At 67.5% G+C, this 115,343-nt stretch carries 102 protein-coding genes and 1 tRNA gene (2 of these 103 only partly in view); 37 read left to right on the top strand and 66 right to left on the bottom strand.

Annotation, left to right across the window (positions count from 1 at the left end; all coding sequences use genetic code 11):
- Nucleotides 1-1,532, top strand: the 3' portion of a protein-coding gene (locus QQ25_RS20265; RefSeq protein ID WP_039380663.1) for an acyl-CoA dehydrogenase family protein. The gene continues 391 nt to the left of window position 1, outside the view; only the last 1,532 of its 1,923 coding nucleotides appear in the window; its start codon lies beyond the left edge, outside the window; its stop codon occupies nucleotides 1,530-1,532.
- 6 nt (nucleotides 1,533-1,538) lie between these two features.
- On the opposite strand, the gene QQ25_RS20270 is transcribed toward QQ25_RS20265, so the two are convergent.
- A complete protein-coding gene (locus QQ25_RS20270) occupies nucleotides 1,539-2,030 on the bottom strand; it encodes an LppP/LprE family lipoprotein (RefSeq protein ID WP_039380664.1) in 492 nt (163 codons plus the stop codon).
- A gap of 120 nt (nucleotides 2,031-2,150) precedes the next feature.
- Between QQ25_RS20270 and QQ25_RS20275 the strand changes: the two genes are divergently transcribed.
- Nucleotides 2,151-2,465, top strand: a complete 315-nt coding sequence (locus QQ25_RS20275) for a hypothetical protein (protein WP_039381122.1) — start codon at nucleotides 2,151-2,153, stop codon at nucleotides 2,463-2,465.
- 22 nt (nucleotides 2,466-2,487) lie between these two features.
- On the opposite strand, the gene QQ25_RS20280 is transcribed toward QQ25_RS20275, so the two are convergent.
- Nucleotides 2,488-2,560, bottom strand: a tRNA-Asn gene (locus QQ25_RS20280).
- 159 nt (nucleotides 2,561-2,719) lie between these two features.
- Between QQ25_RS20280 and QQ25_RS20285 the strand changes: the two genes are divergently transcribed.
- Nucleotides 2,720-2,983: a hypothetical protein gene (locus QQ25_RS20285; RefSeq protein WP_039321988.1), complete on the top strand. Its 264-nt coding sequence runs from the start codon at nucleotides 2,720-2,722 to the stop codon at nucleotides 2,981-2,983.
- 3 nt (nucleotides 2,984-2,986) lie between these two features.
- Here QQ25_RS20285 and QQ25_RS20290 read toward each other — a convergent pair whose 3' ends face one another.
- The 3 genes from QQ25_RS20290 to QQ25_RS20300 form a co-directional block, all read right to left on the bottom strand.
- A complete protein-coding gene (locus tag QQ25_RS20290) occupies nucleotides 2,987-3,295 on the bottom strand; it encodes a DUF7155 family protein (RefSeq protein ID WP_101906111.1) in 309 nt (102 codons plus the stop codon).
- A gap of 73 nt (nucleotides 3,296-3,368) precedes the next feature.
- Complete coding sequence (dnaG, locus tag QQ25_RS20295) at nucleotides 3,369-5,273, bottom strand: DNA primase (protein WP_101906073.1); 1,905 nt, start codon at nucleotides 5,271-5,273, stop codon at nucleotides 3,369-3,371.
- Nucleotides 5,274-5,375: 102 nt separating this feature from the next.
- The gene (locus QQ25_RS20300) at nucleotides 5,376-6,650 is read right to left on the bottom strand and encodes a deoxyguanosinetriphosphate triphosphohydrolase (protein ID WP_039323070.1); all 1,275 of its coding nucleotides are present in this window, start codon (nucleotides 6,648-6,650) and stop codon (nucleotides 5,376-5,378) included.
- A 59-nt stretch (nucleotides 6,651-6,709) separates the two neighbouring features.
- On the opposite strand from QQ25_RS20300, the gene QQ25_RS20305 reads away from it, so the two are divergent.
- Nucleotides 6,710-8,749, top strand: a complete 2,040-nt coding sequence (locus tag QQ25_RS20305; protein ID WP_039380665.1) for a TPM domain-containing protein — start codon at nucleotides 6,710-6,712, stop codon at nucleotides 8,747-8,749.
- Nucleotides 8,750-8,847: 98 nt separating this feature from the next.
- Here the strand turns inward: QQ25_RS20305 and QQ25_RS20310 are convergent, their stop codons facing one another.
- The 3 genes from QQ25_RS20310 to QQ25_RS20320 are packed head-to-tail and all read right to left on the bottom strand — an operon-like array spanning nucleotide 8,848 to nucleotide 11,344.
- On the bottom strand, nucleotides 8,848-9,705 hold the full coding sequence (locus QQ25_RS20310; protein ID WP_234706148.1) for an alpha/beta fold hydrolase: 858 nt from the start codon (nucleotides 9,703-9,705) through the stop codon (nucleotides 8,848-8,850).
- Between the two features lie 46 nt (nucleotides 9,706-9,751).
- On the bottom strand, nucleotides 9,752-10,471 hold the full coding sequence (locus tag QQ25_RS20315) for a hypothetical protein (protein WP_039321998.1): 720 nt from the start codon (nucleotides 10,469-10,471) through the stop codon (nucleotides 9,752-9,754).
- Nucleotides 10,472-10,480: 9 nt separating this feature from the next.
- Nucleotides 10,481-11,344, bottom strand: a complete 864-nt coding sequence (locus QQ25_RS20320) for an alpha/beta fold hydrolase (protein ID WP_039322000.1) — start codon at nucleotides 11,342-11,344, stop codon at nucleotides 10,481-10,483.
- Nucleotides 11,345-11,502: 158 nt separating this feature from the next.
- Here QQ25_RS20320 and QQ25_RS20325 point away from each other — a divergent pair, with 158 nt between their 5' ends.
- Complete coding sequence (locus QQ25_RS20325) at nucleotides 11,503-12,324, top strand: alpha/beta fold hydrolase (RefSeq protein WP_039380666.1); 822 nt, start codon at nucleotides 11,503-11,505, stop codon at nucleotides 12,322-12,324.
- On the opposite strand, the gene QQ25_RS20330 is transcribed toward QQ25_RS20325, so the two are convergent.
- Nucleotides 12,311-12,766 (bottom strand): winged helix-turn-helix transcriptional regulator, encoded by a 456-nt coding sequence (locus QQ25_RS20330; RefSeq protein WP_039322006.1) that lies wholly within the window; start codon nucleotides 12,764-12,766, stop codon nucleotides 12,311-12,313. The two genes, QQ25_RS20325 and QQ25_RS20330, sit on opposite strands and share 14 nt — an antisense overlap.
- A 54-nt stretch (nucleotides 12,767-12,820) precedes the next feature.
- Here QQ25_RS20330 and QQ25_RS20335 point away from each other — a divergent pair, with 54 nt between their 5' ends.
- The 4 genes from QQ25_RS20335 (at nucleotide 12,821) to QQ25_RS20350 (ending at nucleotide 17,781) form a co-directional block, all read left to right on the top strand.
- A complete protein-coding gene (locus QQ25_RS20335; RefSeq protein WP_234711956.1) occupies nucleotides 12,821-15,520 on the top strand; it encodes an ATP-binding protein in 2,700 nt (899 codons plus the stop codon).
- 66 nt (nucleotides 15,521-15,586) lie between these two features.
- Nucleotides 15,587-16,270, top strand: a complete 684-nt coding sequence (locus QQ25_RS20340) for an SDR family oxidoreductase (protein ID WP_039322009.1) — start codon at nucleotides 15,587-15,589, stop codon at nucleotides 16,268-16,270.
- Nucleotides 16,271-17,287 carry an alcohol dehydrogenase catalytic domain-containing protein gene (locus QQ25_RS20345; protein ID WP_039322012.1) on the top strand — a complete coding sequence of 339 codons (1,017 nt, stop codon included), beginning with the start codon at nucleotides 16,271-16,273 and terminating at the stop codon, nucleotides 17,285-17,287.
- Nucleotides 17,284-17,781, top strand: a complete 498-nt coding sequence (locus QQ25_RS20350; protein ID WP_039322015.1) for a DUF302 domain-containing protein — start codon at nucleotides 17,284-17,286, stop codon at nucleotides 17,779-17,781. Before QQ25_RS20345 ends, QQ25_RS20350 begins: the two co-directional genes overlap by 4 nt.
- Here QQ25_RS20350 and QQ25_RS20355 read toward each other — a convergent pair.
- Nucleotides 17,778-18,329: a TIGR03086 family metal-binding protein gene (locus QQ25_RS20355; RefSeq protein WP_039381125.1), complete on the bottom strand. Its 552-nt coding sequence runs from the start codon at nucleotides 18,327-18,329 to the stop codon at nucleotides 17,778-17,780. The genes QQ25_RS20350 and QQ25_RS20355 overlap by 4 nt on opposite strands.
- A gap of 212 nt (nucleotides 18,330-18,541) precedes the next feature.
- Here QQ25_RS20355 and QQ25_RS20360 point away from each other — a divergent pair, with 212 nt between their 5' ends.
- On the top strand, nucleotides 18,542-19,600 hold the full coding sequence (locus tag QQ25_RS20360) for an alcohol dehydrogenase (protein WP_052235935.1): 1,059 nt from the start codon (nucleotides 18,542-18,544) through the stop codon (nucleotides 19,598-19,600).
- Here QQ25_RS20360 and QQ25_RS20365 read toward each other — a convergent pair.
- Together QQ25_RS20365 and QQ25_RS20370 are read right to left on the bottom strand one after the other, a co-directional pair.
- Nucleotides 19,572-20,975, bottom strand: a complete 1,404-nt coding sequence (locus tag QQ25_RS20365) for an FAD-dependent oxidoreductase (RefSeq protein ID WP_039322016.1) — start codon at nucleotides 20,973-20,975, stop codon at nucleotides 19,572-19,574. The two genes, QQ25_RS20360 and QQ25_RS20365, sit on opposite strands and share 29 nt — an antisense overlap.
- Before the next feature lie 174 nt (nucleotides 20,976-21,149).
- Nucleotides 21,150-22,550 carry a glycine--tRNA ligase gene (locus QQ25_RS20370; protein ID WP_039322019.1) on the bottom strand — a complete coding sequence of 467 codons (1,401 nt, stop codon included), beginning with the start codon at nucleotides 22,548-22,550 and terminating at the stop codon, nucleotides 21,150-21,152.
- A gap of 97 nt (nucleotides 22,551-22,647) precedes the next feature.
- Here QQ25_RS20370 and QQ25_RS20375 point away from each other — a divergent pair, with 97 nt between their 5' ends.
- Both QQ25_RS20375 and QQ25_RS20380 read left to right on the top strand, forming a co-directional pair.
- On the top strand, nucleotides 22,648-23,016 hold the full coding sequence (locus QQ25_RS20375) for an ArsR/SmtB family transcription factor (protein WP_039322021.1): 369 nt from the start codon (nucleotides 22,648-22,650) through the stop codon (nucleotides 23,014-23,016).
- A complete protein-coding gene (locus tag QQ25_RS20380; RefSeq protein WP_039322024.1) occupies nucleotides 23,013-23,411 on the top strand; it encodes a Fur family transcriptional regulator in 399 nt (132 codons plus the stop codon). Before QQ25_RS20375 ends, QQ25_RS20380 begins: the two co-directional genes overlap by 4 nt.
- Here QQ25_RS20380 and QQ25_RS20385 read toward each other — a convergent pair.
- From QQ25_RS20385 to recO, 4 genes are read right to left on the bottom strand one after another with little or no spacing between them, the layout of a single operon-like run.
- Nucleotides 23,404-23,811, bottom strand: coding sequence for an NUDIX hydrolase (locus QQ25_RS20385; RefSeq protein ID WP_039380668.1), 408 nt, complete (start codon nucleotides 23,809-23,811; stop codon nucleotides 23,404-23,406). The two genes, QQ25_RS20380 and QQ25_RS20385, sit on opposite strands and share 8 nt — an antisense overlap.
- Nucleotides 23,808-24,254 carry a hypothetical protein gene (locus QQ25_RS20390; protein WP_039380670.1) on the bottom strand — a complete coding sequence of 149 codons (447 nt, stop codon included), beginning with the start codon at nucleotides 24,252-24,254 and terminating at the stop codon, nucleotides 23,808-23,810. The genes QQ25_RS20385 and QQ25_RS20390 overlap by 4 nt, the downstream gene beginning before the upstream one ends.
- Before the next feature lies 1 nt (nucleotide 24,255).
- Nucleotides 24,256-25,149 carry a decaprenyl diphosphate synthase gene (locus QQ25_RS20395; RefSeq protein ID WP_029109630.1) on the bottom strand — a complete coding sequence of 298 codons (894 nt, stop codon included), beginning with the start codon at nucleotides 25,147-25,149 and terminating at the stop codon, nucleotides 24,256-24,258.
- Nucleotides 25,085-25,939, bottom strand: coding sequence for a DNA repair protein RecO (gene recO / locus QQ25_RS20400; RefSeq protein ID WP_039322031.1), 855 nt, complete (start codon nucleotides 25,937-25,939; stop codon nucleotides 25,085-25,087). The genes QQ25_RS20395 and recO overlap by 65 nt, the downstream gene beginning before the upstream one ends.
- A gap of 63 nt (nucleotides 25,940-26,002) precedes the next feature.
- Here recO and QQ25_RS20405 point away from each other — a divergent pair, with 63 nt between their 5' ends.
- Both QQ25_RS20405 and QQ25_RS20410 read left to right on the top strand, forming a co-directional pair.
- A complete protein-coding gene (locus tag QQ25_RS20405) occupies nucleotides 26,003-27,499 on the top strand; it encodes an amidase (protein WP_039380671.1) in 1,497 nt (498 codons plus the stop codon).
- 97 nt (nucleotides 27,500-27,596) lie between these two features.
- Complete coding sequence (locus tag QQ25_RS20410) at nucleotides 27,597-27,959, top strand: hypothetical protein (RefSeq protein WP_039380673.1); 363 nt, start codon at nucleotides 27,597-27,599, stop codon at nucleotides 27,957-27,959.
- Between the two features lie 19 nt (nucleotides 27,960-27,978).
- Here the strand turns inward: QQ25_RS20410 and era are convergent, their stop codons facing one another.
- From era to hrcA, 9 genes are all read right to left on the bottom strand, one after another.
- Nucleotides 27,979-28,887 carry a GTPase Era gene (gene era / locus QQ25_RS20415; protein ID WP_039381126.1) on the bottom strand — a complete coding sequence of 303 codons (909 nt, stop codon included), beginning with the start codon at nucleotides 28,885-28,887 and terminating at the stop codon, nucleotides 27,979-27,981.
- A gap of 70 nt (nucleotides 28,888-28,957) precedes the next feature.
- Entirely contained in the window at nucleotides 28,958-29,275 is a 318-nt protein-coding gene (locus QQ25_RS20420) for a cytidine deaminase-like protein (RefSeq protein WP_039380675.1), read from the bottom strand.
- Nucleotides 29,268-30,569 (bottom strand): hemolysin family protein, encoded by a 1,302-nt coding sequence (locus QQ25_RS20425; protein WP_039380677.1) that lies wholly within the window; start codon nucleotides 30,567-30,569, stop codon nucleotides 29,268-29,270. Before QQ25_RS20425 ends, QQ25_RS20420 begins: the two co-directional genes overlap by 8 nt.
- Nucleotides 30,566-31,102 (bottom strand): rRNA maturation RNase YbeY, encoded by a 537-nt coding sequence (gene ybeY, locus QQ25_RS20430; protein WP_039323083.1) that lies wholly within the window; start codon nucleotides 31,100-31,102, stop codon nucleotides 30,566-30,568. The genes QQ25_RS20425 and ybeY overlap by 4 nt, the downstream gene beginning before the upstream one ends.
- Nucleotides 31,103-31,163: 61 nt before the next feature.
- Nucleotides 31,164-33,287 carry a PhoH family protein gene (locus QQ25_RS20435; RefSeq protein WP_039380679.1) on the bottom strand — a complete coding sequence of 708 codons (2,124 nt, stop codon included), beginning with the start codon at nucleotides 33,285-33,287 and terminating at the stop codon, nucleotides 31,164-31,166.
- Between the two features lie 173 nt (nucleotides 33,288-33,460).
- A complete protein-coding gene (locus tag QQ25_RS20440; protein ID WP_131546196.1) occupies nucleotides 33,461-34,234 on the bottom strand; it encodes a hypothetical protein in 774 nt (257 codons plus the stop codon).
- A 38-nt stretch (nucleotides 34,235-34,272) separates the two neighbouring features.
- The gene (locus QQ25_RS20445) at nucleotides 34,273-35,022 is read right to left on the bottom strand and encodes a 16S rRNA (uracil(1498)-N(3))-methyltransferase (RefSeq protein ID WP_039322052.1); all 750 of its coding nucleotides are present in this window, start codon (nucleotides 35,020-35,022) and stop codon (nucleotides 34,273-34,275) included.
- A gap of 16 nt (nucleotides 35,023-35,038) precedes the next feature.
- Nucleotides 35,039-36,181 (bottom strand): molecular chaperone DnaJ, encoded by a 1,143-nt coding sequence (gene dnaJ, locus QQ25_RS20450; RefSeq protein ID WP_039322054.1) that lies wholly within the window; start codon nucleotides 36,179-36,181, stop codon nucleotides 35,039-35,041.
- A 44-nt stretch (nucleotides 36,182-36,225) separates the two neighbouring features.
- The gene (gene hrcA, locus QQ25_RS20455) at nucleotides 36,226-37,257 is read right to left on the bottom strand and encodes a heat-inducible transcriptional repressor HrcA (RefSeq protein ID WP_039380680.1); all 1,032 of its coding nucleotides are present in this window, start codon (nucleotides 37,255-37,257) and stop codon (nucleotides 36,226-36,228) included.
- A gap of 204 nt (nucleotides 37,258-37,461) precedes the next feature.
- On the opposite strand from hrcA, the gene QQ25_RS20460 reads away from it, so the two are divergent.
- A complete protein-coding gene (locus tag QQ25_RS20460) occupies nucleotides 37,462-37,776 on the top strand; it encodes a type II toxin-antitoxin system VapB family antitoxin (RefSeq protein ID WP_039322059.1) in 315 nt (104 codons plus the stop codon).
- Nucleotides 37,777-37,786: 10 nt separating this feature from the next.
- Here QQ25_RS20460 and QQ25_RS20465 read toward each other — a convergent pair whose 3' ends face one another.
- Genes QQ25_RS20465 through QQ25_RS20505 form a run of 9 tightly spaced genes read right to left on the bottom strand, consistent with a single transcriptional unit; the run spans nucleotide 37,787 to nucleotide 58,717 of the window.
- Nucleotides 37,787-38,011 (bottom strand): MbtH family protein, encoded by a 225-nt coding sequence (locus QQ25_RS20465; RefSeq protein WP_039322062.1) that lies wholly within the window; start codon nucleotides 38,009-38,011, stop codon nucleotides 37,787-37,789.
- Nucleotides 37,989-39,335, bottom strand: a complete 1,347-nt coding sequence (gene mbtG, locus QQ25_RS20470) for an NADPH-dependent L-lysine N(6)-monooxygenase MbtG (RefSeq protein ID WP_039380682.1) — start codon at nucleotides 39,333-39,335, stop codon at nucleotides 37,989-37,991. The genes QQ25_RS20465 and mbtG overlap by 23 nt, the downstream gene beginning before the upstream one ends.
- A complete protein-coding gene (locus QQ25_RS20475; RefSeq protein ID WP_039380684.1) occupies nucleotides 39,332-43,738 on the bottom strand; it encodes a non-ribosomal peptide synthetase in 4,407 nt (1,468 codons plus the stop codon). Before QQ25_RS20475 ends, mbtG begins: the two co-directional genes overlap by 4 nt.
- Entirely contained in the window at nucleotides 43,735-49,197 is a 5,463-nt protein-coding gene (locus QQ25_RS20480) for a non-ribosomal peptide synthetase (RefSeq protein ID WP_052235936.1), read from the bottom strand. Before QQ25_RS20480 ends, QQ25_RS20475 begins: the two co-directional genes overlap by 4 nt.
- Before the next feature lies 1 nt (nucleotide 49,198).
- Nucleotides 49,199-52,258 (bottom strand): mycobactin polyketide synthase MbtD, encoded by a 3,060-nt coding sequence (gene mbtD, locus QQ25_RS20485; RefSeq protein WP_082017613.1) that lies wholly within the window; start codon nucleotides 52,256-52,258, stop codon nucleotides 49,199-49,201.
- A complete protein-coding gene (locus QQ25_RS20490) occupies nucleotides 52,255-53,601 on the bottom strand; it encodes a beta-ketoacyl [acyl carrier protein] synthase domain-containing protein (RefSeq protein ID WP_052235937.1) in 1,347 nt (448 codons plus the stop codon). The genes mbtD and QQ25_RS20490 overlap by 4 nt, the downstream gene beginning before the upstream one ends.
- A complete protein-coding gene (locus QQ25_RS20495) occupies nucleotides 53,591-54,337 on the bottom strand; it encodes a thioesterase II family protein (RefSeq protein WP_039322072.1) in 747 nt (248 codons plus the stop codon). The genes QQ25_RS20490 and QQ25_RS20495 overlap by 11 nt, the downstream gene beginning before the upstream one ends.
- Nucleotides 54,334-55,104 (bottom strand): AMP-binding protein, encoded by a 771-nt coding sequence (locus QQ25_RS20500; protein WP_039380687.1) that lies wholly within the window; start codon nucleotides 55,102-55,104, stop codon nucleotides 54,334-54,336. Before QQ25_RS20500 ends, QQ25_RS20495 begins: the two co-directional genes overlap by 4 nt.
- A 52-nt stretch (nucleotides 55,105-55,156) precedes the next feature.
- Nucleotides 55,157-58,717, bottom strand: a complete 3,561-nt coding sequence (locus QQ25_RS20505) for a non-ribosomal peptide synthetase (RefSeq protein ID WP_039380689.1) — start codon at nucleotides 58,715-58,717, stop codon at nucleotides 55,157-55,159.
- 94 nt (nucleotides 58,718-58,811) lie between these two features.
- On the opposite strand from QQ25_RS20505, the gene QQ25_RS20510 reads away from it, so the two are divergent.
- A complete protein-coding gene (locus tag QQ25_RS20510; RefSeq protein ID WP_039380690.1) occupies nucleotides 58,812-60,461 on the top strand; it encodes a (2,3-dihydroxybenzoyl)adenylate synthase in 1,650 nt (549 codons plus the stop codon).
- On the opposite strand, the gene QQ25_RS20515 is transcribed toward QQ25_RS20510, so the two are convergent.
- The 3 genes from QQ25_RS20515 to hemW form a co-directional block, all read right to left on the bottom strand.
- Nucleotides 60,451-65,604: a type I polyketide synthase gene (locus QQ25_RS20515; protein ID WP_039380692.1), complete on the bottom strand. Its 5,154-nt coding sequence runs from the start codon at nucleotides 65,602-65,604 to the stop codon at nucleotides 60,451-60,453. The genes QQ25_RS20510 and QQ25_RS20515 overlap by 11 nt on opposite strands.
- A 228-nt stretch (nucleotides 65,605-65,832) precedes the next feature.
- Nucleotides 65,833-67,224, bottom strand: coding sequence for a salicylate synthase (locus QQ25_RS20520; RefSeq protein WP_039380694.1), 1,392 nt, complete (start codon nucleotides 67,222-67,224; stop codon nucleotides 65,833-65,835).
- Between the two features lie 160 nt (nucleotides 67,225-67,384).
- The gene (gene hemW / locus QQ25_RS20525) at nucleotides 67,385-68,557 is read right to left on the bottom strand and encodes a radical SAM family heme chaperone HemW (protein WP_039380696.1); all 1,173 of its coding nucleotides are present in this window, start codon (nucleotides 68,555-68,557) and stop codon (nucleotides 67,385-67,387) included.
- Between the two features lie 93 nt (nucleotides 68,558-68,650).
- Between hemW and QQ25_RS31645 the strand changes: the two genes are divergently transcribed.
- The 9 genes from QQ25_RS31645 to QQ25_RS20565 all read left to right on the top strand — a co-directional run bounded on the left by QQ25_RS31645 (nucleotide 68,651) and on the right by QQ25_RS20565 (nucleotide 76,627).
- On the top strand, nucleotides 68,651-68,767 hold the full coding sequence (locus QQ25_RS31645; RefSeq protein WP_407661813.1) for an Ms4527A family Cys-rich leader peptide: 117 nt from the start codon (nucleotides 68,651-68,653) through the stop codon (nucleotides 68,765-68,767).
- Between the two features lie 113 nt (nucleotides 68,768-68,880).
- Entirely contained in the window at nucleotides 68,881-70,569 is a 1,689-nt protein-coding gene (locus tag QQ25_RS20530; RefSeq protein WP_039380698.1) for a nitrite/sulfite reductase, read from the top strand.
- Between the two features lie 40 nt (nucleotides 70,570-70,609).
- Nucleotides 70,610-71,311, top strand: a complete 702-nt coding sequence (locus QQ25_RS20535) for a phosphoadenylyl-sulfate reductase (RefSeq protein WP_039380700.1) — start codon at nucleotides 70,610-70,612, stop codon at nucleotides 71,309-71,311.
- Nucleotides 71,312-71,318: 7 nt separating this feature from the next.
- Entirely contained in the window at nucleotides 71,319-72,032 is a 714-nt protein-coding gene (locus QQ25_RS20540; protein ID WP_039322097.1) for a sirohydrochlorin chelatase, read from the top strand.
- Nucleotides 72,033-72,176: 144 nt separating this feature from the next.
- The gene (locus QQ25_RS20545) at nucleotides 72,177-73,556 is read left to right on the top strand and encodes an MBL fold metallo-hydrolase (protein ID WP_039380702.1); all 1,380 of its coding nucleotides are present in this window, start codon (nucleotides 72,177-72,179) and stop codon (nucleotides 73,554-73,556) included.
- Between the two features lie 81 nt (nucleotides 73,557-73,637).
- Entirely contained in the window at nucleotides 73,638-74,849 is a 1,212-nt protein-coding gene (locus QQ25_RS20550; RefSeq protein WP_039380703.1) for an NAD(P)/FAD-dependent oxidoreductase, read from the top strand.
- Complete coding sequence (locus QQ25_RS20555) at nucleotides 74,849-75,445, top strand: rhodanese-like domain-containing protein (RefSeq protein ID WP_039380704.1); 597 nt, start codon at nucleotides 74,849-74,851, stop codon at nucleotides 75,443-75,445. Before QQ25_RS20550 ends, QQ25_RS20555 begins: the two co-directional genes overlap by 1 nt.
- Nucleotides 75,442-76,302, top strand: a complete 861-nt coding sequence (locus tag QQ25_RS20560) for a sulfite exporter TauE/SafE family protein (RefSeq protein ID WP_039380706.1) — start codon at nucleotides 75,442-75,444, stop codon at nucleotides 76,300-76,302. The genes QQ25_RS20555 and QQ25_RS20560 overlap by 4 nt, the downstream gene beginning before the upstream one ends.
- A gap of 64 nt (nucleotides 76,303-76,366) precedes the next feature.
- A complete protein-coding gene (locus QQ25_RS20565) occupies nucleotides 76,367-76,627 on the top strand; it encodes a metal-sensitive transcriptional regulator (RefSeq protein ID WP_039322112.1) in 261 nt (86 codons plus the stop codon).
- Between the two features lie 19 nt (nucleotides 76,628-76,646).
- Here the strand turns inward: QQ25_RS20565 and QQ25_RS20570 are convergent, their stop codons facing one another.
- The 6 genes from QQ25_RS20570 to QQ25_RS20590 all read right to left on the bottom strand — a co-directional run bounded on the left by QQ25_RS20570 (nucleotide 76,647) and on the right by QQ25_RS20590 (nucleotide 81,084).
- On the bottom strand, nucleotides 76,647-77,732 hold the full coding sequence (locus QQ25_RS20570) for a sulfate/molybdate ABC transporter ATP-binding protein (protein WP_039380707.1): 1,086 nt from the start codon (nucleotides 77,730-77,732) through the stop codon (nucleotides 76,647-76,649).
- Between the two features lie 22 nt (nucleotides 77,733-77,754).
- Nucleotides 77,755-78,576: a sulfate ABC transporter permease subunit CysW gene (cysW, locus tag QQ25_RS20575; protein ID WP_039322117.1), complete on the bottom strand. Its 822-nt coding sequence runs from the start codon at nucleotides 78,574-78,576 to the stop codon at nucleotides 77,755-77,757.
- On the bottom strand, nucleotides 78,573-79,451 hold the full coding sequence (gene cysT / locus QQ25_RS20580) for a sulfate ABC transporter permease subunit CysT (protein ID WP_039380709.1): 879 nt from the start codon (nucleotides 79,449-79,451) through the stop codon (nucleotides 78,573-78,575). The genes cysW and cysT overlap by 4 nt, the downstream gene beginning before the upstream one ends.
- Nucleotides 79,448-80,512 carry a sulfate ABC transporter substrate-binding protein gene (locus QQ25_RS20585; RefSeq protein ID WP_082017641.1) on the bottom strand — a complete coding sequence of 355 codons (1,065 nt, stop codon included), beginning with the start codon at nucleotides 80,510-80,512 and terminating at the stop codon, nucleotides 79,448-79,450. The genes cysT and QQ25_RS20585 overlap by 4 nt, the downstream gene beginning before the upstream one ends.
- A gap of 136 nt (nucleotides 80,513-80,648) precedes the next feature.
- The gene (locus tag QQ25_RS31650) at nucleotides 80,649-80,978 is read right to left on the bottom strand and encodes an Ms4533A family Cys-rich leader peptide (protein ID WP_409370996.1); all 330 of its coding nucleotides are present in this window, start codon (nucleotides 80,976-80,978) and stop codon (nucleotides 80,649-80,651) included.
- On the bottom strand, nucleotides 80,881-81,084 hold the full coding sequence (locus QQ25_RS20590) for a hypothetical protein (protein WP_039380710.1): 204 nt from the start codon (nucleotides 81,082-81,084) through the stop codon (nucleotides 80,881-80,883). Before QQ25_RS20590 ends, QQ25_RS31650 begins: the two co-directional genes overlap by 98 nt.
- A gap of 115 nt (nucleotides 81,085-81,199) precedes the next feature.
- Between QQ25_RS20590 and QQ25_RS20595 the strand changes: the two genes are divergently transcribed.
- On the top strand, nucleotides 81,200-83,230 hold the full coding sequence (locus tag QQ25_RS20595; protein ID WP_039322122.1) for a glycoside hydrolase family 15 protein: 2,031 nt from the start codon (nucleotides 81,200-81,202) through the stop codon (nucleotides 83,228-83,230).
- Nucleotides 83,231-83,306: 76 nt separating this feature from the next.
- Nucleotides 83,307-83,582 carry an ANTAR domain-containing protein gene (locus tag QQ25_RS20600; RefSeq protein WP_039323093.1) on the top strand — a complete coding sequence of 92 codons (276 nt, stop codon included), beginning with the start codon at nucleotides 83,307-83,309 and terminating at the stop codon, nucleotides 83,580-83,582.
- 22 nt (nucleotides 83,583-83,604) lie between these two features.
- On the opposite strand, the gene QQ25_RS20605 is transcribed toward QQ25_RS20600, so the two are convergent.
- Nucleotides 83,605-83,940, bottom strand: a complete 336-nt coding sequence (locus tag QQ25_RS20605; protein WP_201774251.1) for a carboxymuconolactone decarboxylase family protein — start codon at nucleotides 83,938-83,940, stop codon at nucleotides 83,605-83,607.
- Nucleotides 83,941-84,109: 169 nt separating this feature from the next.
- On the opposite strand from QQ25_RS20605, the gene QQ25_RS20610 reads away from it, so the two are divergent.
- Entirely contained in the window at nucleotides 84,110-84,610 is a 501-nt protein-coding gene (locus QQ25_RS20610; protein ID WP_082017615.1) for a cupin domain-containing protein, read from the top strand.
- A gap of 12 nt (nucleotides 84,611-84,622) precedes the next feature.
- Here the strand turns inward: QQ25_RS20610 and QQ25_RS20615 are convergent, their stop codons facing one another.
- Nucleotides 84,623-85,168, bottom strand: coding sequence for a class I SAM-dependent methyltransferase (locus QQ25_RS20615; RefSeq protein ID WP_039381134.1), 546 nt, complete (start codon nucleotides 85,166-85,168; stop codon nucleotides 84,623-84,625).
- 54 nt (nucleotides 85,169-85,222) lie between these two features.
- Between QQ25_RS20615 and QQ25_RS20620 the strand changes: the two genes are divergently transcribed.
- On the top strand, nucleotides 85,223-86,137 hold the full coding sequence (locus QQ25_RS20620) for a zinc-binding dehydrogenase (protein ID WP_039322136.1): 915 nt from the start codon (nucleotides 85,223-85,225) through the stop codon (nucleotides 86,135-86,137).
- Nucleotides 86,138-86,220: 83 nt separating this feature from the next.
- Here QQ25_RS20620 and lepA read toward each other — a convergent pair whose 3' ends face one another.
- Nucleotides 86,221-88,095, bottom strand: coding sequence for a translation elongation factor 4 (gene lepA / locus QQ25_RS20625; RefSeq protein WP_039380714.1), 1,875 nt, complete (start codon nucleotides 88,093-88,095; stop codon nucleotides 86,221-86,223).
- A gap of 79 nt (nucleotides 88,096-88,174) precedes the next feature.
- Between lepA and QQ25_RS20630 the strand changes: the two genes are divergently transcribed.
- Nucleotides 88,175-88,810: a type II toxin-antitoxin system PemK/MazF family toxin gene (locus tag QQ25_RS20630; RefSeq protein ID WP_101906112.1), complete on the top strand. Its 636-nt coding sequence runs from the start codon at nucleotides 88,175-88,177 to the stop codon at nucleotides 88,808-88,810.
- Between the two features lie 66 nt (nucleotides 88,811-88,876).
- Entirely contained in the window at nucleotides 88,877-89,125 is a 249-nt protein-coding gene (locus tag QQ25_RS20635) for a DUF6480 family protein (protein ID WP_039322141.1), read from the top strand.
- Between the two features lie 22 nt (nucleotides 89,126-89,147).
- Here the strand turns inward: QQ25_RS20635 and QQ25_RS20640 are convergent, their stop codons facing one another.
- Entirely contained in the window at nucleotides 89,148-89,756 is a 609-nt protein-coding gene (locus QQ25_RS20640; protein ID WP_039380717.1) for a GNAT family N-acetyltransferase, read from the bottom strand.
- 88 nt (nucleotides 89,757-89,844) lie between these two features.
- Complete coding sequence (locus QQ25_RS20645) at nucleotides 89,845-90,276, bottom strand: CBS domain-containing protein (RefSeq protein WP_039323099.1); 432 nt, start codon at nucleotides 90,274-90,276, stop codon at nucleotides 89,845-89,847.
- 104 nt (nucleotides 90,277-90,380) lie between these two features.
- Between QQ25_RS20645 and QQ25_RS20650 the strand changes: the two genes are divergently transcribed.
- Nucleotides 90,381-91,241 carry a ribonuclease Z gene (locus tag QQ25_RS20650; protein ID WP_039380719.1) on the top strand — a complete coding sequence of 287 codons (861 nt, stop codon included), beginning with the start codon at nucleotides 90,381-90,383 and terminating at the stop codon, nucleotides 91,239-91,241.
- A gap of 69 nt (nucleotides 91,242-91,310) precedes the next feature.
- On the opposite strand, the gene QQ25_RS20655 is transcribed toward QQ25_RS20650, so the two are convergent.
- Nucleotides 91,311-92,018 carry a hypothetical protein gene (locus QQ25_RS20655; protein ID WP_201774252.1) on the bottom strand — a complete coding sequence of 236 codons (708 nt, stop codon included), beginning with the start codon at nucleotides 92,016-92,018 and terminating at the stop codon, nucleotides 91,311-91,313.
- Between the two features lie 87 nt (nucleotides 92,019-92,105).
- Between QQ25_RS20655 and QQ25_RS20660 the strand changes: the two genes are divergently transcribed.
- Nucleotides 92,106-92,600 (top strand): MarR family winged helix-turn-helix transcriptional regulator, encoded by a 495-nt coding sequence (locus QQ25_RS20660; RefSeq protein WP_052235938.1) that lies wholly within the window; start codon nucleotides 92,106-92,108, stop codon nucleotides 92,598-92,600.
- On the opposite strand, the gene QQ25_RS20665 is transcribed toward QQ25_RS20660, so the two are convergent.
- The 3 genes from QQ25_RS20665 to QQ25_RS20675 are packed head-to-tail and all read right to left on the bottom strand — an operon-like array spanning nucleotide 92,584 to nucleotide 95,968.
- Entirely contained in the window at nucleotides 92,584-93,423 is an 840-nt protein-coding gene (locus QQ25_RS20665; RefSeq protein ID WP_039322156.1) for a transglutaminase family protein, read from the bottom strand. The two genes, QQ25_RS20660 and QQ25_RS20665, sit on opposite strands and share 17 nt — an antisense overlap.
- On the bottom strand, nucleotides 93,424-94,398 hold the full coding sequence (locus tag QQ25_RS20670; RefSeq protein ID WP_039322159.1) for an alpha-E domain-containing protein: 975 nt from the start codon (nucleotides 94,396-94,398) through the stop codon (nucleotides 93,424-93,426).
- 16 nt (nucleotides 94,399-94,414) lie between these two features.
- Nucleotides 94,415-95,968 carry a circularly permuted type 2 ATP-grasp protein gene (locus QQ25_RS20675; RefSeq protein ID WP_039381136.1) on the bottom strand — a complete coding sequence of 518 codons (1,554 nt, stop codon included), beginning with the start codon at nucleotides 95,966-95,968 and terminating at the stop codon, nucleotides 94,415-94,417.
- A 345-nt stretch (nucleotides 95,969-96,313) separates the two neighbouring features.
- On the opposite strand from QQ25_RS20675, the gene rpsT reads away from it, so the two are divergent.
- Entirely contained in the window at nucleotides 96,314-96,574 is a 261-nt protein-coding gene (gene rpsT, locus QQ25_RS20680) for a 30S ribosomal protein S20 (protein ID WP_039322162.1), read from the top strand.
- Between the two features lie 21 nt (nucleotides 96,575-96,595).
- Here the strand turns inward: rpsT and holA are convergent, their stop codons facing one another.
- From holA to QQ25_RS20700, 4 genes are all read right to left on the bottom strand, one after another.
- Entirely contained in the window at nucleotides 96,596-97,558 is a 963-nt protein-coding gene (gene holA / locus QQ25_RS20685) for a DNA polymerase III subunit delta (RefSeq protein WP_039380723.1), read from the bottom strand.
- 13 nt (nucleotides 97,559-97,571) lie between these two features.
- The gene (locus tag QQ25_RS20690; RefSeq protein WP_082017616.1) at nucleotides 97,572-99,182 is read right to left on the bottom strand and encodes a ComEC/Rec2 family competence protein; all 1,611 of its coding nucleotides are present in this window, start codon (nucleotides 99,180-99,182) and stop codon (nucleotides 97,572-97,574) included.
- Nucleotides 99,163-100,026: a ComEA family DNA-binding protein gene (locus tag QQ25_RS20695; RefSeq protein ID WP_039380725.1), complete on the bottom strand. Its 864-nt coding sequence runs from the start codon at nucleotides 100,024-100,026 to the stop codon at nucleotides 99,163-99,165. Before QQ25_RS20695 ends, QQ25_RS20690 begins: the two co-directional genes overlap by 20 nt.
- A 91-nt stretch (nucleotides 100,027-100,117) precedes the next feature.
- The gene (locus QQ25_RS20700; RefSeq protein WP_039381139.1) at nucleotides 100,118-100,909 is read right to left on the bottom strand and encodes an SPFH domain-containing protein; all 792 of its coding nucleotides are present in this window, start codon (nucleotides 100,907-100,909) and stop codon (nucleotides 100,118-100,120) included.
- Between the two features lie 164 nt (nucleotides 100,910-101,073).
- On the opposite strand from QQ25_RS20700, the gene QQ25_RS20705 reads away from it, so the two are divergent.
- Nucleotides 101,074-102,126: an NAD(P)H-dependent amine dehydrogenase family protein gene (locus tag QQ25_RS20705; RefSeq protein WP_039322168.1), complete on the top strand. Its 1,053-nt coding sequence runs from the start codon at nucleotides 101,074-101,076 to the stop codon at nucleotides 102,124-102,126.
- Between the two features lie 103 nt (nucleotides 102,127-102,229).
- On the opposite strand, the gene QQ25_RS20710 is transcribed toward QQ25_RS20705, so the two are convergent.
- The 8 genes from QQ25_RS20710 to QQ25_RS20745 form a co-directional block, all read right to left on the bottom strand.
- A complete protein-coding gene (locus QQ25_RS20710; RefSeq protein ID WP_039322171.1) occupies nucleotides 102,230-103,075 on the bottom strand; it encodes a DegV family protein in 846 nt (281 codons plus the stop codon).
- Between the two features lie 2 nt (nucleotides 103,076-103,077).
- Nucleotides 103,078-103,842 carry a diglucosylglycerate octanoyltransferase gene (gene octT, locus QQ25_RS20715; protein ID WP_039380726.1) on the bottom strand — a complete coding sequence of 255 codons (765 nt, stop codon included), beginning with the start codon at nucleotides 103,840-103,842 and terminating at the stop codon, nucleotides 103,078-103,080.
- Entirely contained in the window at nucleotides 103,832-104,524 is a 693-nt protein-coding gene (gene gpgP / locus QQ25_RS20720) for a glucosyl-3-phosphoglycerate phosphatase (protein ID WP_039380728.1), read from the bottom strand. Before gpgP ends, octT begins: the two co-directional genes overlap by 11 nt.
- Before the next feature lie 7 nt (nucleotides 104,525-104,531).
- Nucleotides 104,532-104,918 carry a ribosome silencing factor gene (gene rsfS / locus QQ25_RS20725; RefSeq protein WP_039322176.1) on the bottom strand — a complete coding sequence of 129 codons (387 nt, stop codon included), beginning with the start codon at nucleotides 104,916-104,918 and terminating at the stop codon, nucleotides 104,532-104,534.
- On the bottom strand, nucleotides 104,915-105,544 hold the full coding sequence (nadD, locus tag QQ25_RS20730) for a nicotinate-nucleotide adenylyltransferase (RefSeq protein WP_264020227.1): 630 nt from the start codon (nucleotides 105,542-105,544) through the stop codon (nucleotides 104,915-104,917). The genes rsfS and nadD overlap by 4 nt, the downstream gene beginning before the upstream one ends.
- Before the next feature lie 89 nt (nucleotides 105,545-105,633).
- A complete protein-coding gene (locus tag QQ25_RS20735; protein ID WP_039380732.1) occupies nucleotides 105,634-107,088 on the bottom strand; it encodes a vWA domain-containing protein in 1,455 nt (484 codons plus the stop codon).
- Nucleotides 107,089-107,116: 28 nt separating this feature from the next.
- Entirely contained in the window at nucleotides 107,117-108,004 is an 888-nt protein-coding gene (locus QQ25_RS20740) for an AAA family ATPase (protein WP_039322183.1), read from the bottom strand.
- 30 nt (nucleotides 108,005-108,034) lie between these two features.
- On the bottom strand, nucleotides 108,035-109,294 hold the full coding sequence (locus QQ25_RS20745; protein WP_039380733.1) for a glutamate-5-semialdehyde dehydrogenase: 1,260 nt from the start codon (nucleotides 109,292-109,294) through the stop codon (nucleotides 108,035-108,037).
- Between the two features lie 72 nt (nucleotides 109,295-109,366).
- Between QQ25_RS20745 and QQ25_RS20750 the strand changes: the two genes are divergently transcribed.
- Nucleotides 109,367-110,239: a PfkB family carbohydrate kinase gene (locus tag QQ25_RS20750; protein WP_039380736.1), complete on the top strand. Its 873-nt coding sequence runs from the start codon at nucleotides 109,367-109,369 to the stop codon at nucleotides 110,237-110,239.
- A 31-nt stretch (nucleotides 110,240-110,270) separates the two neighbouring features.
- On the top strand, nucleotides 110,271-111,095 hold the full coding sequence (locus tag QQ25_RS20755; RefSeq protein WP_039380738.1) for an enoyl-CoA hydratase/isomerase family protein: 825 nt from the start codon (nucleotides 110,271-110,273) through the stop codon (nucleotides 111,093-111,095).
- Here QQ25_RS20755 and QQ25_RS20760 read toward each other — a convergent pair.
- Nucleotides 111,092-113,803 (bottom strand): S15 peptidase family protein, encoded by a 2,712-nt coding sequence (locus QQ25_RS20760; RefSeq protein ID WP_039380741.1) that lies wholly within the window; start codon nucleotides 113,801-113,803, stop codon nucleotides 111,092-111,094. The genes QQ25_RS20755 and QQ25_RS20760 overlap by 4 nt on opposite strands.
- A 137-nt stretch (nucleotides 113,804-113,940) precedes the next feature.
- A protein-coding gene (locus QQ25_RS20765; protein ID WP_039380743.1) for an NAD(+) synthase crosses the window boundary here: on the bottom strand, nucleotides 113,941-115,343 show its 3' portion. The gene runs 640 nt beyond the window's last position; the window shows 1,403 of its 2,043 coding nt (coding positions 641-2,043); its start codon lies off the right edge, out of view; its stop codon occupies nucleotides 113,941-113,943.

Genomic DNA, 115,343 nt, shown 5'->3' on the forward strand with positions numbered 1-115,343 from the left:
TTGCGATGACCGAGACCGGCCACGGCAGCGACGTGCAGTCCCTGGAGACCACCGCGACCTACGATGCCGAAACCCAGGAATTCGTCATCCACTCACCCACCCCCACCGCGCGCAAGGACTACATCGGCGGCGCCGCCGAGACTGCCAGGGTCGCAGCGGTTTTCGCCCAGCTGATCACCCCGGACGGAGAAGGGCACGGGGTGCACTGTCTGGTGGTGCCGATCCGCGACGACATGGGTAACGACATGCCCGGCGTGACGACGTCGGACTGCCACTACAAGGGCGGCCTGCCCGGCGTCGACAACGGGCGCATCGTGTTCGACCACGTGCGCGTTCCGCGGGAGAACCTGCTCAACCGCTACGCCGACGTCGCCCCCGATGGCACCTACAGCTCACCGATCGAGAACCCGGGCCGGCGGTTCTTCACCATGCTGGGAACGCTGATCAGGGGCAGGGTCACCGTGGCGGGCAGCGCCGCGGCCGCCGCCCGGGTGGCTCTGGACATCGCCACCCGATATGCGTTGGAGCGCAGGCAGTTCGAAGCACCCAAGAGCGAAGAGGAAGTCCTCATCATGGACTACCTCGTCCATCAACGGCGGCTGCTGCCGCTGATCGCGAAGTCCTATGCCCTGCAGTTCGCCCAGAACGAACTGGTGGCCAAATGCCATGAGCTACAGACGTCCGACGATCCGGATGCCGAGGAGCAGCGCGAGCTGGAGGCCCGCGCGGCCGGCCTGAAAGCCGCCAACACCTGGCATGCCAGCCGTGCCATCCAGGAAGCTCGTGAGGCTTGTGGCGGCGCAGGCTATCTCGCCGAGAACCGGCTGATCGCGCTGCGCGCCGACACCGACGTGTTCACCACGTTCGAGGGCGACAACCATGTGCTCACCCAACTGGTGGCCAAAGAGCTGCTCACCGCCTACGCCGACGACATCAAGGGCATGAGCCCGGTCGAATGGGTGCGGTTCGCGGCCAACTTCGCCGGTGAACGGGTGCTGAAACGCACTGCCGCCGAGACCATCATCCAGACCGTGCTGGACGCCCGCCAGGACAACGAGGAGGAAGGCAGCCTGTTCAACCGCGGCACGCAGGTCAAGATGTTCGAGGACCGCGAGCAGTACATGCTGGCCTCGGTGGCGCGGCGGTTGCAGGGCAAGGCCAAGGAGATGTCGGCCTTCGACGCGTTCAACGCCGTCCAGGACCATGTGCTGCACGCCGCGCAGGCACACATCGACCGAGTCATCTTGGAAGCGTTCGTCGCCGGCATCGACGCCTGCGAGGACGAGACGGCCCGCGAACTCCTCGGCGACGTCTGCGATCTGTACGCGCTGTCGGTGATCGAGGGCGATAAGGCCTGGTTCATCGAGCACCGGTTCTTGTCGACCGAACGCGCCAAGGCCGTCACACGCGGGATCAACGAACGCTGCCGCGCACTGCGCCCGCACGTCGAAACCCTCGTCGACGGGTTCGGCATTCCCGAGCAACTGCGCTACGCGGCCATGCTCGACCCCGCCGAGTTGGTCAACGGCTGAGGCGCCTCAGGGCTTCGGAAGCGGGTCGACGGCAACGAGTTTGCCGTCGTCCCCGATCCGGAACCGCACCGTGGCGATACCGGTCGGCGACTTGGGCGAGTCCTGACCCTGCTGCCACTGGTAGTTCACCACCACGGTGTCATCGGCGTTGGTGACGACGTTGATGTAGGGCCGCGGCTCGGGGGTGGCCGGGCCGATCGGGGTCTGCCGGTCGAAGAACAGGAGCTGCCCGACGCTGTTGGGCTCGGGGTTGCTCTGCCCCACCTGCACCCAGTACAACCGGCAGTTGGTGGTGTGGCCGGTGTTGACCTGAGTCCATTTCCGGCCCTCTTCGGGTGCGGGCAGTTTGGCGATCTGATCGGCGATCGTCTCGGCGCTGGGACCGTCCGACGGAGCGCAGGTATCCGGCTTCGGCGGGGGTGCCGAGGGCGGACTCCAGCCGCAGCCGACTGCGACGAGACCGACGAATGCGACGATGGCGATCAGCCGTGGGTGCACTCCTCGAGGGTAGCGAACTGTTGCGGTTCGGCGACTGGGCTGACGGCGGCGCGTCGATAGGTGACACTGTGTGCGGTCCGACGACGGATCCGCTCGCTCACCGACCCCAAGGAGACACTGATGGCCTGGTTCCTCGCCATGGAAGGCCCCGCCAACAAGGCCGTGCTGTACCAACTGCAGGAATCAGTCAACGTCCAACAGCTCGCCGAAGAGATGTCCAGCGCGGCCACCCTCGATCGCGCCGTTCCCGTCCCGGCCGTGCTGGCCAACAACAGGCAGCAGGTGACGGTGTACGTGCGGCCGGCGGCCTGGGGCGTGTGGACGTTCTATCAATTGTCCGAGGAGGAGCGGAAGGCTCTCGCGTCGGCGTCCAATCCACTGATGGAGGCACTCACCCAGGCGGCCCGTCAGGCTCAGGCCCGGCCCCAGTCATAGGTCTGGGTCTTTGGAACATTTGCTCCCCCGATTGGACTCGAACCAATAACCGCCCGATTAACAGTCGGGAGCTCTGCCAATTGAGCTACAGGGGACTACCTTCCGCGGAAAGCTCCGCGGCCGAGCGTTGACTCTAGCGTACGCACCGCCGTTGTCGCCAACTCGCTCCCGGACGGGCGCGTCGGGGCGGCGGTGAGGCAGGATGGAACGCACACACCTGCTGTCTCGGAGCCACGCCGCTTGGGAGGAAAACTGTGATCCGCTATGCCGCCGTGATCGCCGTCGGCTACGTGCTGGGCGCCAAGGCCGGGCGACGCCGCTACGAGCAGATCGCCAGTACCTACCGCGCGGTGACCGCCAATCCGGCGACCAAGGCGGTGATCGACGCCGGCCGGCGCAAGATCGCCAAGCAGGTGTCGCCGGATCCACAGTTCCTCACCTTGACCCCCATAGACGCAGAAACGTCGGTGCTCGCCACGAAGGAGAGCACCGACGGTTCGGCAAAACGTACCTGGTAGGGGCTAGCCGATCCCCCGATTGATCGAGGTTCCGGGCAGCAGCGGCCCGGTGACGAATCCGCCATTGCCGCCGGCGCCGACCCACGGCGTGCCCACGTTGGCGGGCATACCGTTGGAGTAGGACAGGCACTTGCCGTCCTCCTTGTTGCCGAACCACGCCAGGCAGGCCGGTTGGGCCGTGACCTCGATACCGGACGTGGGCGCCGGCGCGGACGTCGCGAGGAATGCCGGGGCGGCCACCGCAGCCCCCGTGGCCAGGGCAAATGCGCCCACAGCGACGTAACGCCGCGTCTGCGTGCTGAACAGTGTCACCAGATTGGTCACCGGGTTGGCCTCTTTCCCGTGTAGGTGCCCGACTCCGGTCACCCTATCGCGATGTGCGCAATCACGCAGTCAGGTCGTCGCCGCTGGCCTGCTCGAGCAGGCTGCGCCGGTAGGACTCCATGGCCACCAGGTCGCCGAACAGGGCGTGATATTCGTCTCCCTGCTCCACCGGCGACATGCGTTGCAGCTTGGACTTCACCTCGGCGATCTGGCGGCCCACCCAAACTTCCTGCAGGCGGGCCAGCACGCTGCTGATGTAGCGCGGCAGGTGCTCGTCGTCCTCGACGTTGATGGCCTCCACGCCCAGTTCGTTGACCAGACTGGCCGCGGCCGGGGACGTGGTCTGCTCGCGGACCGCCTCGATCCACTGCGCACCGGATATGCCCGACGCCATGCCACCCGCACCCTCGATCGCCGACCGCACCGCGGCATACCCGGGATGGGTGAAACTCTCGACGGTCAGCGAGTCGAAGACCGGCCCGGCGATCGCCGGATATTGCAGGCCGGCCTTGAGCGCTTCGCGCTGGGGCCACAGCGTCGGATCGGTCGGATTGGGGCGCTGCACTGGGGCCGCCGCGGGGCCCGCCTGTCGCGCCGCAGGCTGACGACGGGTGTCCTTGCGGCCACCACTGGCTTCCTCCCGCACCCGGCCGATCACCTGTGCCACGTTGTCCCAGCCGACCCAGCCGGCCAGCTGCCTGGCGTATTCGTCGCGCAGGGTCTGGTCCTTGATCCGGGCCGCGATCGGCACACAGCGCCGCAGCGCGGCCACGCGACCCTCGGCGCTGTCGAGATCGTGTTCGGCCAACGCACTGCGAATCACGAACTCGAACAACGGAGTTCGTCGGGCCACCAGGTCACGCACGGCAGCGTCGCCGGACCGCAGCCGAAGATCGCACGGATCCATTCCGTCGGGAGCCACCGCCACGAACGACTGACCGGACAGGTTCTGCTCGCCCTCGAACGCTTTGACCGCCGCCGCCTGGCCGGCGGCGTCGCCGTCGAACACGTAGATCAACTCACCGCGGAAGAAGTTGTCGTCCATCATCAGCCGGCGCAGCATCGAAAGGTGCTGCTCGCCGAACGCGGTGCCGCACGAGGCCACCGCCGTGGTGACGCCGGCCATGTGCATGGCCATCACGTCGGTGTAGCCCTCGACGACGACGGCCTGATGCCCCTTGGCGATGTCTCGTTTGGCGCGGTCCAGGCCGAACAGCACCTGCGACTTCTTGTAGAGCACCGTCTCGGGGGTGTTGACGTACTTGGCCTGGTTCTGGTCGTCGTCGAACAACCGGCGCGCACCGAAGCCGATGGTCTCGCCCGAGGACACCCGGATCGGCCACAGCAGGCGGCGATGGAACCGGTCCATCGGCCCACGCTTGCCCTCCCGGCTCAGCCCGGCCGCCTCCAGTTCCTTGAACTCGAAACCCAAGCGTCGCAAGTGCTTTGTCAGCGTGTCCCACCCCGACGGCGCGAAACCGCACCCGAACTGGGCGGCCGCGGCGGCGTCGAAGTTGCGCTCGGTCAGGTACTTGCGCGCCTCCGCCGCCTCGTCGGAGGCCAGCGCCTCGGCGTAGAACTCCTGGGCGGCGGCGTTGGCGGCAAGCAACCGGCTGCGGCTGCCCCGGTCACGTTGCACATTGGTGGTCGACGAGCCGGTGTAGGTGACGGTGTAGCCGACCCGGTCGGCCAGCAGCTCGACGGCCTCGACGAAGGTGACGTGCTCGATCTTCTGGATGAAGGCGTAGACGTCACCGCCCTCGCCACAACCGAAGCAATGGAAGTGACCGTGATTGGGCCGCACATGGAATGACGGCGACTTCTCGTCGTGAAACGGGCACAGGCCCTTCATCGAGTCGGCCCCGGCCCGTCTCAGCTGGACATAGTCACCGACGACATCCTCGATGCGCACCTTTTCACGAATGGCCGCGATATCGCGATCTGAAATCCGGCCGGCCACCGACACAGTCTAAAGGCCTGGGAACCCCCCTTGACCACACCACCGAACGTTGGCTTGTGTGCGAGTTTTCGCCCGGAACTCGCACACAAGCCAACGTTCGGCGCGTGCTCAACCCAGCGGCCGCGGCGAGCGGGCCTCGTGCACCCGTTCCAACCGACTCTCGGTGTAGGACGCGATCTGATCGACCACCACTCGCAGCTTGGCTCCGTCGTCGGCCGCGAGGTCGAACTCGGGCGCGAACTGCGGGTCAAGGCTGCCCGGGGCCTGCGCCCACAGCGCCAGGGCGACTTCATGGATGAGCGTGCGCTGATCGGCCTGGATCTGCAGGTGCCGGTGATCGGACATGATGAACTGCAGCGCCAGCATCTTGAGCAACACCACCTCGGCGCGCACCAGTGGTGGCACCTGAAGGTCGGCAGCGAAACGCCGTAGCGGCGCTTCCCCCGCCACCGCCCGGGTCTGGGTGATGGCCGCATTGGCAAACCGCCCGACGAGCTCGCTGGTCATCGTCTTCAACGCGACCGAGGCCGCCAGGGTGCCGTCGTATTTTTTGGCCGAGGCCACCACCGGGATGTGGGACAACCGCTCGGCGGCGGCCAGCAGATCGTCATAGCTGACGCTCGGAAAGTTCCTGGAGCCGAGCTCGGCGAGCGAGGCGGCGGCATCGGGATCGCCGAGCACCCGCAGGTCGATCCGTCCGGAGATGACGCCGTCCTCGACGTCGTGCACCGAATAGGCGACATCGTCGGCCCAGTCCATCACCTGGGCTTCCAGGCACGGCCGCTCGTCGGGGGCGCCGGCCCGCATCCAGGCGGCGGCCTCCGCGTCGTCGTCGTAGAAGCCGTACTTGCGGCGGGTACCGAAGCTCGGCCACGGATACTTCGCCACGGCGTCCAGAGCGGCCCGCGTCAAGTTGAGCCCAGCCGAACGCCCGTCGGCGTCAAGGACTTTGGGCTCCAGCCTGGTGAGGATCCGGAAGTTCTGCGCATTGCCCTCGAATCCACCGAAGGCTTTGGCGATCTCGTCGAGCGCACGCTCACCGTTGTGTCCGTAGGGCGGGTGCCCGATGTCGTGAGCCAGCCCGGCCAGATCCACCAGGTCGGCATCGCAACCCAAACCGATCGCCATACCCCGCCCGATCTGAGCCACCTCGAGCGAGTGGGTGAGCCGGGTGCGCGGAGTGTCACCATGCCGCGGACCGACCACCTGGGTCTTGTCGGCCAGCCGCCGCAGCGCCGCGCTGTGCAACACGCGGGCCCGATCGCGAGCGAAATCGGTGCGGTGTTCGGTGTCGGTCCCGGGCAGCGCAGCACCCTTGGGCGCCTCGACCACCAGACGTTGCCGGTCGAAGTCGTCATACCAGGACTGCGTATCCGCGTTCACCGACGCACAGTCTGCCAGGAACCGGCCCACCCACCCCGCAGCGCACTAGATTGACGGTCATGCGTATCGCCCGTGTGCTGTCCATGCTGCTCGCGATCCTGACCACCGCACTCCTGGTCGCCCCCGGCGCAGCGGCCGAACCGCCGATGCGGCTGGCCACACAACTCACCGACAACGCCGGGGCACTGTCGTCGCCGCAGCGGGCCAGTGTGCAACGCGCCCTCGACCAGCTCTACGACACCAAACGCATTCAGCTCTGGGTGGTCTTCGTCGAGGACTTCTCCGGGGAGAACCAGTCGGGCTGGGCACGGAACACCATCCGGCTCAGCGATCTGGGCGATGACGACGCGCTGCTCGCCGTGGCCACCAAGGACCGTGCGTACTCGTTCCAGGTGCCGAACACGGTCCGGGGCGGCAATGAGCGCGCCAACGACATCCGGGTCAACAGCATCGAGCCGGCACTGCACCGTGACGACTGGGCCGGCGCCGCGATCGCCGCCGCCAACGGTCTGAAAGCCGAACCGGCCGCCAATCCGTCTGCCGCACCCGGGATCTCGTGGCCGGCACTGCTGATCGCCGTCGGCGTGGTGCTCGTGCTGCTCGGGTTGCTGTGGTGGTGGTCGCGCCGGCGCCGGGCCAAGCGACGTCGCGCCGAGTTCGAGGCCGCCAAGCGGGTCGACCCGACCGACGCCAACGCCCTGGCCGCTGTGCCGCTGGAGGCGCTCGACGAGCTGTCCCGCTCGATCGTGGTCGATGTCGACAACGCGGTGCGCACCAGTGAGGCCGAGCTCGAACTGGCCGTCGAGGAGTTCGGGGCCAAGCGCACCGAACCCTTCAGCGCCGCCCTCGCGAACGCGAAAACCGCCCTGGCCCAAGCGTTCAACGTGCGCCAAACCCTCGATGACGATGCGCCCGAGACACCGCTGCAACAACGTCAGCTGTTGACTCAGGTGGTGGTGTCGGCAGCCAGGGCCGACCGGGAGCTGGACGCCCAGAGCCAGGCATTCGAGCAGCTGCGCGATCTGGTGATCAACGCACCGGCGCGCCTCGACACCATGACCCAGCAGATGGTCGACCTGACCGCCCGCATCGACCCGTCCCGACAAACCTTGGACAACCTGCACACGCAGTTCGACGCGACCGCCCTGACCTCGGTGGCGACCAACGTCGATACCGCCAAGGAGCGGCTGGCATTCGCCGATCGCAACATCACCACGGCCCGCGACCTGGTATCCCGGCCGGCGACGGATCAGACCGCGTTGGTGGACGCCGTACGCTCGGCCGAGTCCGCGCTCGACCAGGCCCGCACCCTGCTCGACGCCGTGGACAGCGCCGCCTCCGACATCAACCGGGCCCTGGCCGGCCTGCCCGCGGCCATCACCGACATTCAGGCCGGAATCGACCAGGCGAATTCACTGCTGGCGCAACCGGGTACGCCGCAGGCGGACAGACTCGGCGCGGCCCGCGATGCGGCCAAGAAAGCTGCCGACAGTGCGACGGCCAACGGTAAGGCTGACCCACTGGGCACGTTCACGCGGTTGACCAAGGCCGACGCCGAACTCGATCAGCTGCTCGCCGGCGTTCACGAACAGCAGGAGGCCGCAGAACGGCTGGCCCGGGCGCTGGAGCAAGCCCTGTTCACCGCGCAGTCGCGGGTCAAGGCGGTGTCGGACTTCATCGAAACTCGACGCGGCAGCATCGGTCCGGAGGCCCGCACCCGGCTGGCCGAGGCACAACGGCAGCTTCAGGCCGCCGAATCCAAGCGGTCCGACAATCCGAATGAGGCGGTGGCGCACGCCAACGGAGCGTCGACCCTTGCGGCGCAGGCACAGGGCTTGGCCAACGACGACGTTCGCGCCGCGCAGCGGTCCTACACCTCGCAGTACGGAGGGGGCGGTGGGTCCGACATGGGTGCGGTGCTCGGCGGCATCCTCATCGGCAACATCCTGCGCGGCGGGGGCGGCGGTTTTGGTGGCGGCTTCGGCGGCGGGTACGGCAGCAGCTGGGGCGGTGGACGCGGCATGGGCCGCCCGACGTCGTACGGCGGATCGTCCCATTCGTCGGGCCGCAGCTACAGCGGTGGTGGCGGCCGGTTCTAGTCCCGCGAGCAGACGTGCCGGTACCTCGGAATGCGCGGAATCGGGTACCCGCGCGTCTGCTCGGCGTCAAGCGTCTTGACTGATGGCTTTCGTGACGCTCAGCCCAGGAACCGGTTGACGTCATGGGCGAAATCGGTGATGTGCTGGAACAGAAATCCATGTCCGGCATCACTGTAGAGCGACACCTTGGCATCGGGCAGCCGCTGCGACATCGCGTAGGTGGCATAGGAATTGATCATCACATCGTGCGCACCGTTGGCCACCAGCACCGGCAGCTTCAGCTCGGCCAGCCGGTCATAGTATCCGCCAAATGCGGCGATGGCGCCGAGCTGCGCGCGGTAGGTGCCCGGCTGGACCTCAGCATGCGAGTGCCCGAGCCGAGTGTCCAAACGCCGCAACGACGCCATACCCGCCGACCGGCCTTCGTCGGTCTCCGGGAAGAAGAGGTACAAGTAGTCCTCGTCATCGTTGACCTCGTGACCGAGGATTTCGCCGACCCGAGGCCCGGGCGCCGGCTGCTCGGGCACCCCGGCCGGGGTGCTGCCCGCAACGATCAAGCGGCGCACCAGCTCGGGGGCCCGCAATGCGATGCCCTGCGCGACAATTCCACCCAGCGACCAGCCGAGTACGTCGACCTGGGGCAGGCCCAGCGCACGGATGAACGCGATCCCGCCGTCGGCGAGGCCTTCGATGGTGGTGGGCGCGGGTCCACTGGATGCGCTGGTCCCCCGGTTGTCGAACACGATGACCTCGCGTTCCGCGGCGAGCTCATCGAGTAACTGCGGATCCCAGTGGTCGATCGTGCCGCGCAGCCTCATGCACAGCACGAGCGGAACCGTTCCGGGCTTACCGAAGCGGCGGTAGTGGAAGCGTTCCCCCTCAGGCCCATCGACGAAACGGTCGTCGGCCTGGTCGGACAGGTATGGCATGGTGGTTCCCTTCTGATTGGATCTCATTCGACGCTCACATCGGGCGGTCTGCTGCGGTATCCGTCGTCAGCTCTCAGCCCAGGGTGATGTCGGTGAGTTCGATGGACACCACGAGTTGTTCTGGGACCGGGTGGTTGTCGGCGTCGCGGACGTAGATCATCCGGGTGCGTGGGATCACCAGTCCGTCGATCTCATCGAAATCCGAGATGTAGTGCGCGCCTGGGGATCCCCCGGCAATGTCGACCTGGTAGTCGCGCCGCCGGATCAGCCCGTCGGCATCGACGTAGAGAATCTGGTGCGGGCTGTGAGTGGCGATCGTGTCGGGATAGTCCACGTGCAGAGTGCGCCAGCGCTGCCCGTCCTCGGTCCAGGGGTCGCCCTCCTCGGTACGCACTCCAGGGAAGGTGAGGTTGAACGGTTCTGCGGTGTAGGTCCACATGGCGTATCCGGTGAAGTACGCCAACTGCATTGTGGTCCAGGGTGTTTCCAGAGTGTGGCCGGCGAACGAAGCACGGGCATCGTCGAGCACCTCGACGACGTCACCTTCGGTCGTCTCGATGCCCACCCGCTGCGGAGTGTAGGCGGTCTTCAGATCAGTTGCGGTGAAAGGCCACAACGAGGTGCGCTGGTCTTTGATCCAGACAGTGATCTCACCTTCGTCGACGATGCCGGGGACCGCCTTGATATCCCAGATGGCGCCGCCGAACCGTTTGTGCGCGGTGACCGAGGTCAGTTCGCGCCAGCGGTCTACTCCGCCGTAGGTGTTCAGGACGGTGGTGAGCAGGTCGGTCATGGGTTCTCCTTAGCGGCCGAGAAATTGGCGGATGTGCTGACCGAACTCGACCGGGTACTGGCCGAGAAATCCGTGGCCGGCGTCGGGGTAGATGCGCAGTTGGGCGCCCCGGATCTTCTCGGCCAGCAGGTGGCTGTTCTTGGTGGACATCATGGTGTCGTTGTCACCATTGGCGACCAGCGTCGGTTGAGTGATCGCCGAAAGTCGTTCCAGTTTTGATGATTCCGGGATGCCCCAGGTCATCAAGGCCTGATACTGGGCGTCGCGACAGACCAGCGTCGTCTCGGCGTCACGGTCGGCGGTGCGCGCATGGGTGCGGGCCAGGTACTCCCAGCCGCGTTGGACGCTCTGGTCGGAGCCGGAGAAGAACAGTGCGATGAATCCCTCGGAGGTGATCTCGCCGGCGCAGGCGTATGTGTAGACGTCCTCGGACCAACGGTGCAGATCGGGGGCACCCTGCGGCGCAGTGCCGGCAAGCACCAGCCGGCGCGGCAACCGTGGACGCACCAGGGCGATCTCCTGGGCGATGTGGCCACCGAGCGAGAAGCCCAGCAGGTCCACCGTGGCGATGCCCAGGGCATCGATGAACTGCAGGGCGTCGCGCGCCATATCCGTGACGTTGTCAGGGGTGGTCCCGGTGGAGCCACCGACACCGCGCAGGTCGACGGTGATCACCTCACGGTCGGCCGCCAGAACATCGAGCAGTGCCGGGTCCCAGTAGTCGAGGTTGCCGCGGAAATGCTGGAGCAGTACCAATGGGGGCACCGTGGCTGATGGGTTACCGACGCGCCGGTAGGCGAACCGTTCGCCCGCCACGTCGACGGTGAGGTTGGGGGCGTACGTTGCCTCCACCTCGGTGATGGTGTCCGTCATGTCCTGTCTCCCTATCGCTTTGCTGGAATCAAGCGTGGCGTTCCATGGCCTGCCTGGGTATCCGTCAATTGACTACGCGCCCGCGTCGACGCGGTGGCTCATGGCGATGGTCGTTTGACGGATGGCCCGGCGGAAGCCGACGGGACACACTGTCTCCCATGCCGTATATCGAAGGCTCCGACGGGGCGCAGCTGTACTACAAAGACTGGGGCAGCGGGCCGGCGGTGGTCTTCAGTCACGGCTGGCCACTGAGTGCAGACGCCTGGGATGTCGAGCTGAAACTGCTCGCCGACAATGGTTTCCGTGCCATCGCGCACGACCGGCGGGGGCACGGTCGTTCCGAACAGACCTGGTCGGGCAACGATATGGACACCTATGCGGCGGATCTTGCGACGGTGGTGCACGCACTGGGGCTCTCCGACATCGTCGTGATCGGGCATTCCACCGGCGGCGGCGAAGTGGTCAGGTACGCGGCGCGTCACGGCACAGGCCGGGTGCGCAAGGTGATCACCGTCGGCGCGGTGCCGCCGGTGATGCTGGCCTCACCGCAGAACCCCGAAGGCACACCGCTCTCGGTGTTCGACGATATCCGGGCACAGGTGCTGGCCGACCGATCCCGGTATTGGCGGGAACTCGCGATGGCGTTCTACGGTTTCAACCGGGACGGTACCACCGCGTCACAGGGATTGATCGACCATTTCTGGCTGCAGGGCATGCAGGCGGGGCTGGCCTCGGCATACGACTGCGTGCAGGCGTTCTCGGAGACCGACCTGACCGGGGACCTTCGTGCCCTTGAGGTGCCGATCCTAATCGCGCACGGCGATGACGACCAGATCGTCCCCATCCATGACGCCGCATCGAAGGCGATCGAACTGGTGCGCTACGGCACATTGCGGGTGTATCCCGGTGCCTCCCACGGTATTCACGGTGACTATCAGCAGCAACTGGGTCGCGATCTGCTGGACTTCATCCGGAGCTGAGTCTGTCGATCAGGGTCACCTCCCCGGTGGGCACAGCGACGCCGTCCCGACGCCGGAACACAACCAGCGCGTGTTCCCCAGTGGCCTCCTCGATGAACCGGTAACCACTGCGTTTGGTGGTGACCCGATGCCTGTTACCCCACTGCCCCATCGCGGCGAGCACGGTTATCAGATCGTGTCCGGCGTCGGTGAGCACGTAACGGCTGCGGGTACGTTCGCCGGGCTCCCGGTAATCCTCGACGTCCAATATGCCGGCGTCCACCAGCTCGGCCAGTCGTGCGCTGAGCACATCGGAGGCCACGCCGAGCTGCTCCCGGAACTCGGAGAACCGGGACCGGCCCAGCAACGCCTCCCGGATGATCAGGATGGCCCACCGCTGCCCCAGCACCGCCATGGTGCGGGCGATCGGGCAGGCGTCGTCGGACCACGGGTCGGTGCGCATCCTCACAGCCTACCTGGGTTGGCAATACCAATTCAGCCTGCTAGCTTGGCGAAGGTGATAATCGGTCGATCAGCCGAGCTGGCCAGCGTCACCGAAACGCTCGCCGCCATCTCCACAGGCGGCGCAGCGCTCGTCGTCGACGGGGAAGCCGGTATCGGCAAGTCCACCCTGCTATCAGCCGCCGCGGACTGGGCCGTGGCCAACGGCTACAGCCGACTCGGCTGCTCGGGCCTGCAGAGCCAAACCGAGGTGGGCTTCGCCGGCATCCATGAACTCATCCACCCGGTGCTCGCCCACACCGCAGCACTGCCACCCCGCCAGCGCACGGCCCTGCTGACCGCCTTCGGACTGGCCGACGGCCCGACCCCGGACCGGCTGCTGGTCAGTCTCGCGGTGCTCGGACTGCTGGAGGAGGCCGCCAGCCGTCGCCGACTCGCCCTGATCATCGATGACGTCCAGTGGCTGGACCAGTCTTCACTGGAAGTCCTGGCGTTCGTGGCACGCCGGCTCAGTAACGCACCAGTGATGATGTTGTGCGCCGAACGCACCGGTCTCGACGGCGCCGCGCCGTATCTGGACGGCCTGCCACGAATGTCCTTGGGCCCGCTGGCTCCTGAACATGCCCGAGAACTGTTGAACACCACCACACAGCACGCGGATGCCCTCCTCCGGCAGCGGGTGCTCGAGCAGGCAGACGGCAACCCGCTGGCGGTGATCGAGCTTTCCAGTGCCCTCGGCGAGCGCGGCAACAGTGCCGTCTTCTCCGGCGAGCCGCTACCCACCACCCGGCGAGTCGAGCGAGCATTCCTGTCGCAGCTCAGCGGGCTGACCGACAACAGTCGACTACTGCTGCTCCTGATCTCTGCCAGTGATGGGCAGGTGCCCGACATCGACGCCGCAGCCGATCTTCTCGGCCTGGCACTCACCGACGAGTTGGCCCCGCTGGAACGGGCCGCCCTGATCACGGCGAGCGCCGGCCGGATCCACGTACGTCATCCGTTGATTCGGTCCACGGTCTACGGCGCCGCGCCACTGTCCATGAGGACCGTCGTGCATGGTGCGCTGGCTGATGCGACGGTCGACCCGGTCCGCGCCGCATGGCACCGTGCCGAGGCCACCTTCGGCACCGACGAGCGGGTGGCCACCGAGCTGGAAGGCGCCGCCCGCCAGGCCCTGGCCCGCGGCGCCGGCGCCGAATCCGCAGCCGCCCTGCGCCGGGCGGCCGTGCTGTCCCCCGATACCGCGGCCCGGGCGCGGCGTCTCACCCAGGCCGCCGAGATCGCCCGTAGCTTCGGGCTGACCGCCGAGGCCATCAGCATTCTCGGCGAGGCCGAGAACCTGGGCGACGAACATTGTAGTGCAGCACAATTGGCCATTATCCGGTTCGTGCTCAACGCCACTGCCGCGATAGCCGGTCAGTCAGCCGCCGAACTCCTCGCTCTGGCCGGGAAGTTCAACGACGACTCCGCTGCGCGACGCCAACTGCTGTGGGCCGCCGCGATCGAGTGCCGCATGCACGGCCTCGCCGAGGAACCGCACCGCGATATCGTTGCGGCGCTTCGACATCTCGATGACGGCGGTGACGATCCGATGGTGTGCACGGCACTGGCCCTGGTCGACGACACCGGCTCAGGTCATGGCCTGCGCGCACGCCTGCCTCAGATGATCGATGAGGTTGCCGACGACCCCCTGCTGTTGATGGCGCTGGGATTCGCGGCCGAGGCCGCCTCTGACCGCACACATGCGCTGCAGTGCTGGACCCGCGTGCAGACGAGGTCCAGGACCTCGGGATCGGCCGCCGATGAATGCGAGGGCCAACGCGGCACGGCGCAATTGTTGTTGCAGCAGGGCAAGATCCAGGCCGCGGGTATCGCCGCCGAGAACGCACTGCGGCTGGCCCAGGACATCAATCTGCCGATGACCGCCGCCTCGGCCGCAGCCACTCTCGCCCGAGTGCAGGTCTGGCAGGGCCGCTTCGAACAGGCCCACGCGACTCTCGGCGCGGCCCGCGGGCTGCTGGCACCGGACCCGGCGATCCTGTGGCACGACGACGCACAGTGGGCGGCCGGCCTGTTGGCGCTGTACACCGCCGACGCCGCCGAGGCACTCGAGCACCTGATGAAGATGACCCTGCACCGGACGTCGCGACGATGGGCCATCGCCGACCTCGCCGAGGCGGCGGCAGGTTGCGGCAGCGGCGCGCGGGTACGTCCGTTACTCGCCGACATCGCCGGGCAGGCCACGCAGCTGGCATCCGGCCTGGAGTCGATGCTGATACATCGCGCGCAGGCACTCCTGGCATCCACCGACACCGAAGCGCAGGAGCAATTCCTGGCAGCCCTGACCGCCGGTGCGGATGCCGATGCCGAATTAGAGTTGGCCCGAACGCATCTGGTGTACGGGCAATGGCTGCGCAGGCAGCGCCGGATCACCGAGGCACGTACTCATCTGTCATCGGCCCTGGCCGCATTCGACGCCGCCGGCGCGGCGCCGTTCGCCGAACGGGCCGCCGCCGAACTGCGCGCCGCGGGCGTCAACACCGCTGTCGGGACACCCCGCCAGGGACCGGTTTCCACCCTGACCTCCCAGGAACTTCAGATCGCCCAACTGGCCGCTGCCGGCCTGACCAACCGGGAGATCGCCGACCGCATGTACGTTTCACACCGCACCGTCGCGGCCCACCTCTACAAGATGTTCCCCAAGCTCGGGATCACCAACCGCAGTCAACTCCACACCGTGCTGAACGGACGGTAGTCAATTGACGGATACCTGTGGCGCACACCAACGGCGTGTGCTGAGTCCAACTCGAAGGAGATCGACATGACAGCAGCAGGGACCCCGGTGTCGGGCGCGACCGCCCTGGTGACCGGCGGGCAGCAAGGCCTGGGCAAGGCCATCGTCGCTGCACTGCTGGAAGCCGGTGCAGCCAAGGTCTATTCGACCAGCCGCCGCGGCGGAACCAGCGACGACCCACGGGTGGTCGTGGCGTCAGCCGACGTCACCGACACCGGGTCGGTGACGAAGCTGGCTCAGATCGCTGCCGACGCCACCATCGTGGTCAACAACGCCGGCACGCTCGGCGGCCAATCCCTGGTGCGCGACGATCTCGACGACATCCGCGCGGTTCTGGAAACCAACTTCTTCGGCGCGATCCGGGTGACCCAGGCCTTTGCACCGCTGCTCGCCGGCAAGGGCGGCACCATCGTCAACATCGCCTCGGTGCTGTCCTGGCTGCCGGGTTACGGCTCCTACGGTGTCTCCAAAGCCGCACTCTGGTCGGCGACCAACTCGCTGCGCCAGGAACTGAAGGAGCAGGGCACCAATGTCATCGGCGCCTACCTCGGCTACACCGACACCGACATGATCGCCGATCTCGATGTCCCCAAGAACTCCCCGGCCGACGTGGCCCGCCAGATCGTCGACGGAATCATCTCCGGCGCACCGGAAGTCCTGGCCGATGACCTCACCCGCCAGGTACACGCACCCCTGTTCCCGGTGGCCTGAATGTCCACCTACCGCGCCTATCAGGTAACCGGCCAACGGCAGTTCGCACTCGTCGACCGCGAGGTCGTCCCACCCGCACCGGGTCACGTCCGGATCCGGGTGCACAGCTGCGGTGTCTGCCACAGTGATGTGCTGGCCGTCGAAGGCCAGCGCACCGACCCGCAGCAACCGGTGGTGCCCGGTCACGAGATCGTCGGCGTCATCGATGCCGTCGGCGACGGCGTACACACCTGGGCGCCCGGCGACCGGGTGGGTCTGGGATTCCTCGGCGGGCAATGCAATGAGTGCGTGTTCTGCCGCCGCGGGGATTTCGTCAACTGCACCGATCAGCCGACACCGGGCACCAGCGAGGACGGCGGGTATGCCGAGGTCGTGTATGCCCGTTCCACCGGGTTGGTCCGGGTACCCGATGCTTTCGACGCGTCGGTGGCCGCACCCCTGCTGTGTGCGGGAATCACCACGTTCAACGCCCTGCGCAATGCACCGGCCGCTCCGGGCGCGCTGGTCGGGATCCAGGGCCTCGGCGGGTTGGGGCATCTCGGTGTGCAGTACGCCCGCGCACTGGGATTCCGGGTCGCCGCGATCGCCCGTGGACCCGAAAAGGCCGAACTGGCACGGAAACTCGGGGCGGATATCTACATCGACAGTGCCGCTGAGGATCCCGGCGCCACGCTGACCGCACTCGGCGGGGCCGCCGCGATCGTGGCCACCGCGGCCAGCGGTTCCTCGATGAGCCCACTGGTGGCCGGGCTGGCTCCGCGCGGGCAACTCGTCGTCGTCGGCGCCGCACCGGATCCCATCGAGGTCAGCACATCGGAGCTGATCTTCGGCGGCCGCAGCATCGTGGGCAGCCTCACCGGGTCCGCCGCAGAGAACGAGGACAACCTGGCGTTCAGCGTAGCCAACGGTATTGCACCGATGATCGAGCCGGTCCCGTTCGAGGACGCGCCGAAAGCGTACGAGCGCATGATGTCCGGCAAGGCCCGGTTCCGGGTGGTCCTGGAGATCGCGCGGTGAGCACCGTCGTCGAGCACCCGAATCGGAGGCTGCTGATCAGCCTGCCCGGGGGCTACGACGATGCCCGCATCCGGTACGAGACACTGGTTCCCGCAGTCGATTTCGCGGCCTTCGCCACGGCTTCCAAGTGGGAGGACGTGGTGGCCGAGATAAAAAGGCAAGCGCCACACGGCTTTCTGCGGTACTTCAGCAGCGACGTCGCGCCGGCCATGCGCGGATCGGCTTCGGTCTGGCCGTGCAGCGAGTATCTGGTGGGCAATCACACGATTGCCGAGCGGATGTACCGGCACGACCCGGGTGTCATGCTGCACGCGCCGCTGCGCACGCTGATCTACGACGCGGGGCAGGGCACGGTACTGGCCGTCGACCAGCCCAGCCTGTTGTTCGCCAGCTACGGCAGACCCGAGATCACGGCCGTCGGTGTGGAACTCGACGGTCTGCTGGCAGTGCTGGTGGAATTGCTCGGCGCAGAGGTGCCCGCGGCGTTGCGCTAGGAGGCCCCGCGCTGTGGATGCCGCCCCGTGTACGCGACAAGTCTGTCCAGTGCTGCCGCATCGGTGGTGACGGGCACAGGTTCGTCGAACCCGGCGGTGCGGCGACTGTCGGGGGTGATGATCTGACGGGCCAGGCCCAGCACGAAATCGGCATGCGCGGCGGTGATGGGCAGTGGGTGGTGCAACGCCTGAGCGAAGTCCCATCCGTGCACTACGAGCTCGATCGAAAGCACACCCAGCGCCAGGCGGCCCGCCGTGACATGGCCGGCGAAGACCACGTCACCGTCGGTACCCCGACGCCGCCAGGCCTCGATCGCGGTTTCGGCCGCGTGTGCGACCCGAACGCCGATCGGCCGAGCATGCGGCGCTGGGAAGTCGGCGCCCGCCGAATCACCCAACATCGTCACGGTTCCGACCAGATGATCGGCGAGGCCGGCCACATCGAAACCCGCACACGGAGTCGGCAGGTGCAGCATGTCACCTGTGATGGTGCCAAGTACCGGAACCAGTGCCGCCAACGCCACCTCGGCGCTCGATAGTTCGTCCACGTCAAGGAATTCTCGTACCTCCGGGTCCTTCCAGGTATAGGTCACATGACTGCAACGCGCAGGCCGAAGCATGCCTCTTCCTGCTGGGATCGGTGACGGCGGCGCCGAAGTCGACGTCCGCCGAACAACCGTCAATGTGCCCATACCGCGTCCGTCAGACATCTGGTGACGTGGTGGCGTGGACCTTCAATCAACCGAGAGGCACTGAAACGATGTCTGCTACATACCGTTCTGTTGAGGTCACCGAACCCAGCGGCGCTCTCCATCTCGTCGATCGGCCGGTGCTGGAGCCAGGACGTGGCGAGGTACGGGTGCGGGTGGAGGCATGCGGAGTATGCCATTCGGATTCGCAGATCAGTGCGGGACACCTGCCCGGCACGGTCTTCCCGGTGACACCCGGTCACGAGGTCGCCGGTCACATCGACGCTGTCGGACCGGGAGTCGACGACTGGCAGCTGGGTGACCGCGTCGCCATCGGATGGTTCGGATTCTACTGCGGATCCTGCTATCGCTGCCGGCGCGGCGATTTCGTGCACTGCTCACGGTCCAAGGTCACCGGGGCGGCATTCCCCGGCGGTTACGCCGAGATGCTCGTCGTACACGAGTCGGGCCTGGCGCGAATTCCCGATGTTCTCACCGCTGTTGAAGCCGCACCGTTGGCGTGCGCCGGGGTGACGATGTTCAACTCACTGCGGCACACGGGTGCGAAGCCCGGCGACCTGGTGGCGGTCCTGGGCATCGGCGGGCTGGGGCACCTCGGTGTGCAGTTCGCGGCCCGGATGGGATTCGAAACTGTCGCCATCGCCCGCGGTGCCGAAAAGGCATCCATGGCACACCAACTCGGTGCACATCACTACATCGACGCCACCGAAGCCGATGTAGCAGCAGAGCTGCGCAAGCTCGGCGGCGCCCGGGTCGTCGCCGCCACCGCCACCAATCGGGCGGCGATCAACGCCACGGTCGATGGTCTGGCCCCGCATGGGGAGCTGCTGACGCTGGCCGTGCTGGACGAGGCGCTCGATGTCACACCGCTGCAACTGATCAACAGTTCAGGGACCGTGCACGGACACCCCGCAGGTGTCGCGGCCGACACCGAAGACACCCTCGAATTCGCTGCCCTGCACGGGATCCGGCCCTGGGTCGAGCCGACTCCGTTGCAGGACGCCGCCGCCGGATATGACCGGATGATGCGCAACCAGGCACGGTTCCGGGTCGTGCTCACGATGGCGGACTCTGCGAATGCTAGGCGAGCATCCCCAGAAGTTGATTGAAGCACTCCGCCATCGAAGGGTGCGTGTAGATCTCGTCACGCAGCGCGCCGGCCGTGATGCCATGCCGCATCGCCAGCGCGACCAGATTGATGATCTCCTGGGCATCGTGGCACAGCAGCGCGGCACCCAGGATCTGGTCGGTGGCGGCATCGACCACCACCTTCATCATTCCGGCCGTCTGGCCGACGATCCGGGCCCGGGCCACGGTGGCCAGGTCGACCACAGGGCTCGCGGCGACCCGGATGTCGTAACCCGCTGCCCGGGCCTGGGATTCGGTCAGACCGACCCGGCCCAGCGGTGGCGTGAGAAAGAGGCAGTTGGGTACCGCCACCCGCTGTGAGGCGTTCCGGGGCGCGGCGGCACCGGTGAGCTGATCGAGAACGATGCGATAGTCGTCGAGGGAAATGTAGGTGAACTGCGGCCCACCGTTGACGTCACCGACAGCGAAAATGTGCGGCGCACTGGTGCGACGGTGTTCGTCGACCACGACAGCTCCGGTGTCGGCAACCTCGACCCCGGCCCGGTCGAGCCCCAATTCGGCGGTGTTGGGTTTGCGGCCGAGCGCAACGAGGACGTTGTCCGCGTCGACCGTGGTGGAGCGGCCGTCGATCACATACTCCACTCGTGCCGCCGGCGGACCACCAGGGCGCATGATCGTCTGTATCCCAACCACACTCGCGCCCGCAACGATGTCAACCCCGCGCTCGCCCAGCACTGCACGGGCTGAGCCGGCGACATCGGAGTCCTCGTTCGTAAGCACCGCTGGACGTTTCTCCAGCACAGTGACAGCGCTACCGAACCCGGCGTACATCGATGCGAACTCCAGGCCGATGTAGCCGCCGCCCAGCACCACCAACCGGTCCGGTCGCGCGGCTAGCCGCAGCAGTTGCGCGCTGGTGACCGCCACCGGACAGTCGTTCAGCCCCGGTAGGTCTGGAATCACTGGCGTCGACCCGGTACCAATGACGATCTTCTGGGCGGTAACCACCACGGGTCCGGTGTCGGTGGTGACAACGACGCTGTGGGCGTCGACGAAGCGCGCCCTGCCGGTCAGCACCGTCACTGTACGCACGAGGGAGGCCAGGTTTACCGCGCGCAACCCCGCGGTCAGGCGCTCCACCGACGCGACCCCGTCGGCATAGGCTGAGGCGCCGGATACGCCGGGCACACGCTGCTCGCCGTGATACACCATCGACTTGGTCGGGATGCACCCCGTGTTGATGCAGGTGCCGCCGTACATCGCGGCCGACTCCTCGACCAGGACCACGTGCTGGCCGTGTTTGCCCATATCGGCGGCCAGGGTTTTGCCGCCCTTGCCGAAGCCGATGACCAGAAGGTCGGCATCGATACGTTTCTGTGCTGAACTCGGTTCCATGCCGAAGATGTTGGCCCAGGTGCAGTGCGATCAGGTATCCGTACGATGACTTATTCCGCGACATGCACAGGCGCCGCAACTCCCGACCCACCGTTGCATTAGTCGCGCGAGCAGACGCAAATGTTCCCTCCGAAGCCACTTTTCGGACACATTTGTGTCTGCTCGCGAAGGGAACTAGGCGCCCTTGAGCCGCACCGCCAGGTAGTCCGACACCTTGTCCAGGGCGATGCGCTCCTGGGTCATGGCGTCACGCTCGCGGATGGTGACCGCGTTGTCCTCCAGGGTGTCGAAATCGACTGTCACGCAATACGGTGTGCCGATCTCGTCCTGGCGGCGGTAACGCCGGCCGATCGCGCCGGCGTCGTCGAACTCGACGTTCCAGTTCTTGCGCAGCTCGGCCGCCAGGTCGCGGGCCTTGGGTGACAGATCGGCATTGCGCGACAACGGCAGCACCGCGGCCTTGACCGGGGCCAGGCGCGGGTCGAGCTTGAGCACGGTGCGCTTGTCCACGCCGCCCTTGGCGTTGGGGGCTTCGTCCTCGGTGTAGGAGTCGACCAAAAACGCCATCAGCGAGCGGGTCAGACCGGCTGCGGGCTCGATCACGTACGGCACGTAGCGGGTGTCGGCACCCTGATCGTAGAAGGACAGGTCGACACCGGAATGCTTTGCGTGCGTGGACAAGTCGAAGTTGGTGCGGTTGGCGACGCCTTCGAGCTCACCCCACGGGTTGCCGGCGAAGCCGAACTTGTACTCGATGTCGACGGTGCCGTCGGAGTAGTGCGACAACTTCTCCTTCGGGTGGTCGTACAGCCGCAGGTTGTCCCGGTTGATGCCGAGGTCGACGTACCACTGCAGCCGCGTCTCGATCCAGTACTTGTGCCACTCGCCCGCGGTCGAGGGCTCGACGAAGAACTCCATCTCCATCTGCTCGAACTCGCGGGTGCGGAAGATGAAGTTGCCCGGCGTGATCTCGTTGCGGAAGCTCTTGCCGATCTGGCCGATGCCGAACGGCGGCTTCTTGCGCGCGGTGGTGACCACGTTGGCGAAGTTGACGAAGATGCCCTGGGCGGTCTCCGGGCGCAGGTAGTGCAGACCTTCCTCCGACTCGATCGGGCCGAGGTAGGTCTTGAGCATCATGTTGAAGTCACGCGGCTCGGTCCATTGCCCCTTGGTGCCGCAGTCGGGGCAGACGATCTCGTCCATGGGGACAGAGTCGGGATCGACTTCAACCCCATCCTTGGCCGCTTTCTTGGCCGCATAGCCTTCCTGCATGTGGTCCTGACGATGCCGCTTGTGGCAGTTCAGGCACTCCACCAGCGGATCGTTGAAGACCTCGACGTGGCCGGAGGCGACCCACACCTGGCGCGGCAGGATGATCGCGCTGTCCAGGCCGACGACGTCGTCGCGACCGGTGACCATGGACTTCCACCACTGGCGCTTGATGTTCTCCTTGAGCTCGACGCCGAGGGGCCCGTAGTCCCATGCGGATTTGGTGCCGCCGTAGATTTCTCCGGACTGATAGACCAGGCCGCGGCGTTTCGCCAGGTTCGCAACGGTGTCGATGATGGATGCCACGGTGCATCAGAGTAGCGACCAGCTCGCCGCGGGCGATAATCCGGCGCGACCGCGGGAACGGTTGACATGCAATATCGCGCATGTATTCTGACCCGTAATGGAAACGATTTCCAATATCACGGTAAGTCAACACGACGACGCACGCGAGCACAGCGCTGCCCCGGCGTCGGAAATGCCGTCGCGTGAGGTGCTGGACACCGCGGGCGAACTGCTGCGTGCGCTGGCCGCCCCACTGCGGATTGCCATCGTCCTGCAGCTGCAACAGTCCCAACGCTGCGTGCACGAGCTGGTCGACGCACTCGCCGTGCCGCAGCCGCTGGTGAGCCAACACCTGCGAATTCTCAAACAGGCCGGGGTGGTCGCCAGCGAACGCGCGGGACGCGAGGTGCTCTACCGCCTCGTCGATCATCACCTGGCCCACATCGTCGCCGACGCGGTCGCCCACGCCAGCGAGGAAGACCGGTGACGGGCGCGGTCCGATCCACCCGCCAACGTGCGGCCATCGCCGACCTGCTGAATGAGACCGAAGGATTCCGCTCAGCTCAGGAACTGCACGACGAGCTGCGCCGCCGCGGCCAGGGCATCGGCCTGACCACGGTGTACCGCACCCTGCAGGCCATGGCCACCAGCGGCAGCGTCGACACATTGCGCACCGACACGGGTGAATCGGTCTACCGACGGTGCTCGGAGGACCATCACCACCATCTGGTGTGCCGGGCCTGTGGTGCGACCGTCGAGATCACCGGCGGCCAGGTCGAGACCTGGGCCTCCGACGTGGCGCGCGAACACGGCTTCTCCGACGTCAGCCACACCATCGAGATCTTCGGGACGTGCGGCGAGTGCAACGACGGGGTCAACTGACCCGATCGCGCGCCAACGCGAGCACGGTGTCGCGGGTCAGTGGCGCGAGTTCGACGTCGCCGGGCGCAGCGAGGTCGATCCACATCATCTCGGCGATCTCGGCCTGCGGCTGCGGCTCACCGTCCACCCTCACCAGATAGAGCCAGGCATCGACGGAGTGGCCGGGTTCATTGGCCGCCGGCGCACTGTGGCGGCCGAGCACCTCGGCTTCGGACAGCGCGAACCCGACCCCGAGTTCCTCACGAACCTCGCGGGCCAGCGCCTCGATGGGCTGCTCCCCCGGCTCGATCTTTCCGCCCGGTTGCATGAACGCCGTCGTGCCGCGCTTGCGGACCAGGAGCAAGCGATCGTGCTCATCGAGCACAACGGCGGCGACGATCCGGATGACACGTGTGGTCACGACATCAGGTCCCGGCGCACATCGGCACCGGTGGCCAGCACCATGAGGATCAGCGTGCGCAGGGCGTCGTCGGTCAGCCCGGCGGCGGGAAAGTTGTAGCGCAGCATCACGTCGGCGACCTTCTTGGCCGGGCGTTTACGCGCGGCGCCTTTGGGTGTCGCGCCGTTGGTGGGTACCTCGACCAACTTTTCCACCAGCACCACCGTGCCCAGCATGGTCTTGCTCGCATGGTCGGAAACCCGGTCGCGAATCTTGTTGTTCAGCGGCAGATCCCAGGCCAGCGGCTGCGTCAGCGACACCATCTCCAGGTCCTCGGCGATGGCCACCACCCGCACCGAGGCCACGGAACCGTCGACCGTCACGGTCAGCGCGTCGTCCTCCTCTTCGACGACGGACATCACCTCGCCGAGCACCGAGGACAACCGCTGTAGAAGGTTGGGCATGTCAGGCCCTACCGAAGCGACGGTTGCGGTTCACGTATTCCTCGCAGGCCGCCCACAGATCGCGCCGGTCGTAATCCGGCCAGAGTTTGTCCTGGAACACGAACTCGGCGTAAGCCGACTGCCACAGCAGGAAGTTGCTGGCCCGCTGCTCCCCCGATGTTCGGATGAACAGGTCCACGTCGGGGATGTCGGGGCGGTGCAGATGCTTGGCGAAGGACGCCTCACTGATGCGGTTCGGCTTGATCTTGCCCTCGACCGCTTCGGCGGCCAGTGCCTGCGCCGCCTCGACGAGTTCGGTACGGCCGCCGTAGTTGACGCAGTAGTTGACGGTGATGACGTCGTTGCCGACGGTCATCTGCTCGGCGATGTCGAACTCCTTGATGACGCTGCGCCACATCTTGGGCCGTGACCCGACCCATCGCATGTTCACGCCCATGGCGTTCAGATTCTCCCGCCGGCGGCGCACCACCTCGCGGTTGAACCCCATCAGGAACCGGACTTCCTCGGTGCTGCGCTTCCAGTTCTCGGTGGAGAACGCGTAGACGCTCAGGTGCTTGATTCCCAGTTCGATGGCACCGCAGGTGATGTCGATCAACACCGCCTCGCCCATCTTGTGTCCCTCGGTGCGGCCCAGGCCGCGCTGGGTGGCCCAGCGGCCGTTGCCGTCCATCACCACGGCGACGTGATTGGGGACCTGATCGGCCGGGATCCGCGGCGCGACGGCCTTGGAAGTGTGCTGCGGCGGGCGGGCGAAGCGGCCGTTGGTACCGGCCGGGATCTCCGGGAAGACGACGGGCCAGGTCGAGGTGTCCGGGAAGACCGGGTAGTCCTCAGGCGCCGGGGGCAGCTGTGGGTAGGTCGACTTGCCCCGCTTCCCGTCCTTCGTCAATGCCATGGTCCATATCCTGCCTGACCAGCGTCGCGCGCTGTTCGGCGACTGTCCGATCGATCCGGTACACCCGCTCGACCAGAGGCAATGTCCGCAGCTGACGCTCCAGGTGCCATTGCAGATGTGCCGCGATCAGCCCACTGGCCTGGCTGCGATGCCCCGATGAGGATGCCTCGGCGTACTCCCAGTCACCCTCGTGCAGCGCCGACATCAGCTCCAGAACAGGCTGCGGCGGGGTGCTGGATCCGCTGGGCCGACAGTGCACGCACACACTGCCGCCTGCGGCGACGTGGAATGCCCGGTGCGGACCCGGCGAGGCGCAGCGGGCGCACTCGGTCAGCGCCGGCGCCCACCCGGCGATCGTCATCGCCCGCAACAGATAGGAATCCAGCACCAGTTCTCGGGCCCGGCGGCCGTCGGCGACAGCCCGCAAAGCGGCCACCGTGAGCCTGTGCAGGTCGGGCATCGGTGCGTGCTCCTCGCCGGCCAGGCGCTCGGCCGTCTCCAACATCGCGCACGCGCTGGTGTAGCGGCCGTAGTCACTGACGATGTCGGCGGCGAACGCGTCGATGGCCTGAACCTGGGTGACGATGTCGAGGTTGCGCCCCGGATGCAGCTGCACGTCGATGTGGGCAAACGGTTCCAGCCGTGCACCGAACTTGCTGCGGGTACGCCGAACCCCCTTGGCCACCGCGCGCACCAAACCATGGTCGCGGGTGAGCAGGGTGACAATCCGGTCGGCCTCGCCGAGCTTGTGCTGGCGCAGCACCACCGCCCGGTCCCGGTACAGCCGCATCGTGACAGTGTCGCACCATGGCGTGACAGGTTCCGTTATGCACCGCCGATATCCTCGAAAGTGATGGCCAAATCCGCGACTTCCGACTCGACATCGCCCCCGTTCCCCACCCTGACCAACCAGCTTTACCAACTTGCCAGCGGCGCAGTCACTTCTGACGAACTGGTACGCCGGTCCCTGCACGCCATCACCGCGAGCCAGTCCACCCTCAACGCCTTCCGCGTCGTACTCACCGAGCAGGCACTGGCCGACGCCGCGAAGGCCGACACGGCTCGCGCAGCCGGCAAACAGCTCCCACTGTTGGGAATTCCGATCGCGGTCAAGGACGACGTCGACATCGCCGGGGTACCCACCCGATTCGGAATCGACGGCGACGTACGCGTCGCCACCGCCGACGCGGAGGTGGTGCGTCGACTACGGGCCGCCGGCGCGGTGATCGTCGGCAAAACCAACACCTGCGAACTCGGACAGTGGCCGTTCACCGGAGGGCCGGGCTTCGGACACACCCGCAACCCGTGGTCGCGCAAGCACAGCCCGGGCGGATCCTCCGGCGGCAGCGCCGCCGCCGTGGCCGCGGGCCTGGTGACCGCGGCCATCGGATCCGACGGCGCGGGCAGTGTCCGCATCCCCGCGGCGTGGACGCATCTGGTCGGCATCAAGCCGCAGCGCGGACGCATCTCCACCTGGCCGCTGCCCGAGGCGTTCAACGGCATCACCGTCAACGGTGTGCTGGCCCGCACCGTCACCGACGCGGCCCTGGTACTCGACGCCGCATCCGGCAACACCGAAGGCGACCTGCACCGCCCGGCACCGATCCAAGCCGCCGAGTACGTCGGCCGCGCCCCGGGACCGTTGCGGGTGGCCATGTCGACGAAGTTCCCGTTCACCGGTTTCCCGGCCAAACTGCACCCCGAGATCCGTGACGCGCTGCAGACCATCGCCGATCAGCTCGGGCATCTGGGCCACACGGTGGTGGCCAAGGATCCCAACTACAGCCTGCGGATGTCGTGGGACTTTCTGGCCCGCTCCACCGCGGGCCTGCTGGACTGGGCCGACCGGCTCGGCGATGTGCCCTTCGACGAACGCACCATGGCCAACATGAGAATCGGCCGGCTGCTGTCACAGGACGTGCTTCGCAAGGCCCGTGCGCACGAGGCCGCCGTACAGCGCCGCATGTCCTGGATTTTCAATCTCGTCGACGTCATCGTCGCCCCCACCACAGCCCAACCTCCGCCGCTCACACACGAATTCGATCGGCGCGGGTGGTCGGCCACCGAACGCAGCTCGATCGCCGCGTGCCCGGTGACGTGGCCGTGGAACCTGCTGGGGTGGCCGGCGATCAATGTGCCGGCAGGCTTCACCTCCGACGGGCTGCCGATCGGCGTTCAGCTGATGGGCCCCGCCGACAGTGAGCCGCTGCTGATCTCGCTGGCCGCCGAGTTGGAGGCGATCACCGGTTGGGCCGCCAAGCAGCCCGAGGTCTGGTGGACCGCCCCGTCGCAGACCGACGCATCCCAGGCGGCAGCCGCGATCAACGCGCTGGACCGGAAGGCAGGCTAGAAGCCGAGGCGGCCCAAGGAAATTGCCGATCCGACTCCAGTTGTCGGCCCGTTAAGATTTTGCGGGCGATCGAATCTGCGCAAAGGGGATGCCGCACATGAGCTATCAGGATCCGTATGGTCGGCAGCAACCTCCCCCACACCCGTCCGTAGCGCCGCCTCCGCCAGGACGCGGTTATCCACCGATCGGTGGCTACCCGCCCGCGCAGCCTTACGCCGCACCGCGGCAACCTCTGCACTACGCTCCACCCACCCCGCCGCAACCGGCCGGCGAGCGGAACGACGGCAACTCGTGGGGTTGGCAGATTACGGAGGCCCTGTTGGATCTCGCCAGCGGCTCATCGTCACACGGCCTGGGCAACAGCTCACGGGACCGCGTCAAGACAGTCCTGGTGATATTCGGCATAGCGATTGCCGGAATCGCACTGCTGGTCACGGTTGCTGTGTTGATGAGCAAGTAGCGCTAACTCTCGGCGTCCGTCAGAACCCGAGGCGGCCCAGCTGCTTGGGATCACGCTGCCAGTTCTTGGCGATCTTGACCCGCAGCTCGAGATAAACCTTTGTGCCGAGCAGCTTTTCGATCTGGGTGCGGGCGGCGGTGCCCACCTCGCGCAGCCGCGCGCCGCCCTTGCCGATCACGATGCCCTTCTGGCTGTCGCGCTCGACGTAGAGGATGGCGTGCACGTCGATGAGGGGGTTGTCGGCGTCGCGCCCCGGCCGTTCCTCGACCTCTTCGATGACCACCGCCAGTGAGTGCGGCAGCTCGTCGCGCACACCTTCCAGGGCGGCCTCGCGGATGAGCTCGGCCATCAGCACTTCCTCGGGCTCGTCGGTCAGCTCACCGTCGGGGTAATACGCCGGCCCCTCAGGCAGTTTCGAGACCAGGACATCGGTGAGCACGTCGAGTTGTTCGTTGGCCGTGGCCGAGACCGGCACGATCTCGGCATCGGGTCCGAGCAGTTCGCTGACGGCCATCAGTTGCTCGGCGACCCTGTCCTTGGGCACCTTGTCGATCTTGGTGACGACGGCGATCAGCGTGGTTCTGGGCGCCACCGCACGGATCTGCTGATAGATCCAGCGATCACCGGGACCGATGCGCTCATCGGCGGGGATGCACAGCCCGATCACGTCCACCTCGGAATAGGTGTCCTTGACCAGGTCGTTGAGCCGCTGCCCCAGCAGGGTGCGGGGGCGGTGCAGACCGGGTGTGTCGACCAGGATGATCTGGAAGTCCTCGCGGTGCACGATGCCGCGGATGGTGTGCCGCGTGGTCTGCGGGCGGTTCGAGGTGATCGCCACCTTCTGGCCCACCAGAGCGTTGGTCAGCGTCGACTTGCCGGTGTTGGGCCTGCCGACGAAACACACGAAGCCGGAACGGAACTCACTCATCGGTTCTCCTCGAGCGTGCATACAGATCGCGAAATCCGCTGAATCGACGATCTCAGCGCACACTCGACGGTCATGACGGATTTCCTGCGCGGTCTGTGACGATCACCGCGGCATCGGCAGACAATTCGCGCACCGCCGCGACGCCTGCGTCGTCGGCGGCACCGCCGACCAGCACTGCGGCCTCGAGCCCGGTGGCACCACTGGACACCGCGGCGGCCACCGCCGCCTGCAGCGCGGTCAGCTGCAGCGCCGCCAGCTTCACCGGAGCGCCGGCGTAGGTGCGTCCGTCCTGGTCTCGCACCGCCGCACCCGAGGACGCCTCGGCCCGGCCCATCGCGCCGCGCGCCAGCACCACGAGCTTGTTGTCTTCCGCGTCGAGTTCAGTCATCGGTTTCTCGGCTCTCCTGTTTCTCGGATTCAGCAGGGCTGACCAGAACTGTGCCGATCCGCACCCGTCCACGGTGGTCCGACCCGCCCTCGGCGCGCAGCCTCAGGCCGTCCCACATCACCTCGGCGCCGGGCAACGGCACCCGGCCCAATTCGAATGCCACCAGACCGCCGACGGTGTCAACGTCGAGATCCTCGTCGAACTCCATTTCGTAGAGTTCGCAGAGATCTTCGATGGGCAGCCGTGCCGACACGCGGTACTCCCGATCACCGAGATCTTCGACCGGGGCCACCTCATCGGTGTCGTACTCGTCGGCGATCTCGCCGACGATCTCCTCAAGAACGTCCTCGATGGTGACCAGGCCGGCGATCGCACCGTATTCGTCGACGAGCAGTGCCATGTGGTTGCGGTCGCGCTGCATCTCGTTGAGCAGTTCATCGAGCGGCTTGGAGTCGGGCACGAACACGGCCGGACGCATCACCTGCGCCACGTTGGTGTCGCGGCCACCGTTGGTCGAGTAATAGGTCTGCTGGACAAGATCTTTCAGGTAGACCACGCCGACGACGTCATCGACGTTCTCGCCGATCACCGGGATGCGGGAATGCCCGCTGCGCACCGCAAGTGATGTCGCTTGACCTGCTGACTTGTCACTTTCGATCCACACCATCTCGGTGCGCGGCACCATGACTTCACGGGCCGGGGTGTCGCCGAGCTCGAAAACGGACTGGATCATCCGGCGTTCCTCGTCAGCCACCACACCGCGCTGCTGGGCCAGGTCGACGACCTCACGCAGCTCGATCTCGGAGGAGAAGGGACCGTTGCGGAAGCCGCGTCCTGGAGTCAGTGCGTTACCGATCAGCACCAGTAGCCGGCTGATCGGCGTGAGCAGCACTGAAATGGCTTGCAGCGGCAGTGCGCAGATCAGCGCGATGGAGTAGGCGTTCTGCCTGCCGACCGTGCGCGGGCCGACGCCGATGGCCACGAAGCTCGTCACCACCATGATCGCGGCCGAGGCCACCAGGCCCCAGCTGACACCGAGATGCCCGTCCAAGAACGACACGAGCAACACGGTGGCGCTGATCTCGCACGTGATGCGCAGCAGCACAACAAGATTGATGTAGCGCGGGCGTTCTTCGACTACCCGGCCCAGCCGGGCGGCGCCCGGGCGCTCGTCGCGGACGAGTTCCTCGATCCGTGCGATCGAGACGGTGGACAGCGCGGCGTCAATGGCTGCGAACAGACCACCGAACCCGACCAGCACCACGGCGCCGAGCAGCGGGAGCAAGCCGGTCACGGTTGATCGAAGTATCGGGACTTGTCCAGCAGCCGCTGATCCTTCTCGCTCTGCCGGTCGGCGTGATACGACTCGACCTGATCAGCCACCCATTCCTCGAGGAGTTGACGCTGCAGGGCGAACATCTCTTTTTCCTCGTCCGGCTCGGCGTGGTCGTAGCCGAGCAGATGCAGCACGCCGTGCACGGTCAGCAGGGCCAGCTCCTGACCGAGCGAGTGGCCGGCCTTGGCCGCCTGCTGTTCGGCGAACTCGGGGCACAAGACGATGTCGCCGAGCATGGACGGGCCCGGCTCAGGTGAGTCCGGCCGTCCCCCGGGTTCCAGTTCGTCCATCGGGAAACTCATCACGTCAGTGGGCCCGGGCAGGTCCATCCACCGCATGTGCAGATCGGCCATGGCGGCGCTGTCGACCAGCACCATCGACAGTTCAGCTGCCGGGTTCACGTCCATCTTGGCGATGACGAAACGCGCGACGCTGATCAGCTCATCCTCGGAGACATCGATGCCCGACTCGTTGGATACCTCGACGCTCATGCGGTTCCCTCGCAGGCTCGGGTCCCGCATGCCATCCGTTGATTCACTCCGCAAGCGTCGCTCATCGACGGGGCCGCCCGTTCGACGACCGGCGTTGGGAACGGTTGAGCAATGCCGGCTCCTCATGTCGGGCATAGGCGTCGACGATCTCGGACACCAGGCGGTGACGCACCACGTCGGCACTGGTGAGTTCCGCGAAGTGGATGTCGTCGATACCGTCGAGGATGTTCATCGCCGCCCGAAGGCCCGAGGTGTTCCCGCCGGGCAGGTCCACCTGCGTAATATCACCGGTGACAACGACTTTGGACCCGAACCCCAGACGGGTCAAGAACATCTTCATCTGCTCGGCAGTAGTGTTCTGCGCCTCGTCGAGGATGATGAATGCGTCATTGAGAGTGTTGTGCGTCAGGAGGAAATCCTCGGTGACATACAAGGAGTCCTCTGCGGCGACACTGATGCACACGGCCTCCGTGGTGCCCACGGGTTCGATGCGGTCCACGTATCGCATCGGACGGCCCCCACCTGTCGCGGCGTACTTCTCCGCCTTGCGCGCGAGCCGGAATGGGATAACGCCCTCGGGCAACCGGATGTCGAGAATGTTCGCGTCGTACCGATGGTGGACCTCTCGGCCACGAGCTAGGCCCGGTTTTCGGCCGGCAGCGTCCCGCGTCCGCAGATAAATGACACCGCCCAACGACTCGACGAGGAAGATCACGTTGTCGCACAACCGATCAGACACAGTCGTGTACTGGATCCGGCAGGTGCGGCCATCCTGGGTTACGGGCCCGCCATCGGAATCGAGAAGTCCCTGCAGCACCGCCAAACGCACATCCGCCGAATTGAACAGATAGTCCTCGGGTACAAACTTCGCTTCGGATTTCTTGCCGGACAGGCCGAGTCGACGCATCACCCCGGTCACCGGATTCTCGATCGTGATGACCTCACCGGGTGGGGTGATCCGGTTCAACACATAATCGATGTCGGTCTTGCGTCGAACCTCGATACCCGGGATGAGACGTTCCAACGCCTCTGCCAGCTCCGGATCCTTCGTCGTGAAACTCGGAGTCGCACGCGAGGAGAAGCATCCGTCGCCCAACAGCAACCCGAGTGCATACGGGTCCATCGGCACTGATCGAGGCTCGAATGCCACCGGCGCACTCAGTAGCGGTAGCTCATAGCGGTGAGCATGAGCAGCACGGAGGTTCCCGATCATCTCCTTGGTCTCGAGTATCCGAGGCGGCTTGTTCCGCCGCCGATCGGAAGCCGTGTACACGGCCCAAAGATGGTCACCGGAGGCGAGCGTCGATGCGCCCTCTTGCGTGAAGACGCGGTAGATCTCCTTGAAGCCCTGCGGGTATACACCCGTCACCTCAGTCGGTGCCCCATCCGAGCCGATCACGAAATCGCCGACCTCGAGCTCACCAATCGGTCGGAAACCGGTAGGTGTCAGCACGTTGGTGAACAATGGTTGGGCCCGACCACGCATGTATGCCAGCGGCGCGACCTCGATTACCCCGGCACTCATCAGCTTTGGAATGAGCTCGGGGTCCATCATGTCGTGCAGGGCGTCATAGAGCGGGCGAAGGTAGGGATCGATCTTCTCGCTCAACGTGCCGGGCAGGAAGCCGAGGCGTTCACCGGCCTCCACCGCGGGGCGGGTCAGGATGATCCGGCTGACCTGCTTGGTCTGCAGCGCACTGACCGCCTTGGCCATCGCCAAGTACGTCTTACCGGTACCGGCCGGACCGATGCCGAAGACGACGGTGTGCGCATCGATGGCGTCGACATAGCGCTTCTGGTTGAGCGTCTTGGGCCGGATAGTTTTGCCGCGGCGGCTCAAGATGTCGAGCGTCAGTACCTCGGCCGGGGACTCGTCCTCGGTGCCGGTCAGGATGGCGACGCTGTGGCGGACCGCCTCAGGAGTCACCGCCTGGCCGCTGGAGGCGACGGCGATCAGCTCGGCGACCACGCGTTCGGCCAGCGCGACATCGGCGGGCTCGCCGGTGAAGGTGACCTCGTTGCCGCGGGCGTGAATGTCGGCGGTCAGAAGTCTTTCGAGTGCCCGCAGATTTTCATCGGCGGAGCCAAGCAGGCCCACGATGATGTCGGGCGGAACGGTGATGCTGCTGCGGACAGATTCCGATGCGGTGGCCGACGAGTCAGCGGTCGTGTCGCGGGGCGTCACGTGGAGTTTTTGCCTGCTTTCCGTGTTTTCATGACGGCTGGCTGCCGTCGTACTGGTGCCAGTTTACCGCTGGTCAACGACACGCCCCAATGGTTAAGCGGGCCGAGGGCCATCCATTCCGTTCAACGACGAAAACACCCGTCGACCTGCCGGTTCCGGGACTCGGCCCCAGGTCAGCCCGCGAACGCCTGCAACTTGGCCTCCAGCGCGTCCATGTCCGGATCCGCGTAGATCTTGCGGGTTTTCTTGTTGTAGGTGGCCATGATGGGACAGCGGTCGCCAGAGCTGCCGACGGTGTCGCGTCGGATCACCTCGCCCGTCTTGGCCTGGCGGTACGTGATCTCGTAGTCGACGGAGTAGAAGTCGACGGTGATGTGCGCGCCGGCCTCGTCGTCCTCGCACGTCGCGGTTTTCACCTCGGTCCCGTCCTTCCGGTCGAGGCAGGCAACGACGTTGATCTCGGTGAACTCCTCCGAACCGGAGGTCCAATTGCTCACCGGGGCCGACGACCAGGTGGGTCCCGCGAAGCCGAAGTTGTAGTAATAGGCAGCGATCTTGTATGGCGGGCCGTAGGCAGCGGCGTTGGTCACCGCGCCGTTCTCACATACCTTCGAGAAATCGCTCACGGAATCGGCGGTGATTTCCTGCGTCTCGCCGGCCACCTTGAAAAACCCGTAGCCCATCAATCCGATTATCGAAATGCCGAAAACCGCCACGACGGCGACGATCGCGATGCCGAGCCGCGATTTCTTCGGCCGTATCGGCGGACCGGCCGGAGACCACTGGGGAGGCTGCGCACCGTAAGGCGGCTGCCCATACGGCGGTGGAGGCCCAGCGGGCGCCCCTGGCCACTGTTGCGGTTGCGGCGGTGGCCAATGCGGCGGCTGCTGCCCGTAAGGAGGCTGGCCGTACGGCGGTGGCGGCGGGCCTTGCGGCGGAACACTCACGAATGGAGCGTAATGCCTGGCCAAGCCCTCAGCTGGCGCTAAATCTGCCAGCGCGCGGTCAACGCACCTATGGCCCCGAGCGCGACGGCCGCGGCAGTTGATGTCCGCAGCACAGTCGGGCCCAGCCGGACGGCCTTGGCGCCGGACTCGGTCAACGCAGCGATCTCCTCATCGGCGATGCCGCCTTCCGGCCCGACGATAAGCATCAGCGAATCGGCTTGGGCCAGAGGCAGTTCGGCGAAGGGCTCGGTGGCCGACTCGTGCAGGGCCAGCACCACCGCTCCCCCGGCCACGGCGTCGGCGACGCGCCGGGTAAGCGCAGGCGTCGAGACGACACCGTCGACGGCGGGGACGTAGGCGCGCCGCGACTGGCGGGCCGCCGAGCGAGCCACCGCCTCCCAGCGCCGCAGGCCCTTGTCCACCTTCGGGCCGTCCCAGCGGGCCACGCACCGAGTCGCCTGCCAGGCGACAAAGCGGTCCGCGCCGGCCTCGGTCGCCAGCTCGACGGCCAGTTCTGAACGATCGGATTTGGGCAGCGCCTGCACCACGGTCACTGCCGGGCGCGGCGCCGCGACGGCGACGCGCTCGGTAACCCGCGCCGACAACCGGCCCTTGGCCGTCTCTTCGACGACGCAGTGCGCCAGTGTGCCTGCGCCGTCGCTCAGGTCGATCTGTTCGCCGACGCGGATGCGACGCACGTTGGACGCGTGGAAGCCCTCGTCGCCGTCGAGGACGGCCAACTCGCCGGCGCCCGGCAGTGCGTCGACGTAGAACAGCGCTGCACTCACGCCCGTCAGCTCCGCGTCAGCGGCCGGAGAACGTCTCGCGCAGCCGGCTGAACAGACCGCCGGACGCCGCCGACGCCTGTGTCGTGCGCACCTCCGCCGCGTCGCGGCTGCGGTTCTCCTTCAGCTTGCGCAGCAGGTCGGTGTCGGTGCTGTCGAGCCGCGACGGCACCACGACGTCGATGTGGGCGTGTAGGTCACCACGCACCCCGGAACGCAGATGCGGCATGCCGTGGCCACGCAACGTGGTCACCGAACCGGGCTGGGTGCCCGGGGCAATGGTCAGCTCGGTGGGCCCGTCGAGGATCGCGTCGACGGTGACAGTCGTGCCCAGGGCAGCGTCGACCATGGGGACGGAGACGGTGCAGTGCAGGTCGTCGCCGTCGCGGACGAAGATCTCGTGCTGCTTCTCGTGGACCTCGACGTAGAGGTCGCCTGCGGGACCGCCGCCCGGCCCGACCTCGCCCTGTGCGGCCAGCCGGACCCGCATGCCGTCGCCGACACCAGCCGGGATCTTCACGCTGATCTCACGGCGGGCACGCACCCGTCCGTCGCCGCCGCACCGCCCGCACGGATCCGGGATGACCTCGCCGATCCCGCCGCACACCGGGCATGGCCGGGTGGTCATCACCTGGCCCAGCAGCGAGCGCTGCACGGTCTGGATCTCGCCGCGGCCACCGCAGGTGTCACAGGTGACCGGCGTGGAATTGCCGTTGGTGCCCTTGCCGTGGCACAGGTCGCACAGCACCGCCGTGTCGACGGTGACCTGTTTGGTCACGCCGGTGGCGCACTCCTCCAGGTCCAGCCGCATCCGCAGCAACGAGTCGGCGCCGGGCCGCACCCTGCCGACCGGCCCGCGCGATGCGGTGCCGCCACCGAAGAACGCCTCGAACACGTCGCCGAGACCGCCGAAGCCGCTGAACCCACCGGGTGCTCCGCCGACCGATTCCATGGGATCGCCGCCCATGTCCACGATGCGGCGTTTCTCCGGATCGGAGAGCACCTCATAGGCGACCTGGATCTCGGTGAACCGAGCCTGGGCCTCCGCGTCGGGATTGACGTCGGGATGCAGCTCACGTGCCAACCGTCGATAGGCGCGTTTGATCTCCGAATCGCTCGCGCCTTTGCTCACTCCGAGCAAGCCGTAATAATCGCGTGCCACGCTGACCTTGCCTGACCTTTCCGTGCCGGATGTATCCGGCTGTATTACCGAGTACCTAAGACTTCGCCGATGTACAACGCAACCGCCGCGACATTGGCGATGGTTCCCGGGTAATCCATTCGGGTGGGACCAACCACACCCATTCCGCCGTACACCTTGCCCGAACTGCCGTAGGTGGTGCTCACCACCGATGTTCCGAGCATCTGTTCGGCCTCGGTCTCATGACCGATGCGCACGGTCACCTTGCCCGCTTCCTGCTGGGCTGCCAACAACCGCAGGACCACCACCTGCTCCTCCAGTGCCTCCAGCACCGGCCGCAGCGATCCGCCGAAATCGGCGGTGTTGCGGGTCAGATTCGCGGTGCCGCCGAGTAGCAGCCGTTCCTCGGTGTGCTCGACGAGCGTCTCGACCAGGACGGTCGCCGACCGGCCGACCGCATCGGCCAGCGTGCCCTGGCCGTTGAGGTGTGTGGCCAGATCGCTGACCGCGATGGACGCGGCGGAGATCGGCTTGCCCTCCAGCGCCTGCGCCAACATCTCGCGCAGTTTCGACAGGTCATGCTCGTCGATCGCGTCGCCGAGCTCCACAATCCGCTGATCCACCCGGCCCGAATCGGTGATGACCACCAGCAGCAACCGCGCCGGGGTGAGCGCCACCACCTCAAGATGGCGGACCGACGAGGTGGACAGCGTCGGGTACTGCACGATCGCGACCTGCCGGGTCAGCTGTGCGAGCAGCCGAACCGCGCGCCGCAGCACGTCGTCCAGGTCGACCCCGGATTCCAGGAAAGACAGGATTGCGCGGCGTTCGGATGACGACAACGGCTTGACGTTGTCGATCCGGTCGACGAACTCGCGGTAGCCCTTCTCGGTGGGCACCCGGCCCGAACTCGTATGCGGCTGGGCGATGTAACCCTCGGCTTCCAGCACGGCCATGTCGTTGCGCACGGTGGCGCTCGACACGCCGAGGTTGTGGCGCTCCACCAACGTCTTGGAGCCGATGGGCTCCTTGGTGGCCACGAAGTCGGCGACGATGGCTCGCAGCACCTCGAAACGACGTTCGTCGGCACTCCCCACCTGTTCACCTACCCTTCGCAGCAGCGATGTCCATATTGCTCGGTCCATTTTACTGATCAGCAGCGGGTTTACCGATTGCGCCGCCTGCGGCGGGCGGCATTGCGCCGGACGACACCGGCGCAGGCAACGACCTGCGAGGGTATTAGCCTAGGTAACCATGCCGATGGCAACACCGCGCAACACTGCGACGGACGCGGGCCGGCGATGATCTTCAAAGGTGTCCAGGAGGGCAAGCCCTACCCGGAGCACGGCCTGTCGTACCGGGATTGGTCCCGGATCCCCCCGCGCCAGTTGCGCCTCGATGAGCTGGTCACCACCACCACCGTGCTGGCTCTGGACCGCCTGTTGTCGGAGGATTCGACGTTCTACGGCGACCTGTTCCCGCACGCGGTGAAGTGGCGCGGCGACATCTATCTCGAAGACGGTCTGCACCGGGCCGTGCGCGCGGCGCTGCGCAATCGCACCATCCTGCATGCCCGGGTGTTCGACATGGACGCGCTCGCGCCGAGCCCGGCGTGACCGCCGCCGGTCAGCGCCCCGGCTGGCCGGCCATCGCCTCACGCAGGCTGTTGGGCCGCAGATCCGTCCAGTTCGTCTCCACGTAGCTCAGGCACTCGGCGCGGCCGGCCGCACCGAAGACCACCCGCCAGCCGGCGGGAACATCGGCGAATGCCGGCCACAGGCTGTGCTGCTCCTCATCGTTGACCAGTACGTAGAACGTGCCGTTCTCGTCATCGAACGGATTGGAACTCATCGAGTCTCCTCATCGAGGGGTGGGCCAGGTCTGCACCCAGCACCCGGTCGGACAACAGGCCAAGGCAGCTCAGGTTCGGGAATCCCGGGCCCTGGGTGAGCCCGGCCAGCCCCGGAAGGAAGAGCTTGGGGAAGACGTCGGTCAGGGCCAGGTCGTGACCGATGTGCTCCTGCAGCGCGTCACTGGTCAGCGGGCCGCCGAGGCCCAGCTCGAGCAGGTCCAGCGCGTCCTGGCTGAACAACGGCGCGAACCACAGGGCGTCGGCGCCGGATCCGTCGATCACCAGATCGAAGCCGTGCACGGTCTCGACCGCTTCACCCCCGGTGTTGGTCGACAGCGTCAATCGGATCCGCTCGTCACGGGCCACCGCATGGGCGACCCGGCCGCGCAGGTGGCGGATCCGGTCGTCGGCCAGCAGGGCATCCTGCACGCGCGCCGAGAACACGCCACGATCGGTGCGGGCCAGGGCATCCCGGCGCTCGGCCAGGGTGAGCCCGGTCCACCCGGTCGGATCGGAGAACAGAGTGTTCTCGAAGAACCCCTCTCCACGGGTGAACAGGGTGACCGTCGGCGAGATCACCGTGATGGTCGAAACGCGATGGCGGAACAGCTCGTTGAGCATCGACGCGGCGGTCTCGCCGCCGCCGATCACCGCGACCCGCTCTGCGGTGATCACCTCATGCTTGCCGGCCTGATGCCAGAACTGCGCGATCGACATCACGCGCGGGTTTCCGGGCAACACCGAACGTTCGGCCTGGCCGGGCCCGGTGACCATCAGGCCGTCGGCGCTGACCGTGTCGTCGGCGGTGTGCAGGACCCACCGGTGCGCCTCAGCGTCGACCGCTGAACTGCCGGCACCGTCGGCGACCGCTGAACTGCCGGCGATCGAGATCTGTTCCACCTCACCGGAAACCACGTTCATTCCGACGTCTTCAGCCACCCAGCTCAGGTACTGGCTCCAGCGCTTGTGGGTCGGCGCCGGCCTGCCCCGGTCCACCCATTCGGCGAATCCGCCCGTCGCGATCAGGTAGGCCTGCCAGCTGTGCCGGGTCATGCGCTCGTCGAGCTCGGCGTTGCGCCGCGATACGAGAGACGACCTGTACGGGAAGCCGACGTCCTTCTCGGGTCCGGTACCGAGGCGATGGTTGCCGTCGGTCCAGCCGCCGACAGCCTGCCAGTTGGCGGCCACCCCGGAACGTTCGACGACGACGATGTCGGGAGCCGGCACACCCATCGCGCGCAACTCGGCCGCCTTGGCGGCCACCGCGATGGCCTTGGGGCCGGCCCCGATCACGGCCAGCGTGGGAGCCGATGGGGCACTCATAGGGTCACCTCTCGCAACGCGGCCAGCCACATCGCCTGCAGCGTGGCGATGTCGTCGGCGGACAGAACGTCTGGCAGGGTTCGCCACTGGGTGCCGAGCACGGCTTCCCCGTCGCGATCGATCACCGCGGCCATGATCGTCAGTTCATGGCGCACAGCCACATTCGGTTCGGGAATCGGGGTCACCCCGGTCTGCAACGACCGGTCCTGCAGCAGGGCGTGGTCCGACGCGTCCAGCTCGATCCGGCCCAGATAGTTGAGCAGCACCTGCGGATCGCGATGATTGCCCAGGCGTTCGGCGGTGTCCTCGCGCAGGTAACGCAGCAGCCCGTAATCGATGGCATCGCCGGGGATCGCGGCCACCTGCGCCGCCACCCCACGCGCGTCATCGGCGCCAAGCCGCAACGGGTAGATCATGCTGAGCAGTCCCGCGGTGTCGCCGGTGTCCACCTCGTGGTGGTCGGACAGCAGCGCGTCCGACCGGCCATGGGTCTCCAGCGCCAGCAGCGGCGCCGGAGTGGCCTGGCCGCGATGCCGACGCCAGTCGGTGAGGGCGCGAGCGGTTGCCGCGGCCAGCACTTCGGTCACCGGGACTGCGCCGCTCAGCAGCCGGGCCGTCAGTTCGGGCTCGGCGAAGGCCATCACGATGGTCACATCGGCCATGCGGTCGGTGGCGGGATCGACCCTGCGGGCACCGAGGTCGGGGTCGTCACCGTCGAACTGCTGCTCCCAGAAGCCGCAGGTATCGAGCCGGGCCGCCCGCTCGGTCAGCAGACGTGACCACTGCCGCAGCGAGGTGTGTTCGCGCACCGGCATCGGTTCGCGACCGGAAGCCAATGCATGCCAAGCATTTTCGAGTTCGCCGACCAGGATGCGCCACGATGCCGGGTCCAGGGCCAGCACGTGGGCGGTCAGAATCAGCAGACCGGCCTCGGCCAGCGGGTGATGCAACCAGACCGCATCCAGCATCGACCCGCTCTGCGGATCCATGCGCTGCACCGAGAGCTCGGCATGCTCGGCCACAGCGGAGTTGAGATCACCGGAGCCTGTCGCTTCCGAGAGCACGTCGCGCGGGGCGTCCGCGACCAGGGCCAGGGTATTCCGGTCCAGTCGGGTGCGCAGCACCTCGTGTCCGTCGATCACATTGCGCAACAGCGCTTCCAGCTGCGCGCGGGTGATGCCCGGGGGCAGCCGGAAAACCTCGGTCTGTGCGAGCCGCCGGGGGTCGCCGTACTGGTAGAGCCACCGGCCGTTGGGCAGCAGCGGGATGGGACCCGTCTCCGGTGCGGCGTCTTCGGTGCGCTCGACGGCGACGGCGTCGGAATCGATCGCGGCCGCGAGTTCGCGGACGGTCGCGCAGTCCAGCATCAACCGGGCGCGCAGCGCGATTCCTCTGCGCCGCACCGCCTGCACCACCGACAGGGCCACGATGCTGTCCAGCCCGAGATCGAGGAAGTCCGCCGTGACATCGACACCCGCTCCCTCTGGCGTGCCCAGGACTTCGGCCAGCACATCGGCGAGTACCTTCTCGGTCTCGGTCGCGGGGTGCTGGACTCCCTCGGCAGCACCGCCGGTGGCGACGGCCGCCAGCGCGGCATCGTCGACCTTGCCGTTGGTGGTCAGCGGGATCTCGTCGACGGCGACGATGTGGTGCGGAACAAGGTGCCGTGGCAGCGTGTCGGTCAGCATCCGGCGAAGCTCGCTGACCGGGGCGTCGCTGACCACATATGCGACAAGGCGTGGCCCGCTGCGGTGATGTCGGACCGCCACGTGGGCGTGCCGAACCCCGGGATGGCTGTGCAGTGTCGCGGCCACCTCACCGGGTTCGACCCGGAATCCCCGGATCTTGACCTGATCGTCGCTACGGCCGAGAAACTCAAGAGCATTCGAGTCCACTCGCCGGCGCACCACGTCACCGGTGCGGTACATGCGGGCACCCGGCGTGAAGGGATCGGCGACGAAGCGACCCGCTGTCTCCCCCGGCCTGCCCAGGTATCCGCGGGTCAATTGCCCACCGGCCAAATACAGTTCGCCGTACACACCGTCGGGAACGGGGCGCAGCCAGCCGTCGAGCACATAGGCGGCTGTCGACTCTGTCGGATGTCCGATGCACGGTTGCGGGTGTTCGGCGATCCTCGCGACGACGGCTTCCACCGTGGTCTCGGTCGGCCCGTAGCAGTTGTGCGCCGACATCCAGGTGCGCTCGCACTCGGCCTGGATCCCCTGCCAGGTGGCGGTGTCGATAGCCTCACCGCCAAGGGCGAGCACCGCCAACGGCACTCGGCTGAGCAGGCCCGCGGCCCGGAGTGAGGCGAACATCGACGGGGTGGTGTCGATCATGTCGATGCCGAAGCGTCCGATGGTGTCCACCAGCGCCTCGGCGTCCCGCTGCACGTCGTCGCCGACGATGTGCACGGTATGTCCGTCGAGCAGGGCCGCCAACGGCTGCCAGGCCGCGTCGAACGTGAACGACCAGGCGTGCGCCACCCGCAACGGGCGGCCGAGCCGTTTGGCCGCCGGCCGGAGCACTTGATGGGCGTGATCGGCGGCATAGGCCAGCAGCGCCCGATGAGTTCCTATGACGCCCTTGGGTTTTCCGGTGGTTCCGGAGGTGAACACGATGTAGGCGCCATGCCCGGGGTGCACCGGCACGGGCCGGAAGTCGGGGTCCGGCTCAGCCGCGACGCAGGACAGCAGAGCATCGTCGACCATGACCGGCGCAGACCCACCTGCACCGATCTGACGCAGAATCTCGGCCACCCGCTCGTCGGGCATCGCGGGGTCCAGCGGCACGATCAACCCGCCGGCCTTGAGCACCGCGAGCATCGCCACCACATAGTCGGGCCCTCGGCGCAACCGGATCGGCACCGGCGTCTCGGCGCACACTCCACGGCGGATCAGCTCGGCGGCCAGGCCATCGGCGGCGTCGTCGAGCTCGCGATAGCTGAGTTCTCCCCCGTCCCAGCTCAATGCCACCGAACCGAGCCGCTCCTCCGCGGTCTCGCTGAAGGCAAGGTGGAAGCCGGTGTGGTCATCGGCGGCAGCGGTCGGCGCGCCGGCCGGCTGCGGTTCGTCGTCGAGAGTGAGGGTTACATCGCGCAGCGGACGCTCCCAGCACTGCAGCAGCCGCTGGACGACGGTCAGCACTCGCAGTCCCAGGGCATGCGGATCGAGCAGTCCCAGTGCCCCGTCGAGGGTTTCGACGAGCACCGTGAGCCGGCCGTGGGTCGGATGTGCGGCGATGGTGACCGGGAAATGCGACAGGCTCTCCAGTGCCGACGGTCGCAGTACCGCCCCGCCGAGATCGAACTCGTCACTGCCGACCAGTCCACCGGGCGGGAAGTTCTCGTAGACGAGCAGGGTGTCGTACAGCTCGCCGATGCCGCCGAGCGACCGGAGCTCGGTATGGCTGAGATAGCTGTGCTCACGCAGGTCGGCGGCTTCGCGCTGCAGGGCCAGGCACTGGCTGCCGACCGGCAGGCTGGGGTCGACCCGGACCCGAAGCGGCACCGTGTTGATGAACAAGCCGACCATCGACTCGACCCCGGTCAACTCGTCCGGGCGCCCCGACACCGTGACCCCGTACACCACGTCGGTGCGATCGGTGAAGACCGAAAGGATTGTCGCCCACGCCATCTGGAACAACGTGTTAACGGTGACGCCGCGGCTCCTGGCAGCCTCGAAGATCGCAGCGGACTGCTGCTCGTCGAGATTCACCTCGGTGCGCGCCGGCAGGCCCGGCTGCGTCTCCCGCCCGGACAGCACCGGAGAAAGCAGCGTGGGCGCGTCCATGCCGTACAGATGGGCCTGCCACCGTGCCCGGCCTGCCTGCTGATCGCGCCCGGCCAACCAGCCGATGTAGTCGCGGTACGGGCGCACCGCCGACGGCAGCGCGGTGACATCGCCCTTGGCGCCGTAGAGCGCCAGGAGTTCACCGACGAAAACTGGCAGCGACCAGCCGTCGATCGCGATGTGATGGGCGACGATCACCAGACGCCAACGCGATCCCGGCTTTTCGATGAGCAGGAAGCGGATCAACGGCCCACGGCCGAGGTCGAACCGCCGGGCGCGTTCCTCGGCCTCCAGGACGACCGCCTGCTCGTCAGCGGCCTGCACATGGCGCCAGGGCAATTCGATCGCGGACGGAACCACCGCGACCGGGCGGCTCAGGTTTCCCTGGAAGAAGCTGGCCCGCAGGTTCGGATGACGCACCAGCATCGCCTCGGCGCACGTCCTCAGCAGCTCGGGGTCCAATGCTCCGTCGACGTCGGCGGCCATCGCGATGACATACGGATCTGCCCCGGCGTCACCCTCGGTGAGGCCGGCCAGGGAGTACAGGCCCTGTTGCAGCGGGCTGAGCGCCAGCACGTCCTCGACGCCGGGCGGCGTTCCGGTCGTGGTCATGTCGACATCCCCTGGCCCTGACCCCATCCCGCGGTCAGCGCGGCCAATTCGTCGGGCGAGAGGCCGGATGCGGACATCGGCTCATGGTGCACATCGGCCGCTTCGGCCCCGTCACCGTCGCCCGCCGCGTCGATCGCGGCGGCCAGGTCGGCCAATCCGGGATGCTCGAACACCATGCGTGCTGTCAGAGCCATTCCGGCGTCGCGCGCCCGGGCCGCCAGTTGCACCGCCAGGATGCTGTCGCCGCCGAGGGTGAAGAAGTCGTCGTACCGGCCCACATCGGTGGCGCCGAGCAGGTCCACCAGCATGGCCGCCAAGGTGTGCTCGGTCGGTGTGGCCGGCGGTTCCGACGGTGCCGCCGTGGTGACCCGCGGGCGGGTCAGCGTGGCAGGTTCCAGATCATCGACAACGGTGAGCGCGGCACCGGCGAACTCGGTGGGCAGAGCGGACCGAACGGCGTCCAGAAACGCCTCGGTGTCAACGGTTTCCGGCTCGACCGCCAGGTATCCCGCCACGGTTGTGACGCCGCGCGATTCCCAGTGCCGCGTCGCCGCGGCGGCGACTCCCTCGATCGCTTCCAGCGCGGCCTGCAGACGCGGCTCACCGCCGGTGATCGGCTCAAGCCGGCCGTCGGTGGTCCAGCGTGCCCGTTCTCCGGTGCGATACAGCTGGCCGTCTCCGAAAGGATTGGGCGCGAAGCGGTTCGCGGCGATACCACGCGCGGCGTGGGCGGCCTCGTCCACCGCGCCGCCGGCGTAGTACACATCCCCGGTGACCCCGATGGCCACCGGCTCACGCCATTCGTCGAGCAGGTACACCCGGTCTGCACCCTCGGTCTGCGGCAGTCCGGCCGGCGGTACTGCTTTGCGACTCCAGTCGTCCACCAGGAGAGCGCGCTCGGCCGCATCGACAACCGTGATGTCGCGCAGGGTCTGATCGGCATCGCCCGCGAACGCCTCGACGATGCGATGCAGCCAGCCGACGAGACGAAGTGCTGTGGCCGCCTCATAGAGCTCGGTGCGGTAGATGACGGTTCCCCGGTATCCGGCGCCGGGTTCGGCGAAGAAGTTGAGCGACAGATCGGCATGGGCCACGTCGAAGGTGGGTTCCAATGCGGTGAAACGGGTTTCACCGTCGGCGCCGGTATCGATGACCTGCTCGCCAGGCATGTCCTCACGCACGTGCACCACCACACCGAACAGTGGGTTGCGTGCCAGCGAACGCACCGGGCTCACCGCGTCGACGACGCGGTCGAACGGCAGATCCTGATGCTTGTAGGCGGCCAGCGCCATATCGCGCGAACGCCTCAGCACCTCACGCAGTGTCGGATTGCCCGACAGGTCGTTGCGCAGCACCACGATATTGATGAAGAACCCGATCAACGCATCGAGTTCAGGTGCGGTACGTCCGGCCACCGGTGTGCCCAGTGCGATATCGGTGCCCTGCCCGGCCTTGTGCAGAGCGATCGCGACGGCCGCCTGCAACACCATGAATTCGGTGACCCCGAGTTCGCGGCTGAGCTCGACGAGCTTGCCCCGCAGTTCCGGATCGATGGTGAAGTCGAGCGCCTTGCCCTCGCCCGTCGGCACCGGCGGCCTCGGGAAGTCCGGCTGCAGGCCGTTCTCGACGTCAGCCTCGCCCGACAACCCGGCGAGTTGCGTTGTCCAGTAGGTGCGTTGCTCCTCGACCCGCTCGACGTCGCCCGAGAGAACCTCGGCCTGCCACGCCGCGAAGTCCGCGTACTGCACGGGCAAGGGTGCCCATTCGGGCGCCTTCCCGGCCCGGCGCGCGTGGTACGCGGTCAGCAGATCGGTGAACAGCACGGTGCCCGACCAGTGGTCGGCGGCGATGTGGTGCACCACCAGCGAGAGCACGTGCGAACTCGGCGTGGACAGCATGGCCGCCCGGACCGGCCACTCGTTCTCCAGGTCGAAGCAGTACCGCCGCTCGGTGTCCAGTTCGGCCTGGACCCAATCCTCACCGGCGCCGTCGGCGCGACGCACCGTCACCGGGGCGACGGGATGGACCACCTGATATGGCACACCGTCGATTTCGCGGTAGGTGGTGCGCAGGATCTCGTGGCGCGCGACCACATCGCTGACCGCCGCGGCCAGTGCCTCGACGTCGCAGGGCCCGGTCAGGCGTGCGGCGAAGGGCACGTTGTTGACGGGGTTGGGCCCGTCGATGCGGAACTGGAACCACTGTCGGTGCTGGGCCGCAGACATCTGGGCCGGCCCGTCGTGCGCGGTCGCCACGATCGCCGGGAGGCCGGCACCGAGGCCGGATTCACGCAACTCGTCGACCTTGGCGGCAAGGCCTGCCACCGTGGCGTTCTCGAACACGTCGGCCACGCCGAGTTCGACACCGCAGCGGGCCCGAACGGCGGCAACCAGTTTGGTGGCCAACAGCGAGTGGCCGCCCAGATCGAAGAACGAATCGTCGGCGCCGACGCCGTCACGCTCGAGCAGCTCACCGAACAGAGCGACGATCTCGTGCTCGGTTTCGGTTTCCGGGGCCCGGAATTCGGTGGCCGAGCGGATCTCGGGCTCGGGCAGGGCCCGGCGGTCGATCTTGCCGTGCGCGGTGATCGGGATCTCGGCCAGCTCGACGAATGCCGCCGGAACCATGTACTCCGGTAGCGCAGCGGTCACCCTGGCCCGGATGCGATCGATCTCGACCTGGTCCGCGTCGGCGGCAGGGGTGATGTAGGCGACCAGGCTCTTGCCGAGCGACGGCAGGTCGCTGACCACCACCACGGCCTGCCCGACCGACGGATCGACGGAGATGGCCGCGGAGACCTCGCCGAGTTCGATCCGGAAGCCACGGATCTTGACCTGCTCGTCGGCGCGGCCGACGAACTCGATGTCCCCGTCGGCGTTACGCCGGGCCAGGTCACCCGACCGGTACATCCGTCCACCGGGATTGAACGGGTCGGCGACGAACCGTTCGGCGGTCAGGCGCGGACGGTCGTGATACCCGTGCGCGACATGTGTTCCGCCGATGTAGATCTCCCCGATCACCCCGACCGGCACGGGCTGCAGAGCATCGTCGAGCAGGTGGATCGTGGTGTTGATCTTCGGCGTACCGATCGGCACGATCCGGGCACCCTGCTTGCCCTCGACCTTGTAGCGAGTGCAGTTGAGCACCGTTTCGGTGGGTCCGTAGAAGTTGTGCAGGAGGGAGTCGAAGGTGGCCAGGAACTTGTCGGCGATCTCCCCCGGCAACGCCTCGCCGCCGATCGGCACGCGTTGCAAAGTGCGCCACTCGTTCACACCCGGCAGCGACAGGAACAGACCGAGCAGGGACGGCACGAAGTGCATCGAGGTGATGCCCTCGTTGCGCAGGAGGTCGGTGAGGTAACCGATGTCACCCAGCCCGCCCGGCTTCGGGATCACCAGGCGCGCACCGGCGGAGAGCATGCCGAAGATCTCGCCGATCGACACGTCGAAGCTCTGCGACGCGACCTGCAGCAGGCGTTCGTCCTCGGTGACCTGGTAGTCACCGCCGAACCAGACGAAGTACTCCGCGATCGGCCGGTGCGGCACCGGCACACCCTTGGGCAGACCGGTGGATCCGGACGTGTAGATCAGATAGGCGGTGTTGTCCGCACGCAGCGGCCGGACCCGTTCGGCGTCGGTGGGATCGGTGACCGGATAGTCCTCCAAGCCGTCGACCGGCTCGCGCAGCACGATCTTCGGGTCGGAATCGGACAGGATGTAGGTGAGTCGGTCCTCGGGATAGGTCGGATCGACCGGCAGGTACACCGCACCTGCCTTGACGATGCCCAGTGCCGTGATGACCAGCTCGGGCGACTTCTCGAGCAGCACCGCCACCCGGTCCTCGGTACCGATGCCCTGCTCGATCAGCCAGTGCGCCAACCGGTTTGCCGACTCATTGAGCTCGCGGTAGCTGTAGTGGCGGCCCTCGTAGACCACCGCGGTCGCGTCGGGGGTACGCGCCGCCTGCTCGGTGACCAGCGCTGCCAGCGTGGTCGCCGGCGTCTCGAAAGACTCGCCGGTGGACACGGCGCGCAACCACTCGACGTCCTCGGCCGTGAACAATTCCAGCCGCGACAGCGGTCGGTCGGGTTCGGCGAGGGCACCCTCCAGCAGCACGGCGAAGTGGCGCAGCATCTGTGCGGCGAGCTCGGCGTCCAACACCTCGGTGAGATGCTCGGCCTCCACCACCGCACCACCGGCATCGACCTCGACCATGAAACCCAGCGGCAGCTGCGTGTGCTGGCCGCGCAGATCGGCCCGCTCACTCGTGACGCCTTCGGGGGCGAACCCGCCACCATCGGGCTCGCGGAATCCGAAGCTCACCCGCGTCATTCGTTCGGCGCCGTGACGCCGGTCCGGGTTCAGCTCGGCCACCACCCGGTCGAGATTGACCCGCTGATGCGCGAACGCGCCGATGGCGGTGTCCCGCGTGGCCGCGACCAGTTCACGGAAACCGTCGGTGCCCTGCGGCCGCAACCGCATCGCCACCGTGTTGCCGTAGTAGCCGATGGTTTCGTCGGTATCACGGTTCAGGACCGGGGTGGCGATCAGGAAATCATCGGTGTGGGTGTAGCGGTAGATGAGTGCGCCGAAGGCGGCCAGCAGCACCATGTACGGCGTGGCGCCGGTTTCGCGCGCCAGGGCAGATACGCGCGCGACCGTGTCGGCGGACAACCGCACTGTGCTCCGTTGCGACCGAAAACCGTTGGGGACCACCGATCCCGCCGGGCCGGGCAACTCCAGCGGCTCGGGCGGGTTCGCCAGCACCTCACGCCAGTACGCCAGGTCCTCGCCGCCGTCCGCGGCTACCGACACCGTCACACGCGGCGTCTCGGCCAGCTGCTCTCCGGAGTAGGCCCGGGTCAGGTCTGTGAAGAACACCCGCCAGGATCCGTCGTCCCAGGCGATGTGGTGCGCCACGAGCAGCATCACGTGTTCGGCCGGCCCGGTCTTGATCAACGAGATGCGCAGCGGGGAGTCGGTGCTCAGGTCGAAGGCGGTGCCGAACTCGCGTTGGGCCAGCACCTCCAGGCGCAACTTGCGGGCCCGCTCGGATTTGTCGGACAGGTCGTGCACCGCCCACCCCGGGGTGAGGTCGTCGTGGACCGTCGCGGTGGGCTCGCCGTTGTCGTCGGCCCGGTAGGTGGTGCGCAGAATCGGGTGCCGCTGCGCCACGGCGTTCAGGGCGTCGTGGAGCCGTTCGGCGTCGATCACCCCGGAGAGTCGGTAGGACAGGCAGATGTTGAGCAGTACCCCGCTCGGGTCGAATCCCTGCACGAACCACATCCGGCGTTGCCCGTCCGACAGCACCGTCGGATCGACCGGTGCGCTTTCGGTGCCCGCGCCCGCCGGCCCGGATTCCGCATTCGACGCCGCCAGGCCTCGCTCGGCAAGCTTGCGCCGCATCAGCTCCAGACGCGCGTCGGAGGTGCGGGGGGCGGCCTGATCGGCACTAACCATGTCAGTCACGCGAAAATGCTTCCTTTTCAGGTCTTTCCAAATGCTCGATCACTTCGGCGGCGGTGGCGCCCCCGAGGATGGTGGCCAGCGGCACCGATCGGCCGGTGGCCTTCTTGAGCTTCTTGCGCAGATCGATTGCCAACAGGGAGTCGACGCCCAGATCCAGTAACGACGTGTCGATATCCAGTGCGGAGGTGTCGGTGAGCTTCAACACGGCCCCCAGCGCGATCCGCATCGCTGCTGCCGCGTCAGCTGCATCGCCGTCCGGCACCTCGGGGGCGTCGCTGACGGCAACGGCGGGCTGATCGGGGCCGAGGAACGTCCGCAGTCGCTCGGCATCGGCGGTGAACACAAGTGGATCTGAGGGGTAATCCCGCAGACCGGCCTCCACCGCGAGGTCGGGCGCCATTGCCCGCAGTCCGGACCGCTCTACTCGGCTCACCTCGGCCGAATCGATGATGCCGTCCCCCGGCCACAACCCCCACCGCACCGCGGTGGCGTGCCGCCCCTCGGACCGCAGTTGCTCGGCGAGCGCATCCAGTAATCGGTTGGCCGCCGAATAGGCGGCGTGCCCGTATCCGCCCCACCGGCCGGATACCGAGGAACACAACACGATCCGGGCCTCCGGCCGCAGCGGCCAGGCCGCCGCGAGGTTGGCCAGGCCGCTCACCTTGGCCGCGAACGTATCCCGCACGGCCGCGCCGGTCAGGTCGCGGCCCGGCGCGAGGGTGGCAGATGCGGCGGTGTGGATCACCAGTGACGCCGGGCTGATCGACAACTCGGCGATCACCGCGCCGATCTGCGCCGGGTCGGTGAGATCGCAGCGGGGGGCCAGGATCTCGGTCCCTGCAACAGCCACGTCGGCCAGGTTCGACAACCGTTCATCGTCGAGTCCGCTGCGGCTGAGCAACACGATGCGTCGCGCGCCGTGGGCGGCGAGGTGATGGGCATAATGCAGGCCCACCGCTCCGGCTCCGCCGGTGATGACCACCTCATCGAAGATCCCCGACTCCGCGGTCCACGCTCGTGCGTCGGAGGTGTCGTCGCGCATCTGACGGCTCCACACCGTGGGCCCGGATCCGCTGTCCCGCACGGCGATATGGTCCGCGTCCGTCAGCATGGCGGTGATCGCCACCACCGCGGCTGCATGGTCGAGCGGGGCCGTGGGCAGGTCCAGGTGCCGGAAGCTCTGGTCGGGATACTCGTAGCCAAGGCTGCGGTGCATCGCGGCCAGTGCCGCGGCTTGCGGGCGCAGACGCTCGCTGCCGACCTGTTCGCCGCCGGTGGTGACCAGCCACACGTCACGGGTCGCGGACGTGATCGCGCCGACATAGTCGAGCAGTCCCTCGTCGATGCGCCCGCTCAACTCTTCGGCGGCAGCCACCGTATCGGCGGCGTCGGAGATCGGTGACAGCACGACCAGCAGATCCGCATCGTCAGGCTCGGCGGGTGTGGCTCCGGAAACCGCAGCGACGGCATCGCGCAGCGCATCGGACGCTCCATGCCCACCCGACAGGTCGAGCAGTGCCACGCGGCGTTGCCCGGCCGGTTCCGGCTTTGGGGCTGATTCGACCCAATGCTCGACACCCACGGTCAGGCCTGCTACCGGCGGTAGCGGTTGCGGTGTGGCCCAGAGATGTTCGGCCCGCATGGGCGCGAACGGGAAGTCGCGCAGCGGGGCGGGCGCGTGCTTGGGCAGGTCTTGCCAGCGGTAGCCCGGGTCGGCCATGGCGACCGAGACGATGTTGGCGCTGAGGCGCTCGGCGATCGGCTCGTCGCGTCGTCCCGACCCCACCATCACCACCGGACCTCCGGTGAGCTCGGCCGCGTCGTCGAGCAGATCGCCCATCGCGAACAGCAGCGCCGGGTGCGCCGACAGCTCCACGAAGATGCGCGCGCCGCGACGGGCGGCCGTCTCGATGGCCCGGTCGAACCGCACGGTGCTGCGCAGATTGGTGTACCAGTAATCGGTGAATCCGGTACCCGCCTCGACCACGTCGGCGGTGGACGAGCCGATGAACTGTACCGCGGATTCGCTGAATTGCGCTGCAGGCAAGAGTGATTCGAGCTCGGAGTAAGCCGAGTCCAGTGCGGTGGTGTGCGCCGGGAACCACATCTCGATTTCCTTGGCGAACAATCCGCGTCCGGCCACGGCCGCTACTGCCGCGGCGACCGCGTCGGTCTCACCCGACACCGCGACCGATGACGGAGAGTTGACCACCGACAACTCCAGCCAACCCGGTGTCTCGGCGACCACTTTCGACGCCTCGTCGGGGGTGATCCCGAGTACCGCGACGCGGTAGGGCCCGGTCAACCGGTCCAGGATGGTGGCGCGGGCGATCACCACAGCGACAGCCTCCGGCAGCGTGATGCTGCCTGCCACGTAGGCGGCGCCGATCTCGCCGAGACTGTGGCCCACGGTGATATCGGCCAGCACGCCGCAGGAACTCCAGACCTGGGCGAGCGCAACGCCGTGGACGAACTGTGCGCCCTGAATCTGCACCTGGGAGTAATCGTTGGTGACTGCGCCCGAATCCGGTTCGGCCAGTAGATAATCCAGTGGGGACGCCGCGCCGGCCGCGTGAAATTCCGCCGCGCACCTGTCGACTTCGGCCCGGTAGACCGGCAACCGGTCATAGGCCTCGCGGCCCATCGACGGCCATTGGCTGCCCTGGCCCGGGAACACAAAGGCGATGCGTGCACGAGCACCCGATGCCTGCGGCCCGCCCTGAGCCCTGGTGACCAACGGATGGTCGGTGCCTGCGGCCAGTGCGTGCAGGCCCGCGGCGAGATCGTCACGATCGGCGGCCCGCACCACGGCCCGATGGCGGCGAAGGCGCCGCGTGGACAGGAGCGTGGCGGCGATGTCACCGGGACTCACCTCGGGACGCGAATCCAGATAGCGCAGGATGGCCGCGGCGTCGGCGCCGATCAATTCCTCGGCATGCGCGCTCAGCAGGACGGCGGTGCGCCCGTCCGGCAAGGTGTCGGCGCTGCTCTCAGGCCGCCGCTCGCCGGCATCGCCCTCAGGCAGCACGATTCGCTCGCAACCCTCGCTCATGCGGCGACTCCGGGAGCCTCTGGAACCTCAGGGACCGAGATGACGACATGCGCATTCGTGCCGCTCATACCGAAGGCCGAGACGGCACCGATGCGCCGGCCGTCGACCGCGGGCCACTGGGTGAGTTTGGTGGCCAAGCGCAAACCCTGGGCATCCCAGTCGATCTCGCGGCTGGCCTCATCGACATGCAGGGTGGCCGGGATGGCCGCACGCTCGGCGGCCAGGATCACCTTGGCCAGGCCGAGCCCGCCCGCAGCGGCCTGTGAATGCCCGACGTTGGACTTCACCGACCCGAGCAGGGCCCCGGCCCCTGGGGCCGTGGCCCCGTAGGTCCCTGCCAGGGAACGCAATTCGGTCCGATCGCCCAACCGGGTGCCGGTACCGTGCCCCTCGATCATGCCGACGTCCTCGGGCCGCACACCGGCCTGCTCGATCGCCTTGCTGAACAACCGCTGCTGAGCACCGCCGCTGGGTGCGGTCAAACCAGTGGTGCGGCCGTCCTGGTTCACCGCGGTCGCGCGGACCTCGGCCATGATGCGCCGTCCGTTGCGCAGGGCCGCCGATCTGCGTTGCAACACGAACATCGCCGCGCCCTCGGCCCACACCGTCCCGCTCGCGTGCGCGCTGTAGGGGCGGCAGTGACCGTCATCGGACAAGGCATGTTGTTTGGAGAACTCGACGAAGTAGCCGGGAGTACCCATCACGCACACGCCGCCGGCCAATGCCATGTCGCAGTCCCCCACCCGCACCGCGCCCACGGCGGTGTGAAACGCGGTCAACGCCGACGAACACGACGTGTCGACGGTCAGCGCCGGGCCGCACAGATCCAGGGTGTAGGCGATCCGGCCGGAGATGACGCCCAGCGACGTGCCGGTGATCAGATGCCCGCTGTGATGCGAGAACTCCGACAGTGCCGGCCCATATTCCAGACCCGACGCTCCGACGTAACAGCCCACGTCATGGCCGGCCAGATCGTCTGGGTTGATGCCGCTGTTCTCCAGCGCGCGCCACGCGATGCGCAGCCCGATGCGTTGCTGCGGATCCATGGCAACTGCCTCACGCGGTGAGATCCCGAAGAACGCGGGATCGAATGTTGCTGCGCTGGACAGGAACCCGCCGAGATCGTGGATCCGTTTGAAGCCGTCGCGGCGGGAGCCGTCGAACAGCTCACGTACGGACCAGCCGCGGTCGGTGGGAAAGCGGCCGAGCGCTTCGCGCTGCTCGGCCAGCAGCGACCAATAGTCGTCGGCCGTCTCGATCCCGCCGGGAGCCTCCAACGCCATCCCCACGATCACCACCGGATCCGCGGTGTCGGGCTCGATCTGCTGCCCGCTAGAGCTCATTGACCAGCTCCGCCACATCCTCGAGCTGCTCGTTGAGGTAGAAGTGCCCGCCGTCGAACATCGAGCAGGTGTAGGCCCCGGTGGTGTGGGATTCCCAGCGCCGCAACATGTCTTCACTGATCCGGTGGTCGCGGTCGCCACCCAGCGCATAGATGTCGGCCCCGATCGTCACGTCGGCGTCACACGAGTAGCGGTTGAATGCCGCGTAGTCGGCGCGCACCGCCATCAGGAGCAGTTCGACGAAATCCTCGTCGGCGAGCAGCGCTTCATCGGTGCCGCCGAGATCGACCATCTCGGCCAGGATCTCGGACTCGGCCATCGGCAGTGCGGGCGCGGCCGCCACGGCCGACGGCGCCTCGCTGGCCGACACCCACAGGGCCTCGACCGCCACACCGTTGCGCTCGGCGATGCGGGCGAACTCGAAGGCCACCACCGCGCCCATGCAGTGACCGAACAGCCGGATCGATCCGACGGCGCCCCAGTCGGCCGCGTCGAAGAGATCCTCGGCGAGTGCGCCCACTGTGGGCGCGGCCGGATGGGACAACCGATCGCCGCGTTGCGGGTATTGCATGACGTAGGCGTCGGACCCTGCTGCGGCCAGCGCCATCCCGAACCCGCGGTAGGCCAGCGCCGCGCCACCGGCATGCGGGAACACCAACGTGGCTGTTGAGCTCTCGGACCCTGGATAGCGCTTCACCCAGGGCTTGACCGTGATCTGGGTATCCGGCGGCGTCACGACGGCACAGCGGTGTCGAGAGCGGCCACCGCATCCCGACGCCGTGCGGCCAGCGCGAAGCTGTTCATCCGCCGCTCGGGGTTGCGGCGCGGGGCATCGTCGGCGACGACGATGCCTGCGCCCGCGGTCAGCGCCACCAGCACCATCAGGATCGGCGCCGCGGCACCGGCAGCCGAGAACGCTCCGATGCGGTCATCGCCGCTGACGCCGAGGCGCGCGCTCAGTTCCACGACCGCATCGTGAGCGGCGGCGTGGGTCACCACCGAGAATCCGTCCTCGTCGAGCGAGCCCAGGAGGAAGGCGGGATCCGACGGCCCCGAGGGCACCGGGGTGACGTCGCCCGTGCGAGCCCCGATGCGCAGCGCTTCGGAGACGGTGAGTGCGGGTAACCAGTTGGGCGGTCCGTCGCCGGTGAACAGTGCCATGCGCACGCCGGTGCGCTCCAAAACCGGTTCGGCCGGGTCGGCGGTGTCGATCGGGACGCAGACGCCACCGGCCGCGAGGATGCCCAACGTGGCGATCACCGTGTCCAGACCGGTGGGGCCCACGATCGCGACCCGATCACCTCTGCGGACCCCGGCCACCGCGAGGGCCCCGGACACCGCGAGCGTTTGCTCCCGCAACTGCGAGTAGGTCCAGCACGTTGTCGGCCCCATCACGGCGATGTCGTCGGGCGCACCGTGCGCGTGTGTGAAGAAGCCCTGGTGCAGCGGCTCGGCCGCGACGGTGTGCGTGGTCTGTGTAGTCGTGCGACTTACGGCGTCCACAACGACCTCCTGACGATAAGCAAAGCCTGCCCTAACTGAAGTAACTCTAACCTTAGTTGCCCAACGCGGGTTCTGGGGACGTGCGTGCCAACTCGGAGGCCACATCGGCGCTGTCCATGCCTGCGACCTCGAGATACAGCTCGGAAACGAGCTCAAGACGGTCCGAACCCGCCTCCCGGCCGGACAGCAACACGGCCATCTCGGCCACCGTCCGGGCCGCGAAGACGTCGGCGACCATGACGGTCGAGGTGTCGAGCCAGTCCCGGATCCGCGCCACCAGCTGCGTCCCCAGCACCGAGTCGCCGCCGAGGGCGAAGAAATCGTCGTCGACGCCGACGCCGGACTGCCCGAGAACCTCGCCGAAGATCGCGCACAGGGCGGTTTCCAGCGGACCCGACGGCGCCCGGTAACCCCTGGCCTCCGGAGCCCCGACCGCGGTGAGCATCCGCACCACCGCGATGCGGTCAGCCTTGCCACGGGCGTAGGGAATCTCGTCGGCCACCAGAAGGACCTGCGGGATCATGTGCGCCGGCACCATCTCGGCCAGTGCGGTGGTCACCGATTCCGGATCCAGGCCCTGGTCGTGGCCGGCCTGATCTGCGCGTACCACCGCACCCAGCAGATCGTGGCCGCCCTCGACGGGAACGAGCACCGCGACCGCCGCGTCCACACCGGGAACGCGGCACAATGCGCCTTCGACCTCGCCCAGCTCGATGCGGAAGCCGCTCACCTTGATCCGATGATCGGCCCGGCCGACGAATTCCAGGGTGCCGTCGGGCCAGGAACGCACCAGGTCCCCGGTGCGGTACCAGCGGCGCCCGTCGTACTCGACGAAGCGTTCCGCGGTCAGGTCGGGGCGTCCGCGGTACCCGCGGGCGATGCCGCGTCCACCGACCCAGAGCTCTCCTGGGACCCAGTCAGGGCAGTCCTGGCCTCTGGCGTCGACGACGCGGCAGCAATTGTTCGTCAGCGGCACGCCGAACGGCACCGACGTCCAGTGCGCCGGCAGGGCGTCGTCACCGAATCCGACTTCGAAGATCGTGTTGTGTGTCGCGGTCTCGGTCGCCCCGCCGAGGCCGGCGAAACGAACCCCCGGCGCCGCGGCGCGCAGCGCCCGCACCAGGTCGGGACGCACCCAGTCACCTCCGGTGGGCACCACCCGCAGGGATGAGAGAGGACCGGCGGTGCCAGATGTGGCGGCTCCGCCGGCGGTGCCAGATGTGCCGGCTCCGCCGGCGGTCACCAGCATCTCGAGCCAGCCCGTCAGGAAATGCAGCACCGTCACCTGGTGCTCGTCGATCAGCCTGATCCACACATCCGGATCGCGGCGGTGTTCCTCGTCGACGACGACCATGGAGCCGCCGGACCGCAGGGTCCCGTAGACGTCGATCACCGACAGGTCGCATTCCAGGTGAGACAACGCCAGGCAACGATCGGCCGGGCCGATGTCGAAGTGGTCGTTGATGAACTCGATCGTGTTCATCGCCGCGTCGTGGGTGATCTCGACGCCCTTGGGCTCCCCGGTGGAGCCCGAGGTGAACAACACGTAGGCCAGGTCATCCGGGGTCAGGCTGACCGGCTCGAAATGCGCCGGATCACCGATGATCTCGGCGTCGGCGACGGTCAGGTGCGGCAACGCGGGATGCTCTGACCCCGATCCACAGATCAGGGCGAAGTCGACGCCACCGGTGTGCAGGATCCGCGCAGCCCGATCGGCGGGCTGGTCGACACCGACCGGCAGATATGCCGCGCCCGCCATCGAGATGGCCAGCAGCGCGATGACCTGCTCGACACTCTTGGGACCCAGCACCGCGACCACTTCACCCCGGCACACTCCGCGGGACTGCAGCGCGGCCGCCACGGCCAGCACCTTGTCCCGCAACTCGCCGTAGGTGAGATTGCCTGCGCTGCAGAACACCGCTGGCGCATCCGGGGCCGCGTCCGCGTTGGCGAGAAATCCGGTGTGCAGGACATCGCCACTGGGTGTCGAGGCCGACGCGTTCAGTTCGGCGCGCACCTGGCGTTGCTGCGCGGAGGCAGCGGGCGGATCCGGGGCATCCCAGGCCGCGTCATCGGTGGCCAGGCGCCGCAGTTCGTCCAGGTGATAGGCGAACATGGCCTCGGCCACGCCAGGCCGGAACGCCTCGATCCGAACGTCCCAGTTGATCATCAGACCGTCGGCGATCGGCGTGGCCTGCGCGTCGATCAGTACCTGTGGGCCCTGCGAAATGGTCCATACCGGCGCCCCGAACTGGTCGGTGACGTCGCCTGCGAACAGGTCACCCAGTCCCAGTGCGCTGGTGTAGACGATGGTGGCCAGCGTCTGGCTGCCGCGGTGGCGGCTCATGTCCCGCAGCACATCGAGCCCCGACACCGAGGAATGCGCGGCGGTCGCGTGCAGCGTCTCCTGCACCACCCTGGCCCGGGCGGCGGGGGTATCGGCACCCGTCAGATCGATGTCGAGCAACAGCGACGAGGTGAAGTCACCGACGAGCTTATCGACATCGGGGTGGTAGGGCTCCCGGCCGAACATCGGCAGGTTGAGCAGGAACCGGGACTGTGTCGACCAGTGCGCCAGTGCATTGGCGTATGACGCCCCGACCGCCATGGCCGGGGTGATCCCGCGCCGGTGTGCCGCCGCGAACAATGCGTCGCGGGTCGGCACGTCGAGCACCTGCCACAGCCGGATGCTGCGATGCGGGTTGCGCTGATCCGACAGCGGAACCAGTGGCAGCGCAGGCGGATCCGGCAGATCGGGCACGCGATCGGACCACCACTGCCGATCCCGTTCCGACGGCGGCGGCGCCGACGCGGTCAGCCGGGCCCGGTATTCGCGGTACGTGTAGCCCAGAGCGGGCAGTTCGACGCCGCGGTAGAACGCAGCCAGATCGGCCATGAAATTGCGGTAGCTGACGGCATCCGCGCACTGCATGTCCATGTCGACATGGAGACGCGTGCGCCCACCGGGCAGCAGTGACAAGCTCAGCTGCAGAACTTCGTCGTGCAGCATCTGATGGGATTTGGTCTCCCTGGTGAGCTCCAACTGTGCTTGTGCCGCAGCCTCATCCAGATCGCGCAGGTCGTAGACAGTGACCGGCAACGGGCGGTCACCGATCCGCTGGGTCCCGTCGGGCAGGATCTCGACCCGCAGCATGGGGTGGCGCGCAGCCAGTTTCGCCGCGGCCGCCTGCAGCCGCTGCGGGTCGACACCGGTTCCGTCGAACTCGACGTACAGGTGCGCGCCGACGCCGCCGAGCTGCTGATCCTGGTTACGGCCCACCCAGAAGGCGTGCTGGATCGGGGCCAGCGGGAACGGTTCACCGTCCTCACCCGCACCACCGGTTTCGGTCACGGGGTCCTCGGCCGGGGCATCCGGGGTGTGTTCGGCGACCAGGTCGATCCATGCCGAAACAGTGGGATTGGCTGCCAGAGCCGCGAATCCGACGTTGATGCCCTGCTTACGCCACCGGCCCGACAGCGACATCATCCGGATCGAGTCGAGCCCGGAGGCGATCAGATCAGCGTCGGGGTCGACATCATCAGGGCTGACACCCAGGAGTTCGGCGACCTCGTCGCGGACCGTCTGGGAATTCGTCGCCACCACGCTCACCATCCTCCGAACAATTAGTAAAGGCTGCCCTAACTTAGTGGAGGTTATCCTATATTCGATCTGCCGACACACTTACCCGAGGGGAGCCAGAACACCGATGACCACCGGTTTTGACCGCGAACTGGACGAACTGGCAAACGGATTCACCCCGTTCCCCGAGGACCGTGCCGAGGTGTACCGCGAGCTCGGCTACTGGCAGGGCAAACCGCTGGACAGCATCCTGCGCGAGGCGGCGCAGCGCTGGCCCGACAAGCCCGCCGTGGTCGACGCCACCGGTGTCCACACCTTCGCCGAACTGGACGCGCTGGCCGACCGCATCGGCGCGGCACTCGCCGCCCGCGGGATCGCGCCCGGCGACCGCATCCTGGTTCAGCTGCCGAATACCCGCGAATTCGCCGTTGCCACTTTCGGTTTACTGCGCGCGGGCGCTGTCCCGGTGTTGTGCCTGCCCGGTCACCGATCGGCCGAGCTCGGCCACTTCGCCGCGGTCAGCGGCGCCGTCGGACTCGTGATCCCCGACGTCATCGCCGGATTCGACCACCGCGACCTGGCCGCCCAGATCGTCGCCGAACACCCGCGGTTGCGCCACGTGCTCGTCGACGGCGACCCGGGGCCCTTCCAATCCTGGTCAGCCCTCAAAGACTTCGAAGCAGCCGGCCCGCCGGACATCACCGTCGACACCAGCGGTCCGGCCGTCCTGCTGGTATCCGGCGGCACCACCGGGCTACCGAAGCTCATTCCCCGCACCCACGACGACTACCTCTACAACGCCGCCGCGTGCGCACAGGCCTGCGAAATGGTGCACGACGACGTGTATTTGGCGGTGCTACCCGCCGGGCACAACTTTCCCCTCGCCTGCCCCGGCCTGCTCGGGTCGATGACCGTCGGTGCGACCACCGTCTACACCGATGACCCTAGCCCCGAATCGGCCTTCGCACTGATCAACACCCACGGTGTCACCGTGACCGGACTCGTCAACGCCCTGGCCAAGCTGTGGGCCCAGGCCTGCGACTGGGAGCCGGTGCTGCCCACCTCTCTGCGCGTCGTCCAGGTCGGCGGATCAAGGATGTCCCCTGAAGAGGCCCGCTTCATCCGGGAGGGCCTGAGCCCGGGACTGCAACAGATCTTCGGAATGGCCGAGGGCATGCTGAATTTCACTCGGCCCGGCGATCCGGTGGACGTGGTGGAGCACACCCAGGGCCGGCCGATGTCCCCGCACGACGAGATGCGGGTGGTCGATGAGGACGGCAGCGAGGTCACGCCCGGACAGGAGGGTGAGCTGCTGGTGCGCGGGCCGTACACGCTCAACGGCTACTACCGCGCCGAGGAGGCCAATGCCCGGTCCTTCAGCCCCGACGGTTTCTACCGCACCGGGGACCGGGTCCGAATCTTCACCGACGGGCCGAGGGCCGGCTACGTCGAGGTGACGGGGCGGATCAAAGATGTCATCCACCGCGGCGGCGAGACGGTGTCGGCCACCGACCTGGAGGACCACCTGCTGACCCACCCGGCGGTCTACGCGGCCGCCGCGGTGGCGCTGCCCGACGACTACCTCGGCGAAAAGATCTGTGCAGCGGTGGTTTTCAAGGGCGCGCCGATCACCCTGGTGCAGCTCAACGAGTTCCTCGACCAACGTGGCGCGTCGGCCCACGCCAGGCCCGACATGTTGGTCCCGATGTCGACCCTGCCCGCCACCGCGGTGGGCAAGGTCGACAAGAAGAAGTTGATCGCCGCGATCACCGGCTGAGCGAACGTCCCGCCTCGGGGTCCAGCAGCTCGACGATCCTGGCTGTCACTGCCGCCGCGGTGGGGTGCTCCCACAGCAGCGTCGGCGGCAGTGACAGCCCGGTTTGCTTCTCGAGCTGGCGACGCAGCCGCACCGTCATGATCGAATCGACCCCCAGCTCCACCAGCGGAAGGTCCACGTTCACGTCCGACTCGGCGAGCCCCAATTGGCTTGCCACCGCGGTTAATACGTGTGCCGCGAGCTTTTCGGGGTCGAACTCCCCCGCGGCCGGCTCCGCGATGTCAGGCTCCTCCTCGGGTGCCACATCCGCCAGGATCGGCACGGCCGCGGCCGCGGGCAGGACCGGCAGGACCACGACATTGGCCGTGTCCTCACGCATCGCCAGGTCGAGCGCGCGCATCGCATCGTCGGCTCCGACCGTGCCCATGCCGAGCGCGTCGAGTTGGGCCGCGACGAACTCCGAGGTCGAGCCCATCCCCAGACCGCGCCACGCGGTCCAGGCGACGGCGGTGGTGCGGTCCCCGAGGCTGCGCCGGTGCCGGGCCATGCCGTCCAGGAACGAATTGGCACAGCCATAGGCACCCTGCCCCGGGAAACCGGCCAGGTAACCGCATGAGGAGAACAGCACCATCCAGTCGAGCTGGGCAGGCGGGAACACCTCGTGCAGCGCAAGAGTTCCCTGCACCTTCGGATGCATCGCGGCGGCGAACTCGTCGGCGGTCGTATTCATCAGCAGCGCACCGGCTTCCACCCCGGCAGCGTGGATGACACCGCGCACCGGCGGCAGCGGGCGCAACACCTCCCGCAGCGCATCGGCCGATCCGGGTGCTGCGATGTCCACCGCTGCGACGGTGACCGACACTCCGCGTTCCTCGAGTGCGGTGACCGCACGCACTGCCGAAGACTCGGTGCCCTCGGCCCAGGCCGACCGGTCCCCCAGGCCCGAGCGTGATAGCAGCACCAGACGGCGGGCGCCGAGATCGGCCAGGCGCTGGGCCATCCGCAGGCCGAGCACACCGGTGCCGCCGGTGATCAGATACGTCCCGCCCGGAGTGCACTGCATCGGGCTCGCCTGCACCGCGACTCCCGATCCCGATGCGGACAGGCGGGCGGCCAGGGCCACCCCGTCGCGGACCACCAGGACTCCGTGCCCAGCCGTTGATCCCAGCGCCGTCAGCGGAAGGCGCCCGTCGGCCACGTCGACGACACCGCCCCACAACTGCGGATGCTCGGCTGCGGCGACCCGGCCGAGGCCCCACAGCGGTGCGTGGATCACGTTGGCTCCCTCGTGGACACCAACGGTGAGCGCCCACAGCCGCGCCGACAAGCCCACGCGCTGCTGCAAGGCCAATGTCCGGACCACCAGGTCCACGGCGGCCTCGGGTGCGTCATCGTCGCGCGGCAACACCAGCACGACGGCGTGATCGCCCAGTTCGCTTGGCAGGGAGCCGAAATCGACGATCGATTCCAACTCCGTCGGGTCTTCCACCGCCACGTACGGCACGCCGGCCTCGGTCAGATCGTCCACGGCGGCTTCCAGCCTGTCGACGTCACCGCCCACCAGCACCACCCCACTGGGCGGGCGCTCGCCGCGAGCCGGCACCGGATGCCACGACACCCGGTGCACGATCCGGCGGACATCGGTCGCCGAGGACTCGCGGCCGGGATTCTCCAGCTCCTCGAAGGTCATTCCGTCGATGGAGAGCAGCACCGTTCCGGACTCGTCGGTGATCGCCACATCGGTGGTGGTGGTGCCCGGCCTGCGACGCACCGACAGCATCGCGGTCGCCGGCGGCGCGGCCTGTACCTGCACCCTTTCGATGGCGGCAGGCATCCGCAACCGGGGCGGACCGTCGAACGTCGTCGAGGCAGCCGAGGTGGCCGCGTCCACCAGTGAGGCCCACGTGCTCGGTTGTGTGCCGTCGGGCTCGGATGTCACCCGGGCCAGCAGCTCACCTTCGCCGCGGCGCAGATCCTCGATGTCCCAACCGAATCCCATGGCAGCGACTCCCAGCTCGGCCAGGGTGTCGATGACGTGACGGGGCGGCAGCAACTCGGTGCAGCGGGCGCGGGCCGCATCGAGGTCGACATCGGCGACCTCCGCGCGGACCGGATCCACCACCGCGCTGCTGTGCGTCAACCATCCGCCGTCCAACTCTTCGCCGGCGTCGGCCAGCCGCGAGGCCAGGGTCAACTCGCGGTCGGTGAGCACCACCTGGAGATCCCGGGCGCGGGCCGGAGCCACCGGCGTTCGCAGCCGCACATCTGTCAATGCGGCGCCGGTCGTCGACGCCGCGCCGGCTGCCAGGAAGGTATTCAGCAGCACCGCGGCAGGCACGATTTCGGTGCCCTGCACCGGATGGTCACCGGGATAGGGCCGGGTGTCGAAGTCCAGCCGGGTCTGCCACATGCGGGTGGTGACGGTCCCAGCCACGTCGGTACGCCCGCCCAGCAGCGTGTGGCCGGTGGGGTCGTGCACCGCCCGCCCACCGGGGGCGGCGGTGGGCACCCGCCAGAAGTGCCGATGCTGCCATTGGGTGACGGGCAGGTCGGCGGCCCACGGATCAGCCTGGCCGACACCATGATCGATCTCGGCGCCGTGGCAGTACAGCGTGGCGATCGCGGTCATGACCGCCGGCGACTCGCTCGTGTCGCGACGCAGGAGCGGTACCACCGCGTGGTCGTCCATGCCCAGGTGCAGCAGGGTCTCGACGATCGAGTGTGAAACCACGGGATGTGCGGACACTTCGAGGAACAGCCGGTGTCCATCTTCGGCTGCCGCTGTGACGGCCTCGGCGAACCGGACCTGCCCGCGCAGGTTTTGCACCCAATAGTCGGCGTCCCTCGGTGCGCCGGAGCGCGCGTCGGCCAATGCCGTGGTGTACAGCGGGATCACCGCGTCCCGCGGCGGCTCGAGCCCCGCGACGCTGTCGGCCAGGGCACCGGTCAGATCGTCCATCGCGGGGCTGTGGAATGCCACGTCGGTGTTCACCCGGCGCACCACGATGCCGTCGGCTGCCCAGGATTCGCAGACCCGCTCCACCGCTTCGGTCTGGCCCGAGATCACACAGGATTCCGCCGAGGCGCTGATGGCCGCCACCACGTCGGTGCGTTCGCCGAGCCGCCGTTGCGCCTCCGCGAACGGCAGCCGGACCAAAGCCATGGCGCCGCAACCCATCACGGCGCGGAACCCGCGGGCCCGGTAGCACGCCACGGCGGCACCCTGGCGCAGTTCGAACACCCCGGAGACCACGCACGCCGCGACCTCACCGACCGAGTGACCGATCACCGCGGCAGGACGCACGCCGCGCTCGCGCAGTACCGCGGCCAGACCGACCTGCATCGCGAAGGTCAGCGCCTGGATCCGGTCGGTGCCACCCAACTCGCCGCTGCTCAGCGCCTCGCGGGCGGAGAAGCCGAGCTCGCGCCCGAAGACCTCGTCCACCTCGTCGATGACGCGCGCGAAAGTTGGCTCGGCCGTGAGCAACTCACGGCCCATACCGGTCCAGTGCGAGCCATGTCCCGAGAACACCCACACGGCGTCCCGCGCCTGCCCGCCGGGAAGTTCTCCGGTGACCACACCGCCACCGGCCTCACCTTGCGACAGTGCATCCAGGCCGGCGATCAGTTCATGCCGATGCTCGGCGATGACAGCGGCCCGGACCGGTTCGTGCGAACGCCGGGCCCACAATGTGGTGGCCACCGGCGCCACTTCCTGATGGCCCGCGCGCAGATGATCGGCAAGCGCTTCGGCCTGGCGGGTCAGTCGCTGCACGGAACGCGCCGAGAGCGGGACGATGACCGGGCCGGACACCTCCAGTGGGGAGTCCTGTTGTGCCGGAGCCTCTTCGAGCAAGATATGCGCGATGGTGCCGCCGTAGCCGTAGCTGCACACCGCGGCCTGACGAGGGGTGTCTGTGCGCGGCCAGGGTTCGACCTCGGTGGGCACCCGAAGTCCGCTGCTGTCCCAGTCGACGGCGGCGGTCAGTTGCCGCAGGCCGGCGGTGGGCGGGATCGCCTCGTGGTGCAGAGCCAGGACGGTCTTGATCAGGCCCATCACCCCGGCACCGCCCTCGAGGTGGCCGATGTTGGGTTTGACCGAACCGATACGGCAGCGGTCCTGATCAGCGCGTCCGACGCCGTACACCTCGGCCAGCGCCCCGACCTCGGTGGGATCGCCTGTGGGAGTTCCGGTTCCGTGCGCCTCGATGTAGCCGACGCCGGCTGGTTCGACTCCCGACATCGCGCATGCGCGCCGGAACATGTCGGCCTGCGCGGCGCCGTTGGGCGACATGATGCCCACCGTTCGCCCGTCCTGGGCGGTGGCACCGCCCCGTACGACCGCCAGGATGCGGTCGCCGTCGCGTTCGGCGTCGGCGAGTCGTTTGAGGACCACGACGCCGGCTCCCTCACCGCGGCCGTAGCCGTCGGCTGCGGCATCGAAGGTCTTGCAGCGGCCGTCGGGGGCCGTGGCTCCGGCCTCATCGAGCACGCGCGTCAAGCCGGGGCCGATCAAGGCGCTGACGCCGCCGGCCAGGGCAAGGGAGGTCTCGCCTGCCCGCAGCATCTGGCACGCCTGATGCACCGCGACCAACGAGGCCGCGCACGCGGCGTCCAGCGCGACACTCGGCCCGCGGAGATCGAGCAGATGCGAGACCCGGTTGGCGATGCCGCACAGCGAAGTACCGATACCGGTCCACGCGTCGATGCCCGGCAGGTCCTCCATGATCAACTTGCCGTAGTCGTCGGAGTTGACGCCCATCAGCACCGCGGTGTCGCTGCCGGCCAGCGCCCTCGGCGAAACCCCGGCGTGTTCGAGAGCCTCCCAGCTGACCTCTAGCGCGAGCCGCTGCTGAGGGTCCATCACCTCGGCCTCGCGTGGCGAGACGCCGAAGAACTCGGCGTCGAAGCCGGCGAGATCGTCGAGGAAGGTGCCGAGCCGGGTGACTTCACGCAGGACAGCCGCATTACGCGGATCACGCCGCAGGTAGGGCTCCCAGCGCTCCTCGGGCACCTCGGTGACGTGGCTACGGCCCTCGACGAGGAAGTTCCAGAAATCCGCCGGCGTCGCGACATTGCCCGCGACGCGGCAGCCCAACCCGATGACGGCTATGGGTTCCGGGGTCGAGTGGTCGGGTCCCATGTCAGCAGGACCCCGTCCGAAGGTAAGTCTGGATAGGCTTGCCTAAATACGCTGCCGACATGCGGACAATAGTGGCACACGATCCGAGAGAGCAGGAGTTCTACCTCAGAACCAGCTGTGAATCTTCTGGGACGCCCCCAGGTGGCGATGACGTGCGTGTTTATCGATCGAGGCGGCGGTCGTGGCTACCTGTTCGCGATCGCGGGTGGCCGCCGTCGGCGTGTTAGCTCACTCACATGTCGGTTCGGCTCCCTCGACGAGGTACGGCGACAACGTGCTCAGCTTCTCGCAGGTCTCCTCGAACTCGCGGTCGGGCGTGGACTCGGCGATGATCCCGGCTCCGGCCCGCAGCCAGGTGTGGCCGTCGGCTTCATAGGCAGCCCGTAGCGCGAGCGCTGCATCGAGCGAACCGTCGGCCGAGAACATCGCCACGGCGCCCGAATACAGTCCACGGGGCAGTTCGTCGTGGCGAAGAATCGCCTCGACGCCCTCCGCCTTGGGAATTCCCGATGCCGTCACCGCCGGGAACAGCGCTTCCAGTGCGTCCATGCGGTCCATCGACGGGTCGAGACGGGCCCCCACCGTGGATCCCAGGTGCTGGACACTTCCGCGCTCACGAATGGTCATGAAGTCGGTGACGGTCGCCGTGCCGGGTTCGGCGACTTCGGCAATCTCCTTGAGCGAACTGCGTACCGATATCGCGTGTTCGACGATTTCCTTGGAGTTGGACTCCAGGTCGTCGCGGGCCGCCTGATCGTTGGCGGCGCCGCGGCCGAAAGCCCGGGTTCCGGCCAGTGGTTCGGTCACCACGAGCCCGTCCTGGTGCACGGCGGCAACGAGTTCGGGACTGTAGCCGAGCGCACGCAGCGGACCGAGCCGCAACAGAAATGACCGGGCCGGATTGTTGTGCCGGCGGCCCAGCCGGTAGGTCGACGGGAAGTCGAGGCGGAAGGGTACGTCGAAGCTCCGCGACAGGATCACCTTCTGATACCGACCCCGTCCGATCTCGTCGATCGCGGACGCCACCCGGTCGCGGTAGGCGCTGCCGTCCTGCCGGATGTCAACGCCTCGGGGGGCGGCGGTGGGCGCGACTCCCTCGGCGATCAGGCGCCGCACGACATCGTGGTGGATCTCGCCGCCACCGAGCACGGTGACCCGTTCCGCGGTGACCTCGATCTGCACCCGCGGGCTGAAGACCCGGGCCAACGGTGTCTTCGGCGCCAACCGGTCCTCGAGACCGAACTTGAACGCGCCGAATTCGAATGCGACCCAGCCGAATGCGGTGTCGGCATAGGTTTCCGAGTCGGCAAGCATGAGATCCACCGCTTCGCCGAGCACACCGCCCGGCTTACCGGTCCATGACCGACGGGCCGCTACCGCGCCATCCCGGGTGAGTCGCAGTTCATCGCTGTCCAACTCGACACCACACTGCGCTCCGCAAGCCAGAATCCACCGGTTTCCCCGCTCGTACACCACGTAATCGCTGCCATCCTCGGACAGCGCGCGAGCGATCTCGGCGACCAAATCGGCTGGGCCGGTCGCGTTGTCACCTGCAGGCAGCTCGAACGAGGCGAGCGCGGCCGAAGCATTGCAGTCAGCTTGGTCGTTCCGTGTGAGCATTCCGCAAAGCGTAGCCTTGCCTTACTCATCGCACAGACCTACGTACTTGCCACGTATCTACTACGGAATCAATATCTCCCGCATAGGATTTGCACACCTGGCTCCAGCGCTAACACAGGCGTCTCACAGGCTTCGCACAGACGCCCGCTGGTTGTGTCTCCTACCCCAGCAAGTCCCGGACGACCGCGTCAGCGAGCAGGCGACCACGGTCGGTCAGCACCAGGGCATCGCGTTGCCGGAGGAGAAGCCCTTCACTACACAGCGTTTCGGCGCGAGCCAATTCGACAGTGTCGAGCAGCGCCACCGGGAGGCCATCACGGACCCTGACTCGCAGCATCACGTCCTCAACGTGCCGGTCAAGATCGTCGAGCTGTTCGAAATCGGCTATCGGCAGCCGATTTTCGGCGAGCGACTGCGCATAGGTATTGGGATGCTTGACATTCCACCAGCGGGTGGCGCCCAGGAAGCCGTGTGCTCCCGGTCCGGCCCCCCACCACTGGCCACCGTCCCAGTAGCCGAGGTTGTGCCGGCACTCCCCGCCCTCGCGACTCCAGTTCGACACCTCGTACCAGTGCAGGCCGGCCGCGGACAGCGCGGCATCGAGCAACTCGTAACGCTGCGCCAGGACGTCGTCGTCGGGCCGGGCGATCTCACCGCGGCGCACCCGACGGGCCAGCGCGGTGCCGTCCTCCACGATCAGCGAGTACGCCGACACGTGGTCGACGCCGGCGCCCACGGCGACGTCGATCGACCGCCGCAGATCATCGTCGCTCTCCCCCGGTGTGCCGTAGATCAGGTCGATGCTGACGTGCTCGAATCCCGCGGCCCTGGCTTCCACGGCCGCTGCCGGTGCGCGCCCCGGGGAGTGCGTGCGGTCCAGCACCGCCAGCACCTGCGGCGCGGCCGACTGCATACCGAGAGAAATTCGGGTGTATCCGGCCTCACGCAGAGTCGCGAACATCTCCGGAGAGGTGGATTCCGGATTGGCCTCGGTGGTCACCTCGGCATCGACCGCCAGGTCGAAGTTGTCGCGGACCGCTCCGAGCACCGCGGCCAGGCCGGCACCGCCGAGCAGCGAGGGCGTGCCGCCGCCCACGAACACCGTCTGCACCGGCACGGAGCCGACGGTGGCCGCCGCCAGTCGCAGTTCGACGCGCAGCGCGGCCAGCCAGCCGTCAGGGCTGGCTCCCCCCAGCTCGGACGCCGTGTAGGTGTTGAAGTCGCAGTATCCGCATCGGGTGGCACAGAACGGGACATGGATGTAGATGCCGAACGCGCGTCCCGGCACGTATGCCAACTGGGGTTGGCCGGCGAGCTCGGTGCGCATGGTCATGATCTGATTTTCCCAGACTGTCCAGCGACGACTTTTGCTCACCCTGAGCGCAAATATGGCCCGGTTAGGGCAGGTGACGACAATCGTGGCACAATGGCGGGCGTGACTGCCGCCCACAACAGCACCACCCGCGTACAGCTGGTGGCTCGTCGGCATGTCGATTACAAGCGCGTCTGTAGCTGTTGCTGTCTGCCTTGCATCATGCGTTGATTTCGGACCCCGCCCGCCCCATAGTTTCAGCTGGCACCGGATCTGCGCCGCCGGACAGCCACCGGTGATCTGCGCGGTCTGCATGCCAGCTCCTTTATCCGAGGAGCACAACAGTGACCACCCCCGAGGCACCTGCCAAGGCCGACCGGCCCGCCAAGCGCCCACGCGACGAAGGCCAGTGGGCGCTGGGCAACCGCGAGCCGCTCAATCACAACGAGCAGTTCAAGCAGGAAGACGACGCACTCAACGTGCGGGCCCGCATCATCGACGTCTACTCGCGGGACGGCTTCGCCAGCATCGCCAAGGACGACCTGCGCGGCCGGTTCCGATGGATGGGTCTCTACACCCAGCGCACTGAGGGCTACGACGGCACCTTCACCGGTGACGACAACGCCGACCTGCTCGAGGCCGAGTACTTCATGATGCGGGTGCGCACCGACGGCAAGGCTCTCTCGGTCCAAGCCGTCCGCACCCTCGGACAGATCTCGGTCGACTTCGCGCGCGACAGCGCCGACATCACCGACCGGGAGAACCTGCAGTACCACTGGCTGCGCATCGAGGACATCCCCGAGGTCTGGCGCCGCTTGGACGAGGTCGGCCTGCAGACCATGGAAGCCTGCGGCGACTGCCCGCGCGGCATGCTGGGCTCTCCCCTGGCCGGCGACTCGCTGGTCGAGGTGCTGGACCCGACACCGGCGCTGCGCGAGATCGAGCAGCGCTACATCGGCAGCCCGGAATTCTCCAACCTGCCCCGCAAGTTCAAGACGGCCGTCTCGGGCTTGCAGGACGTCGCCCACGAGATCAACGACGTGTCGTTCATCGGGGTCAACCACCCCGAGCACGGGCCCGGCCTGGATCTGTGGGTCGGCGGCGGGTTGTCCACCAACCCGATGCTGGCGCAGCGCGTCGGCGTGTGGGTGCCGCTCGAAGAGGTCGCCGAAGTGTGGGCGGGCGTGGTCGGTATCTTCCGCGATTACGGTTACCGCCGCCTGCGGTCGAAGGCGAGGCTGAAGTTCCTGGTCAAAGACTGGGGCGTAGAAAAGTTTCGGGAAATTCTCGAGACGGAATACCTGCACCGCAAGCTGCACGACGGCCCGGCTCCCGAGCAGGTGCCGCACACCGTCGACCACGTGGGTGTGCAAAAGATCCGCAACGGCCTCAACGCGGTCGGCGTCTCGGCGATCGCCGGACGTGTTTCGGGCACCATCCTGACCAAGGTGGCCGATCTGATGGAGGCCGCCGGCTCGGATCGCGCGCGCCTGACCGCCTACCAGAAGCTGATCATCCTGGACGTGCCCGACGACAAGTTGGATGCCCTGCGCACCGGTCTGGATGCCCTGGGCCTGCAGTCGCAGCCATCGCACTGGCGTCAGAACCTGATGGCCTGCACCGGTATCGAGTACTGCAAGCTCAGCTTCGCCGACACCCGCGGCCGCGCTCAGCACCTCGTTCCCGAACTCGAGGCACGACTGGGCGACCTCAACGCGGAGCTCGATGTGCCGGTCACCGTCAACATCAACGGCTGCCCCAACTCGTGCGCCCGCATCCAGGTCGCCGACATCGGTTTCAAGGGCCAGATGGTGGACGACGGCAACGGCCCCGAGGAGGGCTTCCAGGTGCACCTCGGCGGCAGCCTCGGGCTGGACAGCGGTTTCGGGCGCAAACTGCGCCAGCACAAGGTGCTGGCCACCGAACTCGGCGACTACATCGAGCGGGTTGTCCGCAACTTCGTGAAACAACGCGAGAGCGGCGAGCGTTTCGCCCAGTGGGCCATCCGGGCCGATGAAGGTGACTTGCGATGAGCCGCTTGCGCGAAGAGCGGACAGACGAGGTGATGACGAGGTGACTGACTTGACGGATATCGACCTTCAAGCGTTGGCCGAGCGGGGCGCGGCCGAGCTGGCCGACGCGAGCGCCGAGGAACTCCTGCGCTGGACCGACAAGCACTTCGGTGGCAATTACGTGGTGGCCTCGAACATGCAGGATGCGGTCCTGGTCGAGATGGCGGCCAAGGTGCGCCCCGGTGTCGACGTACTCTTCCTCGACACCGGCTACCACTTCGCCGAGACCATCGGCACCCGCGACGCCGTGGAGCAGGTGTACGGCGTGAACGTGGTGAACGTCCGCCCCGAGAACACCGTGGCTCAGCAGGACGAGCTGCACGGCAAGGACCTGTTCGCCCGCGACGCCGCGGCCTGCTGCCGGATGCGCAAGGTCGAGCCGCTGGGAAAGGCTCTGGCCGGCTACACCGCCTGGGTCACCGGTATCCGCCGCGTCGAAGCACCGACGCGCGCCAACGCCCCGCTGATCAGCTGGGACGCCGCGTTCGGACTGGTGAAGATCAACCCGATCGCGGCCTGGTCCGATGAGGACATGCAGGCCTACATCGAGGCCAACGACATCCTGGTCAATCCCCTTGTCTACGACGGCTATCCGTCCATCGGGTGTGCACCGTGCACGACCAAGCCGGCCGAGGGCGCCGATCCCCGCAGCGGTCGGTGGGCCGGCCAGGCCAAGACGGAGTGCGGGCTGCACGCCTCGTGAGGCATCTGTGACGCTCGTTCTCACAGCACACGGCAGCGCGGACCCGCGTTCGTCGGCGAACGCGCACGCCATCGGCGGGCATCTGCGTCGTCTGCTGCCCGACACCGAGGTAAGGGTCGCGTTCTGTGAGCAGAACGCACCCAACCTCACCGAGGTGCTGCCCGATGTCGAGCCCGGCGCCGTGGTCGTGCCGCTGCTCCTGGGCAGCGCCTATCACGCCCGGATCGACATTCCCGAGCTGATCGCCAACTCCGGCGCAGAGGTGACCCAGGCCGATGTGCTCGGCGATGATCCCCGCCTGCTGCAGGTGGTGCGCGAACGGCTGACCGCGGTGGGAGTGTCCCGATTCGACGCCGATCTCGGGGTGATCCTGGCCGGTGTCGGCTCGTCGCATCCGGCCGCCAATGCGCGGACCGCTGTCCTGGCCGGTGCATTGGCCGACGGCACCCGCTGGGCCGGTACCCAGGTGGCGTTCGCCACAGGACAGAGTCCGTCCCTGCCCGAGGCCGTCGATCGGTTGCACCAACGCGGCGCCCGCCGCCTGGTGATCGCCCCATGGTTCCTGGCCCATGGTCGCATCACCGACCGGGTTTACGAATTCGCTTGTGCCGCAGGCATTCCTATGGCCGATCCGCTGGGCGCGCACCGCCTGGTGGCGGCCACCGTGCTGGATCGCTACGAAGAGGCGCTGGCGGCGCGCAGCGCCGGCTTCGCCGCCTGACGCTTCCGCTCACCGAGCAATCACGCCCCCGGGCACCGCCCGGGGGCGTCTTCATCGGCTTGACTCCTATACCCCAAGGGGTATATTCGGATCTATTGGCATACCCCCCTAGGTATACAGAACCGCCCACTGAGGAGTTGAACAATGAAGTTCATCCAGTACTACCTGGACTGTCTGTCCCACGCGTCGTACCTCATCGGCGATGAGTCCACCGGTCGCGCTGTCGTCGTCGACCCGCAGCGCGACGTCTCCGAGTACGTCGCCGACGCCGAGAAGTTCGGCATGCGGATCACCCACGTGATCGAGACTCACTTCCACGCCGATTTCCTGTCCGGCCACCTCGAGCTGGCCGAGGCCGCCGGTGCCGAGATCGTGTACTCGTCGGTCGCCAAGCCGGAGTTCGATCACCTGGGAGTCGAAGACGGCCAACGCATTTCACTGGGCGAGGTGGTACTGGAATTCCGCCACACGCCGGGACACACCCCGGAATCGATGAGCATCGTGGTCTACGAACGTGCCGATGACGCAGTGCCGTACGGCGTCCTGACCGGAGACACGCTGTTCATCGGCGACGTCGGCCGGCCCGACCTGCTGGCTTCGATCGGTTTCACCCGTGACGAGCTGGCCGACAAGCTCTACCACTCGCTGCACGAGAAGCTGTTGCCGCTACCCGATGCCACCCGCGTCTTCCCAGCGCATGGTGCGGGCTCGGCCTGCGGCAAGAACCTGTCCACCGAACTGTCGTCCACCATCGGTGAGCAGAAGCAGACCAACTACGCCCTGCGGGCACCCGACAAGCAGTCATTCATCGAGCTGGTCACCGCCGGCCAGCCGCCGGCCCCAGGCTATTTCGTGTACGACGCGATCCTGAACCGCAAGGACCGCGCGTTGCTCGACGAGGAGGCGACACCCGAGGCGCTCGACTACCGTCAGCTCACCGGCGCCGTGGCAGGCGGAGCCATGTTGATCGATGGCCGCAGCCCCGAGGATTTCGCTCTGGGCCACCTGCGCAACGCGATCAACATCGGGCTGGCCGGGCGCTACGCCGAATTCGCCGGGTCGGTGGTCAAGCCCGACGCCGACATCGTGCTGATCACCGACCCGGGCGAGGAACGGGAAGGCAAGAACCGCCTGGCCCGCATCGGATTCGACCGGGTGCTGGGTTACGTCCAGGATCCCGAGCGGATGATGTTCGAACACTCCGACGATGTGACGGTGGCCTCACGGTTGACGGCCACCGCCTTCGCCGAGCGCGCCGCCACTGTTGAAGGCCTGCAGATCGTCGACGTGCGCAATCCCGGCGAGACCCCGGCGGGCATGGTCCCGGGCGCGGTCAACATCCCGGTGGGTCAGCTGCCCGAGCGGACCGGCGAATTGGATCCCACGCGCCCCACCGTGGTCTACTGCGCCGGCGGCTACCGCTCATCGGTGGCGGCCAGCCTGCTGCGCCGGCGCGGCTTCACCGATGTCAGCGACATCCTGGGTGGCTACGGCGCCTGGGCGGACAGCACTCAGACCGCCTGAGCCGCACAAACCAGCACTGCGGCCGAGCCGCACCGATCAACACAGCGCAAACCGTCTGAGAGACAGGAGCACAGAACAACCATGCCCACCCCACACAAGCACGAGGTGCTGATCATCGGCGGCGGCACGGCCGGAATCACCGTGGCGGCCCGGTTGCTGCGCAAGCACTACACCGATGTGGCGATCATCGAACCGTCCGACAAGCACTATTACCAGCCGTTGTGGACGCTGGTCGGCGGCGGACAGGCGACGGCCGCCGAAACCGAGCGTGCCGAAGCATCGGTGATGCCGCGGGGTGCCACCTGGATCAAAAGTGCCGCCACATCCGTCGATCCGGACGCAAACCAGGTCACGTGTGCCGATGGTGCAACCTACTCCTACGACGTGCTGGTGGTGGCTCCGGGCATCCAGCTCGACTGGGAACGCACCGAGGGCCTGACCGACACGCTCGGCAAAGACGGCGTCTCGTCGAACTACCGCTTCGACCTCGCCCCGCGCACATGGGAATTCATCCGCAACACTCGATCCGGGACGGCGGTGTTCACCATGCCGTCGGGGCCGATCAAGTGCGCCGGCGCGCCCCAGAAGATCGCGTACCTGGCGTGCGACCACTGGCGGCGCCAGGGTGTGCTCGACGACATCGACGTGCACCTGGTGGTCCCGACCCCGCGGATCTTCGGCATCCCCGCGATCGCCGACAACCTGGACAAGGTCATCGCCGACTACGGCATCCAGCTGCACACCGGAAGTGAGGTGCGGTCCATCGATTCGGCGGCTCGCAAGGTGACCATGATCAACCTCGCGGCCGGCACCGAGACCACTCTGCCCTACGACGTGCTGCACGCGGTCCCCCATCAATCGGCGCCCGACTGGATCAAGGCCAGCCCGCTGTCCACGAGCCATGTCGGCGGGGACGCCAACGGTTATGTGGACATCGACAAGCACACGATGCAGCACGTGCGTTACCCGAATGTTTTCGCCCTCGGCGATGCGGGATCGTCGCCGAACTCGAAAACCGGTGCGGCCATTCGCAAGCAGGCACTCGCCGTGGTGGACAACATCGGCGCGGTGCGCAGCGGGCGTCCGCTGCCCGGGACCTACGACGGCTATGCCTCGTGCCCGATCGTCACGTCCTCACGCGACATGCTGCTCGCCGAGTTCGATTACGACTTCGCACTCAAACCGTCCTTCCCCCTGCTCGATCCGGTCAAGCCCCACCGGCCGTACTGGCTGCTGAAGAAGTACGGGCTGCCCGCCATGTACTGGAACCTCATGTTGAAAGGCCTGGCCTGATGTCCACCTCGTCGATCATCGGCGCTGCCGAACTCAACGAACTCAAGCAGGCCGGTGCCGGCCCACGGCTGATCGACGTACGCACACCCGGCGAGTTCGAAACCGCCCATATCCCGGGCGCTTACAACGTGCCATTGGATCTGCTGCAGGAGCACCGGGACGAGATCGCCCAGCACCTCGACGAGGACGTGGTGCTGATCTGCCGCTCCGGGCAGCGGGCGAGCACCGCCGGCCAGACCTTGCGCGATGCGGGTCTGCCGAATGTCGCGATCCTCGACGGCGGCATGACCGCCTGGCAGAACAAGGGTTTCGAGATTCGCCGTGGCGCACAGCGCTGGGAACTGGAGCGCCAGGTCCGACTGGTGGCGGGGTCGGTCGTGCTGAGCAGCGTCCTGGGCAGCATCGCCGCCCCGAAGCTGAAGTGGGTCGCCGCGGCGATCGGGGCCGGGTTGACCACCGCGGCTCTGACGAACACCTGCGCGATGGGCATGATGCTGTCGAAGTTGCCATACAACCGGGGTGGGTCCTGTGATGCCCGCAGCATCGTGGAGCAGCTGATCGGTTCCGAACAAACAGCTTCCGGCGCGTTGGCATGATCGCAGTCGCCGTCGCGCTGGCCGTCCTGGTCGGGGTGTCCCTCGGGCTTCTCGGCGGCGGCGGCTCGATCCTGACCGTTCCCCTGCTGGCCTACGTGGCGGGCATGGAGGCCAAGGAGGCGATCGCCACCTCGCTGCTGGTCGTCGGGGTCACCAGCGTGGTCAGCATGTTGTCACATGCGCGCGCCGGCCGAGTGCGATGGCGCAGCGGCCTGATGTTCGGGGCAGCCGGCATGGCCGGTGCGTACCTGGGCGGACTGCTGAGCTACGTCGTGCCCGGATCGGTACTGCTGACCGCGTTCACGGTGGTGATGATCGCCACGGGGATCGCAATGATCAAGGGCCGCAAGGCATGCGAGCCGACGACGCGGACGATGCCGGTCGCCAGGGTACTGCTGATGGGGCTGGGAGTCGGGGTGGTGACCGGCGCCGTCGGAGCCGGCGGCGGTTTCCTGGTGGTGCCTGCCTTGGCACTGCTGGGCGGGCTGCCCATGCCCGTCGCGGTGGGAACCTCGTTGCTGGTGATCGCGATGAACTCGGCCGCGGGCCTGGCCGGGCACCTGAGCACCGTGCCGATCGACTGGACGATCGCCGGTGCGGTCACCGCCGCGGCAGTGCTGGGCAGCCTTCTGGGCACCCGCCTGACCGCCCACGTCGACCCCGACGCGGTGCGCCGGGCGTTCGGCTGGTTCGTGTTGCTGATGGCATCGCTGATCCTCGGCCAGGAGGTCCACCCCGCCGTCGGGCTCACCACGGCCGGCCTGACCGTGGTGGCCGGCCTCGGCAACCTCAGCTGCGCCAGGCTGGGATGGTGTCCGCTGCGATGGATTTTCGGTCCACCCGCTACGACAACATGACCATACAGATATACCCCCGCGGGTATGATGAGAATCAACGGACCCAACATAGAAGGGGGACAACATGATCTGCGACGAGGAATCGATCGCCGCCATCCTCAACCGGCTCCGCCGCGCGCAGGGACAGCTCTCGGGCGTCATCGCCATGATCGAGCAGGGTCGTGACTGCAAGGACGTCGTCACGCAGCTCGCCGCGGTGTCCCGCGCGCTGGACCGCGCCGGATTCAAAATCGTCGCGACCAGTCTGCGCGAGTGCATCACCGGCAACAGTGACGAGACCATGGACGTAGCCGAGTTGGAGAAGCTGTTCCTGACCCTGGCCTGACCGGGTGGCCCCGACCGTCTCAGCTGACGGTCAGGGCCTCATCCTCGTCACTGCTCTTCTCGGTATCCCTCGGAGCGTCTTCGCCACTCGCCGCAATCTGCACTCCCCCGGCGATCTGCGGAACCCGCGTCGCCCGCACGTAAACCGTGTCTCCCTCACGAAGCCCCAACGCCTCGGCGTCACCGCGGGTGATCTGCGCTGTGAAGGGCACATGGGTTGCGGCACTGATCAATTCGACCCGCACCTCGAAGCCCAGCATCACGATCCGGTCGATGGTGGCCCTCAGCACGCCGGTGGCCTCCGCGGTGCCATCACCGGCGGCGACGGCCAGCTCCGGGTTGCGGCCCACCCGAATATCGTGCGGGCGCACCAAGATGCCGTTCAGTTCCGACACCGCACCCAGAAACGACATCACGAATGCATTGGCCGGCTCGTCGTACACCTCGGTCGGCGAGCCGACCTGCTCGATGCGACCCTTGTTGAGCACCGCGATCCGGTCCGCCACATCCAGCGCTTCGGCCTGGTCGTGGGTCACCAGCACCGTGGTGACATGCACCTCGTCGTGAAGGCGGCGCAGCCAGGTCCGCAGATCTTCCCGCACCTTGGCGTCCAGCGCCCCGAACGGCTCGTCGAGCAACAACACCTGCGGGTCCACCGCCAAGGCACGGGCCAGCGCCATGCGCTGACGCTGACCGCCGGAGAGCTGGTTGGGATAGCGGGTCTGGAAACCGGCCAGCCCCACCACTTCCAGCAGATTGTCGACCTTCTCCTTGACCTCGGCCTTGGGCCGCTTACGGATCTTGAGGCCGAATGCCACGTTGTCGCGGACCGTCAGATGCTTGAACGCCGCATAGTGCTGGAACACGAAACCGATTCCGCGGCGCTGGGGCGGGATCCCCGTGACATCGCGCCCATTGATGGTGATGGTGCCGGTGTCGGGCTGGTCCAGGCCTGCGATGGCGCGCAACAGCGTGGACTTGCCCGAGCCGCTCGGCCCCAACAGCGCGGTCAACGAACCGGACGGCACCTCGAAGTCGATGTTGTCGAGCGCCGCGAAATCTCCGTAACGCTTGTTGGCGCCCCGAACCACGATCGCGTCAGTCATAGCTCTTGTCTCCTTCTCGGGCCTACTGCGCGGCCTTGGTACGGCGTCGGTCGAGAATCACCTGGATCACCAGGACGATCACGGCCACCGCCATGAGCAATGTCGAGATGGCGTACGCCCCGTACACCGAATCGGCGGTACCGCGGTTGTAGCGGTCGGCCACCAGCAGGGTCAGCGTCTGGGAGGTGCCCGGCAAGTTCGAGGACACCATGATCACCGCACCGAACTCCCCCAGCGTGCGGGCGACGGTCAGCACGATGCCGTACGTCAGGCCCCACCGGATGGACGGCAGGGTGATTCGCCAGAACGTCTGCCACCAGGTCGACCCCAGCGTCGCGGCGGCTTCTTCCTGATCGGTGCCGATCTCGTGCAGCACCGGCTCGACCTCACGGATCACGAACGGGACCGTGACGAAGATGCTGGCCAGCACGATTCCGGGGAATCCGAAGATGATCTTCAATCCGAGATTGTTCTCGACGAATCCGAGCAGCCCGGCCGAACCCCACAGCAGGATCAGCGCGACACCGACGACCACCGGCGACACCGCGAACGGCAGGTCGATGATGGCCTGCAGGGCGCTCTTACCGCGGAACCGGTTGCGCGCCAGCACCAGGGCGGTGGGAACACCGAACAACACGTTCAGCGGCACCACGATCGCCACCACCAGGAGCGACAGCTGCAGCGCGGAGATGGCCGCTGGCGTGCCCACCGACGCGAAGAACGCACCGACGCCCGGGCTGAAGGTGCGCCACAGGATGAGCCCGACCGGCACCACCACCAGCACCGCCACATAGGCCAGCGCCAGAAAGCGCAGCAGGTAACGCACCGACGGTGAGAGCGTCATGCCGAAAGCTCCTCACGTTTGGCCGCCCGCGAACCCACCGCCCGCAGCACAAACAGCACCACGAACGAAATCACCAGCAGCACAATGGAAATCGCAGCGGCACCGGTCCGGTCGTCGTTCTCGATCAGCGTCCGGATCCACTGTGAAGACACCTCCGTCTCACCGGGAACCGCACCACCGATCAGCACCACCGAGCCGAACTCGCCGATGGCACGGGAAAATGCCAGCCCGGCGCCGGACAGCAAGGAGGGCAGCAGCGCCGGCAGGATGATATTGGTCAGGATGGTGAAGGTGTTGGCGCCCAACGATGCCGCGGCCTCCTCCACTTCACGGTCCAGTTCCAACAGCACCGGCTGCACCGAACGCACCACGAACGGCAATGTGACGAACAGCAATGCGACCCCGACACCCCACTTGGTGTGCTGCAGATGCAGGTCGACCGGACTCGCCGGGCCGTACAGCGCCAGCATCACCAGGCTCGCCACGATGGTCGGCAGGGCGAACGGCAGGTCGATCACCGAGTCGACCAGTCGCTTGCCGGGAAAGTCGTCACGGGTCAGCACCCAGGCAACCACCAGGCCGAAGAAGAGGTTCACCACTGTCACGCCTGCGGAGATCGTCAGCGTCACGCGAAACGATTCCAGCGCCGCATTCGAGGTGACCGCCAGCCAGAAGGCGTTCCACCCGCCGCCGGCCGCCTGCCACAGGATCGCCGCCAACGGCAGCAGCACGATCACGCTCAACCAGATCGACGCCGCCCCCACGCGCAGCGAGGTGCTGCCGTAGCGGCCGGGCCGCGCGCCGGGGGCGGAATCCCCCGGCGCGGGCGCAGCCGAATCAGGCTCGGCTGCATCGGTCTGCGTTACTGAAGTCATCCAGTCGCCTGCTTGTAGATCTTGGTGATCGACCCGTTCTCCTTGTCGAACAACGCCGGGTCGGCCGAGTTCCATCCGCCGAGATCAGCGATCGTCCAGAGCTTCTCCGGTGTCGGGAAGTCCTTCGCGAAATCGGCCGCCACGGCCGGGTCGACCGGACGGAAGCCGGCCTCGCCCCACAGCTTCTGGCCTTCGGCGGTGAACAGGAAGTTCTGCAGGGCCTTGGCCTTGTCGGCGTGGGCACTGGTTTTGACGACGGCCACCGGGTTCTCGATCTTGAAGGTCTGCGGCGGATTGACGTGCTCGACGGGCTTGCCCTGCCGCTCGACGTTGATCGCCTCGTTCTCATAGCTGATCAGCACGTCGCCGGTGCCCTGCAGGAAGACGTCGGTGGCCTCACGCCCCGAACCCGGTCGGGTCTTGACGTGCTCGGTGACCAGCTTGTTGACGAAGTCGAGGCCGGCCGCAGAATCCTTGCCGCCGTTGCTCTTTGCCGCGTACGGGGCCAACAGGTTCCACTTGGCCGAGCCCGAACTCAGCGGGCTCGGGGTGACCACCTCGAGGCCGGGCTGCAGCAGGTCATCCCAGTCTTTGATGCCCTTGGGGTTACCCTTGCGCACCACCAATGACACCACAGAGCCGAACGGAACGCCCTTCGTATTGCCGGCGCTCCAGTCATCGGCCACCTTGTCGGCCTTCACCAAGCGGGTGACGTCGGGTTCCACGGAGAAGTTCACGATGTCGGCCGGCTTACCGTCGGCCACAGCACGAGACTGGTCGCCCGATGCTCCATAGGAGGTCGTGACCGCGACGCCCTTGCCCTCTTCGGTGGCGGCGAAGGCCGGGATGATCTTGCTCCAGCCCGGCTCGGGCACGGCATAGGCGACCAGCGTCAGCGTGGTGTCGGCTCCCGCGGCACCGTGGTCACCACCGGCAACGTCGCTGGCGCCGCCACCGCAGCCCACGACGAGCGCGCCGGTCGCGGCCAGGACGATGGCAGTTCGCCAGAGCCCCGCACGCGAGGAGGACCATGGGGACCGTCTGACGTTGGACTTGTAAATGGGCACTGAGGACCTTTCTTACGGACAGCGGACAATGCGAGGTCCGTCGTGCGGAAAGGCTGGGAGGCGAGGGAGGCAAGAGGAGAGCATCCGGGCACAGAACCGCCACCGACACCAAACCGCGGACGGGTTGGAGTCAGCGACAACAGGCGACGTCAGCAACAGCGCATGAACCCACGGCAATGAGCGCCAACACATGGCTCTCTGTCTTGCCGGACACTGAATGCATGGCGCGAAGAATAACAGAATTCCCGCGTCGCGCCCGTCGAGCGATTTGTGGCCCGGCTAGCGGGTCAGCAACCACATCACGATGACCAGGACAACCAAGATCACCAAGACCAACGTGACACGTGAGCGCGGCATACCGTTCACTCGGATTCCACCTCGTCAGCCGGGGCGTGACGCAGCCAGTGCAACCCGGCGCTTCCCCAGCCCAGCGCGCCGTCGAGCAGCACTGCGGTGCCATAGGCCAGCGCCAGCACCACCGGCATCACCACAGCGGTCTGCACGACGAATGGCAACCCGGTCAGCCACAGTTCGACACCGTCCCACCAGTTCAGGATTGCCGCCATGGGGCAAGCGTATGCGATCGGGAGGTGAGCCCCTTGTCCATCCCGTTTCGCCCGTAACGTTCGACACGTGTGTCCCGGGTAGACGGCGCGCGTATTCGCAGATGATGATGTGCGGATGGTTCTGCAACACACCGAGCCCACGGATGTCGTCGCGGCACTCGACAAGACAGCCGATGCTCCCAAGGCGCCCGAGGCACCGCTGACGGTTACCGCCCCGGTGCCCTACACGTCGGGCGGGGCCCTGCGGAACCCCTTCCCGCCGATCGCCGACTACGGCTTCCTGTCCGACTGCGAGAACACCTGCCTGATCTCCTCGGCCGGTTCGGTGGAGTGGCTGTGTGTCCCCAGGCCCGATTCGCCCAGCGTGTTCGGCGCGATCCTGGACCGCAACGCCGGCCACTTCCGGCTGGGCCCCTACGGCGTGACCGTGCCGTCGGCGCGCCGCTACCTGCCGGGCAGCCTGATCCTGGAGACCACCTGGCAGACCCACACCGGCTGGCTGATCGTGCGCGACGCGCTGGTGATGGGCCCCTGGCACGACATCGAGACCCGCTCGCGCACGCACCGGCGCACCCCGATGGACTGGGATGCCGAGCACATCCTGCTGCGGACCGTGCGGTGCGTCAGCGGCACCGTCGAACTGGTGATGAACTGCGAACCGTCCTTCGACTACCACCGGGTGGCCGCGTCGTGGGAGTACTCCGGCCCGGCCTATGGCGAGGCCATCGCCCGCGCCAGCCGCAACCCGGATTCGCACCCGACGCTGCGACTGACCACCAATCTGCGGATCGGCATCGAGGGCCGCGAGGCGCGCGCCCGCACCCGGCTCACCGAGGGCGACAACGTGTTCGTCGCACTCAGCTGGTCCAAGCACCCGGCGCCGCAGACGTACGACGAGGCCGCCGAGAAGATGTGGAAGACCAGCGAGTCGTGGCGGCAGTGGATCAACATCGGCGACTTCCCCGATCACCCGTGGCGGTCGTACCTGCAGCGCAGCGCGCTGACGCTGAAGGGGTTGACCTACTCGCCGACCGGTGCCCTGCTGGCCGCACCCACCACGTCGCTGCCGGAAACACCGCACGGCGAACGGAACTGGGACTACCGCTATTCGTGGATCCGGGATTCGACGTTCGCGCTGTGGGGGTTGTACACCCTCGGCCTGGACCGCGAGGCCGACGACTTCTTCTCGTTCATCGCCGACGTGTCCGGCGCCAACAACGGCGAACGGCACCCGCTCCAGGTGATGTACGGCGTCGGCGGTGAGCGCAGCCTGGTCGAGGAAGAGTTGCATCACCTCTCGGGCTATGACAACGCCCGGCCCGTGCGCATCGGCAACGGCGCCTACAACCAGATGCAGCACGACATCTGGGGCACCATGCTCGATTCGGTGTACCTGCACGCCAAGTCCCGTGAGCAGATTCCCGAGGCGCTGTGGCCCGTGCTGAAGCACCAGGTCGAGGAGGCCATCAAGCACTGGAAGGAACCCGACCGGGGCATCTGGGAGGTGCGCGGCGAACCGCAGCACTTCACCTCGAGCAAGATCATGTGCTGGGTGGCGCTGGACCGTGGTTCGAAGCTGGCCGAATTGCAGGGCGAGAAGAGCTATGCGCAACAGTGGCGGGCGACCGCCGAGGAGATCAAGGCCGACATCCTGGCTCGCGGGGTCGATTCCCGTGGCGTACTGACCCAGCGCTACAACGACGACGCGCTGGACGCCTCGCTGCTGCTGGCCGTGCTGACCCGGTTCCTGCCCTCGGACGATCCGCGGGTGCGGGCCACCGTGCTCGCGATCGCCGACGAACTCACCGAGGACGGCCTGGTCCTGCGGTACCGGGTCGAGGAGACCGACGACGGCTTGTCCGGCGAGGAGGGCACCTTCACCATCTGTTCGTTCTGGCTGGTGTCCGCGCTCGTCGAGATCGGTGAGGTGAGCCGGGCCAAGCATCTGCTGGAGCGGCTGCTGTCCTTCGCCAGCCCGCTGCACCTCTACGCCGAGGAGATCGAGCCACGCACGGGCCGGCATCTGGGCAACTTCCCGCAGGCGTTCACCCACCTGGCCCTGATCAACGCCGTGGTGCACGTCATCCGGGCCGAGGAGGAGTCCGACAGTTCCGGGGTCTTCCAACCCGCCAACGCGCCGATGTAGGCCGGAGCAGGCGCCAGGAGAAATCAGGGTGCGCCGATGTCTGGATCCTCCGATGCGCGCCCGGCACCATCGGTTCATGAGCTACAACCGTGCAGACGACACTTCACGCATCAAGATCGACGTTGCGATCGGTGTTCTGGTCGCCCTGCGCGGTTGCGCGCCCGATCAGGCTTTCGCCGAGCTGGTGCGGGTGGTGCAGCGCACCGGCATCGGAATCGGCAGCATCGCAAGGGCGTTGGTCGACCTCGCTGGTGGCAGCTCTGGCACCTCGGCCGAATACGCCGAAGCGTTCAATGCCTGGGGTGAACTGCTGGCGCAAGCCCGTCGGGTACCGGTCAACGCCGCCCGGTAACGGGCGAGCGCGCCGATGCCGATCACTCGGCGTCGGCTATGGCCTTCATGGCCTTCCAGCCATGGGTGACCCCGCCTCCCGCACGTAGTGCGGCCGCGACCATCACAGCCTCGGCAACATCGGACTTGGATGCGCCGGCCTGCCTGGCTCGCTTCGCATGATCGGCGATGCAGTAAGGGCATTGGGTGGTCACAGCCACCCCCACCGCGATGAGCTCGCGGGTGGCGAGGTCGAGGTTGCCAGAGTTCTTGCTGAACACCGCCTTGTCGAAACCGAAGAAGGCCGAGACCATCTCGGGAGCCGACTCCCGCAGGTCGGTCATGAACTGCACGTCCTCGTCATGCGAATGCATCTGCATGCCTTTCTCCTCGATCGAGCGCTTCCGAACTTGACCCTGGATACCCAGTAGGGGTATGTGTGGTCATGCACCACTATACCCCCGGGGCGTATCGGATACGCTTGCCACCCGCGCGACCCTGGCACGGTATGGCAAGCAAGGTGCAACATGCTGAAAGGAATGTAGAACGATGAGCGCTGAACGGAACGTGACAGGCGATGCAGCCACCTTGCCGCCAGCAGTGGCGAAGGCCATCGAGAACGTCGTGAGGTTTCACGACATGCAGCCCACCTCGGCCCCCAGCTCGGGTGAAAACACCCGCCCGATATCGCTGTACAAGTACACCGACAAGGCGCAGTCCGATTTCGTAAAAGGGGTCCCGGCGGCCGTCTCAAGTGGGGAGCTACGGCTGACGACAGGGGTGGGCGGTCCTGGCGAGGGCGCCCCGCTCCACGATCACACCACAGAGGAACTGATGTTCGTGGCCTCAGGCTCGTGGGTCGTGTTCTTCGACGAAGCAGAAGAGCACAAGGTGCTACTCGAAGCTGGGGACGCCATTCTCGTCCCACCGAATGTTGCGCGTGGATGGCGGAATGCCGGACGCGATACGGGCTGTTTTCTGAACATTTCCAGCGTCCGGGACGAAATGCTGTCTGCCGCTTCTTCGCCGACCTCCTGCCGAACCGACTAGCCGACCGTTGGGTCAGCGGGCCCGGGCCAGCAGCCAGGCTTCGCCGTCACCCTCCCCCGACGCGATGAGTTCCAACTCCACGAACGCCGCAACCAGTTCGCCTGCAACAGCGCGGAATCGGCCCGCCTCCGCGCCGACTTCGCTCAGCACACAGATCGCCAACAGACCGCCCGGTCGCAGACGCGCAGCAAGGGCCGGGTACAGCCCGGGATCGCGGAACCGATGGCACAGCACCACGTCGACCGGGGGTCCGGGCGGAAGCCCCTCGTCGAGGTCGGCGACATCGAAACGGCAGCCGTCGGAGATCCCGCACCGTTCAGCGAGAGCGTTGGCTCGGTCGATCGCCACCCCAGACACGTCGAGGCCCCATACGCGTAGTCCGCGCTGCGCCAACCACACCGCGCCCCGGCCGGTGCCGCACGCGATGTCGAGCGCCGAACCTGCCACGGGAAACAGGTCAGCCCGTCCGCTGAACACCTGCGGCAGGGCCGGTACCTCATCGCCCGGATCCCGGCCGGCATGGGCCGCGTCCCAGCGGATGCGGTCCTTCTCGCTCACGTGCGCCACCCTATGGGAGGGAATAGCCGCACACCGTTCGGGGTTAGCCCGTTCATGCGAGCCCTCGTCTACGACCCGCACGCTCCTGCCAATCTCCGATTCGACGAGGTGGCCGAACCTTCGGTCACCGAATCGCAGGCCCTCATCGAGGTGCGTGCGATCGCACTGAACTTCGGTGAGCTGCATTTCATCGATCAGATGCGCCGGCCGGGTGAAGTTCCCGGTTGGGACAGTGCCGGGGTGGTGGCTCAGGCCGCGGCCGACGGCTCGGGACCGCCGGTCGGCACCCGGGTGGTCGGATTCAGCGGTGAGGCCGGATGGGCCCAACGACGTGTCGTCGCCACCGACAATCTGGCCGAGCTGCCCGAGTTCGTCGAATTCGAGGAGGCTGCCGCGTTGCCGGTGGCCGGTGTGACGGCGCTGCAGGCGTTGCGGGCCCTCGGCCCGGTGGTGGGTCGCCGGGTGTTGATTACCGGCGCCTCCGGAGGTGTCGGCCGGTTCGCGGTGCAGCTGGCCGCGCGGGCCGGCGCCCATGTGGTGGCCGCAGTCGGCAGCCCGGCGCGCGGAGAGGGCCTCGAGGAACTCGGCGCGGCAGAAGTGGTGGTCGGACTCGACACCGTCACCGAGCCGGTGTTCGGTGTGCTCGACAACGTCGGTGGGCGCCTCTTGGCACAGGCCTTCAGCCTGGTGTCCGACGGTGGCTCGGTGCAGTCGATCGGGATGGCCTCCAACGAGCCGACCACGATCAACTTCGAGCAGGAGCGACGCACAGGTAACCGGAAACGGTTGGAGCCCTTCACCGTCCGGGCACCGTTCCAGGACGATCTGCGTTATCTGCTGACCCTGCTGGCCGACGGCGAACTCGATCCGCAGATCGGCCTGCGGGACTCATGGGAGAACACCGCCGCCGCCGCACAGGCCTTGTTGGGACGTAAGGTCGCCGGCAAGGCCGTGCTTCAGGTCGTCTGAAACCAACCAGTGCGGAGCTGAATGGCCAGTTGTGACACGCTTCTTCGCGATCTGCGTGTCACAACTGGCCACTCGCGCAAAAACTACTTCTTGGGCTTGTCCGCGGCCGCCTCGGTGGACAGCGCCGCCACGAACGCCTCCTGAGGGACTTCCACGCGACCGATGGTCTTCATGCGCTTCTTGCCCTCTTTTTGCTTCTCCAGCAGCTTGCGCTTACGGGTGATGTCACCGCCGTAGCACTTGGACAGCACGTCTTTGCGGATCGCCCGGATATTCTCGCGGGCAATGATTTTCGCGCCGATCGCGGCCTGCACCGGCACCTCGAACTGCTGGCGCGGGATGAGCTCCTTGAGCTTGGTGGTCATCTTGTTGCCGTAGGCAGCCGCCGAATCCTTGTGCACGATGGCACTGAACGCGTCCACGGCCTCGCCCTGCAGCAGGATGTCGACCTTGACCAGATCGGCCTGCTGCTCGCCGGCCTCCTCGTAGTCCAGGCTGGCGTAACCGCGGGTGCGCGACTTCAGCGAATCGAAGAAGTCGAAGATGATCTCGCCCAACGGCATCGTGTAACGCAGCTCGACGCGTTCGGGCGAGAGGTAGTCCATGCCGCCGAGCTCGCCGCGCCGGGACTGGCAGAGCTCCATGATCGTGCCGATGAACTCGCTGGGCGCGATCACAGTGGTCTTGACCACCGGCTCGTAGACTTCGCGGACCTTGCCTTCAGGCCAGTCCGACGGGTTGGTCACCACGATTTCCGACCCGTCGTCTTTGACGACCCGGTACACGACGTTGGGCGACGTGGAGATCAGGTCGAGATTGAACTCGCGCTCCAGGCGTTCGCGGGTGATCTCCATGTGCAGCAGTCCGAGGAAGCCGCAGCGGAACCCGAAGCCAAGCGCCACCGACGTCTCCGGCTCGTACGTCAGGGCAGCGTCGTTGAGCTGCAGTTTGTCCAGCGCGTCGCGCAGCACGGGGTAGTCCGATCCGTCCACCGGGTAGAGGCCCGAGTAGACCATCGGCCGTGGCTCGCGGTAGCCGGTCAACGCTTCGGTCGCACCCTTGCGCGCCGTCGTCACGGTGTCACCGACCTTGGACTGCCGGACGTCCTTCACACCGGTGATCAGATAGCCGACCTCCCCCACCCCGAGGCCTTCGGTCGCCTTGGGCTCGGGTGAGACGATGCCGACCTCGAGCAACTCGTGCGTGGCACCGGTCGACATCATCGCGATCTTCTCGCGCGGGTTGAGCTTGCCGTCGACGACCCGGACGTACGTCACGACGCCGCGGTAGATGTCGTACACCGAATCGAAGATCATCGCGCGGGCAGGCGCATCGGCGTCACCGACCGGCGGCGGGATCAGCCGCACGACCTCGTCGAGCAATTCCCGGACGCCCTCGCCGGTCTTGCCGGACACCCGCAGCACGTCCGACGGCTCACACCCGATGATGTGCGCGATCTCACCGGCGTAGCGGTCCGGATCGGCGGCAGGCAGATCGATCTTGTTGAGCACCGGGATGATCGTGAGGTCACGGTCGAGCGCCAGGTACAGGTTGGCCAGCGTCTGCGCCTCGATGCCCTGGGCGGCGTCGACCAGCAGCACCGCACCCTCGCAGGCCTCCAGCGCGCGGGACACCTCGTAGGTGAAGTCGACGTGGCCCGGCGTATCGATCAGATGCAGAACGTAGTCTTCGCCGCCGACGTGCCAAGGAAGGCGGACGTTCTGGGCCTTGATGGTGATGCCGCGTTCGCGCTCGATGTCCATGCGGTCGAGGTATTGGGCCCGCATGTCCCGGTCGGCGACCACGCCCGTGATACCGAGCATCCGGTCGGCCAGCGTCGATTTGCCGTGGTCGATATGGGCGATGATGCAGAAGTTCCTGATCTGCGCCGGCGCAGTGAACGTCTTGTCGGCGAAGCTGCTGATGGGAATCTCCTGGTGAGCGTGGGTGTGCAGCACGTGCTGTGCTCCCTAAGGGTATCGAGCAACCGCCGTCGCGACACAATCGCCAGGGCTCCACTCGCATATGCTCGACAACATGGCGTCGCAGTGGAAGGCGTTCCAACAGGTTCTCAAGGGCGTAGTGGATGGCGCCGAGAATCTGGTGTTCAACGAGGGCCCGAAGTTCGTGCGCCAACTCCAGACCACGGACAGCGTCCCGCGGACCGTGCAGCAAGGCATCCAACAGGGCCTTCAGCAGGGCATCAGGCTGGGCCTCGGCGTGCTCGCCGGCGCGGCCGCCCCGTCGCCACAGGCGATCACCGCCGGCCGGCCGGTGTCGCGGCACAGCGTGCCCACCGCACATCGGGCCCGCAAGATCATCTATTCCCCCGACCTCGACGGTCAGGCCGATCCCGGCGAGATCGTCTGGACCTGGGTGGTCTACGAGGACGATCCGACCCAGGGCAAAGACCGCCCGGTTCTGGTGGTCGGCCGCGATCAGCGCACCCTGCTGGGGTTGATGCTGTCCAGCCAGGATTACCACCGCGACGATCCGGACTGGATCGCCATCGGCACCGGAACCTGGGACTACGACGGCAGGCCGAGCTGGGTCCGGCTGGACCGCGTGCTCGACGTCCCCGAGGAAGGCATCCGTCGCGAAGGGGCGATCCTGGACCGCCACCGGTTCGAGGCGGTCGCCCTGCGGCTGCGCGCCGAATACTCCTGGAGCTGATCGGCTTGCCCGCGTGAGGCGGCCAAGCCGATGCGTCAAATCGACGTCAGTGGGCACTCCTAGACCATGACCGCGCTACCACCCGACCCCGACCCGGCCGAGACACCCGATCTGGAGCCCGGCGGCGGAGTCGCTCCCGGCGCCACCCCGCCGGACTCCGGGCAAACCTCGGGGCTGGGAGAACCCGAACCGCGGCCCAGGCACAAGTACACCCCGACGTCGGTGACCGCGATTATTGCGCTGGTGCTGCTGGTCGCGGTGTTCGTCGCGGTCGGCCTGCTGCTGATCATGAAGATGTCCGGCATTTTCGATTAGCGTGGCTGCCGGCCGCTTTGCCCTAGCGCGGCGCGCGCCACATCGGCGTGAGCACCGGCCCGCCATCGGGCAGCGGGATCTCCCCGGTGACCTCGAAGCCGAAGCGCATGTAATACGGAATGTTGTCCGGATTGCTCGATTCCAGGTACGCCGGCGCATGTTCGGCGTCCACCCGGTCGAGCCTCGATTGCATCAGGGCATGCCCGAAACCGCCGCCGCGCACCGTCGGATCGCTGCCGATCACCGCCAGATACCAGTGCGGCTCCTCGGGATGGTGCTCCTTCATCAGGTCGACGACTCGCTGCCCTTGCCCCAGGCTGCGCCCGAACACCAACAGCAGCGTGGGCAGCATGCGCAGCTCTTCACGTGGCGTCTGCTTCCAGCGGCCCGGCCCGTCCCACAGTGCCGCCGCGCCGATCTCGCCGCCTCGGCCCGCCACCTCGGCGCCGCCCCCGGCCAGGAAATGATGCCGGGTGATCGCCGCGAACAATCGAGGCAGACCCTTGGCCCGGCGGGCGTCGTCGGCCAGGATCCAGGACATCACCGGATCGTTCTGGAAGGCCCGGCCCAGCACCGCGGCCAACTGCTTGACGTCAGATTTGGTGGGCGGACGCACATCGACGGCGGTCATCCGCCCACCTTTGCACACATGTCCCGCCGCGAAACGACGGTTTTTCGCGCCTTCAGCGGAATTCGCGGGACCAACCGCAGTATCCGACTCAGCGGCTCTGCGTGATGTAGGCCTGCAGCTGTTCCTGCTCGGCCTCCAGTTCTTCCATCCGGGTTTTGACGATGTCGCCGATGCTGACGATGCCGGCGAGCCGCCCACCGTCTACCACCGGGATGTGGCGCACCCGGTTCTCGGTCATCAGCGCGCTGAGGTGGTCCACGGTGTCGCGGGGAGTACAGGTCGCCACGACCGTGGTCATGATCTCCGACACCGGCTGCGCCAGCAGGCTGCTGCCCCGCTCGTGCAGCTTGCGCACCACATCACGTTCCGACACGATGCCGGCCAGGCCGCCTGGGCCCATCACGACCATGGCACCGATGTTCAGCTCGGTCAGCCCGGCCAACAGCTCGGTCACCGTGGTCTCGGGCGAAATCGTCACCACCGCCGTGCCCTTGTTCTTCAGCACGTCCGCGATTCGCATCGACAGCCTCCGATCGTGATCCACCTCACACCAGGCTAGAGCCGTGTCGGTCAGTACGAAAGAAGCCACGCCTGTTTGGTCCGGGACGGAGTAGGAATGGGGCCATGATCGAGGTCACGCTGCTCGGCACCGGTAGCCCGATCCCCGATCCGGATCGGGCCGGGCCCTCAACTCTGGCGCGCGCGGGCGACCATACGTTTCTCATCGATTGCGGCCGCGGCGTGCTGCAGCGGCTGGCCGCCGTCGGCAGCGGCGCCAACCAGCTCAGCGCCCTGCTGCTCACCCATCTGCACAGCGATCACATCGCCGACCTCGGCGATGTGATCATCACCCGCTGGGTGAGCAGCTTCGCCCCGGAGCCCGCGCCCCTGCCGATCATCGGCCCGCCGGGAACCGCCGACGTGGTCGATGCGATGCTGCGCGCATTCGGGCACGACATCGGCTACCGCATCGCCCACCACGCCGATCTCCCCGGCCCACCGAGAGTGGAAGTTCACGAGTACACCGATGCGGTGGTGTGGGACCGAGGCGGTGTGCAGATCCGGGTGGGCCCCACCGATCACCGTCCGGTGACGCCGACGATCGCCTTCCGGATCGAACACGGCGGGGCGTCTGTGGTGGCGGCCGGCGACACCGTGCCGTGCCCCGGCCTCGACGCGCTGGCCGGCGGCGCTGGCGCCCTGATACACACGGCGATCCGCAAGGATCTGATCGAAATGCTTCCGCAGCAACGGATCCGCGACATCTGCGGTTACCACTCCTCGGTGCAGGAGGCGGCGGCCACCGCCACCCGTGCCGGCGTCGGGATCCTGATCCTCACCCACTATGTGCCCGCGATCGCCGCGGGCACCGAGGATAATTGGCGCGCGTTGGCCGCATCGGTGTTCGACCGCCAGATCGAACTCGGCGACGACCTGCACCGGGTGGAAGTTCATCCCGGGGTGTGCGCTCGAACGCGCAGCTGACCGGCCACCCCGGCAGCCACGTCGAGATCCGCAGCGGCCCACGGACGTTGGTGACACTGACGCTGAGCGTCACGACCGGCTCCTGGCGGCCCTGCGCGCGGGCAGGACTGCGCCCGCGACGATCAGCCAGATGAGGCCGGTGAACCGCGCGATCGGCAGGATCACAGCCGATTCGGGCCAGATCAACACCAGCGTGGCCAGTTCCGCGAGTACGGCGATCGCCAGGCCGGTCCAGGCCAGTGGCCGCGGCAGCAAGCCGAGCACGAGGCTGGGAACGGCGATGCCGGCGAGCAGCAGACCCAGCGCCACGATGTGCCCGACGCCTCCGGTGAGGAACACCAGGTAGTACAGCGCGCGGATGAGCCCGTCGGCGACGACCACCTCGGGCCGCGACATGGTCCAGCAGATCAGCCCGGACAGGGCGAGCGAGCCGGCCGCCAGGATGCCACCGGCCAGGGCGATCGTGGCGCCGGGTGCCGTCACACCCAGTTGCCGTAGACGAGTACTCACGGTCGCGGCATAGATCGCCAGCGGCACCGATGCCGCGAACGTGCCCACCGCGCTGGCCTGCACCGCGGCGTGGTTGCCGTGGATGTACCGCAACACCTCGGCCGCGTCGCCGTATGGCAGCGGCATCACGCCACCGAGCGCGACACCGACGGCCAGGGCGGCCAGCAGTAGTGCGAGGGATACGGCGGCCACCGGGGCCAGAGGAGGTCCACCCTGCCGCCCGGTCGGCCGCACGGAATGCATTCGATCGACTGTTGAATCGTTCATGAGTTGAACGATATGCCCGTCCGGCGGCGAACTCAACGGCCTGAACGTTTTAGCTTTTGAACGATTTCTCCGTGATACGGTCTGAGCGTGGAAAACGGGCGACCCGACACTGTGGCATTTTTGTTGGCACAACTGGGCCACCGCGCCGCGACGCAGTTCGCCGAACAGATGGCGACCATGGACCTCACCCCTCCCCACGCCGGCATCCTGCGCGCCATCGGATCTCAGCCCGGGCTGAGTCAGCAGTCTCTGAGCACCCAACTGGGCCTGCTGCCCAGTCGAGTCGTCAGCTACGTCGACGATCTGGAGGAGCGCGGCTACGTCGAACGGCGGCGCAACCCCGACGACCGGCGCCTGCACGCGTTGTTCCTCAGCGCCGCAGGCAAGAAGGCGCTACGCCGCATCGGCGAACTGGCGCGTCGGCACGACGACGGGATCACCGCCGGGCTCAACGCCCAACAACGCGGCGACCTCCATGCCCTGCTGCAGATACTCGCCGAGGAACAGGGCCTCACCCCGCACGTGCACCCCGGCTTCCGCAATCTGGGCCGCTCAGGCGGGCGCGTCAAGCCAAACGGGTGATCTCCACGACCACATCGAGATCGGTCGAGCCCTCGCCCGAATAGATTCCCTTGAGCGGGGCCACATCCGAATAGTCCCGGCCCACCCCGACGCTGACGTACTGCTCGGTGATCTCGCTGTCGTTGGTCGGATCGTAGTGCCACCAGCCGCCGGTCCACGCCTGAATCCAGGCGTGGCTCTGCCCGTCGATCGTGTCCCCCACCGCCGCCTCATGCGTCGGATGCAGGTAGCCCGAAACGTACCGGGCCGGAATCCCCATGGACCGCAACATGATCAGCGAAAGATGTGCGAAATCCTGACACACGCCCTTACCTTCACGCAGGGCATCCAGCCCCGAGGAGTGCACGCCGGTGGTTCCCGACACATAGTCGAGCTCGCTGCGCACCCACTGCGCCACTGCCATCACCGCGTCGAACGGGTCGTGGTCCTTGGCGATCCGCTGCCCCACCCGCGCGATCCGCTTGCTGCGCGGGGTGTAGTGAGTGGGCCCCAGCACCTCGTCGAACCGGTCGAACACGGCCTCCGAGCGCAGGTCCTCCCAGCTCGCCAACTCGTCGGGTTTCTCGGCCACGTCCGTCTCGACCACCGAGGATCCGGAGACCTCCAATTCGGTGTGCGGGGCGTGCAAGTCGAACGCCGTCACCGCCGTTCCCCAATAGTCGACATAGCGATAGGACCGCGTGGCGGGGATGGTCTCGACCCGGTTGAGGATCACGTTCTGGCGCGAATCCGACCGAGGGGTCAGCCGGGCTTCGTTGAAGGACGCCGTCACCGCCGACTTGTACGCATATCCGGTGGAGTGCACCACACGTAGCCGCCACATCTAGACCTCACCCTCCTCGATCACAACCATGTCGCTACGGCCGGCGTCGGTCCAGGCGACCCAGGGTGCGGAGTGGAAGTACTGCAGCGCCAATGCTTCTCCGACATCCCGGCAGGTCTTCTGCAAACCGGCCAGCCGGGTGTCCAGGGATTCCAGCAGGGCGCCCGGCGGCAAGAACTCGAGTTCACTGCGGGCCCGGCCCAACAACCGCTGAGCCTCGGCAGTGGCGCCCAGACGGTCGTGCGGACGGTTGAGCACCTCGTCGAGACTGTGTTCGGCCAACCGCAACGAAAAGAAGATCGAACGCGGAAACAACCGGTCCAGCAACATGAACTCGACCACCCGACCGGCGTCGAGCACGCCACGGTACGTGCGCAGGTACGTGTCATGCGCGCCGGCCGAACGCAACAACGTGACCCAGGCCGGCGACGACGCGCTGTCACCCACCCGCGACAGCAGCAACCGGACCATCATGTCCACCCGCTCGATGGCGCGACCCAACAACATGAACCGGTAGCCATCGTCGCGGCTCAAGGTCGAATCGGCGAGCCCGGCGAACATCGCCGCGCGCCCCTCGACATAGGACAGGAACTCGTGGGGCCCTAGGCGTTTGGCCGCGCGTTCACGCTCGGCGAGCGCGTTGTAGGTGGTGTTGAGGCACTCCCAGATCTCGGTCGAGGTGACTTCGCGTGCACCTCGGGCGTTTTCGCGTGCCGCCGATATCGAATCGACGATCGAAATGCCGCTGCTGTCCCGGCTGAACGCCACAATATCGGTCAACGACCACACATCCAGACGCTGCGCGGGCGGCTCGATGCCGAGCACCCGCAACAGCGTGCGTGAGGCGATATCCGGATCGACGCTCGAATCCTCCAACAGCTGATGCACCGTGACATCGAGGATGCGCGCGGTGTCGTCGGCCCGTTCCACATAACGTCCGATCCAGTACAGCGACTCGGCATTGCGTGCCAGCATCTACGCGCACCCCCTCCTACTGTTGTTGTTGTTCGGACGAACCATCAGGTGCCCCATCACCTTTGGGGCCTTTCACAGACTCGGGCAGCGACCGCACCACCTCTGCGGCGGCCAGCTCGCGATCGGCCGCCGACGTCCGAGACGCGAGCACCCACGTGTCCTTGGAACCGCCGCCCTGGCTGGAGTTCACCACCAGCGACCCGTCGGGCAACGCCACCCGGGTCAGGCCGCCGGGCAGGACCCAGACGTCGTTGCCGTCGTTGACCGCGAACGGGCGCAGGTCCACGTGCCGAGGCGCCAGCGTGTTCCCGATCTGGGTGGGCACCGTGGACAACTGCATCACCGGCTGGGCGATCCAACCGCGCGGGTCATTGCGGATCTTCTTGCTGATCGTGGTCAATTCCTTGGCCGAGGCGTCCGGACCGAAAACGATGCCGTAGCCGCCCGAGCCCTCCACCGGTTTGATGACCAGTTCGTCGATCCGGTCGAGCACTTCCTCCCGTTCGGCGTCCAACCAACAGCGGTAGGTGTCGACGTTCGCCAGGATCGGCTTCTCGCCCAGGTAGTACTGAATGATGGTCGGCACGTAGGTGTAGACGAGCTTGTCGTCCCCGACCCCATTGCCCACCGCACTGGAGATCACGACGTTTCCGGCGCGGGCCGCATTGAGCAGCCCGGCCACCCCGAGCACCGAGTCGGGACGGAACTGCATCGGGTCGAGGAAGGTGTCATCGATACGGCGGTAGATCACGTCGACCTGGCGCTCGCCCTCGGTGGTGCGCATGTAGACGGCGTTGTCGCGGCAGAACAGATCGCGGCCCTCGACCAACTCCACACCCATCTGCCGGGCCAGCAGCGAGTGCTCGAAGTAGGCCGAGTTGTAGACGCCGGGGGTGAGCACCACGACGGTGGGGTCGGCGACGTTGGTGGGTGCGGCGTTACGCAGCGCCCGCAGCAGGTGCGACGCGTAGTCGCCGACCGCGCGCACCCGATGGGTGGCGAACAGGTTCGGGAAGACGCGCGCCATGGTGCGCCGGTTCTCCATCACATAGGACACCCCCGACGGCGACCGCAGGTTGTCCTCCAGCACCCGGAAGTCGCCCTTGTCGTCGCGGATGAGGTCGATGCCGGCGACGTGGATGCGCACCCCGTTGGGCGGGACGATGCCGGCGGCTTCACGGTGGAAGTGTTCACACGACGTGACGAGGCGGCGCGGGATCACGCCGTCGCGCAGGATCTCCTGCTCGCCGTAGATGTCGTCGAGGTAGCACTCCAGTGCCTTGACCCGTTGCGTGATGCCGCGTTCCAGCCGCGACCATTCGGCCGCAGAGATCACCCGCGGCACCAGGTCGAGTGGGAACGGTCGCTCCTGACCGGACAACGAGAACGTGATTCCCTGGTCGATGAACGCCCGGCCCAGCGCATCGGACCGCGATTGCAGTTCCCCGGCGTCGGACGGAGCAAGCTCGGCGAAGATGCCCTTGTACGGGCCGCGCACGTTGCCAGAGGTGTCGAACATCTCGTCGAAGGCCTGCGAGTACCGGCCCAGCCGGTTGTAACCGTCGAAGATGCCCTGATGTTTGGCACGTCGCGTCGAAGCGGCGCGCTGCCCGGCCGACCTCGACCCGTTCGGCTCGGCTGCTGGGGTACGGACGGATCTCGGGGTCACTCTCCTCATGGTGCCGCACCGGGCCGTGTTTCGCCGGGTCAACCGAGTAGCCCGTTTCGGCAGGCCAAAGGGCGGTTGGGGTGGTATGAGGCCGGAAAAACAACGCGTGGGCGGCCACCGCTTCGGCAGCGCCATTTTGGGAGTTCAGATGTCTCGCTGGTACCCTGAACAGTCGCTGCCCGCAGTGCGGGTGTGCGCACCCAGACTTCGGTAACCCCAGCTAGAGAACTACGAAGGAATTTTTACGTGGCCAACATCAAGTCGCAGGAAAAGCGCATCCTCACCAACGAGCGTCGTCGGCTGCGGAACCAGTCGGTGAAGTCGTCGCTGCGTACGGCTGTGCGTAGCTTCCGCGAGGCCATCGACGCGGGCGAGAAGGACAAGGCCGCCGAGTTGCTGGTGTCGACCAGCCGCAAGCTCGACAAGGCCGCCAGCAAGGGCGTCATCCACGCCAACCAGGCCGCCAACAAGAAGTCGGCCCTGGCCCTGGCCCTGAACAAGCTCTGATCCTTCAGTAATTCATCCGGTTCACCGGGTGGCGAGTTCCGCCACCCGGCGTACCGCTGTTTCGAGGGCGTAGTCGGCATCTGCCGCTGCGCCCTTTACGTCTGCATTGAGGGTGGCGACCACCCGCATGGCCTCGGCCACCGAGTCGCGTGACCATCTGCGCGCCTGCTTCTGCGCCTTCTGCACCCGCCAGGGCGGCATCCCGAGCTCACCGGCCAGCCGGTACGGGTCCCCCGACAGCGGACCGACTCGTGCGATCGTGTGCACGGCCTCGGCCAGCGCGTCGGCCAACACCACCTGTGGTTCGCCCGCCAGCATCGCCCACCGCAGCGCTTCGGCGGCACCCGCGACATCTCCGGTGACGGCCTTGTCCGCGATGTCGAAGCCCTTCACCTCCGCCTTGCCGCTGTGATAGCGACGCACCGCGATGGCGTCCACCTCGCCGGCGGTGTCGGCCACCAGCTGTGAGCACACCGCGGCGAGCTCGCGGATGTTCGATCCGACCGCGTCGAGCACCGCGGTGACCGTGTCGTCGGAGACCTTCACCCGCAGTGTTCGGAACTCACCCCGCACGAAATCCGCGCGCTCGGCCGGCTTGGTGATTCGCGCACACGGATGCACCTGTGCACCAAGCTTTTTCAACTGATCAGCCAAGGCCTTGGCGCGCCCACCACCGGAGTGGATGACAACCAGCACCGTGCCGGGCGGCAGATCGGCTGCGGTCGAGGCGATCAGGGCCACGGCATCCTTACCCGCCTCGGCAGCGGCCTCCAGCACCACCATGCGTTCCTCGGCGAACAACGACGGGCTCAGCAGCTCGGCCAGCTCGCTGGTACTGACCTCCCCGGCGCGCATCCGGTCCACCGGGACGTCGTCGGATCCCGCCTGTTGACGCAGCGCCCGCAGCACCGAGCCCACGGCTCGTTCGACCAGCAGTTCCTCATCGCCAAGGACCAGGTGCAGACCGTCGATCTGTTGACTCACGCCGATGATCGTGTCACGCCGACCCGACAGCTCCGACCACCTGGCCCGCCAGCGCCCAAGCCAACAGGCCGAACACCAGCACGGCCAGCCCACGACGCAGCCAGCGCAGCCGCCACAGCACGGTCAACGCGATGCCTGCCAGGGCCACGGACACCACACCGGCCAGCCCCGAGGGCGACGGCAGCGCGGCCGCGGGCAACGCCGAAGCCCACCGCGCCACGGAGAGCAGCCACCACAGCTCGGGCCCGGTAAACCGGATCAGCAGCTGCGCCCCGCCCGGCCAGATGACCGAACACACGGCAGCCGCCGTACCGAGAACAGTGATCGGCGGAATCACCCCGGCCACCGCAAGGTTGGCGGCTATCGCCACCAGGCTGACGGTTCCCGAGATCCCGGCCACCAGTGGGGCCGTGACCAATTGGGCCACCACCGCGACGCTCACCGCCGCGGCGACCGGGCGCGGCCAACCTCGACTCCGCAGCCGCGCCGACCACACCGGAGCCAGGACGACGATGCCTGCCGTCGCGCACACCGACAACGCAAACCCGACATCGACCGCGAGTTCGGGGGCCGCGATCATCAGCGCGATCACACTGGCCGACAGCGCAGGCACCGCTTGCCGCCGCCGATGGGTCAGCACCGCCAGCAGCGTCACCGCGCCCATCAGCGCGGCGCGCAAGACACTGGCCGAGGGCTGCACGACGATGACGAAGCCGACCAGCCCCGCGCCGGCCAGCACCACGGCCACCGTCGGACCGACCAACGCGGCGCTGAGCAGCAGCGCGCCACAGACGATCGTCACGTTCGCCCCCGACACCGCGGTCAGGTGTGTCAGGCCCGCTGTGCGGAACTGCGCCGTAGTGGTACTGGTGACCGCCGAGGTCTCACCGAGCACCAACGCGGGCAGCATGGCCGCCTGATCGACGGGCAGTACCGTCCGCGCGGCCTGAGCGAAGTCCGAACGTATCCGCGCGGCGACCCGCTGCACCGGCGACGACTCCCCCAGTGACGGCTGCCCCGACGCGCCCAGCACGGCCACGCTGAGATCCTTGCGGTCCGGACGTCGCACGGTCGCGCGAAACTGCACCGCGCGACCAGGACCGGCCTCACCGAACGACGACGGGCCGAACACCAGGACCCGCCCCGACATCGGCACCTGATCGACCCGTCGCAGAGAGGCGCGAAACATCACCCGGCCGCCGGTGACGGCGCGCGGGGTTTCGCCCGGAACCACCTCGACGCTGGCAGTGGAACCGTAGAGCCGAACCATCGGGTGATGCTCAACCTGGTGTACCCGCAGCCCGACCGCGACGGAGAAACCGAGCGCCACCGCTGCCACCGCCACAACCGCGGCCGCGGTGGGCCGATGATCCGTGCGGTGCCTGCTTCCCCACCGCGCGGCCAGCCAGGCCATTCCCAGCGCGGCGAGGCCGACCACGACCGAGGCCCACGGACTCCACACGATTCCGGCCGCCGACACCGACCACGCGGTCAGAGCCGCTGGGACGATACGCAGATCCAGGGGCTGCCCCTCGGTCCACTCATCGCCATCCGGGCGGTCGCTGCCCGGCCCACACCCGTCCGAGCCGTCTGTGCCGGGACCGTCACGCCCGGACCAGCGCACGCAGTTTCTCCAGCCGCGCCGGGCCGATCCCGTCGACGTCACCGAGCTGATCGACGCTGTCGAACCGGCCGTGCGCGGCCCGCCAGGCCAGGATCGCCTCAGCAGTCACCGGGCCGACGCCGGGCAGGGTGTCGAGGTCTTCGGCAGTCGCGGTGTTGAGGTCCACCGGCCCCGCCGGCGCTCCGGCGGCGGGCGCTGTCGGCGCTCCGGCAGCAGGCCCAGTCGGGCCGTCGCGTTCCCCGGCGGCCGGAGCCTGGCCGGCGACCGAGCTGCCCATGGTCGCCGGTTGCCCCGGCGGCGCCTCGATGCCAACCACGATCTGTTCACCGTCACCGACCCGGCGGGCCATGTTCAACCCGATCAGGTCGGCTCCGTCGAGCGGCCCGCCGGCGCCTTCCAGCGCATCGGCGATTCGCGCCCCGGGCTGCAGGGTCACCAACCCCGGTTTGTGTACCAAGCCCACCACGCTGACCACCACCGGACCCGCGGGCGCGGCGCCGGGCGGAGTTGGCGCGGCCGACGAAACCATCTGTACCGGTGGAAGATTCGCCGATGCGACCGGCGGCGGTTGCTGGCGGATGAGGGCGAATACGGTGACCAGAATCGCGAGTACTCCGACACCGGCCAACGCCAGCGCCCCGGCGCGACCGGGATCGGCACGTACCGCAGCCAACCAACCCCGTCCGTCCCCCGGAGCCGTATCGGGCAGCCATCGCGACAGTGCACTCTCGGAGGCGGTGTCGCGGTCCGGGCTGCCATCACCCTCGGCGTCGGGATGCTCTCCGCCGTCGCCACCCCCGCCACCCAGGCGACGAAGCCGCTCCACCGACAATTCGGTACCCATGCCCGCGACGGTAGGTGCGGGGCACGACGATTCCCGGTTCGCGGGCGTTCGGTAACGGCCGGCTGTGGATGAATCTCGGGCTGTGGAGTACCTATCCCGCCGCGTTCGCGGAGGGCTGCTGGGGCGTGGCCCGTTCGAGGTAGCGCAGCAATTCCACCGGGAACGGAAGCACCACGGTGGAGTTCTTCTCGGCCGCGACTTCGACGACGGTCTCCAGCAGGCGCAGCTGCAGCGCCGCCGGGTCGGCCGCCATCACTTCGGCGGCCGCGGCGAGCTTTTCGGACGCCTGCAGTTCGCCGTCGGCGGTGATCACGCGGGCCCGTCGTTCCCGCTCGGCCTCGGCCTGGCGCGCGATGGACCGCTTCATCGAATCGGGCAACACGACATCCTTGATCTCGACCCGGTCGATGTGGATACCCCAGCCCACAGCAGGGTTGTCGATGAGCAGTTCCAGGCCTTGATTGAGCCGTTCCCGGTTGGACAGCAGATCGTCCAGGTTGCTCTTGCCGATGATCGACCGCAGCGAGGTCTGCGCCACCTGGCCGATGGCCGACATGTAGTCCTGCACGTCGACCACTGCCCGTACGGGGTCGATCACGTTGAAGTAGATGACCGCATCGACCCGCACGGTGACGTTGTCGCGGGTGATGCCGTCCTGCGCGGGGACCGGCAGCGTGATGATCTGCATGTTGACCTTCTGGAGGCGATCGGCCACTGGTATGAGCATCGTCAGACCCGGCGGCCGGACGTTGTCCCTGACCCGGCCGAACCGGAAGACCACACCCCGCTCGTACTGCCTGACCACGCGGAGGTTGTTCATACCGAGCCAGAGCACGGCGATGGCGGCGACCCCAACCGATGCGAGCGCGTAGAGCATGTCCATGATCCGACCTCGATTCATGGCGTCCGCGGGACGTACCCGCCCCGCAATTCGATTGTGCGACGCCGGGGTGGCCGCCGCCAGGACGGGCCGGTGCCCTACCGCGAGTGAACAACTCCCCGATAGTGTCTAGAGTCCAGCGCAGGGCTCAGTGACGGAGGCGAAACATGACCGCAGCGACCAGGCCGATCCGGGTCATCCAATGGACCACGGGCAACATCGGACGGCGCTCGCTGCACGCGATCATCGGCCGCGACGACATGGAACTGGTCGGCGTGTACGCCTACGGCGCGGAAAAGGTCGGTGTCGACGCGGCCGAGCTGGCCGGCCGGCCCGAGCCCACCGGGATTCGAGCCACCAACAGCATCGAGGAGTTGATCGCGCTCAAACCCGACGCCTGCTGTTACAACCCCATCTGGCCCAGCGTCGACGAACTCGTCGCGCTGTTGGAGGCTGGGGTCAACGTGTGCTCCACCGCGGCCTGGATCACCGGTGGCAAGCAATCGCCGGAGGACCTGGACCGAATCCAGAAGGCTTGCCAGACCGGCAATTCCACGATCTTCGGCAGCGGCGCACACCCCGGCCTGACGAACATGATGGGCATGGTGCTGTCCAGCGCGTGCGAGAGCGTCGACGAAATCCGGATCACCGAGTCGGTCGACTGCGGCGTTTACGAATCGGCGGGGACCATGGCCGCGATGGGCTTCGGCAAAGACCCGGAGACGCCGGGGCTGGCCGAGAGTGTGCGACTGGAAAGCGAGGTGTTCGCCGAGTCGGCCGCGATGATGGCCGACGCCATCGGCGCCGAGTTGGACCGGATCACCTTCGACGTCCAGTTCACCGCGGCCACCGATGATTCCGATCTGGGCTTCATGACGATCCCCAAAGGCACGGTGGCCAGCGTGTACGGCTACCACCGCGGCTGGGTCGGCGACAAGAACGTGGTGAGCGTCGGATTCAACTGGATCATGGGCAATCACGTCACCCCGCCGAAGCCGGTGGCGCATGGTCACGTGATCCAGGTGTTCGGCGTCCCCAACATGCGCACCGTCGTTTACTGTCTGCCGTCGAAGGACTGGAGCGAGGTCAGCCTCAACGGGCTGGGCATGATCTACACCGCGCTGCCGGTCACCAACGCGGTGCCCGCCGTGGTGGCCGCACCGCCCGGAATCGTCACTCTCAAGGACCTGCCTCCGATCACGGGCCGGTTCGCCGGCTAGCTCAGGGCTGCTGCCGCGATCGCCGCGTCGTTTTCTACCTGGCGGCTGTGCCCGCTGTTGGTGCACAGCCCTGAGGTAGAAAGCGGCGTCGGCCAAAAGACGGCTAGCTCGAAGCGTCCTCCACGGTGAGGCAGGCGCCCACCGCGCCGCCACCGACGTGCACCGCGAGCACCGAACCCATGTCCGTCACCGAGAGCGATTTCAGGTTCGGCAGCCGGTCGGTGAGCGCGGCAGCGATCTCCTCGGCTCCGTCCGGGTTGTCGACGTGGTGCACGACCACGTCCACAGCACCGTCGCCCGCCGCGACGGCGATCTGATCGACAAGGGCGGCATGCGCTTTCGATATCGTGCGGATGCGTTGCGAGAGCACCAGCCGGCCGTCGACATCAAGACGCAACAGCGGTTTGAGCGCCAGTGCGGTGCCCAGCCACGATGCCGCCGTACCGATCCGGCCGCTGCGCCGCAAGTTGTCGAGCCGGTGCACGACGATGAACGCCCGCCCGCGCGGTATCGCCGCCCGCGCCGCGGCCTCGACCACATCGAGCGGCTCGCCACGATGCGCCGCCTCGGCGGCGGCCAGGGCGACGAAGCCCACCCCCATGGCCGCCGCGCGCGAGTTCACCACCCGCACGGCCGGACCGATCTCACGGGCCGTTGCCGCCGCGGTGCTGTAAGTGCTCGAAAGTGCGGCCGAAATATGCACTGCGACAACGCCGTCGCCATCGCTGTCCTCCAGCGCCTGCCGATACGTGTCGGCGAGGTCGGCGGGCGAGGCCGCCGAGGTCGTGACCCGCGGCAAGTCATAGACTGCCGGCGGCATCGGATCGACGCCGTCGCGCCAGTCATTGCCGTCGTCGAGGATGTGCAACGGCACCTGCCGGATTCCCCACTGTTCACACAACTCGGGACGCAACCGCGACGTCGAGTCGGTCACCACCATGACCGCCATCGTCAGTCGGTGGGATCCTGTTGTGGCACACCAGCAGCGGCCAACCCCTTGAGCATCAACTCGGCGACCGCCCGGTGAGCCTCGAAATTCCAGTGGATGCCATCGGGATTGCCGCGCCCGTTGAGCACCTCGTCGGCCACTGCGGCCTTGAGGTCCACCAGCGTCACGTCGTGCTCCTGGGCCCACGTCGTGATCGCCTTGACGGTGGGCTCACGACCGTGATGCGCCCTGCCGTACGTGTCCGCGATGTGCACCGACGGCAACGAAGCCACCACCGGAATACCCGGCCGGTTGAAATCGATGGCGTTGCGCGTCATCTCCAAGTATTCGACCGTCAGGCTGGGCGGCAGTGCCGAGCGCGCAATCGGCGACAATTTCGGCTGAAGCCAGCCGTAGCCGTCGCGCGTCCACCGTCGCAGCCAGGCGGGACGCACATACCGGATCAACTCTCGCAGCGCCGTCGGCAGCGGTGAGGGCAACGAGTCCATCCCGCTGGTGGCGAAAATGACCGCACCCGCCCGCGGCAACGCCGCCCAGGACCGTGGATCCTGGGTCGCGGCCCACCACACGTCGCGGCACGTCCAGCCGATTCGGCCGATGAGCTCGACGTCCCAGCCCAGCTGTTCGGCCACGATATTGGGCCAGATCCGTGGATCGTCGGACGGCAGACCGCCGGTGGGGCCGAAATAGGACAGGGAATCGCAGAACACCAGCAGAGTCGGGCGGCCGCGGCGCGGGGCCTCCGACGGCGAGCGATCAGAGGACATCGTTGGCCACCTGCGCCGAGGCGTTCCATACATCCAGCCGCCATTTGATGGCGTCGAACGCGTCACCATCGGCCCCCGTGTCGGCCGAATGTCCGGACAGCTGAACCCAACTGGCGTTGCCCATGCCGCCGAGCACCGGCCAGTTGTCCACCGGCAGACCGAGCAGCCCGGCGGTCAGCGCCGCGATCAGCCCACCGTGAGCGACCAGCACGACCGGGCGTTCAGAGCTGCCCCCGGCGCGATCCACACCCCATTCCGGTTGCCCCGCAACAAGTTCGGCCACCACCGGCACGCTACGGTCGGCCACGTCGACGCGGCTCTCGCCGCCGTGCGGGGCCCAGCGGGCGTCCTCCCGCCAGGCCGCGCGAGCGCCCGGGGCCATCGCGTCCACCTCCAGATGGGTCAGGCCCTGCCAGTCCCCCAGATGCGTCTCGCGCAACCGCTTGTCCACCTGTACCGGGACCCCGGCACGGTCACCGAGGGTCACCGCGGTGTCCAGGGCGCGCTTGAGATCCGAGGACACGATCAACAGCGGCTGACGCTTGGCCAGCACCTCGGCAGCGGCGGCGGCCTGGTCGCGGCCGAGATCGGACAGTTCGGTGTCGAGCTGACCCTGCATCCGACTGCCCGCGTTGTATTCGGTCTGGCCATGGCGCAGCAGCACCAAGCGACGGACCCTCATCGCGCCCTCACTCTGCCGACTCCGGGTCTGCCGGCCCATCGAGCTCGACCGGAACCGTCGGGCAGTCTCGCCACAGCCGCTCCAGGGCATAGAACTCCCGCTCATCCTGGTGCTGGATGTGCACCACGATGTCGACGTAGTCGAGCAGCGTCCAGCGACCCTCCCGGGTGCCCTCACGGCGCGCCGGCTTGTACCCCGCCAGGCGCATCTTGTCCTCGACCTCGTCGACGATCGCGTTCACCTGACGCTCGTTGGAGGCCGACGCGATCACGAAGCAGTCGGTGATCACCAACTGGCCCGACACGTCGATGACCACGACATCGTCGGCCAGCTTGGCCGCGGCGGCGCGGGCCGCCACCGTCGCCATCGCGACAGCCTCTTCCGTGGCGCTCATCGAACCGGCTCCATGGTGTGTTCACCCTTCCCGTCGGCGGAATACAACCCGCGTTTGGCTACGTACTGCACCACACCGTCGGGCACCAGGTACCAGATCGGCCGGCCTTTCAAGGCACGCTCGCGGCAGTCGCTGGACGAGATCGCCAGCGCGGGCACCTCGACCAATGTCAATGCGTCCGGCGGCAGCTCACGCAGCGCCGCCTCGATATGTTCACCGTCCAGCTCGTAGCCGGGTCGGCTCACGCCGACGAACCTGGCCATGGAGAACAGGTCCTCCCAGTTCTGCCAGGACAGGATCGACGCCAGCGCGTCGGCTCCGGTGATGAAGTACAGGTCGGTATCGGCATTGAGCTCACGCAGATCACGCAGGGTGTCCTTGGTGTAGGTCGCCCCGCCCCGATCGATGTCCACCCGGCTGACCGAGAACCGCGGGTTGGACGCGGTCGCTATCACCGTCATCAGATACCGGTCCTCGGGCGCGCTGACCCGCCGGTCGTGTTTCTGCCAGGGCTGCCCCGTCGGGACGAAAACCACCTCGTCGAGCTCGAACAGGTCAGCCACCTCGCTGGCGGCGACCAGGTGCCCGTTGTGGATGGGATCGAACGTCCCACCCATCACACCCAATCTGCGCCGTGTTGCCACAAAGAGGCAGCTTACGGGAGCGTTGACGGGCGTCGGCACCCGCGCGAAGGCTGCCCGGAACGAGCGGATGCTCAGACCGGCAGCAACCCGTCGATCACCGCGGCCAGCTGCTTGGCCGAGCGGCACTCGTGCATCGGGATGGTTTCGAGGTAGCGCGGCACCGCAGAATCCCCGCTGCCCCACAGGTGCTTGGGCTCGGGATTGAGCCAGTGCGCGTGGCGGCTGGCCGACACCATGTGGGCCAGCAGCGCCGTCTCGGGGTTGCGGTAGTTGTTCCGGCCGTCCCCCAGCACCAGCAGCGAGCTGCGCGGCGACAGCACGTTGGGGTACTTGTCCAGGAACGAGACGAAGGCGTGCCCGTAGTCGGAATGCCCGTCGCGGGTGTAAACGCCCGCTTCGCGGGTGATGCGCTGCACCGCAACCGCCAGATCGGCCTCTGGGCCGAACATGTCGGTGACCTCGTCGGTGGTGTCGATGAAGGCAAAGACGCGCACCCGGGAGAACTGCTGACGCAGCGCCGACACGAGCATCAGGGTGAAGTGGCTGAAACCGGCCACCGAGCCCGACACATCGCAGAGCACCACGAGTTCGGGGCGGGCCGGATGCGGCTTCTTGAGCACGACGTCGATCGGCACACCGCCGGTGGACATCGACTTGCGCAGCGTCTTGCGCAGGTCGATCTCCCCGGAGCGGGACCGGCGGCGGCGGGCCGCGAGCCGTGTCGCCAAGGTCCGTGCCAGCGGCTGCACGGTCTTGCGCATCTGGCGCAGCTGCTCACCGGAGGCGCGCAGGAACTCGACGTTCTCGGCCAGTTGCGGCACCCCGTACATCTGCACGTGGTCACGGCCCAGCTGCTCGGCGGTGCGCCGCTTGGTCTCCGACTCCACCATCTTGCGCAGCTGGGTGATGCGCTGGGCGGCCAGGGCCTTGGCGATCTCTTCCTGGGTGGGCGTGGGTTCGTCGCCGTACGGGGCGAGCAGCCCGGCCAGCAGCCGGCCCTCCAGATCATCCAGGCTCATGGCCTTGAGAGCCTGATAGGACGAGTACGACGGGCCACGGCTGGAGTTGTAGCGACCGTACGCCTCGACTATCCGGGCGATCATCGCCGCCATGCGGTCATCGAGGTTGGCCAGGTCCTCGTTGTCGGCCAGCATCTGCACCAGCGCGTCGCGCATCGCCTCGATGTCCTCGGGCGGCAGCTGTGGCTGGTCCCCACCCGCGCTGTCGTCCGCGCCGTCCTCCTCCAGCACGGTGCGCGCTCCGAGGGCCGCCGGGAAGAACAGGTCGAACATCGCGTCGTAGGTCTCACGATGGTCGGGGCGCCGCAACACCGCGCAGGCGATGCCCTCACGCAGTGTTTCACGGTCGCCCAGACCCAGCACGGTGATCACCCGGCCGGCGTCCACGGTTTCTGACGGGCCGACCGAGATTCCCTGGGCGCGAAGGGCTTCGACGAACTCGACGAGGTGCCCCGGCAGCCCGTGCGGGGCCAGTGGCTGGGACGGTCGAACCCGGCGGGGCACCATCAGTTGAGCCTCATCAGTTCATGCCCCATCAGTTCAGCCTGAGCTCGCCGGCCGCCTTGACCTGGTCCGACTGGTGTTTGAGCACCACACCGAGGGTGGCGGCGATCATCTCGTCGTCGATGGTGTCCAGGCCCAGGGCCAGCACGGTGCGTCCCCAGTCGATGGTCTCGGCGACCGACGGCACCTTCTTGAGCTGCATCCCCCGCAGCACCCCGATGATCCGAACCAGCTCGGTGGCAATGTGTTCGGGCAGTTCCGGCACCCGCGACAGCAGGATGCGGCGCTCCAGATCCGGATCAGGGAAGTCGATGTGCAGGAACAGGCAGCGCCGCTTGAGCGCCTCGGAGAGCTCACGGGTGGCGTTCGACGTCAGCAGTACGAACGGTGGCCGCTCGGCCTTGATGGTGCCCAGCTCGGGGACGGTCACAGCGAAGTCGGAGAGCACCTCCAGCAGAAGGCCCTCGATCTCGATGTCGGCCTTGTCGGTCTCGTCGATCAGCAGCACGGTCGGATCGGTGCGCTTGATCGCGGTCAGCAGCGGACGGGTCAGCAGGAACTCCTCGCTGAAGACATCCATCTTGGTCTGGTCCCAGTCGCCGCCGTTCGCGTTCTGCCCGGCTTGGATCCGCAGGATCTGCTTGGCGTGATTCCACTCGTACAGCGCGCGGGCCTCGTCCACACCCTCGTAGCACTGCAACCGCACGAGCTCGGAGCCGGTGGTGGCCGCCACCGCGCGGGCCAGCTCTGTCTTGCCGACGCCCGCCGGGCCCTCGACCAGCAGCGGCTTACCGAGCCGGTCGGCGAGGAAAACCGCTGTCGCGGTGGCGGTATCGGGCAGGTAGCCGGTCTCGGCCAGTCGTCGCGCGACATCGTCGATGTCGGCGAACATCGGAGCGGGGCGAGCGGGCACGCTCATGTGGTCTCCTGGTCTCTATCTGGTCGGCACCTAGGCCGGGCGGGTCTGACCGTCTCCCCACACGATCCACTTGGTCGAGGTGAGTTCCGGCAGGCCCATCGGTCCGCGGGCATGCAGCTTCTGGGTGGAGATTCCGATCTCTGCGCCGAAACCGAACTGCTCTCCGTCGGTGAACGCGGTGGACGCGTTGACCATCACCGCGGCCGCGTCCACCTGTTCGGTGAAGCGTTGGGCCGCAGCAAGATTCGTCGTCACGATGGCCTCGGTGTGCCCCGTGCCGTACTCGTTGATGTGGTTGATCGCCCCGTCGACGCCATCGACCAGGGCAACGGCGATGTCCATCGACAGGAACTCGGTGTGCAATTCCTCGTCCGTGGGATCGGCGTGCACCGTGACCCCGGCCGCGCGCAGTGCGGCGGTGAGCCTGGGCAGCGCGGTGGCCTCGAGCGCACGGTCCACCAGCAGCGTCTCGGCGGCGTTGCAGACGCTGGGACGCCGGGTCTTGGAGTTCAGCAGAATCTTCTCGGCCAGGTCGATGTCGGCCGACTCATCAACGTAGACATGGCAATTGCCGACACCCGTCTCGATCGTGGGCACCTGCGCATCGCGCACCACGGCCTCGATCAGGCCGGCACCCCCGCGCGGGATCACCACGTCCACCAGGCCGCGGGCCTGGATCAGATGGGTGACGCTGGCCCGGTCGTGACTCGGCAGCAACTGGACGGCGTCCGTCGGCAGGCCCACGGACGCCAGCGCAGCGCGCAGCGCCGTCACCAGGGCCTGATTGGACCGGGCCGCGGACGAGCTGCCGCGCAGCAGGGCGGCGTTGCCGGATTTGAGAGTGAGACCGAACGCGTCCACCGTGACGTTGGGGCGCCCCTCGTACACCATGCCGACCACGCCGAGCGGCACCCGCTGCTGGCGCAGCTGCAGTCCGTTCGGCAGGGTGCGGCCCCGCAGCACCTCACCGACCGGGTCGGGGAGCCCGGCGACCTGGCGCAGCCCGGCAGCGATGCCGTCGACCCGCTGCGGGTTGAGCGCGAGGCGGTCGAGCATCGCCTCGGGGGTGCCCGCCGCACGCGCAGCATCGAGATCGGCCGCGTTGGCAGCCAGCACCTCGTGGACGTGGGCCAGGACGCTGTCGGCGGCGGCATGCAGCGCGCGGTTCTTGGTTTCGGCGCTGAGAGTGCCCAAGGCGCGGGCGGCGATGCGGGCCCGGCGCGCGGCCGCGTGCACCTGCTCGCGCAGGTCTTCTGTCGGGGCGCTGACGGGCGGTGTCTGCACGCTCATCGCCCCAGGGTATCGGAGGTGTTGACGCGGTTCGACACGTGTCAGCACGCAGCAGGATTAGCGTTGTGAAGTATGGCGGCTTCGCGGGTGTGCGTGGTTGGGAGTATCAACGCTGACCAGACGTTCGTCGTCAACACTCTGCCCCGGCCGGGTCAGACCATCCTGGCCTCGTCACTCACGTCGTCACCGGGCGGCAAGGGCGGCAATCAGGCGGTGGCAGCCGCGCGGGCCGGTGCCGAGGTCGCACTGGTGGCGGCGGTCGGCGACGATGCCGCGGCCACGATTCTGCGGGAGCACCTCCGGGCCAACGGCGTCGGGAGCGACGCCGTGTCGTGTGTGCCCGGCGCCAGCGGATCGGCCGCGATCCTGGTCGACACCGTCGGTGAGAACTGCATCGTGGTGGCGCCGGGCGCCAACGCCCGGCTCGAGGTGGATTCCGCGGCGGCGCGTACGGCCATCGTCTGGAGTGAGGTGGTCTTGATCCAGTTGGAGATCCCGGTGACGACGGCGATCGCGGCGGCCAAGCTGGCGCGCGCGGCCGGTGCGGTGGTGATGCTGAACGCGTCACCGTCCGGCACCGCCGCACACCAACTCCTGGCGTTGTCGGATCTGGTCGACGTGGTGGTGGTGAACGAAACCGAGGCCGCCGGATGGCACTGGCCGGTACGGCATCTGGTGATCACCCGAGGCTCGCGCGGGGCCAGTTATCTGGGCCAGGACGAGCGTTTCGACGTACCGGCACCCGCGGTACGGGCGCTGGACACCGCCGGAGCCGGTGACGTGTTCGCCGGGGTGCTGGCCGCCGGGTGGACCGCCGGCCACGAGCAGGCCCTGCGCCGCGCGTGTGCGGCCGGAGCGTTGGCCACCTTGGTGCGCGGGGCGGGCAACTGTGCGCCGTCGGCCGCGGACATCGACGCTCTCCTGACTCACCGAGACGCCAACTGAGGCCGATACCGTTGCGGTTATAGTCGCCGGCATGACCCAGGTAGAGGCTCCGCGACCCCCCGATGGCGACTGGCTCGGCACGCCGTACCTCAGGTTCGACAGGCAGGGGCCGTTCGGCGTGGTCACCCTGGATCGGCCCGAGGCGCGCAACGCGATGACACCGGCGATGTACTTCGGCATCCGCTACGCGGTGACCCACGTCGAGGCGGACCCGGATCTGGCCGGCCTGCTGATCACCGGCACCGGGGACGTCTTCGCGCCAGGCGGTGACCTCGGCGGCGGCAACGGCGTCGACGACTGGATGAGTTTCGGTGCCGCACTGTCGATGGATGTCACGCCGTTCGAAACCCTGCGCCAATCGGTCAAGCCGGTGGTGAGTGCGGTCAACGGGTTGTGCCAGGGCGGTGGTCTGCAGATCGCGATCTGCAGCGACATGGCCGTGGTCAGTGACCGCGCCACGTTCCGGGTGCCAGAGCTGTACCGCGGCATCGCCGACACCTATTACAGCCAGATGCTGGCCCGCCTGATCGGCCCGGTCCGCACCCGCGACCTGATGTTCACCGGCCGCACGCTCAGCGCCCAGGAGGCGGTCGACTGGGGCATGGTCGCCCGCGTCGCGCCGCACGACGAATTGTTCGATGCGGCAACAGAAGTGCTGGCCCAGTGTTGCCGGACCGCTCCCCGTGCGCGCGGCGTGGTCAAGTCCAGCCTGGACAACTACATGGGCCTCTATGACCGCATCGGCATGAAAGCCAGTTACAGCGGCGAGGAGGCCATGGAGGGTTTCCGGGCCTTCAAGGCGCGCCGCTCACCCGAGTGGGTCCATCCGGACCTCCGGGGCGACGGGCGCCTTTAGACGCTGACCACCTCCTGAGCGGCGTCGGCTGCCGGCTGCACGTTGGCGCCTGGTCCCGCGGTCGGCAGCGCCACCTCGATGCCGGAGATGTTGATGGCGCCGAACTGGGTGAAGTTGAGGAACGGCGTGGCCGAACTGGTGATCTGCACGGTGGCGGTGTGCCCCGGTTCCAGCGTGTAGGGCACCGCCTCCATCGGGATGGTGACGGTGTGCTCCTTGCCGTCGAGAGTGACCGGGATCGGGGTGACCACATTGCCGATCACCTTCCCGGTCTGATCGTCGACGATCTGGGCGTAGACGTGGCGGCTGGTGCCGACGCCCGAGTACGTCATCGTCAGCTCGGGCGCACCGACGATCTGGGTGGCGGTGTCCGACGGCGCCGTCACCGTGACGTTCACCGCGTTGGTGGCCTTGGTGCCATCGCCGAGCCCGAACGGAATCCCGGCCGAGCCCGGTCCCGAGCCACCCAGGACCGGGACGATTCCGAGCAGACCGCCGCCGCCCGACGCGGTGACCGGAGCCCCGGCGAAATCGGGATCCGACGGCAGCAGATCGGAGGTGTAGTGCTCGCCGTTCTGGTCGATCCACTGGAACTTAGGAAGAGTTTCCGCTAAGCCGCCATCGACATTTTCGCCCTTGTGTTTGACGTAGGTGTCCAGCCAGCTCAGCGTCGCGGTCTCGACCATCTCGGTGCTGTCGCCGGCCGGTGTCTCGCAGTTGCCGTGCCCGCCGCAGAACCACACCATCTTCACCGGCACACCGTTGGCATCCAGGATCTGCGCGTTGTCGATCGCCTGCTGCAGCGGGAACAACACGTCGACGGTGCCCTGGATGATCAGCGTCGGAGCGGTGATCTTGTTGACCAGGGCCGTCGGTCCGCTACTGGCCAGCACGGCTTGCTGCTCGGGGGTGAGGACGCCGAGAAGGGCACCGGTGAAGATGCCTGCGTACAGCTGGTTGTTGATGTTGGCGCCCGAGGTCACGAGCGAAAGCAGCAGCAGCGCAGCATAGGACGTCTTGAACGCCTCGTTCGGGTAGAGCGCACTGTTCAGCGAGTTCCACGAGATCGTCGGGACGATGGCGTCGATCCGGTTGTCGGTGCCCGCGGCCACCCACTGGATACCGCCGCCGTATGACGGGCCCACCATGCCCATCCGTGGATCGTTGGCCCCGTCCAGCTGGGTTCCGGGCCGTTTGGCGACGTAGTCGATCATGGCCGAGACATCGCGGCCCTCATAGAACGGGCTGTCGAGCTGCAATATCCCGCCCGAGGCGTGCTCGCCGCGCGAATCCCAGGTGATGACGTTGTAGCCGGCATCGCGGAACGTACCGACGCCGGTGGCGCCACCGGAATACGGGTTGGTGTCACCCGCGCTGGACAGGCCGGCACCGCTGAAGATGGTCGGGGCTTCCCCGCCTGCTTGCAGGCCCGAGGCCGGGAACCAGTTCATGCTGATCTCGGCACCGTCGAACGAGGTGACCTTGTAGGTGTAGGCCACCGGGGTGCCCGCCGGTGCCAGCGCACCGACGTCAACGTTGACGTCCACCAGCTCGGCCTCGCCGATCAGCGGGGCCAGCAGGTCGTTCACCACGGGCATCTGGTGAACGATCACCAGCACCTGCGGCACGAACATGCCCACGATCGGGATCTGTTGCAGCGCAGCGTCGAACGCCGTGGTCTCGGCGACCAGCACGGTGAACTTCTCCGTGCCGCCGCTGTCGACGACGGTGGCGTAGGGCAGGAACGTGAACGAGCCGTTGGCCGAGTTGAGCCGGACCTTGCCACCCGCGCTCGGATCACCGATCACGGTGTAGGTGAGCGGCAACCCACTCGTGCTCGTCGCTCCCGTCACCCCGTGGATGATGCCGTCGGTGATGCCGACCGACGGGGCCGCGGTGATGCCACCGGTGGCGGTGACCGAGGGTGCGACGGCCGCCGTGGGGAACTCCCGGCGCGCGGCCGCCAAGAGGACCCACTCGGCGGGCGAATCGGGCGTCGGCGCGGTCGGGGAATTTCCGGCCAGCGTCGTGGCGATGTCGTTGACGACGTTCGCGATCAGGCTCTGTACGGGGGCCAGAGCGGGAGCCGGTGTCGGTTCGGTCTTCGCCGTCGCGATGACGGCGGGTGGCGCGGCGGGTGCGTCGACCGCGCCGGTTTCGGCGCCCGCGGGTGTGGACTCTTCGGCGGCCGCAGGCTCGGGGTCTTTGGCGTGGTCGCGCAGCGGCCGCGGCAGTTTCGGCGTCACGAGCGACAGGACCCGCGGTGTCACGGCGACCGCGGGCGTTGCCTTGGCCGGACCGGCGATCTCGGTGTCCTCGACAATCACGGGGGCCGAGCCTGCGCCCTGACGGGTCAGGCGGGCCTCGATCTTGGCCTGAGCGTCCGAGATGCGGTCGGCGAACGTCTCGACGGCGTCGGATTTCGGGGTCGAACTCACGCGATGGCGACCGGATTCACCGGCTTTGGCCACCCGCTCCTTGATCGCCGCGCGCACTGCCGCCTGCCGCGACGAGCGAGCGTAGTGCCGGTCCTTGGCGGGACCCTTGTCAGCCGGTGTGGACGCGGATTCCGACGACGTGTCGCCAGACGCGGGCGATGCCGAGGCCACCGGAGTGCCCAGCACCTGACCACCGAGAACGACGGCCGACCCGACTCCGAGCGCGACCGCCAATCCCCCAACCCGACCGACATACTTCGCAGCACCCAACGCAACCTCCTAGACCGACATCCGGCAACGCCGAACTGTGACCTGCCGCACATTAGCGTGGCGACGTGAGGCAGAAGGTTAGCTTGTCAATTTTTTGCGACGTCAATTGGGTGGGCCGGCGTTTTGGCCGGGCCGAATCACTGCTCGGGGATGTTCCGCTCGATCTCGTCAAGCCAGATCCGCGCCGACATGTCCGACGGTGCCCGCCAGTCACCACGCGGGGACAACGCGCCGCCGTGCGACACCTTGGGACCATTCGGCAGCGCCGAACGCTTGAACTGGGAGAACGAGTAGAACCGCTGGGCGAACACCTGCAACCAGTGCCGGATCTCCTTGAGCGAGTACGCCGGGCGCTTGTCGTCGGGGAACCCGGCGGGCCAGTCACCGAGGGCCGGATCGTGCCAGGCGTGCCAGGCCAGGAAGGCCACCTTCGACGGGCGGAAACCGTACCGCAGCACCTGGAACAACGAGAAGTCTTGCAGCACATACGGTCCGACCTTGGCCTCGCTGCTCTGGATCTCCTCGTCCTCCCCGGTCGGGACCAGCTCGGGGGTGATCTCGGTGTCGAGCACCGACTGCAGCACCTCGTTAACATCGGGCCCGAACTCGCCCGAGGAGATCACCCACCGGATCAGGTGCTGGATAAGGGTTTTCGGCACTCCGCCGTTGACGTTGTAGTGCGACATCTGGTCGCCGACCCCGTAGGTCGACCAGCCCAGCGCCAGCTCGGAAAGGTCACCGGTGCCGAGCACGATGCCCCCGCGCTGATTGGCCAGCCGGAACAGGTAATCGGTACGCAGACCGGCCTGCACGTTCTCGAACGTGACGTCATAGACCTTCTCCCCGCGGCCGAACGGATGGTCCATCTCGGTCAGCATCAGTTTTGCGGTCTCTTTGATGTCGATCTCTTCGAACGTCACACCGAGGGCCTGGCTCAACCGGATCGCATTGCCTTTGGTTCGGTCGCCGGTGGCGAAGCCGGGCAGCGTGAACGCGAGAATGTCGCTGCGCGGCCGGTTTTCGCGGTCCATCGCGCGTGCCGCGACGATGAGGGCGTGGGTGGAATCCAACCCGCCGGACACCCCGATGACGACCTTGGGGTAGTTCAGGGCACGCAGCCGCTGTTCCAGGCCGGCGACCTGAATGTTGTAGGCCTCGTAGCAGTCCTGTTGCAGCCGTGCGGGGTTCGCCGGCACGAACGGGAATCGCTCGACCTCACGCAACAACCCGATATCGCCGGTCGGCGGGTCGAGCTGGAACTCCACGCGGCGGAATTCCCCGACAGTGGCCCGGTGGTGGCGGGCGTTGTCGTCGAACGTGCCCATGCGCAACCGCTCCGCGCGCAGCAGCTCCAGGTCCACGTCGGCGACCGAGCGGCGTTCGCCACGCGGGAAACGCTCACTCTGGGCCAGCAGCAGGCCGTTCTCCCAGATCATCGTCTGGCCGTCCCAGGCCAGATCCGTCGTCGACTCCCCCTCGCCGGCGGCGGCGTACACGTACGCAGCCAGGCAGCGTGCGGAGGCCGACCGGGCGAGCAGGC

Origin of the sequence: Mycolicibacterium setense (assembly GCF_000805385.1) — a bacterium.
GTDB lineage: Bacteria > Actinomycetota > Actinomycetes > Mycobacteriales > Mycobacteriaceae > Mycobacterium > Mycobacterium setense.

Coding starts and splice junctions, on each gene's coding strand:
- QQ25_RS31650 (WP_409370996.1), bottom strand. CDS start 80,978: ATGGCACCGCAGTGCTGCTCGACGGCGCGCTGGGCTGGGGAAGCGCCG.
- QQ25_RS20480 (WP_052235936.1), bottom strand. CDS start 49,197: ATGGTTAGTGCCGATCAGGCCGCCCCCCGCACCTCCGACGCGCGTCTG.
- QQ25_RS20620 (WP_039322136.1), top strand. CDS start 85,223: ATGCGAGCCCTCGTCTACGACCCGCACGCTCCTGCCAATCTCCGATTC.
- QQ25_RS20395 (WP_029109630.1), bottom strand. CDS start 25,149: ATGGCATTGACGAAGGACGGGAAGCGGGGCAAGTCGACCTACCCACAG.
- QQ25_RS20745 (WP_039380733.1), bottom strand. CDS start 109,294: ATGAGCGTGCAGACACCGCCCGTCAGCGCCCCGACAGAAGACCTGCGC.
- QQ25_RS20565 (WP_039322112.1), top strand. CDS start 76,367: ATGATCTGCGACGAGGAATCGATCGCCGCCATCCTCAACCGGCTCCGC.
- QQ25_RS20735 (WP_039380732.1), bottom strand. CDS start 107,088: ATGGTGCCCCGCCGGGTTCGACCGTCCCAGCCACTGGCCCCGCACGGG.
- QQ25_RS20665 (WP_039322156.1), bottom strand. CDS start 93,423: ATGTGGCGGCTACGTGTGGTGCACTCCACCGGATATGCGTACAAGTCG.
- QQ25_RS20650 (WP_039380719.1), top strand. CDS start 90,381: ATGATCGAGGTCACGCTGCTCGGCACCGGTAGCCCGATCCCCGATCCG.
- QQ25_RS20545 (WP_039380702.1), top strand. CDS start 72,177: ATGAAGTTCATCCAGTACTACCTGGACTGTCTGTCCCACGCGTCGTAC.
- cysT (WP_039380709.1), bottom strand. CDS start 79,451: ATGACTTCAGTAACGCAGACCGATGCAGCCGAGCCTGATTCGGCTGCG.
- gpgP (WP_039380728.1), bottom strand. CDS start 104,524: ATGAGGGTCCGTCGCTTGGTGCTGCTGCGCCATGGCCAGACCGAATAC.
- mbtG (WP_039380682.1), bottom strand. CDS start 39,335: ATGAGTGCCCCATCGGCTCCCACGCTGGCCGTGATCGGGGCCGGCCCC.
- era (WP_039381126.1), bottom strand. CDS start 28,887: ATGAGTGAGTTCCGTTCCGGCTTCGTGTGTTTCGTCGGCAGGCCCAAC.
- QQ25_RS20275 (WP_039381122.1), top strand. CDS start 2,151: ATGGCCTGGTTCCTCGCCATGGAAGGCCCCGCCAACAAGGCCGTGCTG.
- QQ25_RS20475 (WP_039380684.1), bottom strand. CDS start 43,738: ATGACCACGACCGGAACGCCGCCCGGCGTCGAGGACGTGCTGGCGCTC.
- QQ25_RS20630 (WP_101906112.1), top strand. CDS start 88,175: ATGGCGTCGCAGTGGAAGGCGTTCCAACAGGTTCTCAAGGGCGTAGTG.
- rsfS (WP_039322176.1), bottom strand. CDS start 104,918: ATGAGCGCCACGGAAGAGGCTGTCGCGATGGCGACGGTGGCGGCCCGC.
- QQ25_RS20460 (WP_039322059.1), top strand. CDS start 37,462: ATGATCTTCAAAGGTGTCCAGGAGGGCAAGCCCTACCCGGAGCACGGC.
- QQ25_RS20610 (WP_082017615.1), top strand. CDS start 84,110: ATGAGCGCTGAACGGAACGTGACAGGCGATGCAGCCACCTTGCCGCCA.
- QQ25_RS20365 (WP_039322016.1), bottom strand. CDS start 20,975: ATGGAACCGAGTTCAGCACAGAAACGTATCGATGCCGACCTTCTGGTC.
- QQ25_RS20465 (WP_039322062.1), bottom strand. CDS start 38,011: ATGAGTTCCAATCCGTTCGATGACGAGAACGGCACGTTCTACGTACTG.
- QQ25_RS20375 (WP_039322021.1), top strand. CDS start 22,648: ATGGAAACGATTTCCAATATCACGGTAAGTCAACACGACGACGCACGC.
- mbtD (WP_082017613.1), bottom strand. CDS start 52,258: ATGAGCGAGGGTTGCGAGCGAATCGTGCTGCCTGAGGGCGATGCCGGC.
- QQ25_RS20310 (WP_234706148.1), bottom strand. CDS start 9,705: ATGAGATCCAATCAGAAGGGAACCACCATGCCATACCTGTCCGACCAG.
- QQ25_RS20550 (WP_039380703.1), top strand. CDS start 73,638: ATGCCCACCCCACACAAGCACGAGGTGCTGATCATCGGCGGCGGCACG.
- QQ25_RS20330 (WP_039322006.1), bottom strand. CDS start 12,766: ATGCGCACCGACCCGTGGTCCGACGACGCCTGCCCGATCGCCCGCACC.
- QQ25_RS20515 (WP_039380692.1), bottom strand. CDS start 65,604: ATGGGACCCGACCACTCGACCCCGGAACCCATAGCCGTCATCGGGTTG.
- cysW (WP_039322117.1), bottom strand. CDS start 78,576: ATGACGCTCTCACCGTCGGTGCGTTACCTGCTGCGCTTTCTGGCGCTG.
- QQ25_RS31645 (WP_407661813.1), top strand. CDS start 68,651: ATGGCGGGCGTGACTGCCGCCCACAACAGCACCACCCGCGTACAGCTG.
- QQ25_RS20590 (WP_039380710.1), bottom strand. CDS start 81,084: ATGGCGGCAATCCTGAACTGGTGGGACGGTGTCGAACTGTGGCTGACC.
- QQ25_RS20645 (WP_039323099.1), bottom strand. CDS start 90,276: ATGCGAATCGCGGACGTGCTGAAGAACAAGGGCACGGCGGTGGTGACG.
- QQ25_RS20710 (WP_039322171.1), bottom strand. CDS start 103,075: ATGGCGGTCATGGTGGTGACCGACTCGACGTCGCGGTTGCGTCCCGAG.
- QQ25_RS20305 (WP_039380665.1), top strand. CDS start 6,710: ATGCGTATCGCCCGTGTGCTGTCCATGCTGCTCGCGATCCTGACCACC.
- QQ25_RS20390 (WP_039380670.1), bottom strand. CDS start 24,254: ATGCCCAACCTTCTACAGCGGTTGTCCTCGGTGCTCGGCGAGGTGATG.
- QQ25_RS20510 (WP_039380690.1), top strand. CDS start 58,812: ATGACCACCGGTTTTGACCGCGAACTGGACGAACTGGCAAACGGATTC.
- QQ25_RS20740 (WP_039322183.1), bottom strand. CDS start 108,004: ATGAGCGTGCCCGCTCGCCCCGCTCCGATGTTCGCCGACATCGACGAT.
- ybeY (WP_039323083.1), bottom strand. CDS start 31,102: ATGAGCGTCGAGGTATCCAACGAGTCGGGCATCGATGTCTCCGAGGAT.
- QQ25_RS20705 (WP_039322168.1), top strand. CDS start 101,074: ATGACCGCAGCGACCAGGCCGATCCGGGTCATCCAATGGACCACGGGC.
- recO (WP_039322031.1), bottom strand. CDS start 25,939: ATGCGGCTGTACCGGGACCGGGCGGTGGTGCTGCGCCAGCACAAGCTC.
- QQ25_RS20635 (WP_039322141.1), top strand. CDS start 88,877: ATGACCGCGCTACCACCCGACCCCGACCCGGCCGAGACACCCGATCTG.
- QQ25_RS20345 (WP_039322012.1), top strand. CDS start 16,271: ATGTCCACCTACCGCGCCTATCAGGTAACCGGCCAACGGCAGTTCGCA.
- QQ25_RS20695 (WP_039380725.1), bottom strand. CDS start 100,026: ATGGGTACCGAATTGTCGGTGGAGCGGCTTCGTCGCCTGGGTGGCGGG.
- QQ25_RS20410 (WP_039380673.1), top strand. CDS start 27,597: ATGAGCTATCAGGATCCGTATGGTCGGCAGCAACCTCCCCCACACCCG.
- QQ25_RS20560 (WP_039380706.1), top strand. CDS start 75,442: ATGATCGCAGTCGCCGTCGCGCTGGCCGTCCTGGTCGGGGTGTCCCTC.
- QQ25_RS20490 (WP_052235937.1), bottom strand. CDS start 53,601: ATGAGCTCTAGCGGGCAGCAGATCGAGCCCGACACCGCGGATCCGGTG.
- QQ25_RS20600 (WP_039323093.1), top strand. CDS start 83,307: ATGAGCTACAACCGTGCAGACGACACTTCACGCATCAAGATCGACGTT.
- QQ25_RS20655 (WP_201774252.1), bottom strand. CDS start 92,018: ATGAACGATTCAACAGTCGATCGAATGCATTCCGTGCGGCCGACCGGG.
- octT (WP_039380726.1), bottom strand. CDS start 103,842: ATGTCCTCTGATCGCTCGCCGTCGGAGGCCCCGCGCCGCGGCCGCCCG.
- QQ25_RS20570 (WP_039380707.1), bottom strand. CDS start 77,732: ATGACTGACGCGATCGTGGTTCGGGGCGCCAACAAGCGTTACGGAGAT.
- QQ25_RS20405 (WP_039380671.1), top strand. CDS start 26,003: ATGGCCAAATCCGCGACTTCCGACTCGACATCGCCCCCGTTCCCCACC.
- hemW (WP_039380696.1), bottom strand. CDS start 68,557: ATGACCATGCGCACCGAGCTCGCCGGCCAACCCCAGTTGGCATACGTG.
- QQ25_RS20750 (WP_039380736.1), top strand. CDS start 109,367: ATGGCGGCTTCGCGGGTGTGCGTGGTTGGGAGTATCAACGCTGACCAG.
- QQ25_RS20595 (WP_039322122.1), top strand. CDS start 81,200: ATGGTTCTGCAACACACCGAGCCCACGGATGTCGTCGCGGCACTCGAC.
- QQ25_RS20640 (WP_039380717.1), bottom strand. CDS start 89,756: ATGACCGCCGTCGATGTGCGTCCGCCCACCAAATCTGACGTCAAGCAG.
- QQ25_RS20605 (WP_201774251.1), bottom strand. CDS start 83,940: ATGCAGATGCATTCGCATGACGAGGACGTGCAGTTCATGACCGACCTG.
- QQ25_RS20555 (WP_039380704.1), top strand. CDS start 74,849: ATGTCCACCTCGTCGATCATCGGCGCTGCCGAACTCAACGAACTCAAG.
- QQ25_RS20520 (WP_039380694.1), bottom strand. CDS start 67,224: ATGCTCACACGGAACGACCAAGCTGACTGCAATGCTTCGGCCGCGCTC.
- QQ25_RS20325 (WP_039380666.1), top strand. CDS start 11,503: ATGCCGTATATCGAAGGCTCCGACGGGGCGCAGCTGTACTACAAAGAC.
- QQ25_RS20320 (WP_039322000.1), bottom strand. CDS start 11,344: ATGACGGACACCATCACCGAGGTGGAGGCAACGTACGCCCCCAACCTC.
- QQ25_RS20755 (WP_039380738.1), top strand. CDS start 110,271: ATGACCCAGGTAGAGGCTCCGCGACCCCCCGATGGCGACTGGCTCGGC.
- QQ25_RS20670 (WP_039322159.1), bottom strand. CDS start 94,398: ATGCTGGCACGCAATGCCGAGTCGCTGTACTGGATCGGACGTTATGTG.
- QQ25_RS20360 (WP_052235935.1), top strand. CDS start 18,542: ATGTCTGCTACATACCGTTCTGTTGAGGTCACCGAACCCAGCGGCGCT.
- QQ25_RS20700 (WP_039381139.1), bottom strand. CDS start 100,909: ATGGACATGCTCTACGCGCTCGCATCGGTTGGGGTCGCCGCCATCGCC.
- QQ25_RS20505 (WP_039380689.1), bottom strand. CDS start 58,717: ATGGTGAGCGTGGTGGCGACGAATTCCCAGACGGTCCGCGACGAGGTC.
- QQ25_RS20315 (WP_039321998.1), bottom strand. CDS start 10,471: ATGACCGACCTGCTCACCACCGTCCTGAACACCTACGGCGGAGTAGAC.
- QQ25_RS20340 (WP_039322009.1), top strand. CDS start 15,587: ATGACAGCAGCAGGGACCCCGGTGTCGGGCGCGACCGCCCTGGTGACC.
- QQ25_RS20420 (WP_039380675.1), bottom strand. CDS start 29,275: ATGACTGAACTCGACGCGGAAGACAACAAGCTCGTGGTGCTGGCGCGC.